Here is a 112,604-nt window from a genome sequence, read left to right as displayed (position 1 = left end):
ATTCTGGGTGTTTATCAGCTGCTGCGCGTTGTCTGGCTTGCCTGCGAGCGACCGCTCAGCGGCGTGTCGTCGCACCGGGGGCTGGCGGGTGATTAAACACTTGTATGAACTTTATCTCCTGCGTACCTTGAAGCCATTGTCGCGCGGGCATAATCTGGCCCGCACGTGTCATTGGAATTATGTTGCTCGATGACGCTCTGCCTGGTCGATTCTTGATTTTCAAGTCTGCGACAGGTGTAGGGCAGCATGACCCATAAGGGAAGAGAGATCACCATGCTCGAAAGTTGTCAGAATGCTCAGGAACGCTGGGGTGGAGTGCATCTGCTGATCGATCGCTGGTTGCAGGAGCGTCACGAACTGGTTCGGGCCTACGATGCTCTCGGCGCCAAGCCAGAGGCTTTGGGCGAAAACCGAAAACCGTTGCAGGAATTCTGCGGAGTGCTGGTCGATTACGTGTCTGCCGGGCACTTCGAAATCTACGAACAGCTGACCGGCGAAGCCAAGGCGTTTGGCGATACTCGCGGGCTGGAGCTGGCCGAGACGATTTACCCGCGCATTGACGTCATCACCGAGAAGCTGCTGGCGTTCAATGACCTGTGTGATGCAGGCAAGTGCGTCGCGGAGAAATTCAAGGAGCTGGGCGGGCTGTTGCACGAACGCTTCGAACTGGAAGATTGCCTGATCGAAGTGCTGCACACGGCTCACAAGGAAGAGGACCCGGTTCAGGCCTGAACCTCTCCTGCAAGACTAAAAAACGGTGCGCTATGCGCGCCGTTTTTCGTTCCCGGCTTTCAGCTTGTGGCGCCGCGCAATTCGACTTCGAACACCAGCGGTGTGAACGGCGCGATCAGGTCGCCGGCACCGTCCGCGCCATAGGCTTGGGAAGATGGAATCACCAGGCGCCATTTCGCACCCACCGGCATGTTTTGCAGTGCGCTGCGCCAGCCGCTGATCACACTATCCAGACTGAACCACTGCGGCTTGCTGTTCTGATCGAACACCGTGCCGTCAGGAAGGCGTCCGATATATAAAACTTCGACCTTGCCGTTAGGGCCGGCCTTGGCGCCAGAGCCCGGTGCCAACTCCGTCAGCAATACTCCATCCGCCAGTTCGCGAACACCCGGTTTGGCTTTTTCCTCGGTGAGGAACCGCTGCTCTTTTTCCAGCGCGATTTCACTTTGCGCGACGGCAGGTTGCTCGGCGACCTGGGCTTCGTGCTCGGCCAGAATCTGTTCGATCTGCTCGTCTTTCAATGCCAGTGGCTTGCCTTGATAGGCTTGTTGCAGGCCGTCGAGCAATGCCTGGAGTTGTAGATCCGGCACCTCTTGGCGCAAGCGCTCACCCAGGCTCGCACCCAGGCTGTAAGCAAGATCGTGAGCCTCATTTGGGGTGGTTTTTTCGGCGGCCTGGGCCACCGAAAAACACACACACAACGATAAAAAAAAGTAGCGCGACATGGGCACACTCCGATCTGAGATGCGGTGGATTATGCCAGTGTGAGTGCGCTCAAAGGTGAACTGGTTTTGCACCCGCGCAGAAGAATTTCAATCTGTTGCAACGCAGCGCTTTCGATACTGTCAACATGCCCTAGCGGCGGTGTCATCAGAGGTCTAGTATGAGCCGCACCCACGTCAGCCAGGAGGTAAACCATGTCGGCCACCAAGAAGCCTGTAAATACCCCGTTGCACTTACTCCAACAACTCTCGGGCAGCCTGCTCGATCATTTGGAAAACGCTTGTTCCCAAGCCTTGGCTGATGCTGAAAAACTGCTCGCCAAACTGGAAAAACAGCGCGGAAAAGCGCAGGAAAAATTGCACAAATCCCGTACCAAATTGCAGGACGCTGCGGCTGCCGGTAAAGCCAAGGCACAAACCAAAGCGAAGGGTGTAGTGAAAGAGCTTGAGGACTTGCTCGATGCCCTCAAGGATCGTCAATCCGAAACCCGCAGCTACATTCTGCAACTCAAGCGCGATGCTCAAGAAAGCCTGAAACTGGCCCAGGGTATCGGTCGTGTACAAGAGGCTGTCGGCAAGGCGTTGTCCCTGCGTTCGGCCAAGCCTGCTGCGGCACCTGCCAGGAAAGCTGCTGCCAAACCGGCGGCTGCAAAAGCACCGGCCAAGCCTGCTGCCAAGGCGCCGGTGAAAGCCGCCGCCAAGCCAGCAGCAAAACCAGCAGCGAAAAAAACCGTCGCGGCCAGCGCTGCGAAACCGGCTGCTAAAACGACGGCTGCCAAGACTGCCGCCGCCAAGCCAGCCGTGGCGAAAACCGCCGCAGCAAAACCAGCTGCAAAACCAGCTGTAAAAACGGCCGCTAAACCTGCAGCTAAACCAGCTGCCAAAACCGCTGCAGCGAAACCTGCTGCCAAGCCGGCTGCGAAATCTGTCGCGGCTAAAACTGGTGCAAAACCAGCGGTAAAAGCTGCTGCAAAACCAGCTGCAAAACCGGCAGCAAAACCTGCTGCGGCTAAACCTGCCGCTGCTGCCAAACCGGCCACCGCCAGCGCTGCAAAACCTGCCGCAGCCAAATCTGCTGCCAAGCCAGTCGCGGCCAAGCCTGCTGCCAAACCAGTGGTGAAAAAACCTGTTGCCGCCAAGCCAGTTGCCAAGCCAGCCAACCCGGCTCCGGCGGCAACGTCTGCTTTAGCAGCAGCCACCTCGACAGCCACGCCAGCGCCAACGCCGGCCGCCGCATCGATCGCAGCAACCACCCCAACCAGCGCTTCCTAAGTGCCGGTTACCGCGACGCGCAGCTGATGCAGCGCGTCGCGGTCCAGGTGGGCGGCGCCTGCCGCCACACCTTCCAGCCAGGCTGTTAGATCGGTCGCCTCACACTGCGGCCAACTCTGCGCCGATCGCTCCAGTCGCAACAACAGATGTCGCTCGGCTTCCAGTTCCAGTGTCTTCACTTGTTCGCGCAACGTATTCAGCTCGGCGTCCTCAATCGCGACGGTTTTCCATTGCATGCGCAATGCTCGCAGCGGTCGCACGACATCGGCGTCCCAAGGCTCGGCCATGTCGCGAAGCAGCTGCAATCGTTGCTCATTGCAGGTGACGCCTCGGTCTCCCAGCCATAACCCACAGAGCAGAAGGCACACATTCACGCCTGCCGACTGCAATTGCAGGCACGCGTCTTCAACACCGGGACGGGCGTAGGTGGTAAGGGAAAAGCTCCACAGGTCAGAGGACATAGTGCTACTCGCGCCAGTTGCGAGCGAAGCTGGTAGACTCCGCCGCCATTATGATTCGACTTCAGAACCTGACTTTACAGCGTGGCCCTCAACGTCTGCTAGAAGACGCTGAGCTGACCCTGCACGCCGGCCACAAAGCCGGCCTCATCGGTGCCAACGGCGCCGGCAAATCGAGCCTGTTCGCCTTGATCCGGGGTGAACTGCACCCGGACTCGGGTGACTGCTTCCTGCCGGCCGACTGGCGCATCGCCCACATGCGTCAGGAAATCGAGACCCTCGAACGCCTGGCGGTCGACTACGTGCTCGATGGTGACCTGCGCCTGCGTGAGGTGCAACGCGACCTCGCCGCGGCCGAAGCATCGCATGACGGCGCGGCTCAGGCCCGTCTGCACGCGGAACTCGACAGTGCCGACGGTTACACCGCCGACGCCCGGGCCCGCAAGCTGCTGGCCGGTCTTGGTTTTACTAACGAGCAGATGGATCGTCCGGTAGGAGATTTCTCTGGTGGCTGGAGGATGCGTCTGAACCTGGCGCAGGCTTTGATGTGCCCCTCGGACCTGTTGCTGCTCGACGAACCGACCAACCACTTGGACCTCGACGCCATCATCTGGCTCGAAGAATGGCTGAAAAGCTATCCGGGCACCTTGCTGCTGATTTCCCACGACCGGGATTTCCTCGATGCCGTGGTCGATCACGTGGCCCACGTCGATCAGCGCAAGATCACCCTGTACCGCGGTGGTTACAGCGCCTTCGAACGTGCCCGCGCCGAACGCCTGGCCCAGCAACAGCAGGCCTACGAGAAGCAGCAGGCGCAACGTGCGCACATGGAAAGCTACATCGCCCGCTTCAAGGCCCAGGCCACCAAGGCCCGTCAGGCCCAGAGCCGGATCAAGGCACTGGAGCGGATGGAAGAACTGTCCGCCGCGCATGTCGATTCGCCGTTCGACTTCGTCTTCCGCGAATCGCAGAAAATCTCCAGCCCGTTGATCGATCTGTCCGACGCTCGCCTGGGTTATGGCGACAAAGCCGTGCTGGAGAAGGTCAAGTTGCAACTGACCCCCGGTGCGCGGATCGGTTTGCTCGGCCCGAACGGCGCCGGTAAGTCGACCCTGATCAAGAACCTCGCCGGTGAACTCTCGCCGTTGGCTGGTCGCCTGACCCGTGGCGAGAACACCGTCGTGGGCTACTTCGCCCAGCATCAGCTGGACTCTCTGGATTCCAAGGCCAGCCCGTTGCTGCACTTGCAGCGCCTGGCACCGACCGAACGCGAGCAGACCCTGCGCGACTTCCTCGGCGGTTTCGACTTCCGTGGCGCGCGTATCGACGAGCCGGTGCTGAATTTCTCCGGTGGCGAAAAGGCCCGTCTGGCCCTCGCATTGATCGCCTGGGATCGGCCGAACCTTCTACTGCTCGACGAACCGACCAACCACCTGGACCTGGAAATGCGCCTGGCGTTGACCATGGCCCTGCAGGAGTTCAGTGGCGCCGTGCTGGTGGTCTCCCACGATCGCCATCTGCTCAAAAGCACCACCGACAATTTCTATCTGGTGGCTGACGGCAAGGTCGAGGAGTTTGACGGCGACCTGGAAGACTACGCCCGCTGGCTGGTCGACTACCGTCAGCGCAATGCCCCGGTCAGCAACACCCCGGTCAACCCGGACAAGACCGATAAGAAGGCCCAGCGCCAGGCCGCTGCTGCGTTGCGTCAGCAACTGGCACCGCATAAGCGTGAGGCTGACAAGCTCGAAGCCGAGTTGGGCAAGCTGCACGAGAAACTGGCGAAGATCGATACCAGCCTCGGCGACAGCGACATTTACGAACCGGCGCGCAAGAACGATTTGCGCGATCTTCTGGCTGAACAGGCCAAGTTGAAGGTGCGTGAAGCCGAACTGGAAGAAGCCTGGATGGAAGCTCTGGAACTGCTCGAAAGCATGCAGGCGGAGCTGGAGGCGCTGTCCTGATGGAAGCGTTCAAGCTGCCGCTGCCGGCGGGGTGGGGCGAGCCGATCTGGTTCGCTGCGCAAATCCTGCTGATCCTGTTGGCGGGTTACTTTGCCCAGCGCTTCGTCGCTAAATGCCTGACTCGCCTGGGCGAGCGCTACCCGTTTCCACCGCAGCTGCTGATGCCACTGCGCGGCGGTTTGCGCTGGCTGATCATGGGCAGTGCGTTGATTTTCGTGCTGGAACGCCTCGGGGTTTCGGCCACCGTGCTCTGGACCGCGTTGTCCGGGTTTGTTGCAGTCGCGGCGGTGGCGTTCTTCGCCATGTGGAGCGTGCTCTCCAACCTGCTCTGCGCGATCCTGATCTTCACCGTCGGCCCGTTCCGCATCGGTGACGTCGTCGAACTGGTGGACACCACCGACAAGCCCGGCGTCAAAGGTCGGGTGGTGGCGATCAATCTGCTTTACACCACGCTGATTGAAGCGGAAGAACTCGGTACCGGCAGTGCCATGGTGCAAGTGCCCAACAGCCTGTTCTTCCAGCGTTCGGTTCGGCGCTGGCGTGGTACGGATGTGTTTCCGTTGAGCGGGATTGAAAAGTAAGCCTTCTGTTGGCTGACAGTCCGCCTTCGCGAGCAAGCCCGCTCCCACAGTTGACCGCGTTCTTGTTTAGAGACTCGGTCAACTGTGGGAGCGGGCTTGCTCGCGAAGGGGCCCTGAAGCCATAAAACGCTGGTCGGCAGTCGCTCTGTCCGACAAAAAAATCGGTAGTCATCCGCCCAAAGCCGCATTAGCTTAGACGTCTGTCACGAGTCTGAGTCGAGGTGTGCAATGGAGCTTCAAACATGGCTGGCGTTTTTTGCCGCCTGCTGGGTGATCAGCCTGTCTCCCGGTGCCGGCGCCATTGCGTCGATGTCCAGCGGTCTGCAATACGGTTTCTGGCGCGGTTACTGGAACGCCCTTGGCCTGCAAGTTGGCCTGGCGGTACAGATCGCGATTGTCGGTGCCGGTGTGGGCGCGATTCTCACGGCATCAGCCACCGCTTTCTATGCGATCAAATGGTTCGGTGTGGCGTACCTGGTTTACCTTGCGGTCAAGCAATGGCGCGCGCTGCCCAGCGACATGAGCGATGACGCGGCCGTGCGTCAGATCGGCAAACCTCTGGCTTTGGTGTTCCGTGGGTTCCTGGTCAACATCAGCAACCCCAAGGCCCTGGTGTTCATGCTGGCGGTGTTGCCGCAGTTCATTGATCCCCACGCGCCGCTGTTGGCTCAGTACCTGATCATCGGCGTGACCATGGTCTGCGTCGACCTGATCGTCATGGCCGGGTACACCGGGTTGGCGTCGAAGGTACTGCGTCTGTTGCGCACGCCCAAGCAGCAAAAACGCATGAACCGCACGTTTGCCGGGCTGTTTATTGGTGCGGCGGCGTTTATGGCGACGCTGCGCAAAGCCGCGGTGTAAAACCTCTCAGGGGAGGCGCGATCCATTGTGGCGAGGGGGCTTGCCCCCGTTGGGTCGCGAAGCGGCCCCCATCCCAGCAATATCGATGCATCAGGTAAACCGCGGTTGCCGGTTTTACGACTGCTTCGCAGCCGAACGGGGCGGTGCGGCGTTCCGACAAGCCCCCTCGCCACATTGGAATGTCAGCCTGGATATCAGCGCAGGATGACCGGCGCGGTATCCGGCGGCAGGTCGTTGTGCGGCTGCGGTTGTCCTGACGGCACATAACTGCCATCCCCGAGCTGTTCGCTCAACTGGCGAGCCACGTCCTCGCCCAACGACCTCGACACGTCCCGCACCACCCGGGGCCGGTTCAGCGAAACGTGGATATCCCGATCATTCACCAATTTGGTGTCCTGAGCTTCGCCCATCGCCGTGAACGCTGAGGTGATCTCATACGTCTTGGTGTTGATCAGGCTGAAGTCCGCCACCAGGGTCAACGCCAGCACTGCCGAGTAGCTGTCAGTGTTGGCCAGTTCATTCATGTCCTGGGTGAAGTCGATGTCTGACAGTGTGCCGAACAGCACGTAGTCGGCGCCTTTGAAGTCGCCGGCCTTGATGCGCTTGATCACGTCGTACACATCACTTCTGGCGCTGGCGGTGTAGGGCGAGCCCTGAATCAGCTGGAACATCCCGGTCTTGAGCATCTGGCCTTTGATGTCGCCACTGAAGCGGCGGATTTCGGTCTGTTCCAGGTAGCTGTTCTGCGTCGTGTACTCGTCGTAACTGGACGAGCCACTGGCGCCGTAATAGTCCTGCTGATGATTGTCCCGGGCCGAGATCACGTGAACGTATTGATCCACGCTGGCCTCATAGGCAAGGTCGGTAACGGCGATTTTCGGGGCCGCCTGTACGCCAACGGCGCAGGTCAGGGCCAAGATGCCAATCCATGCACGCATTGCTTAGCGCTCCGTGGTCTTGCGGATTTCTTTCTCGTCCATCCACTCGGCCAGCCCGCTTTCGACATCAATCAATTGCAGGCTGAATTTGTAGAAGACGTCCTTGTAATCGTTGCTGCGCTTGACGATGGAACTGATCGAGCCTTCCAGGCGATAACGGGCAGCGATCATGTTGCCGGTTTTGGCCACCGTGCTCTTCTTGTACAGACCGCTCTGGTTTTGCAATTTCAGATGGTCGACCTGACTCTGCATGTCCGTGTTGTCGCTCGCAAAGCGCGCGGTGCCGGAACGCATCAACTGGGTCTTTATCGACGTGGTGATTTCCCGGGTGTCGATGTACTCGCTGGTCTTGTTCATCACGTCGTACACCTGAACCACCGGGCGGCCCTTCAAAACACCGGACTGGGCGAGGGAGCGGGTCATGCTTTCCGCGATCATTTGCAGGTCGGTCGAGCCGAATTCGTTGGTGATCAGTTCCACGGCTTTCGGGTCGCCATAACTGATGTTGCCACTGCCCAGCACCGGTGAGCGATTGTCGGCGCAGCCTCCGATCAGCAACGCAGCCAGGGCAAGGAACGAAACGCGTACAGACATGGGCAAGGTCTCAAGGGGGCGAGTCACGGCGTATTGATCTCCAGGCGCAAATCCACGGCTTGGGGCACAGGGGCGATGGCCGGCAGAAAACTCGTTTGCTCGGCATACAGGGTCAGGCTTTTCCAGGTGTCGGCGTCGGCCACTGGGAAGCCTTCCGGTCCCAACCAAAGATATCGGTAATAGAGCGTTCGGTTACGGGTGTCGGTGTTGCTCAGCTGCGTATTGACCGTCAGGAAACCGTTTTCCCGGGCCATGCGCATCGGGCCGATGGCGACGTTCTCGATCGGCCCGGTGGCCAAGACTTTGCTGGCGGCACTGCCCGGTTCCGGCGGTGGGGGCGGGGTGGCGCAACCGGCCAGCAGGGCCAGCGCGACAACGGCGAAGCATTTCAATCCCATGAAAATCTCCGTTCAGGGTTGAGCAGGGCTGATGGCAGCCTGCGGTGCGGGAACAGTGTCGAGCCGCAAGGCGACGTCGGCGGCGAATCGGCGGCTACCCACCGCGCGCAGACTGAAGGCCTGGTGCATTTGATCCACCTTGAACCTGACCGGTGTTGCGTCCGGCGCGTTGGGCAGCGTCAGTTGGTGCTGGCCTTTCTTGAGTCGCAGGCGGGCAACCAGCGTTTTGTCCGGCAACGTGCGCCAGCCACGGGTGTCGGCATCCTCGCGTTGAAGTTGCTGCTGGATCGTTTCCTCAAGTTTCTCGGGCCTGTGTTTCTTCAGATAGGCCAGGTATTCGACATTGGACCGGGCGCGGTGGAGCGTGCGTTGAATAATGCCCGGCATGTCGTCACGCAAGGTGCGCCGCGACATGTCGCCGAAGCTGTTGAGCAGCGTCAGTTTGTGTTTTTTGCCATCCACCGTGACGAAGTCCACAGGCGGAGTGGACGTGTCGGGGATGAGGATCGGGAACGACATGTTAGTGATGTAGGTTTCACCGTCGACGTCCACCGAAATCGGCACGCGGACGGAGCTGCGTGCTGGTGCGAGGCCGGTTTGCACGATCAGCAGAACGTCGACCTCGCCGGCCTTCAACGGGGATTTGGCCAGATTGCGCAAGGCTTGCTCGAGCAGCGGCGTATTGGGCCGCAGTTCGATGGCCTGGCGATAACCCGGCGCGGCGAGGTCTTTCTCGTTCAGCGATTCATAAATGAATCCGGCGAGGTAATGGCTGAACGCACTCTGATAGCTGTTCTTCAGCGCGATCACTTCGGGGGCGTCGAGGGTCGCGACCGGGTACCCCTGAAGGTCCTGGAATTTCAACGCGACCCCTTGTTCCTTCGCCTGGTTTTCCATTTCCAGGTACTGCTTGTCACGCTTGTCGGCAATGGTTGCTTCACGCTCGTGGGTTTTCTTGATCATGACGCGAGCGATGCTCACGTCGGCACTGGAGAGGCTCGCCAGGGCCATTTGCGTGGTCAGGGCGACCTTCTCGAAATCGTAGCCATCGTACAGGCGCACTTTGTCATTGGCGCCGTAACTGTTGAATTCGGTGAATGCTTTGAAGGCGTCGAATCTTGGCGAGTTTTCCCAGCCCTCGATCAGCTTGTCGGCGTAATCCCAGTTTGCGTGATTACCGGTCACATGGGCGCCGAGTCGCAGTAATTCGCCTTTTTCGAGGTTGTAGAGCAGGTCACCCGGAGCGAAAGGATTGTTGCGGTCGAGCACGGCAACCGCGTCATCGAGTTGCCCGGCCTTGAAATAATCGAGTGTCTCGTTCAGCTCCGCGTTGTAGTCACGCATCGTGGGACAGCCGCTCAGTAGCAGGCATGCACTGAGTACAAACATGAAGCGCAGGCGGGTGGCCATTTGCTGTGTGTCTTCCTTGAAGATAAGCCGCCATGAGGCGGCAAATTATAGACTTGGATGATGGCACTTTGTTCCTGCACTCCAGCGGCCGACGCAGACAAAGCTTGAGTGAATGGCACTGGAAGTGAACAATGTGTTACTTCGTATTTCCAATTGAGATTGATTCATGACTGCCCTGTCCCGTTTCCTGGCCTGGCTGGTGTTGCCGCTGTTTGCCTTGTGCAGTTTCAATCTGCTGGCGGACACCGTGGAAGGCGCGCCGCAAGCCCTGCATTTGCTCGATTACATCGGCGCGGATTACCCGCAGACGGTGCAAGGGGGCAAAGTCATCGACGACTCCGAATACCGCGAGCAGCTGGAGTTCATCAAGGTCTTGCAAGGCTTGATCGCCGCGATGCCGGCCAAGCCGGAAAAAGCCGGGCTGGAGCAGGGCGTCAGCACGCTGCGCAGCGCCATCGCTGCCCGTCAGGACGGCGCGGACGTGGCCCGTCAGGCTCGGCAGCTCGGTGCGAAACTGGCCGTGACCTATGAAGTCAGCCAGGCACCGATCATTACTCCGGATCCAACGCGTGGAGCACCGCTTTACGCCCAGCATTGCTCGGTTTGCCACGGCGATACGGGGGCCGGTGACGGTCCGGCGGGTGTCGGCCTGACGCCACCACCGGCCAATCTGCGTGACACGGCGCGCCTGGACCACCTGAGTCTGTACGCGATCTACACCACCGTGGGCCTGGGCGTCGAAGGCACGGACATGCCGGCCTTCGCCGATCAGCTGGACGATCGTCAACGTTGGGACCTGGCGACCTACATCGCCGGTTTCAGCGCCGATCCGGCCGCCGCTACATCCGAAAAGACCTACAACATCGCCGACCTCGCTCGTCAGACCCCGGCCGAAGTGCAGGCCGCCGATGGCCCGCAAGCCGCCACGACGTTCCGTGCGCAGCGGGCACAACCGCCGCAGGTCAAGCGTGGCCCGGCGCAGTTGCTCGATTACACCGCTGCGACTCTGGACAAGAGCCTCTTGGCCTACCGTGCCGGTGATCACGATCAAGCCTATGACTTGTCGGTAGCGGCCTATCTGGAGGGCTTCGAACTGGTCGAGAGCTCGTTGGACAACGTCGACGCCAACGTGCGCAAGGACACCGAAAAATCCCTGATGGCTTACCGTCAATCGTTGCAGGACGGTTTGCCGGTGGCCCAGGCCCAACAGCGTCTGGACGCAGCCAAGGCCAAGTTGAAGGAGTCCGCCGGGTTGCTGGGCAGCGATGGCTTGAGCTGGTCCCTGAGCTACGTCTCCGGTTTACTGATTTTGTTACGCGAAGGCCTGGAAGCGATTCTGGTGCTGGCGGCGATTCTGGCGTTCCTGCGCAATACCGGCCAGCAGTCGGCGGTGCGTAGCGTCAACGTTGGTTGGGGCCTGGCGTTGCTGGCCGGTCTGGCAACCTGGGCGTTGGCGGCCTATGTGATCGATGTCAGCGGTTCGCAACGCGAGTTGCTGGAAGGTGCGACGGCGTTGTTTGCCGCCGTCATGGTGCTCTGGCTCGGCGTGTGGATGCACGACCGTCGCCATGCAGCGGCGTGGCAGGACTACATCAAGAGCAGCCTGGTGGGCGGCGGTGGACGCTTCGGCTTTGCGACGCTGGCGTTTTTCTCGGTGTATCGCGAGCTGTTCGAGGTGATTTTGTTCTACGAAACCCTGTGGCTGCAGGCGGGTCCCGCCGGGCATAACGCGGTGCTGGCCGGTGGTGCGACGGCGCTGGTGTTGCTGGTCGGGCTGGCGTGGGTGATCCTGCGCGGCTCGCAGAAACTGCCGCTGTCGTTGTTCTTCAGCATCAACGCCGGTTTGCTGTGCGCACTGTCGGTGGTGTTTGCCGGGCATGGCGTGAAGGCGCTGCAGGAAGCTGGGATCTTCGGCACGCGGCCGGTGCCGTTCTTTGACTTTGACTGGCTGGGGATCCACGCTGATGCGTATTCGCTGAGTGCTCAGGCGGTGGCGATCATTGCGATTATCGTGCTGTATGGCCGTAGCTGGATGGCGGAGAAGCGTAGGGCGCAGGTTTCTTAAGAGCATTCGCTGCGCTCATATTCGCGGGCAAGCCTCGCTCCTACAGGTTGTCCGCGGCTCCAAATAACGCGTGAATCCTGTAGGAGCGAGGCTTTCCCGCGAAGCTTTTAGAAGAGGGAAAAGTCTATGCGTGTCTGGATCGATGCCGACGCCTGTCCACGGGCGGCGAAGGATCTGGTGGTGAAGTTCGCCCTCAAGCGCCAGTTCGAAGTGGTGCTGGTGGCGGGGCAGCCACAGATCAAACCGGGCCTGGCCCTGGTGAAGCTGATCGTGGTGCCCAGCGGCCCGGATGCCGCCGATGACTATCTGGTGGAACATGCGGTGCCGGGTGAACTGGTGATTTGCAGCGATGTGCCGCTGGCCGATCGGCTGGTGAAGAAGGGCGTTGCCGCGCTGGACCCACGGGGCAAGGAGTTCGATGCGCAAAACATGGGCGATCGGTTGGCGGTGCGTAACCTGTTTACCGATCTGCGTGAGCAGGGCCAGATGAGCGGCGGGCCGGCGCCGTTTGGTGAGCGCGAAAAGCAGGCGTTCGCCAATGCGCTGGATCGGATACTCACGCGGCTGACCCGCAAAACCTGAGCCTTACAAAGAACCCTGCGGGAGCGAGCCTGCTCGCGATGGGTCCCTCATATTCACCATTGATGTCGACAGATAGACCGCCATCGCGAGCAGGCTCGCTCCCATATTAGTCTGTGTTACACATCATTCTCGTGGGTCAGTTCGAGCACGCGGTCGACCAGTTTGTTGATCCCCGATGCAGCCTCACTGATGCTCTGCGCCAGCATATAAGCCGGGGTGCAGACCAGTTTGCGGGCCTTGTCTTCGACGATGTCGCTCACTGCGCAATCCTGGTGAGTGGCGCCCATCTTGTTCATGGCGGCGGCGGTATCGGCGTCGTTGCCGATGGTGCAGGTCACGCCCGGGCCATAGATTTTCGCCGCCAGCGCTGGCGAAATGCAGATCAACCCCACCGGTTTGCCTGCTTCGGCAAACGCTTCGGTCAGCGCCAGGACGTCCGGTTGAACGGTGCAGCCGGCGCCTTCGATAGCGAAGTTCGACAGGTTCTTGGCTGCGCCGAAACCGCCGGGCACGATCAGCGCGTCGAAGTCTTCTACGCTGGCCTCGCGAATGTCCTTGATGTTACCCCGGGCAATCCGCGCCGATTCCACCAGCACATTGCGCGACTCGGGCATTTCGTCGCCGGTCAGGTGATTGATCACATGCAATTGCGAGATATTGGGGGCAAAGCACTGCACCTGAGCACCGCGCTGGTCCAAGCGCAGCAAGGTAATCACACTTTCGTGGATCTCGGCGCCGTCGTACACGCCACAGCCGGAAAGGATCACTGCAATTTTTTTGCTCATGGGTTTTTCTCCAGATTCATGGCGTTAAATGTCCACTAATTTGTCACTCGTTGCCATAGGGTTAATTCGCGGCTACACCTAGCATCTGTCCTCAAGATCCGATCAGGGCGCGTCAATGGACTTCATTCTGTATGCGGTGCCGTTTTTCTTTGTGCTGATTGCCGTCGAGCTGCTGGCGGACCGTTGGCGCGGGTTGAGCAATTATCGGCTGGCGGACGCGATCAACAGCATCAGCACCGGGGTGTTTTCGACCACTACGGGCCTGTTGACCAAAGGCGTCGGCCTGGTGACCTATGCGTTTGCCCTCAAGCATCTGGCGCTGTTCGAGCTGTCGGCCGACAGCGTCTGGGTCTGGGTGTTTGCCTTCGTCCTCTATGACTTCTGCTACTACTGGCTGCACCGTATGGGCCATGAGCGCAACATCCTCTGGGCCGCGCACTCGGTGCATCACCAGAGCGAGGACTACAACCTCTCCACGGCCCTGCGCCAGACCAGTACCGGCTTCCTGCTGAGCTGGATTTTCTACCTGCCGATGGCGGTGCTCGGTGTGCCGCTGCTGGTGTTCATCAGCGTCGCCGCGCTGAACTTGCTCTATCAGTTCTGGGTGCATACCAAACACATTCCCAAGCTCGGCTGGTTTGAGTGGTTCTTCGTCACGCCGTCCAATCATCGGGCTCACCATGCACAGAACGCTCTCTACATGGATCGCAACTACGGCGGAGTGTTCATTATTTGGGACCGTCTATTCGGCTCGTTCCAGGAAGAGGACGACAACGAGCCGGTGATTTTCGGCGTGACCACGCCGTTGGCGAGCTGGAATCCGTTGTGGGCGAACGTGCAGTTTTACGCGCAGCTTTGGGATGACGCGCGGCGGGCTGAAAGCACATTGGACAAGCTGCGCATCTGGTTCATGCGCACCGGTTGGCGGCCGGCGGATGTGGCGGCCAAGTACCCGATGAACAAACCGGACCTGAGCCAGTTCCGCAAATTCGAGGTGCCGCTGGACGGGCGTCAGCAGGTGTATGTGGCGTTGCAGTTCTGCGTCTACATCGCTCTGGGCAGCTACTTGATGAACCTTGAGCCACGTTTGCCGTCCGCCGCGCTGGTGTTGGGCTGGGGTGCGGTGGCATTGGGTCTGTTTACGTTGGGCATGGCCCTGGAGAATCGCCCGCAGGCGTTGAAGCTGGAGCTGTTGCGGCTGGCATCGAATGTGCCGCTGGTGTGGCTGGCGCCGGTGGTCGGGCTGTGGCCGGCCAGCGCGGTGGGCTGGATCGGCCTGCTCAGCTACAGCCTGCTCAGCGGCATCGGTCTCTACTGTTGCAGGGACCGCTTTACTCGATTGGCGTCTTAGTCTCGGCGGCCTTGGCCAGTTCGGCTTGCTCGTCGGCGTAGATCTTCTTCGCCAGACGGGCATTCTTGAAGCGCCGACGCAGCCACAAGCCCAGGCCCAGTACCAGCAGGGCGCCGAGCACCCACAGCTCGTACTTCTTGACGCTGCCCAGCATGCCCTCAAGCACCGCGCCGAAGTGATACGCCGCTGCGGCCAGTGCGGTCGCCCAGATCGCGGCACCAATCCCGTTGAGCAGCAGATAACGCCCCGGTGGATAACCCGACAGGCCGATCGCCACCGGCATGACCGTGCGCAATCCATAGACGAAGCGGAAGCTCAGCACCCAGATGTCCGGGTGTTTGCGGATATGTTCCAGCGCCCGGTCACCCATCAGTTGCCAGCGAGGTTTGCGCGCCAGCAATTTGCGCCCGTGTTTGCGCCCGAGGAAATACCACAGCTGATCGCCGGCATAACTGCCACAGAACGCCACGATCGTGACGACTGTGATGTCCATGTATCCGCGGAACGCGAGGAAGCCTGCGAGCACCAGAATGGTTTCGCCTTCGAAGAACGTGCCGAGAAAGAGGGCGAAGTAGCCGAATTCCTGAAGAAATTGTTGGAGCATTGTCTGGATGCTGGCGAAATGAACGCGCAGCCTACGCCTTCGTGCACATTCATGAAAGTGTCCAAATGTGTCTCGACGTGAACAATTCCTACAAGGACAATGGAATGCGGCTACGTGACGCAGGGATGCACATAACTGTAATACCACGGTCATAATGGCCGCTTATAACTGTCACGCTCGCACGCCAGCGGGCTCAGGAGTCTGCCGTGAGCTTCACCCCCGCCAACCGTTTGTTTCCTGCAACCCGCCTGCGTCGCAATCGCCGTGATGATTTTTCGCGTCGACTGGTCCGTGAAAACGTTCTGACCGTCGACGATCTGATCCTGCCGGTGTTCGTGCTGGACGGTGAAAACCGTCGCGAAGCGGTGGCGTCGATGCCGGGCGTCGAGCGCCTGACCATCGATCTGTTGCTCGAAGAAGCGGCCAAGTGGGTCGAACTGGGGATTCCGGCGCTGGCGTTGTTCCCGGTCACGCCGCCGGAGCTCAAGTCCCTGGACGCCGCCGAAGCCTGGAACCCGAACGGCATCGCCCAGCGCGCCACCCGCGCCTTGCGTGCGCAGTTCCCGGAACTGGGTGTGATCACCGACGTTGCGCTCGACCCGTTTACCACTCACGGGCAGGACGGCATCCTCGATGAAGAAGGCTATGTGCAGAACGACATTACCGTCGACGCACTGGTCAAGCAGGCCCTTTCCCACGCAGAGGCCGGTGCTCAGGTGGTGGCCCCGTCGGACATGATGGACGGTCGCATCCAGGCCATCCGCGAAGCGCTGGAGCTTGCCGATCACGTCAATGTGCGGGTCATGGCTTACTCTGCCAAGTACGCGAGCGCCTATTACGGCCCGTTCCGCGACGCGGTGGGTTCGGCGCTGAACCTGGGCAAGGCCAACAAGGCTTCCTATCAGATGGACCCGGCCAACAGCAACGAAGCCCTGCACGAAGTGGCGGCGGACTTGTCAGAAGGCGCGGACATGGTCATGGTCAAGCCAGGCATGCCGTATCTGGACATCCTTTACCGGGTCAAAGAAGAATTTAAAGTGCCGACCTTTGTTTATCAGGTCAGCGGTGAATACGCCATGCACATGGCGGCCATCCAGAATGGCTGGTTGAGCGAAGGGGTTATCCTCGAATCCCTGACCGCTTTTAAACGTGCAGGGGCTGATGGCATCCTGACTTACTTTGCCGTGCGCGCCGCTCAATTGTTACGAGAGCAGAAATAGCCCTCCCAGGAACATTCCATGAATACCGAAGGACTTACTGAAGTTGCCGTAAAAGAGGCTCAACCCGTGGCCGAGCAAATCGCCGAGACGCCGCCGGAGCTGGAGCCCGCTCCACCCGCGGCGGTGACCGAAACCGCAACAGCGGCTCCAGCGATTGCCGTTCCCGGCCTGGATGACAGCAGCCTGTATATCCATCGCGAGCTCTCGCAACTGCAGTTCAACATCCGCGTGCTGGAACAGGCGCTGGATGAGTCCTACCCGTTGCTGGAGCGGCTGAAGTTTCTGCTGATCTTCTCCAGCAACCTGGACGAGTTCTTCGAGATTCGCGTGGCCGGCCTGAAGAAGCAGATCACCTTCGCCCGTGAACAGGCCGGCGCCGATGGCCTGCAACCGCATCAGGCCCTGGCCCGCATCAGCGAGCTGGTACATGGTCACGTTGACCGCCAGTACGCGATTCTCAATGACATTCTGTTGCCGGAACTGGAAAAACATCAGGTTCGCTTCATCCGTCGGCGTCACTGGACCACCAAGATCAAAACCTGGGTGCGCCGCTATTTCCGCGACGAGATCGCGCCGATCATCACCCCGATCGGCCTCGACCCGACGCACCCGTTCCCGTTGCTGGTGAACAAGAGCCTGAACTTCATCGTCGAGCTCGAAGGCATCGACGCCTTCGGTCGCGATTCCGGTCTGGCGATTATCCCGGCGCCACGTCTGCTGCCGCGCGTCATCAAGTTGCCCGAAGAAGTGGGCGGCGCGGGCGACAACTATGTGTTCCTGTCGTCGATGATCCACGCGCACGCCGATGACCTGTTCCAGGGCATGAAGGTCAAGGGCTGCTACCAGTTCCGCCTGACCCGCAACGCCGACCTCGCGGTCGATACCGAAGACGTGGAAGACCTGGCCCGCGCCCTGCGCGGCGAGTTGTTCTCCCGTCGCTACGGTGACGCGGTGCGTCTGGAAGTGGCCGACACGTGCCCGAAACACCTGTCCGACTACTTGCTCAAGCAGTTCAACCTGCACGAGACCGAGCTGTATCAGGTCAACGGTCCGGTCAACCTGACCCGCCTGTTCAGCATTACCGGCCTGGACAGTCAGCGCGCTCTGCAATACACGCCGTTCACCCCGCAGATCCCGAAACTGCTGCAGAACAGCGAGAACATCTTCAGCGTGATCAGCAAGCAGGACATCCTGTTGCTGCACCCGTTCGAGTCATTCACCCCGGTGGTCGACCTGCTGCGCCAGGCCGCCAAGGACCCGCATGTATTGGCGGTCCGCCAGACGCTGTACCGTTCCGGCGCCAACTCGGAAATCGTTGATGCACTGGTCGATGCCGCGCGTAACGGCAAAGAGGTCACCGCGGTGATCGAATTGCGTGCGCGCTTCGATGAAGAGTCCAACCTGCAACTGGCTAGCCGTTTGCAAGCGGCCGGTGCGGTGGTGATCTACGGCGTGGTCGGCTTCAAGACTCACGCCAAGATGATGCTGATTCTGCGCCGCGAAGCCGGCGAGATCGTGCGTTACGCGCATTTGGGCACGGGCAACTACCACGCGGCCAACGCCCGTCTGTACACCGACTACAGCTTGCTGACCTCGGACGACGCCTTGTGCGAAGACGTCGGCAAACTGTTCAGTCAGCTGATCGGCATGGGTAAAACCCTGCGGATGAAGAAGCTGCTGCACGCGCCGTTCACGTTGAAGAAGGGCATGCTCGACATGATTGCCCGCGAAACCCAGTTCGCCCTCGACGGCAAACCGGCGCACATCATCGCCAAGTTCAACTCGCTGACCGATCCGAAGATCATCCGCGCGCTGTACAAGGCCAGCCAGTCGGGTGTGCGCATCGATCTGGTGGTGCGCGGCATGTGCTGCTTGCGGCCGGGCATCGCCGGGGTTTCGCACAACATCCACGTGCGCTCGATCATCGGTCGTTTCCTGGAGCACACCCGGGTCTTCTACTTCCTCAATGGCGGCGAAGAGCAGATGTTCCTGTCCAGTGCCGACTGGATGGAGCGCAACCTCGACAAGCGCGTCGAGACTTGCTTCCCGGTGGAGGGCAAGAAGCTGATCATGCGGGTCAAGAAAGAGCTGGAGCTTTATCTGACCGATAACACTCACAGCTGGAGCCTGCAGGCGGACGGTCGCTACATCCGCAACACGCCGACCGGCAACCAGAACCCGCGCAGCGCGCAGGCGACCCTGCTGGAGCGGTTGGGCAGCCCGATTCTGGCTGTTCGCTGACGCAGATTCGGTTGGGCAAAAAAAGGGCGATCCACATGGATCGCCCTTTTTGGTTTCAGCTGAATACCTGTGGCGAGGGAGCTTGCTCCCGCTGGGCTGCGTAGCAGCCCCAAAATCGGTCACGGGTGGTTTTCTGAAAAACTGTCAATTCATGTGGGGGCGCTTCGCACCCCGGCGGGAGCAAGCTCCCTCGCCACAGGTAGGGTGTTTACCTTTTAGCGCACGTTCAGGGTGAAGCTGACCCGGGTGAGCCATTCCGCTTCGAGGGCGAAGTCGGCCTGGGTCAGTTGGTTTTCGTCGAGCCAGTTTTCCGGGAACAACACATCGAGGCTGTCGCGGCTGGCGTGCAGTACCACCTGCGGCATTTCCTGGGTGCCACGGATGTGATGGAACAGGATCGCAAAGCGCAGCAGCACGCACAGGCGAATCAGCTTGATGCCGTCATCGCCGAAATCGGCAAACCGGTCCTTGGGAATATTGCGCCGGTGACCACGCACCAATAGCGCGAGCATCAGTTGGTCTTCACGGGAGAACCCAGCCAGGTCCGAGTGCTCGATCAAGTAGGCGCCGTGCTTGTGGTACTGATAGTGAGCGATGTCCAGGCCCACTTCATGGACCTTGGCGGCCCAGCCGAGCAGTTCGCGCCAGATGCCATCATCCAGATCCCAATCCTTGGCCACTTGATCGAAGGCATGCAGGGCTTTGCGTTCGACCCGCGCCGCTTGTTCCAGATCGACGTGATAACGCTCCATCAGCGAGCTGAGTGTGCGTTCACGGACGTCCTCATGATGATGACGGCCCAGCAGGTCATAGAGCACGCCTTCGCGCAGGGCGCCTTCACAGTGGTCCATGCGTTGCAGTTCGAGGGCGTCGAAGATCGCTTCGAGAATCGCCAGGCCCGCCGGGAAGATTGCGCGGCGGTCGGGCTTGATGCCTTCGAAGTCGATTTTCTCGACGTCGCCCAGCTTCATCAGTTTGCGCTTGAGCCAGGCCAGGCCTTGGGCGTTGACCTCGCCGGTGCCGTGACCGCCGGCCTTCAGCGCCAGGCCGATGGCGCGGATGGTGCCCGAGGAACCGATGGCTTCATCCCAGGTCAGGCGGTGCAGGGCGTGTTCGATGCTCATGATCTCCAGCCGCGCTGCGGTGTACGCCTGGGCGTAGCGGGCCGGGGTGATCTTGCCGTCCTTGAAATAACGCTGGGTATAACTGACACAGCCCATTTGCAGGCTTTCGCGCAGCAGCGGTTCGAAGCGCTGGCCAATGATGAATTCGGTACTGCCGCCGCCGATGTCGGCCACCAGGCGTTTGCCCGGGGTGTCAGCGAGGGTGTGGGAAACGCCGAGGTAAATCAGGCGTGCTTCTTCACGACCGGAGATGACTTCCACCGGGTGGCCAAGAATTTCTTCGGCGCGGTGGATGAATTCGCCACGGTTACGGGCTTCACGCAGGGCGTTGGTGCCGACGATCCGCACGGCGCCGGGCGGCATACCGTTGATCAGTTGGGCAAAACGCTTCAGGCAATCGAGCCCGCGTTGCATGGATTCTTCACTGAGCTGACGCTCATCGTCGATGCCGGCGGCCAGCTGAACCTTCTCCCCGAGACGCTCGAGAATACGGATTTCGCCGTTCTGGGCCTTGGCCACGACCATGTGAAAGCTGTTGGAGCCCAGGTCGATTGCGGCGATCAGGGACAGATTCTTGGCTTGGGATTGCGGCATGGTCATGGGGTCTCGGTCGATAACCTCGACATCGTGCCACGATCAAACGCTGACGCCAACGCGCAGGAGTTGTGGAAGGCTGCGATCTTTTGGCGCGGGAGCCTATGTGGCGTAGCTGACGGCCACTTCGCGGGCAAGCCTCGCTCCTACAGGGGACGGTGTTGTCCAAAATCTCGCGGACGGCGCAAATCCCTGTAGGAGCGAGGCTTGCCCGCGAAGACGGCCTCACAGGCGCTGAAGAACGATCAGACCGCCGCTTCAACCGTCCCGATGAAATTCGCCAGCTCCGCCGTCTGCGGATTTGCAAACAAAATCTTCGGATCCCCGACTTCATGCACCTTGCCCTGATGCATGAACACCAACTTATCCCCAACCTCGCGGGCAAAGCGCATTTCATGGGTGACCATGATCAGCGTCATCCCTTCTTTGGCCAGTTGCCGGACCACGCTCAGCACTTCATTGACCAATTCCGGGTCCAGCGCTGACGTGATTTCGTCGCACAGCAAGACTTTGGGAGACATTGCCAACGCCCGGGCAATCGCCACGCGCTGTTGCTGCCCACCCGACAGCCGGTCCGGGAAGGCATCAAACTTCTCGCCCAGCCCGACCCGCTCCAGCATCTCCCGCGCCAGCTCGACCGCTTTGGCCTTCGGTACTTTCTGCACCACTTGCGGCGCGAGCATCACGTTTTCGCCCACGGTCAGGTGCGGGAACAGGTTGAACTGCTGGAACACCATCCCGACTTTCTGCCGTAAGGTGCGCAAATCGGCGCGGGCAGCGTCGAGGTATTCGCCGTCGACTTCGATCACGCCGTCGTTGATCGACTCCAGGCCGTTGAGGGTGCGCAGCAAGGTGGATTTGCCCGAACCGCTGCGGCCGATGATTGCCACCACCTGGCCTTCCTCGACGCTCAGGTCGATGCCTTTGAGCACATGGTGGTCGCCGTAATATTTATGCAGGGCGGAAATTCTAAGCAGAGGCATGCAGTCTCCTTTCCAGATAGCGCGCACTGAGGGACAAGGGGTAGCAGAGCAGGAAGTAACCGAGGGCGACGAGGCCATAGACCATGAACGGTTCGAAGGTCGCGTTGGCGAGCATGCCGCCGGTCTTGGTCAGTTCGGTGAAGCCGATGATCGAGGTCACGGCGGTGCCTTTGACCACTTGCACCGAGAAGCCCACGGTGGGCGCCACGGCGATCCGCAGCGCTTGCGGCAGAATCACGTAGCGCAGTTGCTCAAGCGGATTGAGCGCCAGGCTCGACGAGGCTTCCCACTGGCCGTTGGGAATCGAGTCGACGCAGCCGCGCCAGATCTCCGCCAGATAGGCGCTGGTAAACAGCGTCAGGGCCAGCGCCGCCGCCATCCACGGCGAAATCTCCACACCGGCCAGCGCCACGCCGAAGAACACCAGAAACAGCTGCATCAACAGCGGCGTGCCCTGGAACAGCTCGATGTAGGTACGGGCAATGTTGCGCGGCAGGGGCTTTTTCCAGATGCGCATGACCATGATCAGCAAGCCGATCAGCCCGCCGCCGATAAACGCCACCAGTGACAGCGCCAGGGTCCATTGCAGGCCGGTGAGCAGGTTGCGCACGATGTCCCAGAAGGTGAAATCGCTCATTGGCTGCTCCTCGAAATGTAGCGGCGGCCGATCCAGTTCAGCAGTTGGCGGATCAGCAGCGCCATGCACAGGTACAGCAGCGTGGTCAGGGCATAGGTTTCAAAGGCGCGGAAGTTGCGCGACTGAATGAAGTTGGCGGCGAAGCTCAACTCTTCGGTGGCGATTTGCGAGCAAACCGCCGAGCCGAGCATGACGATGATGATTTGGCTGCTCAGGGCCGGCCAGACTTTGCCCAGCGCCGGCAGCAGAATCACGTGGCGGAACGCTTCGAATCGGCTCATCGCCAAGGCCGCAGCGGCTTCCAGCTGTCCTCGGGGGATCGCCTGGATGCCGGCGCGGATGATTTCGGTCGAATAGGCGCCGAGGTTGATCACCATCGCCAGCACTGCCGCCTGCCATTCGGAAATCTGCACCCCCAGCGATGGCAAGCCGAAGAAGATAAAAAACAGCTGCACCAGGAACGGCGTATTGCGGATCAACTCGACGTAGACCCCGAAAATCGCCGAGAACGGGCGAATGTTCCACGCCCGCACCAGCGCCCCGACAATGCCCAGCCCCACCCCGAGCACCGCGCCGATGGCGGTCAGTTCAAGGGTGAACAGCGCGCCGCGCAGCAGCAGGTCGGTGTTTTGCACCACCGGCAGAAAGTCGAACTGATAGGCCATATCAAGTCTCCCGAGCGACGATCAGAGGTCGGCCGGCAATGGCTCTTTCAGCCAGGTCTGGGAGTTTTTCTCCAGTGCTCCGTCGGTTTTGGCGGTGGCGAGGATCTGATTGACCTTGCCCAACAGCGCCGGCTCGTTCTTGTTCACGCCGACATAGACCGGCGAGTCCTTGAGCTTCACTTTCAACGCTGGAATGCGTTTTGGGTTCTTCTCGCTGATCGCCACCATCACCACGTTGCCGCTGGCGATCAGGTCAACCTGGCCGGCGATGTAGGCGGCGATGGTTGAGTTGTTGTCTTCGAAGCGTTTGATGGTCACGCCTTCGGGAGCGACTTTGGTCAGTTCGATGTCTTCGATGGCGCCTCGGGTGACGCTGACGGTCTTGCCCTTGAGGTCGTCCAGGCTTTTGATGTCGGCGTCTGGCGGACCGAACACGGCGAGGTAGAACGGCGCATAGGCGCTGGAAAAATCGATGACTTTCTCGCGCTCGGGGTTCTTGCCCAGGCTGGAGATCACCAGGTCAACCTTGCCGGTGGTCAGGAACGGGATGCGGTTGGTGCTGTTGACAGGGGTCAGTTCAAGTTTGACCTTGAGTTGCTCGGCCAGCAGTTTGGCGGTGTCGATGTCGAGGCCGCGCGGTTTCATGTCCGGGCCGACCGAGCCGAACGGTGGAAAGTCCTGAGGCACGGCCACTTTGAGGACGCCGCGTTTGACCACATCCTCCAGGCCGTCGGCGTGAGCGGGTGCCTGGCTCAACATCAGGCTGGAAAACAGGGCAGTGAGAAGGGCGCTGTAACGCAGGGTCATGGCGAATCTCCGGATCGGCGAGGAATGAATTCTGCGGATCGACAGAGCACGGGCCATGCCAAGAAGCGGTTTTCGATGCCGCAGGCCACGGCTTTACTGGGTTTGGTCGGTCTTACTGGTCTGAACAGTGAAAAGGCGTTTCGCACCCTCATGGCGCATCCGTGAAACGTGCCGAACTCCCATGGGGCACGACTTGCCGAGGGCTGCGAATAGCTTTACAACTAGCCGCTCATTGTCCTGGTTCGTCTGAAAAAACCATGAATTCGATTTCCCGAGCCGTACCTGAAGTGGCGCTGCAAGCCATCCGTAAACTGATCACTGAACAGGGTTTCGCGCCGGGGGATGCCTTGCCCTCGCAGCGGGATCTGGCGGTGCAGTTGGGGGTCAGTCGGGCGTCGCTGCGTGAGGCGCTGTCGTCGTTGAGTGCGCTGGGCGTGATCAGCATCCAGCCGGGCAAGGGCGTGTTCGTGCAGTCGCCGGTGGACTTGCCACGTGGCGATGCGGCACTGAGTTGGCCCTTCGCGGCCCAGGCATCGCCGTTGGACATTTTCCAGTTGCGTTATGCCCTGGAAGGTTTTGCCGCAGGTTTGGCCGCGGTGACCCTGAGCACTCACGAACTCGATGCGCTGGAAGATAACGTTGCCGCCATGCGCTGCGAATTGAAGGCCGGCGACTTCGAGGCGGCGGCGCGACTGGATTTCGAGTTTCACCGACGCATTCTGCTGGCCAGTGGCAATCAGGCGATGCTGAGCATCCTCACGGCAAGCGCCGACATTTTTCTGGAGAGCCAGAAGCTACCGTTCATCCGGGCCGAACGGGCCATGGAAACCTGGCAGGAGCACCGCAAAATCCTCCGCGCGCTGGCCCGGCGCTCGTCCGGTGCGGCACAGAAAGCCATGCAGGAACATGTGCGCAATGCCGCCCTGCGCACCGGAATTGCCTTCGTCGCTCCCGCCGCCCCGTGACTTGAGCTATACCCAAACTCATGCCGCACCATAGCGAGACTCAATCAACTGCACCTTCCTGAACGAAGGAAGGGCAGCTATGATGGGCCACGTTTTTTTGCTTACAACCTGGAGACTTCCATGAGCAGCGATCTTATCAAACACGTCACCGACGCTAGCTTCGAGGCTGACGTACTCAAGGCCGAAGGCGCTGTACTGGTCGACTACTGGGCTGAATGGTGCGGCCCTTGCAAAATGATCGCTCCCGTTCTGGACGAAATTGCTGAAACCTACAAAGGCAAGCTGACCATTGCCAAACTGAACATCGACGAAAACCAGGAAACCCCGGCCAAGCATGGCGTGCGTGGCATCCCGACTCTGATGCTGTTCAAGAACGGCAACGTTGAAGCGACCAAGGTCGGCGCATTGTCGAAGTCGCAACTGGCGGCCTTCCTCGACGCCAACATCTAAGCGTTGTTATAAAGCGTCATGAAAAGGCCCCGCATATTGCGGGGCCTTTTCGTTATTGAGGGCTAGACGCTCCGAAACTCAGGTGGTACATTCGGCCCCGCACTGGTTTCTCCATTGCCCCCTGCTAGCCGTCGCCGACGCACTCCTTTTCGAATAAGTACGCGATCCTGTCGCCTTCTCTGCGGCGCGGCCTCATTAAGCCAAAAGCTTAATTTCCCCCCCCTCCATAAATGATTACGTCATTCCTATATGAATCTGACTGAACTCAAGCAAAAGCCGATTACCGAACTGCTCGAATTGGCCGAACAGATGGGCATAGAAAATATGGCCCGTTCGCGCAAGCAGGACGTGATTTTCTCCCTGCTCAAAAAGCACGCGAAAAGCGGCGAGGAAATCTCCGGTGATGGCGTGCTGGAGATTCTCCAGGACGGCTTCGGCTTCCTGCGCTCCGCTGACGCTTCCTATCTCGCCGGCCCAGATGATATCTACGTCTCGCCGAGCCAGATCCGTCGCTTCAACTTGCGCACCGGTGACACCATCGTTGGCAAGATCCGCCCTCCGAAGGAAGGCGAGCGTTATTTCGCGCTGCTCAAGGTCGACACGATCAACTACGATCGTCCCGAGAACGCGAAAAACAAGATTCTCTTCGAGAACCTGACCCCGCTGTTCCCGACCGTGCGCATGAAGATGGAAGCCGGCAACGGTTCCACCGAAGACTTGACCGGTCGTGTCATCGACCTGTGCGCCCCGATCGGCAAAGGCCAGCGCGGTCTGATCGTTGCACCGCCGAAAGCCGGTAAAACGATCATGCTGCAGAACATCGCAGCCAACATCGCTCGTAACAACCCTGAAGTTCATCTGATCGTATTGCTGATCGACGAACGTCCGGAAGAAGTGACCGAAATGCAGCGCACCGTGCGCGGCGAAGTGGTCGCCTCGACGTTCGACGAGCCGCCAACCCGCCACGTGCAGGTTGCCGAAATGGTGATCGAGAAGGCCAAGCGCCTGGTCGAACACAAGAAAGACGTGGTGATCCTGCTCGACTCCATCACCCGTCTGGCTCGCGCCTACAACACCGTGATTCCGAGCTCCGGCAAAGTACTCACCGGTGGTGTCGATGCCCACGCCCTGGAGAAACCGAAACGTTTCTTCGGCGCCGCGCGGAACATCGAGGAAGGCGGTTCGCTGACCATCATCGCCACCGCGCTGGTTGAAACCGGCTCCAAGATGGACGAAGTGATCTACGAAGAATTCAAAGGCACGGGCAACATGGAACTGCCGCTGGATCGTCGCATCGCCGAAAAACGCGTCTTCCCGGCCATCAACATCAACCGTTCCGGCACCCGCCGCGAAGAGTTGCTGACAGCCGACGACGAGTTGCAACGCATGTGGATCCTGCGCAAGCTGCTGCACCCGATGGACGAAATCGCTGCCATCGAGTTCCTGGTCGACAAGCTGAAAACGACCAAGACCAACGATGAGTTCTTCCTGTCGATGAAACGCAAGTAAGTCGATAGACCAGCAGAAGCCGGGGAAACCCGGCTTTTTGCTATCTGATTTTTGATGAACCGGCAGTTCATGGTTCTGAATAGAGGGGTTCGGCGCTAAACTGCCACCCCCGAACGGCACGGCCAACACGAGGCTCACGCATGCAGTATCGCGACTTGCGCGACTTTATCAGCGGCCTGGAAAAGCGCGGCGAACTCAAGCGCATCCAGGTTCCGGTGTCCCCAGTGCTCGAAATGACCGAGGTTTGCGACCGCACCCTGCGGGCCAAAGGTCCAGCCCTGCTTTTCGAAAAGCCCACGGGTTATGACATCCCAGTGCTCGGCAACCTGTTCGGCACCCCTGAGCGCGTGGCGCTGGGCATGGGCGCAGAAGCGGTCAGCGAATTGCGCGAGATCGGCAAGCTGCTGGCGTTTCTCAAGGAACCCGAGCCGCCGAAAGGCCTGAAAGATGCCTGGTCCAAGCTGCCGATCTTCCGCAAGATCATCGCCATGGCACCGAAGGTGGTCAAAGACGCGGTCTGCCAGGAAGTGGTCATCGAAGGCGACGACGTCGACCTCGCGATGCTGCCGGTGCAGACCTGCTGGCCAGGCGATGTCGGCCCGCTGATCACTTGGGGCCTGACCGTCACCAAAGGTCCGAACAAGGACCGTCAGAACCTCGGCATCTACCGTCAGCAAGTCATTGGCCGCAACAAAGTCATCATGCGCTGGCTGAGCCACCGGGGCGGCGCGCTGGATTACCGTGAGTGGTGCGAAAAGCATCCCGGTCAGCCGTTTCCGGTCTCCGTGGCACTGGGCGCTGACCCGGCGACCATCCTTGGCGCCGTGACGCCTGTACCGGACAGTCTTTCCGAATATGCTTTCGCCGGTCTGCTGCGCGGCAACCGCACCGAACTGGTGAAGTGCCGTGGCAACGACTTGCAGGTCCCGGCGACCGCCGAGATCATCCTTGAAGGCGTGATCCATCCGGGCGAAATGGCCGATGAAGGCCCTTACGGCGACCACACCGGTTACTACAACGAAGTCGACAGCTTCCCGGTGTTCACCGTCGAGCGCATCACCCACCGCATCAAACCGATCTACCACAGCACCTACACCGGCCGTCCGCCGGATGAGCCGGCGATTCTCGGCGTGGCGCTGAATGAAGTGTTCGTGCCGATCCTGCAGAAGCAGTTCCCGGAAATCACTGACTTCTACCTGCCGCCGGAAGGTTGTTCGTACCGCATGGCCATCGTGACCATGAAGAAGTCGTATCCGGGCCACGCGAAGCGGGTAATGCTGGGTGTCTGGTCGTTTTTGCGACAGTTCATGTACACCAAGTTCGTTATCGTCTGTGATGACGATATCAACGCACGCGACTGGAACGACGTGATCTGGGCCATCACCACGCGCATGGACCCCAAGCGTGACACGGTGATGATCGACAACACGCCGATCGACTACCTCGACTTCGCCTCGCCGGTCTCCGGACTGGGCTCGAAGATGGGGCTCGATGCCACGCATAAATGGCCGGGCGAAACCACTCGCGAGTGGGGCCGGGTGATCGTCAAGGACGACGCCGTGACCCAACGGATCGATGCCATCTGGAATCAGTTAGGAATAGATTGATGCGTGTAACCTTGCAGCCCTCCGGAGCAGTGCTAGAGATTCTGCCCGGCGAGCGGATTCTCGATGGCGCGCGGCGCCTGGGCTATGAATGCCCGCAAAGCTGCCGCAACGGTAACTGCCACGTGTGCGCGGCGTTGCTGGTGGAAGGGCGGGTCGAACAGGCCGGCAATGTGCGCGACCATGGCGAGTTCTACACTTGCATAGCAGAGCCGCTGGAAGACTGCATCGTGCTGTGGGATGGCGTGCTCGCGCTGGGAGAATTGCCGGTGCGCAGCTTGTCGTGTCAGGTCATTGAATGCAGGGACGTCGGCGGCGATACCTTTCGCGTGCATCTGCGGGCGCCAGCCGGCAAGCCACCGCGTTATCACGCGGGTCAGTATTTGATGATCGAGCGCGAGAACGGCGAGAAATCCGCCTTCTCCCTGGCCTCGGCACCCCATGCCGGGCGAGACCTGGAAATCCATGTGCTGGCGCGCGAAAGCAGTGCGCTGAACCTGATCGAACAACTGCAACGCAATCCGATGGTGCGCATCGAGATGCCGTTCGGCGATACCCATCTGGCGGAACTGCCGGACGGTCCGCTGGTGCTGATTGCCGCTGGCACCGGTATGGGCCAGATCCACAGTCTGATCGAACATTGCCGGGCCGCGGGTTTCAAGCATCCGGTGCATCTGTATTGGGGTGTGCGCCGGCCTGAAGACTTTTATGAAATCGAGCACTGGGATGAGTGGCTGAAACTGCCCAATCTGTTCCTGCATAAAGTCGTCAGCGATCAATGCGGCTGGCAGGGGCGTTGCGGGATGCTGCATGAGGCGGTGTGTGAGGACTTCCCTGATCTGAAAGCGCTGCACGTGTATGCCAGCGGCTCACCGGCCATGGTCTACGGCACGCTGGATGCGTTGGTCGACGCGGGGATGGATGCGCACCAGATGCGCGCCGACGTCTTTGCCTACGCGCCTCGATCTTGATCCTCGATCTTGATCCGTGATCTTGATCCACGCTCCTAGTCGTTATAACTCCCCATATAGCCGATCGGTATTTATAGATTTATATAAATACCGGTAGGTTATATCCAGCAAGGTCATTATTTAAGAACTGTGCCATGGCACTTAAATTGCCTTAAAACATATGTGCCTTATTGTTACAGCGGTGCGTTCTATTTAGTAATTCTTTATCCGCGGGGAGCTGAACGCTATTCGCCATGAGTGCCATTGAGTCTGCTTTTTTGAATCTGGCTTACCCTCCGCGGCTCGATCTGGGGCCGCAGCTTACGCACGAACAATTGCTCAGCTCGATGCAGTCGACCATGGCTCGACACAAGGGCGGGCCCGTCTGGTTATTCGCTTATGGTTCGCTGATCTGGCGCCCTGAATGCGCGGCGGTGGAGCGAGTGCGCGGCCGAGTGCATGGCTACCATCGCGGGTTATACCTGTGGTCCCACGAACATCGCGGCACGCCGGAAGTCCCTGGCTTGGTCTTTGGCCTGGATCGCGGCGGTTCTTGCAGCGGCTTCGCTTATCGTTTGCCCGAAGAACAACTGGAAGCCTCGCTTTACGCACTGTGGCAGCGCGAAATGCCCTTTCCGTCCTATCGCCCACACTGGCTCAACTGCCGTCTCGAAGACGGAAGCCAGGTTCAGGCGTTGGGGTTTGTGTTGGAGCGACACTTGCCCAGCTATGCCGGCAACTTGCCGGATCATGTGCTGAGCCACGTGTTCGAAAACGCTTGCGGGCGTTACGGCACTACTCGCGATTATGTCGAGCAGACCGCCAACGCCCTGCGTAGCCACGCCATGCCAGACCGGAATCTGGAGGCGCGGCTCAAGCGCTGCCAATCAAAAGCCGATCAGGCGATCGCTTCGCGGCTCTGACTGGCGACTTGCTTGTGCCACAGCGTCGGTGCAAGGAAGGCCATCGCCAGCAGGCACGCGCCGATCAGTAGTACAAAACCGCCGTCCCAGCCAAAGTGGTCCACGGTGTAGCCCATCGCTGCACTGGCCGCGACCGAACCACCCAGATACCCGAACAGACCCGTGAAACCCGCTGCCGTACCGGCGGCTTTTTTCGGTGCCAGTTCCAGCGCTTGCAGGCCGATCAGCATCACCGGACCGTAGATCAGGAAACCAATCGAGATCAGCGCGATCATGTCGACAGTCGGGTTGCCGGCCGGGTTGAGCCAGTAGACCAGCGTTGCCACGGTCACCAACGCCATGAACACCATGCCGGTCAGGCCGCGGTTGCCACGGAAGATCTTGTCAGACATCCAACCGCACAACAGTGTCCCGGGAATACCTGCCCATTCGTAGAGGAAATACGCCCACGACGTTTTGTCCACGCTGAAGCCTTTGGCTTCCTTGAGGTAGGTCGGTGCCCAGTCCAGCACGCCGTAGCGCAGCAAGTAGACAAAGACGTTGGCCAATGCGATGTACCAGAGCATTTTGTTGCGCAGCACGTATTTGACGAAGATTTCCTTGGCGCTGAATTCTTCTTCGTGACTGGCGTCGTAGCCTTCCGGGTAGTCGTTCTTGTACTTCTCGATCGGGGGCAGGCCAACCGATTGCGGTGTGTCGCGCATGGTGACGAAGGCAAACACCGCCACCGCCATGGCAACGGCCGCCGGCACATAGAACGCCGCGTGCCAGTCATTGAACAAGCCCATGCCCAGCAGGAACAGCGGGCCGATCAGGCCACCGCCGACGTTATGCGCGACGTTCCACAGAGACACTACGCCGCCACGTTCCTTTTGCGACCACCAGTGGACCATGGTCCGCCCACTTGGCGGCCAACCCATGCCCTGGGCCCAGCCGTTGATAAACAGCAGGATGAACATGATGGTCACGCTGGACGTCGCCCAAGGCGCAAATCCGAAAATGAACATCACGCCGGCCGATACCAGCAGACCGAATGGCAGGAAGAAGCGCGGGTTGGAGCGGTCGGAAACAATGCCCATCAGGAACTTGGACAAGCCGTAGGCGATGGCAATCGCCGACAACGCCAGGCCCAGCTCGCCGCGGGTATAGCCCTCTTCGATCAGGTAGGGCATGGCCAGGGAGAAGTTCTTGCGCAGCAGGTAGTAACCCGCATACCCGATGAAAATCCCGGCGAAGATCTGCCAGCGGAGGCGTTTATAGGTGTCGTCGATTTTTTCTTCAGGCAATGGAGCCTGATGTGCGGCAGGACGAAAGAAAGCAAACATTCAAGAGCTCCAGATTTCTTGTTTTGACTGCGGATGCGAATGTTACAGTTTCGTTACTGAAAATAGCACCGGTTCACATCGACCAAACAGCGGAAATGTGGGCGATCGCGTGTTCCTTTATGAACATGTCGCACAGGTATAAGTGAAGGGCGTTGTGGGAATCGTCTCGGTCGGAGGTTGATGACGCATTTCGGTCTGGAGTAGGACAGAGCTTTGGGAAATGTCCTTCGACCGAACAGGAAATCGCTGCGTTCTGTTTCGGGCCGCTGGGTCTTAACCTTTGTGCTGGTGTCGGGATTGGCATTTCAGTGGTGAAGGGGATGGGTTATGCGGTGGCTGGCGTTTGTGCTGTTATTGGTTGGGTCTGTGGGCGTTCGGGCTGGGGAGGTATTTTTGATCCCTGAAAACAATCCGAAGCCGATTTACCCTAAAGAGCTGTTCCGAGCCGGGATCACCGGTGAAGTCAGGGCCAGATTCACCGTGTATGCCGATGGTTCGGTCAATAAATTGAGCATTCTGCAAAGTGATCATCCCGATCTGGCTGAAGCGGTCCGGAAGGCGCTTACGCAGTGGCGTTTCAAACCCTGGACGGTCGAAGGCGGCAGACCTGCTGAGCAGGAAGTGATGGCCCCAATGGTTTTCAGGCTGGATCTGGACACACCCATTCACACCAACACGTGGCTCAAGCAATTGAGGTGTCGTGACCTCAACGAGGCGTTGATCGATTTTCCGGAGTACGCGTGGGTTGATTCAGCCGTGTTTGATCACACACGTGCTTATTTGTCGAACGTGATTTATACGACGCAGTTACAGAATGAGGAGCGCTTTGCATTGATTGCCAAGCTCAATAAGCGCGTGCCGAAAATTGTCAGGGATTGTCGGGCGAGTCCGGTTCGTAAGTACATGAGCTTGCTGCCGGAAGATATCCGTAAGTTGCTTTAATCCAAGGCACTAAAAGCGGCCTGGACAATCCAGGCCACTTTTTTCACGCTCAGCGAACCTGAACCACCACCTTCCCGACCGCCTTGCGCTGGCCAAGGTCATTGATCGCCTGCGCCGCATTGCTCAGCGGATACACCTGCGACACCAACGGCTTCAGCTTGCCCTCGGCAAACCAGCCAAACAACTGCTGGAAGTTCGCCGCGTTGTCCTGCGGCTGACGTTGGGCAAACGAACCCCAGAACACGCCGACCACGGCAGCGCCCTTGAGCAGCGCCAGGTTCACCGGCAGTTCCGGAATGCGTCCGCTGGCGAAACCGACCACCAGCAAGCGGCCATTCCAGGCGATGGCACGGATGGCCTGGTCGAACAGATCACCGCCGACCGGGTCGTAGATCACGTCGGCGCCTTGGCCGTCGGTCAGGCGTTTGATTTCGTCCTTGAGGCTGGTTTCGCTGTAGTTGATCAGTTCATCGGCGCCGGCCGCCTTGGCCACGGCAAGTTTTTCGGCGCTGCTGGCGGCGGCGATCACGCGGGCGCCCATGGCTTTGCCGATTTCCACCGCAGCCAGGCCAACACCGCCGGAAGCACCGAGCACCAGCAGGGTTTCACCCGGTTGCAGATTGCCCCGTTGCTTGAGTGCGTGCATCGAGGTGCCGTAGGTCATGCTGAAAGCGGCGGCGGTGTTGAAGTCCATCGAGGGCGGGATCGGCAGCACGTTATAGCCCGGCACGGCGACCTGCTCGGCGAAACTGCCCCAGCCGGTCAGGGCCATGACTCGGTCACCGACCTTGAGGTGACTGACCTTTTCGCCCACCGCGCTGACCACACCGGCCGCTTCGCCACCCGGCGAAAACGGGAAGGGCGGCTTGAACTGGTATTTGCCCTCGATGATCAGCGTGTCCGGGAAATTCACCCCGGCGGCATGCACGTCCAGCAGGATTTCATTCTTCTTCGCGACAGGACTGGCGACGTCTTCCAGCACCAGCGATTCGGCAGGGCCGAAGGCTTTGCACAGCACGGCTTTCATCAGGGCTATTCCTTTGGGAGTGATGGCCGATAAGTGTAGGTGTGTGAGTCGATGGGTCAACGAGCATGCCCGACCCTGATAGCCAGCCATAAGCTTGTGCTTGAGCGGCGGGTCGTTATGCTAGGCCGCAAACCGGATAAGGAGCGAATTGTGAAAGCGTGGATCATGTTGTTGCTGGCCCTCTCTCTGCCCGTGGCAGCGATGGCCGAAGAAGCCAAAGAAGGTGAAGCTCCGAAGGTCAATTACATCACCCTGAGCCCGCCGTTCGTGGGCAACTATGGGCTGGACGGTACGCCCAAGCTCAAGGTCTACAAGGCCGATGTGGCTTTGCGGGTGACCGGTGACGAGGCGACCAAGGCGGTGAAGGCCAATGAGCCGTTGATCCGCAATCAGCTGGTGGCATTGTTTGCCCAGCAGACGACCGAAGCGATGAGCAACGTTGAAGCCAAGGAAAAGCTGCGTCAGGAAGCCCTGAAACAGACTCAGCAAGTGATGAACGATGAGACCGGCAAGCCGGTGGTTGAGGATTTGTTGTTCAACAACCTCATTATTCAGTAATTCTCTCGCGGCCCGGGCGCGCCTCATTGCAGGCAAACCCGCTCCCACAGGGCTCTGCGCAGTTCCTGTGGGAGCGGGCTCGGTCTTTCAAGACGCCAGGCTCTTGCGAAACCGCATCAGCGCAACTGTAAAAAACAGCAGGCCAATGGCGCTCAATGCCAGCAAGTCCGGCCACACCACATTGATACCCGCGTCGCGAAACAGTATCGCGGCACTGAGGCTGACGAAGTGCGTCGATGGCGAGCCCTGCATGACCCATTGCAGCCATTGCGGCATGCTGTCGAGCGGCGTACTGCCCCCGGAGAGCAGCAACATCGGGATGATCACCGGAATCGCCAGCAGGCCGAATTGCGGTGTCGAGCGGGCGAGGGTTGCGAGGAATATTCCCAGCGCTGTGCTGGCGAACAGATAAACGGCCGTCACCAGCAAAAACAAGGTCATGGAGCCGGCTAGCGGCACGCCGAGTGCACCTTTGACGATCACCTCCAGCGACACCCAAGTGCACAGCACCACCACCAGCATGTTGCTCCAGATTTTCGCCAGCATGATTTCAAGCGCCGTGAGGGGCAGCACCAGCAAATGGTCGAGAGTGCCGTGTTCACGCTCGCGCAGCAGGGCTGTGCCAGTCAGGATGATGGCGAGGATGGTGATGTTGTTGACGATTTGAATCACCGCCAGGAACCAGCCGCCCTCCAGGTTGGTATTGAACAGCGCTCTGGTGGTCAGCAGCACGGGGGCTTTGCTCGCCGCATCGCCCTGGCCACTGTAGGTCAGCAATTCGCGCTGGAAAATCCGTCCGATGTAGCCCGCCCCCATGAATGCCTGGCTCATGGCGGTGGCGTCGACGTTCACCTGCACCGCCGGCTGGCGGCCAGCCAACAGGTCCGCCTGGAAATTCGCCGGGACATTGATGACGAAAGTGAATCGCCCGCTGTCCAGCACTTCGTCCAGTTGTTCGTAGGGCAGCGACACCGGCGGCTGGAATTCCGGCGGCTGCAGGGCTTGCGCCAATTGTCGTGACAGGTGGCTGTGATCTTCATCGACCATGGCCACGCTGGCGTTGTGCACGCCGATCACCGAGCCGGCGGCCGGCATGTAGATCGCGACGGTGAAGGCATAGAACAGGAACAGCAGCAACACGCTGTCGTGTCGCAGGCTTGTGAGTTCCTTGAGGCCAAGACGCAGGATGTGCGCAAGCTTGTGCATCAGGCCTCCTGCTTTTTCAGCATGGCCAGGCTAAGGCCGGTAAACCCCAGGAAGAACCCGAACAATGCCAGGCATTGCGGCCACAACTGCCGGATATCCAGGGCCTTGGTAAACGTGCCAACGGCAATATCGAGGAAGTAGCCCGCCGGAAACAGCATCCCCATGACAGCGGCCGCGCCATCAAGCGACGAGCGCGGCACGATCAAGCCGGAAAACTGAATGGTCGGCAGACTGGTAATGATCATGGTGCCGAGAATGGCGGCAATCTGGGTTCGGGTGAACGCCGAAATCAACAGGCCCATGCTGGTGGTCGCCAGCACGTAGAGCAGCCCGCCGAAGGCCAGGGTCAGGGCGCTGCCCTTGAAAGGCACGCCGAACAGCCAGCGATTCATGGCTGTCAGGACGGCGAGGTTGATCAGACTGATAGCCAGATACGGCGCTTGTTTACCTAACAGGAACTCCAGTCGCGTCAGCGGTGTGGCGTAGAAGTTGGTGATCGAGCCCAGTTCTTTCTCCCGCACGATGCCCAGCGCTGTCAGCATGGCCGGGATGAACGCCAGGATCAGCGCCATCACCCCGGGGCCGATGGCGTTAACGCTGACGACATCCTGGTTGTAGCGAAAGCGGGTTTCCAGCTGGGCTGCCGTTTGCCGGTTCAGTGCGGTGCTGGACTGCTCGGCCAATTGCACCAGGTTGGCCTGGTGTACCGCTTCCACGTAATTGCGGCTGGTTTCGGCGCGAAATGGCATACCGCCATCGAACCAGGCCGCCACCGCGGGTTGACGACCGGCGAACAGGTCTCGGCCGAATCCCGGCGGGATCTCCAGGGCCAGTTTGATTTCCGAGCGCTGTAATCGTCGATGCAATTGCGCTGCATCGCTGATGGGCGGTTGTTCGTCGAAATAACGGGAGCTGCGGAAAGCCTCCAGATACGCCCGGCTTTGTGGCGTCTGGTCCTGGTCGTAAACCGCGAAGGCGAGTTTTTCCACATCCAGGGAGATGCCGTAGCCGAAGATCACCATCATGAACATCGCCCCGAGCAGGGCGAACGCCATGCGCACTTTATCGCGCAGCAACTCCTTGCCTTCACGACTCGCCAGCGCCCGTAATCGTCCAAAACTGAAGCGGCTATCTTGCTTCGGTGTGGCGGGTGCGAGCGTCGTGTCGATGGGCGTTGGCGGCGTCGCCGCAGCGATCGGGCCTTGGGCCTGCTCCAGGCAGGTGACGAACGCCGCCTCCAGTGTCTGGCCCTTGAACTGCTGTTGCAGGGCTGCCGGGGTGTCGCAGGCCAGGACCTTGCCGGCGTGCATCAGTGAGATGCGGTCACAGCGCTGGGCTTCGTTCATGAAATGCGTGGACAGGAAAATCGTCACGCCCTGTTCGCGGGACAGTTCGATCAGCAGCCGCCAGAAATCATCCCGGGCCGCCGGGTCGACGCCAGACGTCGGTTCGTCGAGGATCAACACTTCCGGGCGATGCAGCACCGCCACCGCCAGGGATAACCGTTGGCGCAGGCCCAGTGGCAGTGCTCCGGACGGCTGATGAGCGACGCTGCCCAGGTTGAAACGCAGGATCAACTCGTCGATGCGTTGCGCGCTCTCGGCCTTGGGCAAGTCGAACAGCCGGGCGTGCAAATCCAGATTCTGCCGCACGCTGAGCTCGCCATAGAGCGAGAAACTCTGGGACATGAATCCGACGCGTTTGCGGGTGGCTAAATCCTTGGCGTTTACCGGATTGCCCAGCAGCGTGGCGCTGCCTTCGCTGGCCGGGATCAGCCCGGTGAGCACTTTCATGGTGGTGGTTTTGCCGCAGCCATTGGAGCCCAGAAACCCGAAGATCTCGCCGCGGCCGATGGCGAAGCTGACCTTGTCCACCGCCGTGAAATCGCCGAAGCGCAAGGTCAGGTCATGGGCTTCGATGGCGATGTCGGCCGTGGCGTTGGTTCGGGCAGGGATCACCAGCGGCTGGTTGTCACGGCCGGTGTCGCCCTGAAAGTGGGTAAAGGCCTCATCGAGCTTGCCGTTGGGGGTCACAGCCCCGAGATCGCGGGTCAAACCGGCGGCGATCAGTTTGCCGCCATCGAGCATCAGGCAGTGTTCGAACTGCTCGGCCTCTTCCATGTAGGCGGTGGCGACCAGCAGCGTCAATTGCGGGCGTTGACGCCGGACGTCATCAATCAACTCCCAGAAGCGTCGCCGGGACAAGGGGTCGACGCCGGTGGTCGGTTCATCGAGGATCAGCAGGTCGGGCTCATGAATCAGTGCGCAACAAAGGCCGAGCTTCTGTTTCATGCCGCCCGATAACTTGCCCGCCGGGCGCTCGGCAAACCGCAGCAGGTCGGTGGCCAGCAGCAGACTTTGCATGCGCTGATCGCATTCGGCCCCGGACAGCCCGAACAAGGTGGCGAAGAAGTGAATGTTCTCGCTGATCGACAGCTCGGGATACAGGTTGCCGCCCAGGCCTTGGGGCATGAACGCGATTCGCGAGTAGAGGCTGTTGCGGTGGCGCCGGTCCTGGATCGAGCCGCTGAGCACGTCCAGTTGGCCGACTTGTAGCGTCTTCACGCCGGCGATCAAACCCAGCAGGCTGGATTTGCCCGCGCCATCCGGACCGATCAACCCGCATCGGGTGCCGGCGGGCAAGCTGAACGTGATGTCGGTCAGCACCTGCTGGTGGCCGTACCGGTGCTGAAGGCCTTCGGCATGCAGCGCCAGGCCGGTCATTGAAGATTGGCCGGCCAGCCAATGGGCGCGGTGCGCACGTAGCCGTTACCGGGCATCCCCGGTTTGGCTTGGGGCACGCTGCTGGGTTGGGTCAGGCGGAGCTTGACCCGAAACACCAGTTTCTGACGTTCGTCGCGGGTCTCGACTTCTTTGGGGGTGAACTGCGATTTGGCTGCCACGAAGCTGATTTTCGCCGGCAACGGCTTGCCGGGCACGGCGTCCAGCAGGATCCGCGCTTCATCACCGACCGCCAGGCGTCCGACGACGGAGGCGGCGAGATAGAGGTTCATGTACTGATCGTTCGGATCGATCAGCAACAAAACCCGGCCACCGGCGCCGAGGACTTCGCCGGGTTCGGCCATGCGCAGCTGAATCACCCCGTCAATGGGGGCCCGCAGGCTGCTGTCGTCAATTTCGCTGGTCAGCTGAGCGACTTGTGCCTGTGCCGCGCCAATGGCTGCGCCGACGGCGGACACCTGCGCGCGGGCGGCTGTGACGGCCGCATTGCCGGTGTCGAACCGTGACTGCTGTTGATCGATGATCTGGCCACTGGCGAAACCGCGCTTGAACAATTCCTGGGAGCGTTTGAGCTCTTGCTGGGCAAGCCGTTGCTCGCTCTGGCGCAATTGCACATTGGCCTGGGCTGCATTGAGGTTTTCCCGGGCGCGTATCACTTCGGCTTCAGCCTGGTTGCGCTGGGCTTCGAGGGTCCGGGTGTCCATGCGTGCCAGCAGTTGACCCTTGGTCACTTTGTCGCCTTCATCCACCAGGACTTCGGCCAGCCGGCCGGGTGTCTTGCTGGCGATCTGCACTTCAGTGGCTTCAAGTCGACCATTACCGACATACAACCCTTCGGGCAGTCGGCTAAGGGTCGACTTCCAATAACCGAAGCCCCCTGCGGCCAGCAGCAAAGCCCCCAGTAAAAAGGCGAAGAAAAGTGAAGAGCGGCTGTGAATCGACATGTCTGCATCCTGCGTCTGTAGCGTCGTAGTCTGACAGGCAAGCGGCGGGTGCGACTTGATATCTGTCAACTGGGTGTCGCGCCTGACCGATCCAGGTCAGGGCGGCGGGCGGTGCAGTTTTTTCAGCGCAGGCTCAGCACCGCAGCCCATTGCTCAGCGGTAACGGACATCACCGACAGTCGCGAGCCTTTCTGCACCAACGGCATCTCCGCCAACGCCGTCTGCTGCTTCAAATAATCCAGCTTCAACACCTTGGCAAACGTCTCGACATGCGCAACATCAATGGCACTCCAGGCGTTTTTCTCTGGCGTGGCCTTTGGATCGTAGTAATGACTTTCCGGCTCCAGCGCCGTTGGGTCCGGATACGCCGCTTGAACAATTTTGCCGATTCCGGCAATCCCGGGCTCCGGGCAACTGGAGTGATAGAAGAAAAACTCGTCGCCCGCCGCCATCGACCGCAAAAAGTTACGTGCCTGATAGTTGCGAACCCCGTCCCAGCGCGCTTTTCCGAGCTTCGCAAGGTCTTTGATCGAGAGTTCGTCGGGCTCGGATTTCATCAGCCAGTAGGCCATGGTTTTTGCTCCTTGCGAGGTGAGTGGGCAAGTTGTCGGGCGTTTTTATGACAAACCGACAGTCGGTTGACGCCAGCGTTTGCGTGTCAGTTCACGTTGTCGCAAAATGCCGGCCTTCTAAGCTTGACGCTGCTGCACGGCCTACACCTAAAACGGAACCGCTGCTGTCATCGTGTTGATGTGCCTTTGGGGGGCAATCGATGAAACGCAAACCGGATTTACTATGGATTTTGGTTATTTTGTTTGGCCTCGGCGTCGTGACCACCGGCTATGCCCAAAGCCTGTGGAACAACAAGACCAACGCACCGATCGAAATCGCGCAGCAACAACAGCCGTCGGCCTTCAAGCGCTGAGACTGTCTTTCGGACGCCGCTGATTCCGGTGGCGTCTAGCCTGCGAAATACCACGCTTTGTCGGTCACCGTTCCTTGCAACGGCACATCCCAGCTCGCCTGCGCCAATCGTTCTACTTTCTGACATTCATGGGCCAGCCCCAACAGCGTCGGCTTGCGCCAGTTTTTTCGCCGCGCCAGGTAGGCGAGGCTTCGGTCGTAGAAACCGCCGCCCATTCCCAGGCGTCCGCCTACATCGTCAAACCCCACCAATGGCAACAACACCAGGTCCAGCGCCCAGACTTTGCGTTGGCGGGCGAGGTTGTGCCGGGGTTCGAGAATACGAAAGCGGTTGGGTTTCAGTTTTTCACCGGGACGAATCCGCTGGAACACCATTTTGGTGCGCGGCCAGGCGCTGAGCACCGGCAGATAAGTCGCCTTGCCCCGACGTTGAGCGGCGCGCAGCAAAACACGCGGGTCGATTTCACCGTCGGTGGGCAGATAAAGAGAAATGTGTTTTGCCCGGCGAAACAGCGGCTGCTGGGCCAATTGCTTGTAGAGCCCGCGAGCCGCCTGGCGTTGCTGACTAGGGGTCAGTGCGCGGCGGGCCTTGCGCAGCATGCGTCGAAGTTGCGGGCGGGGCAGCAGCGCAGGTTCGGTCATGGATTCAGGCTTCGACAGGACGGATACGTAAAGCGTACCCGTAAAAAAGCCGATGCCGGTATTTAAACCGGCATCGGACTGGAATCAGGCTCCCCGGATGAACCGCTGCTGACTTAGCCCTTGAACCCGAAAGTTCAAGGTGGAAGATGCAGTAGGCTTTAAGGCTTTCCGTCTAGCGGACATGCACACCAGCCCAACGTGCAGCCTCCAGGGTAGTGCGAATCGGCTCAGGGACGTGGTCAACTGGCAAGCACCCCAGGGAGTGTGGCGAGTATACCCCAAGCGGTTTCGTGTTTCAGCCCTTGGTGACGTCCGGATCGGTGGCGAGCACCAGATCGACGCGGTCCAGCAGGTCGCGAACCTGCTCGCGAGTCGAGCCGCTGGCCTGCACATCCGGGCGTTCTTCCTTGTGCAGAAGATCGTGCGTGATGTTCAACGCGGCCATCACGGCGATGCGGTCTGCGCCGATGACTTTGCCGCTGCTGCGGATCTCGCGCATCTTGCCGTCCAGGTAACGGGCGGCGCTCACCAGGTTGCTGCGCTCTTCCTGGGGGCAGATGATCGAATATTCTTTATCGAGGATCTGCACGGTAACGCTATTGCTTGAACTCATGAGTCTTGCTCCAGGGCCTTGAGGCGCGAAATCATTGATTCGACCTTACGCCGGGCGATTTCGTTCTTTTCAATGAGGTGAGCGCGTTCCTCGCGCCAGGTTTTTTCCTGAGCTAATAGGAGTCCGTTTTGACTCTTAAGTTGCTCGACTCGACTAATTAGCAGTTCGAGTCTGGCCATCAGCGCTTGCAGGTCGGTGTCTTCCATTATGTCCACTGAAAATTGAGTCTGATGAGTGGTAGCTGGCGGACAGCCTTTAATAGTCTTGGCGAGTCTGTCGATGTAGGATACAAGGCCTTCATTCTAGACATAGCGCCGTCTGGCGCCTAGCTGCCCATGCCCATTCAGAATTCCCCGTACCAAGCTTTCGCCACACTGCTGACTTCCAGCGGTCATAACGTCTCGCCTGCCGAACTGCATGGCCTGCTGCTCGGACGCAGTTGCGCCGGGGCCGGCTTCAATGCAGAAGAATGGTTGATCGATGCCGCCGAGCTGCTCGAAAACGAGCCACAGGATAATGTCCGCAATGCCTTGATCGGCTTGCAGGAGATGGTCAAGGGCGAGCTCACTGGCGACGACGTGACCGTCGTTCTGCTGCTGCCGACCGATGACGAGCCGCTGGCTGACCGTGCCGCTGCACTGGGCCAATGGTGCCAGGGCTTCCTCAGCGGTTTCGGCCTCAACTGCCGTGATAGCAGCATGCTGAGCACCGAAGCCACCGAAGTGTTGCAGGATCTGGCCGCCATTTCCCAGGTGCAAGACGCCCTGGAAGAGTCCGAAGACGGCGAAAGCGACTACATGGAAGTCATGGAATATCTGCGGGTTGCCCCGCTGCTGCTGTTCTCCGAAACCAAAAAAGCGGATGAGCCGGCTGTGGCCAAGCCGTCGCTGCATTAATCGTTTGTCAGGGAAAGCCATCTGCCCATGATTCATATCCCGAAATCGGAATACAGCCGTCGCCGCAAGGCCCTGATGGCGCAGATGGAACCCAACAGCATCGCCATCCTGCCCGCCGCCGCGGTAGCCATCCGCAACCGCGACGTCGAGCACGTTTACCGCCAGGACAGCGACTTCCAGTACCTCAGCGGCTTCCCTGAGCCTCAGGCCGTCATTGTGCTGATGCCCGGTCGCGAACATGGCGAATACATTCTGTTCTGCCGTGAACGCAACGCCGAGCGAGAACTGTGGGACGGCCTGCGCGCTGGCCAGGAAGGCGCGATCCGCGACTTCGGCGCCGATGACGCGTTTCCCATCACCGACATCGACGACATCCTGCCGGGCCTGATCGAAGGTCGCGACCGGGTGTATTCGGCCATGGGCAGCAACCCGGAATTCGACCGGCACCTGATGGAGTGGATCAACGTGATCCGCTCTAAAGCGCACCTTGGCGCGCAGCCGCCGAACGAATACGTTGCCCTGGATCATCTGCTGCACGACATGCGCCTGTATAAATCGGCAGCAGAAGTGAAGGTGATGCGCGAAGCCGCACGGATTTCCGCCCAGGCGCATATCCGGGCGATGCAGGCCAGCCGGGCCGGGCTGCATGAGTTCAGCCTCGAAGCCGAACTTGACTACGAGTTCCGCAAGGGCGGGGCGAAGATGCCGGCCTACGGCTCGATCGTCGCCGCCGGGCGCAACAGCTGCATCCTGCATTACCAGCAGAATGACGCGGTGCTCAAGGATGGCGACCTGGTGTTGATCGACGCCGGTTGCGAGATCGACTGCTACGCCAGCGACATCACCCGCACCTGGCCGGTCAACGGCAAGTATTCAGCGGAGCAGAAAGCGATTTACGAGCTGGTGCTGGCGTCGCAAGAAGCTGCATTCGCCGAAATCGCCCCGAACAAACACTGGAATCAGGCGCACGAAGCCACGGTCCGGGTGATTACCACCGGTCTGGTGAAGTTGGGCCTGTTGAAGGGCGACGTCGACGAGTTGATCGCCAGCGAAGCCTATAAAGCGTTTTACATGCATCGCGCCGGCCATTGGCTGGGCATGGATGTGCATGACGTCGGCGAATACAAGGTCGGCGGCGAATGGCGGGTGCTGGAAGTCGGCATGGCGCTGACCGTGGAACCGGGCATCTACATCGCCCCGGACAACCAGAACGTAGCGAAGAAATGGCGCGGCATTGGCGTGCGCATCGAGGACGACGTAGTGGTCACCAAAAGCGGCTGTGAAATCCTGACCCAGGGCGTACCGAAAACGGTCGCCGAGATCGAGGCCTTGATGGCCGCTGCGCGGACACAAGCCGCATGAGTCGAGTCAATCTGGCCATTATCGGTGGCGGTCTGGTAGGCGCCAGCCTCGCATTGGCATTGCAGGCCGGGGCCAAGGCGCGTGGCTGGAAGATCGTGCTGATTGAACCGTTTGCCCCCGGCGATACCTATCAGCCGAGCTATGACGCTCGTTCTTCGGCGCTGTCCTACGGTGCCAAACAGATTTATCAACGGTTGGGCGTGTGGCAGGAAATCTCCCGCCGCGCCGAGCCGATCAAGCAGATTCATGTCTCCGACCGTGGACGTTTCTCCACCGCGCGTTTGTCGGCGATGGAAGAGGGCGTTCCGGCCTTGGGTTATGTGGCGGAAAACGCCTGGCTCGGCCAATGCCTCTGGCAAGGTCTGGACAAGGACGTGGTCACATGGCGTTGCCCGGCGGAAGTCACGCGCATGGAGCCGCTGACCGATGGCTATCGACTGACCCTCAACGACGAAACCACCCTGGAATGCGACCTCGCGGTGCTCGCTGATGGCGGCCGATCCGGCCTGCGCGAGCAATTGGGCATCGGCATCAAAAAACGCCCGTACAACCAGAGTGCGCTGATCGCCAACATCACGCCCAGCGAAGCGCACAACGGCATGGCCTTCGAGCGCTTCACCGACGACGGCCCGATGGCGTTGTTGCCGCTGCCGGACAACCGCTGCGCCTTGGTCTGGACCCGATTGGGGATGGACGCGCAACGCCTGGCGGCGCTGGATGAGCGCAGCTTCCTAAGCGAGTTGCAGGGCGTGTTCGGTTATCGCCTTGGCACCCTGAAGCAGGTGGGCGCGCGGCATCTCTATCCGTTGACGCTGATCGAAGCTGAAGAGCAAGTGCGTCCGCATCTGGCCATCCTCGGCAACGCCGCGCACAGCCTGCATCCGATTGCCGGTCAGGGCTTCAACCTGTCGCTGCGTGATGCTCAGGCCTTGGCCGATGCGTTGCTGGCGAGCGACACATCGCCCGGCGACTTCGCGACCTTGCAGGCTTATCGCGAGCGTCAGCGCATGGATCAGAACCTGACCGTGGGCTTCTCCGATCAGGTGACCCGATTGTTCGGCAGCACCCAGCCACTGGTTTCGCTGGGTCGTAATATCGGCTTGCTCGGTCTCGATCTGCTGCCGCCGGCCAAGCGCTGGTTCGCTCGGCAAGCCATGGGCCTGGGTACGCGTCCCGATGCTTAAGTGGCTGACTGACAAATTTGGCAAAGCGCGGTTGATGCGGTGGTTCATGACCTTTTACCCGCCGTACCTCGGCGCCGGGGTAAGGGTGCGGCACATCAGTGATGACTTCCGGGACGTTCAGGTGTCCATGGGCCTGGGCTGGTACAACCGCAATTACGTCGGCACCCAGTTCGGCGGCAGCCTTTATTCGATGGTCGACCCGTTCTACATGCTGATGCTGATGGAAAACCTCGGTCGTCAGTTCATCGTCTGGGACAAGGCCGCCGATATCGACTTCATCGCGCCGGGCAAAGGCCCGGTGTTTGCACGCTTCAGCATCGACGAGACCTTGCTCGACGAGATCCGCCGACAGACAGCGAACGGCGAAAAATACCTGCCGCAGTTGCAGGTCGATATTCATGACGGTGCCGGCGCCTTGGTGGCGCGGGTGCAGAAAACCCTTTACGTGCGGCTCAAACCGCAAGCGAGACAGGCTTAAAGCATGGAAATGCGCGCAGATCTGCTGATTGTCGGGGCCGGAATGGTCGGCAGTGCCCTGGCGCTGGCGTTGCAGGACAGCGGGCTGGAAGTTCTGCTGCTGGACGGCAGCCCGATGAGCGTCAAACCCTTCGATGGCCAAGCACCGTTCGAGCCGCGAGTCAGTGCGTTGTCGGCGGCCAGCCAGCGAATTCTCGAGCGCCTGGGCGTGTGGGACGGCATCGCCAACCGGCGCAGCAGCCCATACACCGACATGCAGGTATGGGACGGCAGCGGCACCGGGCAGATCCGTTTCTCAGCCACCAGTGTGCATGCTGACGTGTTGGGTCATATCGTCGAAAACCGCGTGGTTCAGGACGCCTTGCTCGATCGTCTGCACGACTGCGACCTCGGGATGCTGGCCAATGCGCGTCTGGAGCAGATGCGCCGCTCCGGCGATGACTGGCTGCTGACCCTAGCCGATGGTCGTACCTTGCGCGCGCCCCTGGTGATTGCGGCGGATGGCGCCAATTCGGCGGTCAGGCGCCTGACCGGTGTGGCCACACGCGAGTGGGATTATCTGCACCATGCGATCGTCACCAGCGTGCGCAGCTCCAAACCTCATCAAATGACGGCTTGGCAGCGCTTCACCGACAACGGTCCGCTGGCCTTTCTGCCGCTGGAACGAGACGGTGAGCAGGATTGGTGTTCGATCGTCTGGTCGACCACCCCGAGCGAAGCCGAACGCCTGATGACGCTGGGCGACGAAGGTTTCTGTAAAGAGCTGGAGCGGGCCTTCGAAGGCCGACTCGGCACCGTGCTCAGCGCCGACCCGCGTCTGTGCGTGCCACTGCGCCAGCGGCATGCCAAGCGATATGTGGCTGAAGGTTTGGCGTTGATCGGCGATGCGGCGCACACCATTCACCCGCTGGCCGGGCAGGGCGTCAACCTCGGTTTCCTCGATGCCGCCGTGCTGGCCGAAGTGCTGCTGCAAGCGGCGGAGCGCGGCGAGCGGTTGGCAGACGTGAAGGTGCTCAGTCGTTACGAGCGTCGGCGCATGCCGCACAACCTGGCGTTGATGGCGGCGATGGAAGGCTTTGAGCGATTGTTCCAGGCGGATCCGTTGCCGGTGCGCTGGTTGCGTAATGCCGGGTTGAAGATGGTTGACCAGATGCCGGAAGCCAAGGCGTTGTTCGTGCGCGAAGCGCTGGGGTTGATCGGGGATTTGCCGGCGCTCGCCAAGGCCTGAATTTTGCGGTGAGGCTTATGGCCTCTTCGCGGGCAAGCCTCGCCCCTACAGGTACTGAGTCGATTTCATGGCACAGGTAGATCCTGTAGGAGCGAGGCTTGCCCGCGAAGGGGCCCGGACATCAACCCTTATCTCAAACCGTGCAACATCTGGTAACTCCTCCGCAAACTGATCGATTGAGAAGCTAAATGTGAGTCCTTATCATTTGCCCTCACTTGTTCAATTCGAGAGATCGCTCCCATGTTGGCACCGAAGCGTCTACTGACCGCACTCGCCCTGACCTTGATCGGCAGCACCGCAGCCCAGGCCGCCGACGAGGTGGTGGTTTACTCCTCGCGTATCGACGAGCTGATCAAACCGGTCTTCGATGCCTACACCGCGAAAACCGGCGTGCAGGTGAAGTTCATCACCGACAAGGAAGCGCCGTTGATGCAGCGGATCAAGGCCGAGGGCGAGAACGCCACCGCCGACCTGCTGCTGACCGTCGATGCCGGCAACCTCTGGCAGGCCGAGCAAATGGGCATCCTGCAACCGTTCACCTCCAAGGTGATCGACGCCAACATCCCGTTGCAATACCGCTCCTCCGCTCACGCCTGGACTGGCCTGAGCTTGCGGGCGCGGACCATCGCCTACTCCACCGAGCGGGTGAAACCGGGCGAGTTGACCACTTACGAAGGACTGGCCGATAAAAACTGGGAAGGTCGCCTGTGCCTGCGCACGGCGAAGAAGGTCTACAACCAGTCCCTGACCGCCACCATGATCGAAGTGCATGGCGCCGACAAAACCGAAAAGATCCTTAAGGGTTGGGTCAACAACCTGTCCACTGATGTGTTCTCCGATGACATCGCCGTGCTGGAAGCGATCAACGCTGGCCAATGCGATGTGGGCATCGTCAACACCTACTACTACGGCCGACTGCACAAGCAGAAGCCTGACCTGGCGGTGAAGCTGTTCTGGCCGAACCAGGGCGACCGTGGCGTGCACGTCAATCTGTCGGGCATCGGCCTGACCAAGCATGCACCGCACCCGGAAGCCGCCAAAGCCCTGGTTGAATGGATGACGACGCCTGAAGCGCAGAAGATCTTCGCTGACGTGAACCAGGAATTCCCGGCCAACCCTAAGGTTCAGCCGTCTGCGGAAGTGGCGAGCTGGGGCAAGTTTGTGGCAGATACGCTGCCGGTGGAAATTGCCGGCAAGCGTCAGGCTGAAGCGATCCGCATGATGGATCGGGCGGGCTGGAACTGACCTCACCGTTATTGTGGCGAGCGGCTACCTGTGGCGAGGGAGCTTGCTCCCGCCGGGCTGCGAAGCGGCCCCGTTGGCGTCGACAGGTCAGGATCGAGATGATCTGATAACCTCCTGCGGCTGCTTCGCACCCGAGCGGGAGCAAGCTCCCTCGCCACAAAATGGGGCCGACTTCAGGTTTGAGTCGGCCCAATATTTACTAGAGAATTTCATTGGCCCACCCCGCCCAACGCCGCTGGTATCCCCTGGTCTTCGCCATCGTTGCGCTGGTCCTGCTGCCACTTAGCGTTTTGCTGTTGTCATGGCAAACCATCGATCTGCAAATCTGGTCCCACCTCTGGGACACCCAGATGCCGCGCCTGCTGGGTAACACGCTGACGTTGGTGCTCGGCGTCGGTTTTGGCGTCACGCTCCTGGGCGTTAGCCTCGCCTGGCTGACCAGCCTCTGCGAATTCCCCGGTCGGCGCTGGCTGGACTGGGCGCTGATGCTGCCTTTTGCGATTCCGGCTTATGTGCTGGCTTTCGTCTTCGTCGGCCTGCTGGATTTCGCCGGTCCCGTACAGACCCTGCTGCGTGAATGGTTCGGCACCGGCCTGAGGCTGCCGCGAGTTCGCTCCACCGGCGGCGTCATCCTGGTACTGGTGCTGGTGTTCTATCCCTACGTTTACCTGCTGGCGCGCACGGCATTCCTCGCTCAGGGCAAAGGCTTGATGGAAGCGGCGCGAGTGCTGGGGCAATCCCCGTGGCAGGCGTTCTGGCGAGTGGCTTTGCCCATGGCGCGGCCGGCCATTGGTGCCGGCGTGGCGTTGGCGCTTATGGAAACGCTGGCGGACTTCGGTGCGGTGTCAGTGTTCAACTTCGACACGTTCACCACGGCCATCTACAAAACCTGGTACGGATTTTTCAGCCTCTCCACCGCCGCGCAGCTGGCCAGCCTGTTACTGCTGGTGGTGATGATCGTGCTGTACGGCGAACGTCGTGCTCGCGGGGCCAACCGCACGAGCAATGAACGACCCCGAGCCAAGGCGCTGTACCACTTGCGGGGTTTCAAAGCGTTGGCGGCCATGACTTGGTGTGGCCTGGTGTTCGCCTGTGCCTTTGTCATTCCGATGCTGCAACTGGTGGTGTGGTTCTGGCAGCGTGGGCGCTTCGATCTGGATGAGCGTTACGCCGGGCTGATCGTCCATACCTTGTACCTGGGCGGCATGGCGGCGTTGATCACAGTCGGCGTTGCCCTGGTGCTGGCATTTGCTCGACGCCTGGCACCGACCCGGGCGATCCGCTCCGGTGTCAGCCTGGCCAATCTCGGCTACGCCCTGCCGGGTTCGGTACTGGCAGTGTCGATCATGCTGGCGTTCAGTTATCTGGATCGCGAGCTGGTCATCCCGCTGTCGGGCTGGCTCGGTGGCGCGGGCAAGCCATTGCTGCTGGGCAGCCTGTCGGCGTTGTTGCTGGCCTACCTGGTGCGTTTCATAGCCGTGGCTTATGGGCCGCTGGAAAGCAGCCTGGCGCGAATACGGCCATCTTTGCCCGAAGCGGCACGTAGCCTTGGCGTCAGTGGGCCACGACTGTTTTTCAAAGTGTATCTGCCGTTATTGCTGCCCGGCACCTTGAGCGCCGCGTTGCTGGTGTTCGTCGATGTGCTCAAGGAAATGCCCGCGACCCTGCTGATGCGCCCGTTTGGCTGGGACACGCTGGCGGTGCGGATCTTTGAAATGACCAGCGAAGGCGAGTGGGCGAGGGCTTCTCTGCCGGCCCTGACCCTGGTTTTGGTCGGGCTGTTACCGGTCATCGGATTGATTCGACGTTCGGCGCATCGAAACGCCTAGGTGTCAGTCCTACACCTTGAGGCTACAATGCGCGGCATTCGGTGCGGTCCGACCTACGGACCTGGTAGCTGATATCGGCTAAAAGCCTTCTATTTCAAGGCTTTCGCCCGTGAAGCACCGGCCCGCACCTTCGCCACGCCCGGAAGGAGAAACCCATGGGACAGCGTACGCCTCTGTATGACCTTCATCTCGCCCTCGGCGCGAAGATGGTCGATTTTGGCGGTTGGGATATGCCTCTGCATTACGGCTCGCAGGTCGAGGAACACCATCAGGTGCGCCGCGATTGCGGGGTTTTCGATGTATCCCACATGACCGTGATCGATGTCGGCGGCTCTCAGGCCAAGGCCTGGCTTCAGCATTTGCTGGCCAATGACGTCGAACGCCTGCACAGCTCCGGCCGTGCCTTGTATAGCACCATGCTCAACGAGCACGGCGGCATCGTCGACGACATGATCGTCTATCGCCTCGACGACGGTTATCGTTTGGTGGTCAATGCCTCCACCCGTAATCAGGACCTTGCCTGGATGCAGGCTCACCTCGATGGTTTCGATGTGCAGCTCAACGAGCGCTCCGAGCTGGCGATGCTGGCCATTCAAGGTCCACAGGCCCGGCACAAAATCTCCGAACTGGTCACCCAGTCCCGCGGCAACCTGATCCAGATGCTCAAGCCTTTTGAAGGCCTGCCCGACGGCGACTGGTTTATCGCGCGCACCGGTTACACCGGCGAGGATGGCCTGGAAATTGTTCTGCCAGCCAATCAGGCACCCGGATTCTTCAACGACCTGGTGGGCGCAGGCATTTCCCCTATCGGTCTGGGCGCCCGCGATACCCTGCGTGTCGAGGCCGGCATGAACCTGTACGGCCAGGACATTCATCAAGACGTTTCACCGCTGGCCTCGAACATGGCCTGGAGCATTGCCTGGGAACCGGCCACTCGCCAGTTCATCGGTCGCAGTGCCCTGGAAGCCGAGCGGGCGGGTGGCGTGCAGCACAAACTGGTCGGTCTGGTCCTTGAGGAGCGTGGGGTTTTGCGCGCTCATCAAGTGGTCCGTATCGCCAATGTTGGCGAAGGAGAGATCACCAGTGGTAGTTTCTCTCCTACGCTTAGCAAGTCGATAGCACTGGCGCGCGTGCCGATGGCAACTGCCGACCGCGCAGAAGTGGAAATCCGTGGCAAGTGGTACCCGGTCCGAGTGGTCAAACCGACCTTCGTCCGCCATGGCAAAACCTTGATCTAACCTTTTTGGCGGGCAACGACCGCTGACAATTCTCTTGAGGACACAGAACATGAGCGATATCCCTGCCGACCTGCGTTTTGCCGACAGTCACGAATGGGCCCGTCTCGAAGCTGATGGCACCGTCACCGTGGGCATCAGCGATCACGCTCAGGAAGCCTTGGGCGATGTGGTGTTCGTTGAGCTGACCGAAGTCGGAAAAGTATTCGCTGCCGGTGATCAATCCGGTGTCGTTGAGTCGGTTAAAGCCGCCTCCGACATTTACTCCCCGGTATCCGGTGAAGTGATCGCGATCAACGAAGACTTGGGCGCTTCGCCTGAAGCGCTTAACACCGATCCGTACGGCGCGTGGATCTTCAAACTGAAGCCTAGCAACACCGCTGAACTGGACAAGCTGCTCGATGCAGCAGGCTACAAGGCCGCCATCGGCGAGTAAGCCTTCAGCGTCATCCCAAAGCCCCGACTAGTCGGGGTTTTTTTTCGCCTGACAGATTTCCCCCTGTGGGCGCGAGCTTTCCAAAATTCGCGCTTGGCAGCGGCTGCTATGCTGGTTTGACCGTGTTGCATCGACGTTGAGCGCCAGTCAAGAGAGAGCCCGTCATGTCCCAGTTGCCGTCCTTGAGCCAGTTACGCGACCCCAATGCCTTTCTTCGCCGCCACCTCGGCCCCGATGCCGCCGAGCAACAGGCGATGCTCGACAGCCTGGGCCTCGGCAGCCGGGTCGAGCTGATCGAGCAGACGGTGCCGCCGGGAATCCGCCTGAACCGGGCGCTCGATTTGCCGCCCGCCCTCGACGAACAAGCCGCGCTGGCCAAGCTGCGCGGTTACGCCGAGCAGAACCAGGTCTGGACCAGTCTGATCGGCATGGGTTACCACGGCACCCTCACGCCGGCCGTCATCCTACGCAACGTGCTGGAAAATCCGGGTTGGTACACCGCCTACACACCGTACCAACCGGAGATCGCCCAGGGCCGGCTCGAAGCGCTGCTGAATTTCCAGCAATTGACCATCGACCTCACCGGCCTCGAGCTGGCCAACGCCTCGCTGCTCGATGAAGCCACGGCGGCGGCGGAAGCCATGGCGCTGGCCAAGCGTGTCGCCAAGTCCAGAAGCAATCTGTTCTTCGTCGATGAGAACTGCCATCCACAAACCATCTCCGTGGTGCAGACCCGGGCCGAAGGGTTCGGCTTCGAGCTGATCATCGACGCTGTGGATAACTTGAAGCAGCACCAGGTGTTCGGTGCGTTGCTGCAATATCCCGACACCCACGGCGAGATCCGCGATTTGCGCCCATTGATTGATCATCTGCATGCCCAGCAGGCGCTGGCCTGTGTTGCGACGGATTTGCTGAGCCTGCTGTTGCTGACCCCGCCGGGGGAGTTGGGCGCTGACGTAGTGTTCGGCTCGTCCCAGCGTTTCGGTGTGCCGATGGGGTATGGCGGGCCGCACGCGGCGTTTTTTGCCAGCCGCGATGAGTACAAGCGAGCGATTCCCGGGCGGATCATCGGCGTGTCGAAAGATGCACGCGGCAATGTCGCGCTGCGCATGGCCCTGCAAACCCGTGAGCAACATATCCGCCGGGAGAAGGCCAACTCGAACATCTGCACCGCTCAGGTGTTGCTGGCCAACATCGCCAGTTTCTATGCGGTCTACCACGGTCCGGAAGGGCTCAAACGCATTGCCCAGCGCGTCCATCGGCTGACCAGCATCCTCGCCGCCGGTCTTGAGCGTCATGGGATCACCCGCCTCAACACCCACTTTTTCGACACGCTGACGCTGGAGGTCGGTGGCACTCAAACGGCAATCATCGAAAGTGCCCAGGCCGCACAGATCAATTTGCGCATTCTAGGGCGTGGGCAGCTGGGGCTGAGCCTCGACGAAACCTCTGACGAAACCACGGTAGCGAAACTGTTCGATGTGTTCCTTGGTGCCGATCATGGGCTGAACGTCGACGAACTGGACGCTGAAACCCTTGCTTCCGGCATTCCCGCAGGGCTGCTGCGCAGTTCGCCTTATCTGCGCCATCCCGTATTCAGCGCCCATCACAGCGAAACCGAGATGTTGCGCTACCTCAAGCAACTGGAGAACAAGGATCTGGCGCTCAATCAATCAATGATCCCGCTGGGCTCCTGCACCATGAAACTCAATGCCACCAGCGAGATGATCCCCATCACCTGGCCGCAATTCGCCCACCTGCACCCGTTTGTGCCGAAAGAGCAGGCGGTGGGTTATTCGTTGATGATCGAGGAACTGGAGCGCTGGCTCTGCGCGATCACTGGTTTCGACGCGATCTGCATGCAACCCAACTCGGGTGCGCAGGGCGAGTACGCCGGGCTGCTGGCGATCCGCAAATATCACGAGAGCCGTCATCAGGGGGCGCGAGACATTTGCCTGATCCCGTCGTCGGCCCACGGCACCAACCCGGCGTCGGCGCAGATGGCCGGGATGCGCGTGGTGATCGTCGAGTGCGACGAAGCGGGTAACGTCGATCTGGATGACCTCAAAGGCAAGGCCGCGGAGGCGGGAGATAAACTCGCCTGCCTGATGGCGACTTATCCTTCGACCCACGGCGTATACGAAGAGGGCATCAGCGAGATCTGTGAAGTTATCCACAGTCATGGAGGTCAGGTTTACATGGATGGCGCCAACCTCAACGCCCAGGTCGGATTGGCGCGGCCGGCGGACATCGGCGCCGACGTGTCGCACATGAATTTACACAAGACTTTCTGCATTCCCCATGGCGGAGGCGGGCCGGGGATGGGACCGATTGGTGTGCGCGCGCACCTTGCGCCGTTTGTCGCCAATCACCCGGTAGTGCCGATTGAAGGACCACTGCCGCAGAACGGTGCGGTCAGCGCGGCGCCTTGGGGCAGTGCGAGCATTTTGCCGATCAGTTGGATGTACATCGCCATGATGGGCCCGCAATTGGCGGATGCCAGCGAGGTGGCAATCCTCGCCGCGAATTACCTGGCGCAGCATTTGTCCGGGGCGTTCCCCGTGCTCTACACCGGGCGCAACGAGCGTGTGGCGCACGAATGCATCCTGGATTTGCGGCCGCTCAAGGCGCTGACCGGGATCAGCGAAGAAGACGTGGCCAAGCGCCTGATGGATTACGGTTTCCATGCGCCGACCATGTCGTTCCCGGTGCCGGGGACGCTGATGGTGGAACCGACCGAGAGTGAGTCAAAGGCTGAGCTGGATCGGTTTATCGGGGCGATGCTGAGCATTCGTGCGGAAATCACCGAGGTGCAGAACGGTAACTGGCCCGCCGAAGACAACCCGCTGAAGCGAGCGCCGCATACCCTGGCCGACATCACCGGGATTTGGGAGCGGCCTTACAGCATCGAGCAAGCGGTGACGCCGGATGCGCACACCAAGGCGCATAAGTATTGGCCGGTGGTGAATCGGGTGGATAACGTTTATGGCGACCGGAACCTGTTTTGCGCCTGCGTGCCAGTAGACGATTACCGCTAATACTACCGACCCCTGTAGGAGCGAGGCTTGCCCGCGAAAGCGGTGTGTCAGTTGACGTAAATGTTGAATGTTAAATCGCTTTCGCGGGCAAGCCTCGCTCCTACAGGGGTTTGTGTCGGGCAAAAAAATGCCGCTCAGGTGAGCGGCATTTTTGTTCAGCAATAACGCTTATTCCGATGCCACGGCATTCTTCGCCAGGATCGCATTCGCCAGCTCCATGTCCGTCGCCTGCAGGCCCGGGTTGTCCGCCCGGACTTTCTGCATCGCGGCTTCCAGATATGGACCGCGAATGCCGCCGTCACTGGCGACAAAACTGCCGGCATCGTCCTGCGCAGCAATGATCAGCTTGTGATCCTTGAAGGTCAGGTAGGTCGAACCGGTGGTCGCACCGGAAGAGATGACGTTACGCCAAAAGCTATCGGCCATCGCCGAACCGACTGGAAGGGACAACAAGGCGATGGTAGCGACAGCAAGTTTGAGACGCATGATGGGGTGACTCCACTGGTTAACTAGGGGGTTGGATCGCCATTCCCCCAATCCAGTTCCGTGACAGCCGCGCCTACTTTTGTTCGCTCTGTGGCGTCACGCGCAATACTTCTTCGATGGTCGTCAACCCGGCGGCCACTTTCTGCGCCCCCGACAACCGCAAACTGCGCATGCCTTCCTTGAACGCCTGACGCCGCACCGCCAGCAGATCAGTGTCGGGATTAATCAGCGCCTTAACGCCATCCGTCAGCTGCATGATTTCGTACACCCCGGCGCGGCCGCGGTAGCCGGTGTCGCGGCATTCCAGGCAGCCGATGGCGCGCTGGGCGTTGGTGGGCAGTGGCGCTTGCCAGGGTTTGGTCAGGGTTTGCCAGTCTTCTTCACCCAGCGTCAGCGGTGCCTTGCAGTGCGGGCATAAGGTTCGCACCAGGCGCTGGGCCATGACGCCGAGCACGGTGGCTTTGATCAGGTAATGCGGCACGCCGAGTTCCAGCAGGCGGCTGATCGCGCTGGGCGCGTCGTTGGTGTGCAAGGTCGAGAGCACCAGGTGGCCAGTGAGCGCAGCCTGGATCGCCATTTCAGCGGTTTCCAGATCACGGATCTCACCGATCATGATGATGTCCGGGTCCTGCCGCATCAGCGCGCGCACACCGGCGGCGAAGGTCAGGTCGATGTTGTGCTGGACCTGCATCTGGTTGAAGGCCGGCTCGACCATTTCGATCGGATCTTCGATGGTGCAGAGGTTGACCTCCGGCGTCGCCAGCTTCTTGAGCGTGGTGTACAGCGTGGTGGTTTTCCCCGATCCGGTGGGCCCGGTCACCAGAATGATGCCGTTGGGCTGGCGGGTCATGTCCTGCCAGCGGCGCAGGTCTTCGGCGGAGAAACCCAGCTGATCGAAGTCCTTGAGCAACACCTCCGGGTCGAAGATCCGCATGACCATTTTTTCGCCGAATGCGGTCGGCAATGTCGACAGCCGCAGCTCGACTTCGCCGCCGTCCGGGGTCTTGGTCTTCACCCGGCCGTCCTGGGGTTTGCGCTTTTCCGCAACGTTCATCCGCCCGAGGCTTTTCAGGCGACTGACGATCGCCATGGTCACTTGCGGCGGGAATTGATAGACGTTGTGCAGCACGCCGTCGATGCGAAAGCGCACCGTGCCTTGCTCACGCCGGGGTTCGATGTGGATATCACTGGCGCGCTGCTGGAAGGCGTACTGGAACAGCCAATCGACGATGTTGACGATGTGCGCGTCGTTGGCGTCCGGTTCCTGATCGCTGGCGCCGAGGTTGAGCAGTTGTTCGAAGTTGCCCAGGGTGTTGGTTTGCTGATCGGCGTTGGTCGCGCCGCTGACCGATTTGGCCAGCCGGAAAAACTCGACGCTGAAGCGCTGGATGTCCACCGGGTTGGCCACTACGCGTTTGATCGGCAGTTTCAGCACGTGAGTCAGGTCGGCTTCCCAGCCGTTGACGTAAGGCTGGGCGCTGGCCACGGTCACTGCGTCGCGGTCAATGGACACCGCCAGAATCTTGTGGCGCTGGGCGAAGGCGTACGACATCAGCGGCGTAATCGCCGCCACGTTGATTTTCAGCGGATCGATGCGCAAGTAAGGCTGACCGGCCTGCTGTGACAGCCACAGGGTCAGGCTTTCCAGGTCGAGGTGTTTGCCGGGACGGCTGAGGTCGTCCAGGTGCTGGCTGGCGATGAATTCCAGTGGGTGCATCTGGCCATTGGCGGCATGCCGGCGGCGAGCATTGAGCGCGTGTTCGGCCGAGTCCTGGCTGATAAAGCCCTGGGCGACCAGTTCACGCAGCAAATCATTGAGATCCAGCCAGCGGTCCTGAATGGCAAGTTGAACGGACATGCGGGCTCCTCATGAACAACAGTTCGCAAAGGATAGTCGCGGACCCGCCGACCGTTGGGCCACTACCCGACGAAGCCGTGTCGAGGTTTGTCAGCCCGTCGCCTGAGCCGGCGCTTCCCACGCGGAATCAGCCGCCTGCAGCTCCACCGAACACACGCTGATCAGGTTACGTAATTTTTCCGCAATCACTTCGGCGCGATGCCAGCTCAGCCCGTCCATGACAATGTCGATCGACATCAGATCGTCCATCCGTTGCGCGCTGACCTGTTGCGGCGTCAGAAACTGCAAAGCGAACAGGTTGAGCGCCCGGCACAGCAGGTCCGGCTCGGCTTCAGCCAGCAGTTGGTAATGAACGCGGCAGTGCGCGTTGCTGGCGTTCCAGACATCGGTGCGGGTGGGCGAAGTGTTCACTGCTTCCAGGTGCGGCATGGTCGGTCTCCAAATCAATGGAGGAATTTTTACATTCGCTGCGGGGCATTTCTTATCTATGATTGGGCTTATTGCCTGTTTTTCGAATTGTTTGATTCGGCTGGCTATCAATCACGGGTTTATTTATGCAAAACCAGCTGGATGGCTACGACCGCAAGATTCTCGCGTTGCTGCAAGAAGACGCTTCGCTCTCCAGCGCGCAGATCGCTGAACAGGTGGGGCTTTCTCAATCGCCGTGCTGGCGGCGGATTCAGCGGATGAAGGAGGAGGGGATCATTCGGGGGCAGGTGACGTTACTTGACCGGAAGAAGATAGGGCTTAACACGCAGATCTTTGCCGAGATCAAACTCAACGCGCACGGTCGTTCGAACTTCACTGAGTTTACCGAGGCGATTCGCGGCTTTCCCGAGGTGCTGGAGTGTTATGTGCTGATGGGGTCAGTGGATTTCTTGCTGCGGATTGTCACGGCGGACATCGAGGCGTATGAGCGGTTTTTCTTTGAGAAGCTGTCGATGGTGCCGGGGATTCAGGAAGTGAACTCGATTGTGGCGTTGTCGGAGATCAAGTCGACGACGAGTTTGCCGGTGTTGCGCTAGTACGGTGGAGAGCTTTTGTGGCGAGGGAGCTTGCTCCCGCTGGGGCGCGAAGCGTCCCCAAAATCAGGGCTGCTGCGCAGCCCAACGGGAGCAAGCTCCCTCGCCACAGAAGTTAATTTACATACGCAGCAACATTTTCCAGGCACGATTCTGATAAACCGCAATCGCCTGCTGCTTGCGCGCATCCAGCGATTCATCGGTGATCGGCTCGTTCGCCAATTGAGCAAGCTGTTTCAGCTCGCCATACAGGCGATCCATTTCCGGGATGTCCAGCACGCCACGGGCATGGTGCAGCCAGGCCTGGATGCGCTCGATGCGTGGCAGTTGCTCGGCCAGGTCTTCCGGCTGTTGCTGATAACGCTGCAATTGCAGGGAGGTCGCTTCTTCACCCAGCAAACGCGGCAACCAGCTACCCAACTGCGCAGCGCCCTGGCGATCGCCACGGACGTTGCGATCAGCTGCCCAGGTGCGGGCCAGCAACCAACGCGAAGTGTTTAGCGAGAACAGGCCCCAGCGCGGGTCTTCCAGTTCTTCGAGGAACTGCTCCGGTGCGGCTTTGCGCACGTCTTCGTCGTCGACACCGGCTTGCACCAGCGGACGCCAATCTTCGAGCAAGGCATCCAGTGCAACACGCAAATCGTGCGTCGACTGACGCGGAGCGGCTTGACCCAGGCTGCTGAGCAGCGCGCGCAATTCCGCGAGGTTTTCGACCCAGTCCTGCAACAGACGCCAGTGGCCATTGAAGCGATACTGCTCGGCCAGACGCTGGCTGCTGCTCAGCAAATGCCAGCTCAGCGCGGCGAATGCATCGTCCAGCGGCGTTTCAGCGGTGATTTGTGGCGCCGGCAGGCTCAACGAATAGCTGTTGGCGTCGTACAAACGATAGCCACGCTCAGCCTTGCTGATGTCGCACGGCATCAGGGCCAGGGTTGCGGCCAGTTCGGCGGCCAGTTCCAACAGAGCGGCTGGCTCGCCTTCGCGCAGTTCCAGTTCCAGCTCGCAGATTTCTTCTTTCTGCTTGCCGACCACCACGTGGCCCAGGTCCAGCGCGGCTTCGATGACCACTTTGGTCTTGCCGCGGCCCCAGGCGATTTCGGCACGTTCGCGAACGAAATCGGTGGTGAAGATCGGTTTCAGGGTTTTCTTGTCCAGCTCGGCCAGCTCTTCGGGCCAGCATTCACCGTCGAGTTTCTTAACGTCGAGCTTGGCTTTGGGCAGGTTCCAGTCGTATTCGTTACGCTCGGACAGACCGGCGACGCTCTGGCCTCGGGTCTTGAGGGTCTGGATCACTTCTTCGCCGTCACGGCGCAGGCGCAGGGCAACCTTGGCGCGGGCCAGGTCGCGCTCAGGCGTGTCGAAGTACTGGTTCATCAACTCACGGCGTTCCCAGCCACTTTTGTTGCGTTTTTTCAGGAGCGGGTGCTCGCGCAGGGCCGCGAGGGTTTCGCGGCTGACGCGGAGTTTGATTTCGGTTTCTTTCTGCATGGCCGGAAAATCCAGGATCGGGAGCGCAGCCGGGGGAATGTGTGGCTGCCAAGGTCGTGCAGTGTACAGGACTCACTCGTCCTACGCGCCGCGGCGGTTTATTCCTGAAGCCGGATGGTTCTATGATGGACTTCAATTCGCGAGTTGGAGTCAGCGATGCCTTTGCCGTCCATGAAAGATCAGTTCGCTGCGCTGATTGCCGCGCCGTCGGTCAGCTGTACCCAGCCCAGCCTTGATCAATCCAATCGTCCGGTCATCGACTTGTTGGCGACGTGGCTCGGTGACCTGGGTTTTGCTTGCGACATCCAGCAGGTCAGCCCCGGCAAGTTCAACTTGCTCGCCAGTTTCGGCTCCGGCCCCGGTGGCTTGGTGCTGGCCGGGCATAGCGATACGGTGCCGTTCGATGGCGCGCTGTGGCAGACCGATCCGCTGAAACTGACCGAGGTCGATGGCCGCTGGGTGGGCTTGGGCAGTTGCGACATGAAAGGCTTTTTCGCCCTGGCCATCGAGGCGGTGATACCTCTGCTCGATCAGTCGTTCAAACAGCCGCTGCTGATCCTCGCCACTTGCGATGAAGAAAGCTCAATGTCCGGTGCTCGTGCCCTGGCTGAAGCCGGACGTCCGTTGGGGCGTGCGGCAGTGATTGGCGAGCCGACCGGGCTCAAGCCGATCCGCATGCACAAAGGCATCATGATGGAGCGCATCGACATACTCGGGCAGAGCGGCCATTCCTCGGACCCGCGCCTGGGCCACAGCGCCCTCGAAGCCATGCACGATGCCATCGGCGAGCTGCGCGGTCTGCGCCTGCTGTGGCAGCGTGAATTCCGCAATCCGCAATTCGGCGTGCCGACACCGACCATGAACTTCGGCTGCATCCATGGCGGCGACAACCCCAACCGCATCTGCGGCCAGTGCTCACTGGAGTTCGACTTGCGGCCGTTGCCGGGCATGGACCCCAAAGCCCTGCGCGCGGACATTTTGCAGCGGCTCAATCCCATTGCCGAACGCCATCAGGTGAAGATCAATTACGCGCCGCTGTTCCCCGAAGTGCCGCCGTTCGAGCAGGCCGAGGACGCCGAATTGGTCCGGGTCGCCGAAAAGCTGACCGGCCATCGCGCCGAAGCAGTGGCGTTCGGCACCGAAGCGCCTTATCTTCAGCGTCTTGGCTGCGAAACATTGGTGTTGGGCCCGGGCGATATCGCCTGTGCTCACCAACCGGGGGAATACCTCGAAATGTCACGTTTGCAGCCTACCGTGCATCTATTACGGCAACTGATTGAACATTACTGCCTGACACCGGCTCAAGGTTAGGTGCCAATCATCTGTCGAGCGCAATCCATGTGGGAGCGGGCTTGCTCGCGAAAGCGGTGTGTCAGACATGTCAGATGCGACTGACACTCCGCCTTCGCGAGCAAGCCCGCTCCCACAGGGTCTGTGCTATGACAGACATGTCGGTTAAATTGCCAATGCCCCAACCCGTATTCATGAGGAGAGCGCGCGTGTCGCCAAGCCTGTTCCGACGATAACCATCAGCCCGCTGTGCGTTTTCAGTTTCGCCCATTTTTTGGCTGCTATTTATTACAGGCCCAGGTTCATGCCCGAATACGTTAATTGGCTTCGTCACGCTTCGCCTTACATCAATGCCCACCGTGATTGCACCTTCGTCGTCATGCTGCCCGGCGACGGTGTGGAGCACCCGAACTTCGGCAACATCGTCCACGACCTGGTGCTGCTGCACAGCCTGGGCGTGCGGCTGGTGCTGGTTCACGGTTCCCGTCCGCAAATCGAAACCCGCCTCGCCGCTCGCGGCCTGACCCCGCATTACCACCACGGGATGCGCATCACCGATGCGGCGACCCTGGAGTGTGTGATCGATGCGGTCGGCCAGTTGCGCATTGCCATCGAAGCGCGGTTGTCGATGGACATGGCCTCGTCGCCGATGCAGGGCTCGCGCCTGCGGGTGGCCAGCGGCAATCTGGTGACGGCGCGGCCGATCGGCGTGCTGGAAGGCGTCGACTATCACCATACCGGCGAAGTGCGCCGGGTCGACCGCAAGGGCATCAATCGTCTGCTGGACGAGCGCTCCATCGTGCTGCTGTCGCCGTTGGGCTACTCGCCAACCGGTGAGATCTTCAACCTCGCGTGCGAAGACGTCGCCACGCGCGCGGCCATCGACTTGGGGGCGGACAAACTGCTGCTGTTTGGTGCTGACCTCGGCTTGATCGATGAAAACGGTCGGCTGGTGCGTGAACTGCGTCCGCAACAAGTCCCGGCGCATTTGCAGCGCCTGGGCAGCAACTATCAGGCGGAACTGCTGGATGCGGCGGCTGAAGCTTGCCGGGGCGGCGTTGCTCGCAGCCATATTGTCAGCTACGCCGAAAACGGTGCGCTGCTGACCGAACTGTTCACCCGCGACGGTGGCGGCACGCTGGTGGCCCAGGAGCAATTCGAAATTGTGCGAGAAGCGGCCATCGAAGACGTCGGTGGTTTGCTGGACCTGATCAGCCCGCTGGAAGAGCAGGGCATTCTGGTACGTCGTTCCCGCGAGGTGCTGGAACGCGAGATCGAGCAGTTCAGCGTGGTTGAGCGCGAAGGGATGATCATCGCTTGTGCGGCGTTGTATCAGATTGCCGATTCGGACGCTGGCGAGTTGGCGTGTCTGGCGGTCAACCCGGAATACCGCCACGGCGGTCGTGGTGATGAGCTGCTGGAGCGCATCGAAACCCGCGCCCGGGCTCAGGGGTTGAAGACCTTGTTCGTACTGACGACCCGGACTGCCCATTGGTTTCGCGAGCGTGGGTTCGTGCCGAGCAGCGTCGAACGCCTGCCGTCAGCGCGAGCGTCGCTGTACAACTATCAGCGTAATTCGAAGATCTTCGAAAAAGCCTTGTAACCGCAGGCTTTTGATCTTTCCCACGCTCCGCGTGGGACGATCATTAAACCAAATCCTCTGTAGGCGCGAGGCTTGCCCGCGAAGGCGTCGTCACAGCCACCATGAGTGTTGGATGTGATGGCCTCTTCGCGGGCAAGCCTCGCTCCTACAGGGTAGTGCGTTACTCCTGCACGAACTTCGCGCTGACATACGCAGAATAATCCGGCAACACCGTTTCTACCTTCCCTTGTTCCTTCAAGAACTTCGCCGTCTCGCCAATGGCCTTCGCCGTGCCGCCGTCCAGCAGCGCGGTGGTCTGTTGGGCCTTGGCATCCGGGAACGTTGAGCCGGCCAGTAACTCCGGCACATCCACCGCGTTAGCACCGGTCAATTTGGCGATTTTCTGCACCGGCACCGAGTCAGCCGTCCAGCTGTCTTTATGCGCGGCATAGTCGGCGAACGAGTCCAGGGTGACCCTGGCGAATTTCGCCACAACGTCCGGATGCTTCTCGGCGTAATCCTTACGTGCCACCCACACTTCGAACGTCGGTGCGCCCCACTGACCCACCTGTGCGGCGTCGGTCAACGTCTTGCCCGTCTTGCGAATTTCCCCCAGCGCCGGCGACCAGACAAACGCGCCATCAATGTCACCACGCTTCCAGGCCGCAGCGATTTCCGCCGGTTGCAGGTTCACCACTTTGACCTTCGAGGCGTCCAGGCCCCAGTGCTTGAGCGCGCCGAGCAGGCTGTAGTGGGAGGTGGAAACGAACGGTGTGGCGATCGTCTTGCCGATCAAATATTCCGGTTTATCGATGCCGCTGCCGTTTCGCACCACCAGTGCTTCGGCGGCGTTGATTTGCGCGGAAACAATGAAAGCAACAATCGGCAGATTGCGCGAGGCGGCCGCGGCCAGCGGGCTTGAGCCAAGGTTGCCGATCTGTACGTCGCCGGACGCAATCGCCGTCACCACTTCCGGTCCGCTGTTGAAACGACGCCAGTCGATTTTTTCGCCGATGGTCTTTTCGTAAACGCCGTCGGCCTGAGGGACTTTGCTGGGGTCGATGCCGGTTTGATAACCGACGGTGAGGTTCGTCGCCTGAGCGCTGAGTGAAAATAATAGCGATACACAAACTATAACAATTGGTCTGGATAGTGCGCGTTTTGTTGTCATGGCGTCGCCTTTCGGTAGGGGGTTGTTTCCGAACTGCTTCAAAGCTAATCGATCTAAAAAACATCAAACAAATACCTTTTAGGAATTAGCTTATGAGCCGACCGCTCTGGCACGGGACGAGGAATGGAGATGAGCTTCATTCCTAAAAGGTATGAAAAAAGAACTGACCAATTCTTTTTGGGTTTGTAACGAACGCAAGACCCTGCAAGGACCAAAAAATCGGGGATTAGACCATGGTCGTAGACACATATAGTTACGATTGACTTGTGGGTCACGGTCTGGCGCTAATCGCGCATCTTAGGATCCCGGGCATTCGACCCAGGGCCAGGAACACAAGAATTAGAAACGAGAGGAGCTAAACAATGAACAAGTCCACCTTGGCCTTGGCCGTGGCCGTAGGGGTTTTGGCGCAGCAGGCAGGCGCCGCGGGTTTTATCGAAGACAGCAAGGCTTCCGTTAGTTCGCGTACCTATTACTTCGACGCTGACAACCGTGAAGGTGCCAAGACTCCTGGTAACCGGCAGCGAGAGGCTGCTGAGGGTCTGAAGTTCGATTACCGGTCGGGCTTCACTCAAGGTGTCGTAGGTTTCGGTATCGACGCCCAGGCAATGGTCGGTATTCATCTGGACGGTGGCAAGGGCCATCACCCGGACAATAACTCCTTCAGCCCTAGCGACTCCGATGGTTCGGCAGAGAGTTCGTGGAGCCGTGCAGCGGGCAACGTCAAGGCACGATTCTCGAAGACAGAGGCCCACTACGGTGGCGCTCTGCAACCAAACATGCCGATCCTGATTGCGAACGACAGCCGCGTGCTGCCACAGACCTTTGAAGGTGGCACCATCACCTCGAAGGAAATCGACAACTTCACCTTTAACGTAGGTCAGTTGGAGCATGCGACAGGTCGTGCATCCTCCAACAGCACTGGCCTGGCCGTGGCGGGTGGCACTCAGGACAGCAACCAGTTCCGCTACGCCGGTGCAGACTGGGCGGTCACCAAAGAGCTGACGCTGCAGTACTACTACGCGAATCTGGAAAACTACTACAAGCAGAACTTCCTCGGCCTGGTGCACGTCTACCCGATCGCTCCCAACCAGTCGTTCAAGACCGATCTTCGTTACTTCGACAGCAGCTCCGACGGCAAGAATGGCGACGCCGGCTACCAGTTCAACAACAACAGCGGCTACGCCAAGGAAAGGGGCGTGGTCGATAACAAGACCTGGAGCGCCACATTCACATATACCCTGGGTGGCAGCGCGTTTCTGCTCGGGCATCAGCGTGTCAGCGATGACGGCGGCTTCGTTTTCCTGAACCAGGGCAACGTGGTTGACGGCAGAGGGCGCAACGAAGGTGCTGGCGGCGCCAGCTTCTACTCGTTCACCGACGCCACGGTCGGCAGCTTTATCCGTGCCGGTGAAAATACCTCGTACGGCCAGTATTCCTATGACTTCGCTTCGTTGGGTGTGCCAGGCTTGAAAGCTTCGGCTGCTTACTTGTATGGCCAGGACATCAAGGCCACCAGCGGTGTGGGTAAGGACCTGAACGAGCGGGAAACCGACCTGCGTGTGGATTACGTGATTCAAACGGGTCCGCTCAAAGGGTTTGGCACGACGCTGCGTCACGGTATGTATCGCGGCAACACCAGCACCCTTGATCAGGATCAGACCCGTCTGATCTTCAACTACACCTACAGCTTCATGTAACAAGCGTCGTCAGAAAAAGCCTTGCCGGTCGGCAAGGCTTTTTTTTGTCCGTACATATTCCAAAAACATCACTAATAAGTATTTATTATTCTTTTTGGTTTTTTCTGTGAGCGCCTAAAGTAGGTCCCGTCCGGTATTCATCACAAGACCCGGCGTTAAGCAAAATAAATCACCCGTTAGAAGAACAGGTTCAGGAATCGAATTTGTAGCCGATACCTCGGATCTGTGCTGCGCAGGCATATTCCGAATCGCTATGAAAAAGTATTACAAAATTCTTTTTGGCTTTATGAAGATGTATCCTGCGCGGCCAAAAAGACCGGGCTAGAGAGTTCGGCAAAAATTGCGCGTCTTAGGATCCAGGGCATTCGACCCAGGGCCAGGAACACAAGTATTAGAAACGATAGGAGCGAAACAAATGAACAAGTCCACCTTGGCCCTGGCTGTGGCCGTCGGGGTTTTGGCGCAGCAGGCAGGCGCCGCCGGTTTCATCGAAGACAGCAAAGCTACTTTGGGGCTGCGTAACTTCTATATCAACACCGATAACCGTGATGGTCCGGGCGCGAACAAAAACGAAGAATGGGGCCAAGGCTTCGATCTGCGTTTCATCTCCGGTTACACCCAAGGCACTGTGGGCTTTGGCGTTGACGCTATCGGCCTGCTGGGCGTGCGTCTGGATTCGGGCGGCGGCACCAATGGTGCGGCAAACGGCGCGGCTTACGGCGGCACTGTGTTCCCAAGCAAGTCGAACGGTGAAGCGGTTGATAACTTCTCCAGCCTGGGCCTGACCGCCAAAGCCAAGATCTCCCAGACTGAATTGAAGCTGGGTACTCTGCAGCCGAAAAACCCGGTAATCGTCACCAACGACGGTCGTCTGCTGCCACAAACCTGGCAGGGTGGCCAGATCACTTCCGGCGAGATCAAGGACCTGACTCTGGTCGGTGGTCAGATCGAGCACGTGAAAGGTCGTAACTCCAGCAACAACGAGCAACTGTCGATCGGTGGTGCAAACCCTCGTATCGCCAACAGCAACAAGTTCATCTATGCCGGTGGTGACTACAAAATCACCAAAGACCTGACTGCCCAGTACTACTACGGCAACCTGGAAGATTTCTACAAGCAGCACTTCCTGGGTCTGGTTCACAACTGGGCTATCGGCCCGGGCGTTCTGAAATCTGACCTGCGTTATTTCAACAGCTCGGACGACGGCGCCAACGCCAACACCGCTGCTTACTTCAGCAACGGTAACTACAGCGGCGTGCCTAGCGGCAAAGGCAAGGTCGACAACAATCTGTACAGCGGCCTGTTCCTGTACACCGTTGCCGGTCACACCTTCGGTGGCGGTTATCAGGTTAGCAACGGCAGCAGCGACTTCCCTTGGCTGAACCAGGGCGACGGTTCGTCGAACTACACCATCACCGACATGCAAATCCAGAAGTTCGGCCGTGCCGGCGAACGCACCTGGCAAGCACGCTACTCGTTTGACTTCGCCAAAGTCGGCGTTCCAGGCCTGACCGCGGGCATGGTTTACCTGCGTGGTGATGACATCGATACCGTTGGCACCCGTGGCGCACAAGTGGCCAACAACGCTTCCGAGTGGGAGCGCGACCTGACTGTCGGTTACGTCGTACCGGAAGGCCCGTTGAAAAACGTTGGTTTCATGTGGAAAAACGCTACGTGGCGCACCAACATCCCGGGCGTTCGCTCCCAGGACGAAAACCGCCTGATCCTCAGCTACTCGATCCCGCTGTTGTAATAGCGCTCGCGTAACCGCTGAAAAAAAGCCCCGCCCGGCATCTCGCCGGGCGGGGCTTTTGCGTTTTCAAGGCGGGGTCACCCCCGTAATCCCGCCGTGAAAACTCCCTCTGTGCAACAACTCAAGGCCTTCTCGAACCTTGTGGGCGATGTTCGCCCCTGATGCTCGCGTAGGTCCAGTGAATAGATATTTAATATTCACTTATGATCTAAATAAATCGATATTTATTCTTTTTAAACCATAAGGAACACAGGCACAGTTGAGCCCGACAAGCACTCACCAGGAGCAGCACCATGAGCCTCAGACTGGGCGATATCGCCCCCGACTTCGAACAGGATTCCAGCGCCGGCACCCTCCGTTTCCACGAATGGCTGGGCGATAGCTGGGGCGTGCTGTTTTCCCATCCGGCAGACTTCACGCCGGTGTGCACCACCGAACTGGGCTTCACCGCAAAGCTGAAGGATGAATTCGCCCGTCGCGGTGTGAAAGCCATCGCCCTGTCCGTGGACCCGGTGGACTCGCACCACAAGTGGATCGAGGACATCAATGAAACCCAGAACACCCTCGTCAACTTCCCGATCCTGGCCGACGCGGACCGCAAGGTCTCGGACCTCTATGACCTGATCCACCCGAACGCCAATGACACGCTGACCGTGCGCTCGCTGTTTGTGATCGACCCGAACAAAAAGGTCAGGCTGACCATCACGTACCCGGCGAGCACCGGGCGTAATTTCCACGAGATCCTGCGAGTGATCGACTCGCTGCAACTCACCGACAACTACAAGGTGGCCACCCCGGCCAACTGGCAGGACGGCGATGAAGTGGTGATCGTGCCGTCGCTCAAGGATGAAGACGAAATCAAGAAGCGCTTTCCCAAGGGTTATCGCGCGGTGAAACCGTACCTGCGCCTGACGCCGCAACCCAACCGTTGAGTAAAAACTGTTCCCTGTAGGAGCGAGGCTTGCCCGCGAAGAGGCCATCACATCCAACAATGATAGTGGCTGTGACCTCGCCTTCGCGGGCAAGCCTCGCTACTACAGGAGAGCGATGCAAATTCCATAAAGCAGGGGATTTCAGGCCGTTTCGACGGCCTTTTTTTTCGCCCGTAAGAAGCGTTTTCTTATATCTCCAAAATGCATAACCAAATGAATAAATATGATTTATGGATATAAAAATCGCCTGTTAAGGTCACCTCCATCACAGCGAGATCGCAATCCGCGAATCGCCAACACCGTTCAAGGAATCGCCTGAATGCTGGTCGTCTCACTCGGTGGCAGTCCCAGCCAACGCTCCCGTTCCGGGGTGCTGCTGGAGCGCTCCCAACGCTGGTTGCAAGCGCAAGGTGTGGAAGTAGTGAGTTACCAGGTGCGGGACTTCCCGGCCGAAGACTTGCTGCATGCACGCTTCGACAGCCCGAAGGTGATCGACCTGCTGCAACAGATTGAAAATGCCGACGGCCTGTTGATCGCCACCCCGGTCTACAAGGCGTCGTTCTCCGGCGCACTGAAAACCGTGCTGGACCTGCTGCCCGAGCGTGCGTTGGACCACAAAGTGGTTTTGCCCATGGCTACCGGCGGCAGTATCGCCCACATGCTGGCGGTGGATTACGCGCTCAAGCCTGTGCTGTCGGCGTTCAAAGCCCAGGAAATGCTCCACGGGATTTTTGCCGTGGACAGCCAGATCGCTTACGGCGAAGGCAGCGTCCAGGCGCAGTTGGCGCCAGAGCTGGAACAACGACTGACTGAATCGCTGGAATTGTTTTTCAGCGCCATGGCCCGACGGCCGAAGCCGCTCGATCCGAACCTGTTGAACGAACGTTTGTTGAGTGCTCGCTGGAGCATTTAAGTCTCATCCGAATTTGCTTCACTCCACCTTACTCAGCCGCCAACGGCCAAGCAGGTGCAGCCAAAACCCAACCGCAAAAAAGGAGAGCGCCATGCGCACTGTCATTTTGCGTCGTGGTCTGGTCGCTCTGTTTGCAGCGGCTGTCACCTTCGGCGCCATTACTCAAGCTCAGGCCGAGACGCTTCGGATCGGTTATCAGAAGTACGGCACTTTGGTGCTGCTCAAAGCCAAAGGCACCCTCGAAAAACGCCTCGCCGCCCAAGGCGTGGACGTGCAATGGACTGAGTTCCCCGGCGGCCCGCAGCTGCTCGAAGGCTTGAACGTCGGCTCGATCGACTTCGGCGTCACCGGCGAAACCCCGCCGGTATTCGCTCAAGCGGCCGGCGCCGATTTGCTCTACGTCGCCTACGAACCGCCTGCGCCTCACAGCGAAGCGATCCTGGTGCCGAAGGACTCGCCGATCAAATCGGTGCAGGACCTCAAGGGCAAGAAAGTCGTACTGAACAAAGGCTCCAACGTCCATTACTTGCTGGTCCGCGCACTGGAAGACGCCGGCCTCAAATACACTGACATCCAGACAGTATTCCTGCCGCCGGCCGATGCCCGCGCTGCGTTCGAACGTGGCAGCGTCGATGCCTGGGTGATCTGGGACCCGTACCAGGCTGCCGCCGAACAGCAACTGCAAGCGCGCACCCTGCGCGATGGCCAGGGCATCGTCGACAACCACCAGTTCTACCTCGCGACCAAGCCATATGCGCAGAAGAATCCTGAGGTGATCAAGACCCTCGTGGAAGAAGTGCGCGCTGTCGGCGAGTGGTCCAAAGCCAATCCCGAAGACGTGACCAAGCAGGTTTCGCCACTGCTCGGCCTGCCGGCGGACATCACCCTGACTTCGGTGAAACGCCAGGGCTACGGCGCCCTGTTCCTCACGCCTGAAGTGGTCGCCGCCCAACAGAAAATCGCCGACAGCTTCTACCAGCTCAAGCTGATTCCGAAACAGTTGAGCATCAAAGACGTGATCTGGACGCCACCGGCCGCCCTTGCCAAAGCGCAGTAATCCGATTCCCCAAGGAGACCACTCCATGAGCCTCAATATTTTCTGGTTCCTGCCTACCCACGGCGACGGCCATTACCTTGGCACCGCCGAAGGCGCCCGCGCCGTCGACCACGGATACCTGCAACAAATCGCCCAAGCGGCGGATCGCCTGGGCTTCGGCGGGGTGTTGATTCCCACCGGTCGCTCCTGCGAAGACTCGTGGCTGGTGGCGGCGTCGCTGATCCCGGTGACCCAGCGCTTGAAGTTCCTTGTCGCGCTGCGCCCCGGGATCATTTCCCCGACGGTGGCCGCGCGTCAGGCAGCGACCCTGGATCGCTTATCCGGCGGCCGTGCGCTGTTCAATCTGGTGACCGGCGGTGATCCAGAAGAATTGGCCGGCGACGGTTTGTTCCTCAGCCACGAAGAGCGCTATCAAGCCTCGGTGGAATTCACCCGCATCTGGCGTCGCGTGCTGGAGGGCGAAACCGTTGATTACGACGGCCAGCACATCAGCGTGAAAGGCGCCAAGTTGCTCTATCCACCGATCCAGCAACCGCGTCCGCCGCTGTACTTCGGGGGCTCGTCGGAAGCGGCGCAAGACCTCGCGGCCGAGCAGGTGGAAATGGTCCTGACCTGGGGCGAACCACCGGAAGCCGTTGCCGAGAAGATTGAACAAGTGCGCGCCAAAGCCGCGAAGCTCGGTCGCACTGTGCGTTTCGGCATTCGATTACATGTGATCGTCCGCGAAACCACCGCCGAAGCCTGGCAAGCGGCGGATCGGCTGATTTCTCATCTGGACGACGAAACCATCGCCCGTGCCCAGGCTTCGCTGGCGCGCTTCGATTCGGTCGGCCAGCAACGCATGGCCGCGCTGCACGGCGGAAGCCGCGACAACCTCGAAGTCAGCCCCAACCTGTGGGCCGGTGTCGGCCTGGTGCGTGGCGGTGCCGGTACGGCGTTGGTGGGCGACGGACCGACCGTGGCTGCCCGCGTGAAGGAATACGCGGACCTGGGCATCGATACCTTCATCTTCTCCGGTTATCCACACCTGGAAGAGTCGTACCGAGTTGCGGAATTGTTGTTCCCGCACCTCGACATCGAACGTCCGGAGCTGCCCCAGGGCGCCAATTACGTCAGCCCGTTCGGTGAGATGGTCGCCAACGACATTCTTCCCAAAGCCGCGTCCCAGAGCTGAGGCGCGCCATGAAGAGAATTATCCATAACCTCGCGCCTTGGGCGTTGCCGGTGTTGCTGCTGGCGGTGTGGCAGTTGTCGGTGTCGGCGGGCTGGTTGTCGACACGGATTCTGCCGGCGCCGATCGCCGTGATCGAGGCCGGCGTGAGCCTGGTGCGCAGCGGTGAAATCTGGACGCACCTGGCGATCAGCGGCTGGCGTGCAGCCTTGGGCTTCACCATTGGCGGCGGCATCGGTCTGGCCTTGGGTTTCATCACCGGTCTGTCGAAGTGGGGCGAGCGCCTGCTCGACAGTTCGGTGCAGATGATCCGCAACGTGCCGCACCTGGCGCTGATTCCGCTGGTGATCCTGTGGTTCGGCATCGATGAGTCAGCGAAGATTTTCCTGGTGGCGTTGGGCACATTGTTCCCGATCTACCTCAACACCTATCACGGCATCCGCAACGTCGATCCGGCGTTGGTGGAAATGTCGCGCAGTTATGGCTTGTCCGGTTTCAGCCTGTTTCGCCAGGTGATTCTGCCGGGTGCGCTGCCTTCGATTCTGGTGGGTGTGCGTTTCGCGTTGGGCTTCATGTGGCTGACGCTGATCGTGGCGGAAACCATTTCCGCCAGCTCTGGCATCGGCTACCTGGCCATGAATGCCCGGGAGTTCCTGCAGACCGACGTGGTGGTGCTGGCGATCCTGATGTACGCCGTGCTGGGCAAGCTTGCCGACCTCGCGGCCCGTGGACTTGAACGTGTCTGGTTGCGCTGGCATCCGGCGTATCAGGTTGCCAAAGGAGGTGCCGCATGACCGCTCAACAACCTCCACGCCTGCTGCGCGGAATTCCGCTGGTGGTGCGCAAACTGCAAAAAACCTTTGGCTCGCGGCAAGTGCTGCGTGAGATCGATCTGCACATCCCGGCGGGTCAGTTTGTTGCCGTGGTCGGTCGTAGCGGTTGTGGCAAAAGTACCTTGCTGCGGTTGCTCGCCGGTCTCGACAAACCCACCGGTGGTGAATTGCTCGCAGGCTCCGCGCCGCTGAGCGATGCGCGGGAAGACACCCGACTGATGTTCCAGGAAGCGCGTTTGCTGCCGTGGAAGAAGGTCATCGACAACGTCGGCCTCGGGCTCAAGGGCAACTGGCGGCCTCAAGCGCTGGAAGCCTTGGAATCGGTCGGCCTGGCGGATCGCGCCAATGAGTGGCCCGCCGCATTGTCCGGTGGCCAGAAGCAACGCGTGGCCCTGGCCCGTGCGCTGATTCATCAACCGCGCTTGCTGCTGCTCGACGAACCCTTGGGCGCGCTGGATGCCCTGACCCGAATCGAAATGCAGCAACTGATCGAACGGCTCTGGCAGAAGCACGGCTTCACCGTGTTGCTGGTGACTCACGACGTCAGCGAAGCGGTGGCGATTGCCGATCGGGTGATCCTGATCGAAGAGGGCGAAGTCGGCCTCGACCTGCACGTTGAGCTGCCACGCCCTCGGGTCCGTGGCTCCCATCGGCTGGCGGCGCTGGAAACCGAAGTCCTCAATCGCGTGCTGGCGCTGCCCGGCGAACCGCCGGAACCGGAACCTGTTTCACCCTTGCCTACGCAACTGCGTTGGGCGCAATAACCCGCCTTATCCAATGACAGGAATCAACATCATGACTATCAAAGCCATCAACGTTCGTAACCAGTTCAAAGGCTCGATCAAGGAAATTGTATTGGGCGACGTACTGTCGGAAATCGACGTACAGACCGCCTCCGGCATCGTTACTTCGGTGATCACCACGCGTTCAGTGAAAGAACTGGAACTGGTGGTTGGCAGCGAAGTGATCGCGTTTGTGAAATCCACCGAGGTGTCGATCGCCAAGCTGTAAGGGTATGCACTGTGACCAGCCCCGGAGGACGTGAGCCCTTCGGGGTTTTTTATGCGTGTGAATCAGTGAATGCGGCGGTGCTGCCATCGCGAGCAGGGAATTGTGCGGTACACAAATGCTGTGTTCGACGAAGATCCAATGTGGGAGCGAGCCTGCTCGCGATGAGGCCATCGCAGCCGCCACAGAGATCAGGCTGAAACGGCGCGCTTCGGCAGGTAGGGCGGCAGATAAAGGCCCAAATAAGCATCAAACACCCGCATCCCTTCCTCGGCCATGCGCGGGGTGATCTGCCCATGTTGCTGCACCGAGCGCGCATAAACGCGGTCGCCGAGCTCCATCGCCAGCGCAAACACATCGACATCGGTCGGCAACTTCGGCAACTCGAAGTGATGATCGAACAGCTTGTGCATCAGGTCGCCCAGTTCGATGTCGTGCTGACGGTCGGCCTGGGTGACTTCGGTCAGGCCGTGCTGGGCGAGGATCAGTTGGCGGGCAGCGGCATCTTCGCCATAGATGTCGAGCATGCGCTGCTCCACGATTCGCGACAGGTCGCGCCAGCCGCTGAGGGCATGGTGGTCGATAGGTGCTTGCAGGCAGGCGCGGAACGCGGCGTGGACGTCGGCCGTCAAGGCTTCGAGCAGGGCCGGGACGCTGGCGAAGAAATGGTAGACGGAAGAGGGCGGGATCTCCGCGCGTTCGGCGACGCTGTAGATCGACAGGCTGGCCACACCTTCGGCCGCCAGCAGCGTGCGGGCGGCATCGAGTATCGAATCGATCCGGGCCTGGCTGCGGGCGCGGGGTTTGCGAATGGTGGCGGTGCGCGTCATTGGAGTCTCCTGCGGGGCAGGGGGCATTGTACGCAGAGCAGCCAGATGTGCCATCTCCCCTGTGGTGCCTACAGTCCCTGTGGCGAGGGAGCTTGCTCCCGCTGGAGGCCGAAGGACTCCCTTTAATCCGAAATGCGGTTCTGTCAGGCACGCCGCATTGACCGGTTTGGGGTCGCTTCGCGACCCAGCGGGAGCAAGCTCCCTCGCCACAGGGTTTGGTGTTCAGCCATAAAAAAACGCCGCAGGCTTTTAACAGCCTGCGGCGTTTGCTTTTTACTGCAACCGCTTACACGGTATGCAGGTACCAGTTGTACTCAAGGTCAGAGATGGAGTGTTCAAACTCCTCCAGCTCGCTTTCCTTACAAGCCACAAAGATATCGATGTATTTCGGATCGATGTACTTGGCCATGACTTCGCTGTCGTCCAGCTCGCGCAATGCATCACGCAGGTTGTTCGGCAGGCTCTGCTCGTTCTGCTCGTAGGAGTTGCCTTCCACGGGTGCGCCGGGCTCGATCTTGTTGGTCAAACCGTGGTGCACGCCTGCCAGGACCGAAGCCATCAGCAGGTACGGGTTGGCGTCGGCACCGGCCACACGGTGTTCGATGCGCACGGCATCTGCGGCACCGGTTGGAACGCGGATCGCTACGGTGCGGTTGTCCAGGCCCCAGCACGGCGAGTTCGGCACGTAGAACTGTGCGCCGAAACGACGGTAGGAGTTGACGTTCGGGCAGAGGAAAGCCATCTGCGCCGGTAGGGTCTCGAGCACACCGCCGATCGCGTGACGCAGTGCGGCGTTCTGCTCGGGATCCTCGCTGGCAAAAATGTTTTTGCCATCTTTATCAAGAATCGAAATGTGTACGTGCAGACCGTTGCCCGCCTGGCCCGGGTAAGGCTTGGCCATGAAGGTGGTATCCATCTCATGGTCGTAGGCGATGTTCTTGATCAGACGCTTGAGCAGGACTGCGTAGTCGCAAGCCTTGATCGGGTCGGCTACGTGGTGCAGGTTCACTTCGAACTGCGCCGGGGCACTTTCCTTGACGATCGCGTCGGCAGGGATGCCTTGCTCTTTCGCACCTTCCAGAATGTCCTGGAGGCAGTCGACGTATTCGTCGAGGTCGTCGATCAGGTACACCTGAGTCGAATGCGGGCGTTTGCCGGACACCGGCGAGCGCGGCGGTTGCGGACGACCGTTCACGTTCTCCTGGTCGATCAGGTAGAACTCCAGTTCGAACGCGGCGCAGATGGTCAGGCCCATCTCGTCGAACTTGCGAACCACATTGGCCAGCACTTCTCGCGGGTCGGCAAAGAACGGCTGGCCTTCGAGTTCGTGCATGGTCATCAACAGTTGCGCGGTAGGGCGCTTCTGCCAGGGTTCATTGCACAGGGTGTCAGGGATTGGATAGCAGATTCGGTCAGCATCGCCGATGTCCAGACCCAGGCCGGTGCTTTCCACCGTCGAGCCATTGATATCCAGAGCAAATAGAGAGGCCGGCAGGTTGATGCCTTTCTCGTAAACCTTGTGGAGGCTGGTGCGTTCAATGCGCTTGCCGCGCACCACACCATTCATATCCGCAATCAGAAGGTCAACGTACAGAACCTCAGGATGTTCCTTAAGGAACGCGTTCGCTTCGTTAAGCTGAACGGCACGCGGGGGTACCGACATGATGCAACACCTTTGTTGTTAAAAATATCAATCATTGATCTCTTCGGGTTTCAGTCAACCCGAACGGGATGCCGAAGTCAAGCGAGGCCTTTTTTGCCCTAAAAAAGCGCTCGTAGGGCTTTTTTGAGGCAGTTTGGGGCGTTTTTATGCCTTTGAGCGCTTTGGCGCCCGCGAGCTTGAGCGGGCCGTGTTGTATTTTTTACGGGGGTGTTGTGTAAAAAAATGAACAAGGCTAAGCTCGATTCAAACCCATAACAGCAATAATACCGGGGTGCTTCATGTCTCGCCTGCCGTTAATCGGCGTCGCCATCTGCTCAAGGCAGATCGGTCTGCATGCTTATCACATCAGTGGCGATCGTTGCGTCCACGCCAAGGCAAGCGTTGCCAACGGCGTGCCGTCGACTCTTCCTTCCCCGGCGAACCTGCTGGCGCCGTCCGATATTCTGGACGGTCTGCACGACATTCTCTTTACTGGCTCTCTTTCCAATATAGAACCGTTTTATCCAGTCGGCCCGACCAACGCGTCGGCTTCTGCTCATGATTCTGCACGCGCAACTACGCTATCGCTGACCCACGCCATTACCCGAGTGGGTAGTTGTGCGCGGCTATTGCAGTGGCAATCTGTATCACGCGACGCCCATGCGTCAAACAACGCCTGACTTATTAGAGTCAGGAAACTCAGCCTAAGAGGCATTTATGAGTAACAACCTCGACCAGCTCACCGATTGGTTGAAAGACCACAAGATCACAGAAGTCGAATGCATGATCGCCGACTTGACCGGGATCACCCGGGGTAAGATTTCGCCGACCAACAAGTTCATTGCCGAAAAAGGCATGCGCCTGCCCGAGAGCGTTCTGTTGCAGACCGTGACCGGCGACTATGTCGAAGACGACATCTATTACGAACTGCTTGACCCGGCCGACATCGACATGATCTGCCGCCCCGACCAGAACGCGGTTTACCTGGTGCCTTGGTCCATTGAGCCGACCGCCCAGGTGATCCACGACACTTACGACAAGCAGGGCAACCCGATCGAGCTGTCGCCGCGCAATGTGCTTAAAAAGGTCCTGAAACTCTATGCCGACAAAGGCTGGCAGCCGATCGTGGCGCCGGAAATGGAGTTTTACCTGACCAAACGCAGTGACGACCCTGACTACCCGCTGCAACCGCCGATTGGCCGTTCCGGGCGCCCGGAAATCGGTCGTCAGTCGTTCTCCATTGAGGCGGCAAACGAATTCGATCCGCTGTTTGAGGACGTCTACGACTGGTGCGAATTGCAGGAACTGGACCTCGACACGTTGATCCACGAGGACGGCACGGCGCAGATGGAAATCAACTTCCGTCACGGCGATGCCCTGTCCCTGGCCGACCAGATCCTGATCTTCAAACGCACTATGCGCGAAGCTGCGCTCAAGCACGACGTGGCGGCCACCTTCATGGCCAAGCCCATGACCGGCGAGCCGGGCAGTGCGATGCACTTGCACCAGAGCATCATCGACATCGAAACCGGCAAGAACGTTTTCTCCAATGAAGACGGGAGCATGAGCCAATTGTTCCTGCACCACATCGGTGGTTTGCAGAAGCTTATCCCCGAGTTGTTGCCGCTGTTCGCACCCAACGTCAACTCGTTCCGCCGCTTCCTGCCGGACACCTCGGCGCCGGTGAACGTGGAGTGGGGCGAAGAGAACCGCACTGTGGGCCTGCGGGTTCCGGATGCCGGGCCGCAAAACCGTCGGGTGGAAAACCGCCTGCCGGGCGCCGACGCCAACCCGTACCTGGCGATTGCCGCGAGCCTGCTCTGCGGTTACATCGGCATGGTCGAAGGCTTGAACCCGAGTGCGCCGGTGGTGGGCCGTGGCTATGAACGCCGCAACCTGCGCCTGCCACTGACCATCGAAGACGCGCTGGAACGCATGGAAAACAGCGCGACCGTCGAGAAATACCTGGGCAAGAAATTCATCACTGGCTACGTCGCGGTCAAGCGGGCCGAGCATGAAAACTTCAAGCGCGTCATCAGTTCGTGGGAGCGGGAATTCCTGCTCTTCGCCGTCTGATGCGCCGGGCGTCGCTGCACTTGGCGGCGCCCTTTACCGAAATCTTAGGAGAATTCGAATGACCAGCAACAACCCGCAAACCCGTGAATGGCAAGCCCTGAGCAACGATCACCACTTGGCCCCATTCAGCGACTTCAAACAGCTGAAAGAGAAAGGCCCGCGGATCATCACCAGCGCCAAGGGTGTTTACCTCTGGGACAGCGAAGGCAACAAGATCCTCGACGGCATGGCCGGCCTGTGGTGCGTTGCGATTGGCTACGGTCGCGATGAACTGGCCGATGCCGCCAGCAAACAAATGCGCGAACTGCCTTACTACAACCTGTTCTTCCAGACCGCTCACCCGCCGGTGCTGGAACTGGCCAAGGCCATCGCCGACATCGCGCCGCAAGGCATGAACCACGTGTTCTTCACCGGTTCCGGGTCCGAAGGCAACGACACCATGCTGCGGATGGTCCGCCACTATTGGGCGATCAAGGGCCAGCCGAAGAAGAAAGTCATCATCAGCCGCAAGAACGGCTATCACGGTTCCACCGTGGCCGGCGCGAGCCTGGGTGGCATGACCTACATGCACGAACAAGGCGACTTGCCGATCCCGGGCATCGTCCACATCGCCCAGCCGTACTGGTTCGCTGAAGGCGGCGACATGACACCGGAAGAGTTCGGTGTATGGGCGGCCAATCAGCTGGAAGAAAAGATTCTGGAAATCGGCGTGGACAACGTCGGTGCCTTTATTGCCGAGCCGATCCAGGGCGCCGGCGGCGTGATCATTCCGCCAGAGACCTACTGGCCGCGCATCAAGGAAATCCTCGCCAAGTACGACATTCTGTTCGTGGCAGACGAAGTGATCTGTGGTTTCGGCCGCACCGGTGAGTGGTTCGGTTCCGATTTCTACGACCTCAAGCCCGACATGATGACCATCGCCAAAGGCCTGACCTCCGGCTACATCCCGATGGGTGGTCTGATCGTGCGTGACGAAGTGGTCGCGGTGCTCAACGAAGGTGGCGATTTCAACCACGGTTTCACCTATTCCGGGCACCCGGTGGCCGCGGCGGTGGCACTGGAAAACATCCGCATCCTGCGCGAAGAAAAAATTATCGAGCGCGTTCATGCGGAAACGGCACCCTATTTGCAAAAGCGTCTACGGGAACTGAACGATCACCCGTTGGTGGGGGAAGTGCGTGGGGTCGGTCTGTTGGGGGCCATTGAGCTGGTTCAGGACAAGGCCACTCGCAAGCGTTACGAAGGCAAGGGCGTCGGCATGATCTGCCGCACGTTCTGCTTCGAAAACGGCCTGATCATGCGTGCCGTGGGGGACACCATGATCATTGCTCCGCCGCTGGTGATTACCAAGGCTGAAATCGATGAGCTGGTAACCAAGGCACGCAAGTGCCTGGACCTGACCCTGAGTGCGTTGCAGGGCTAAGTGCTAGGCTCTGGGCGGGAGTCATGAAACTTTCGCTCAGAGCAGTTCTAAAGGGAGGCCTTTCCTTGAAAGACCGCCTCGGATCTTGCCAGACTAGCCGCGGTTCCAGTTGTCCGGGTTCGGCCGCTGAACAAAGTGGTTCAAAAAAGAAAAAATTTGGAGCATTACGCATGAAGGCATTAGGAAAAAAGCTTGCTGGCAAGACACTCCTCGCCCTGTCCCTGATGGGCATAATGGCGGGTGCGGTTCAGGCGGACGACAAGGTGTTGCACGTCTATAACTGGTCCGACTACATCGCACCGGACACCATCAAGAAGTTCGAAACCGAGTCCGGCATCAAGGTTGTCTACGACGTATTCGACAGTAACGAAACCCTGGAAGCCAAGTTGCTGGCAGGCAAGTCCGGTTACGACATCGTCGTGCCGTCGAACAACTTCCTGGCCAAGCAGATCAAGGCCGGCGTTTACCAGAAGCTGGACAAGTCCAAGCTGCCTAACTGGAAAAACCTGAACACCGACCTGCTCAAAGCGGTATCGGTGAGCGACCCGGGCAACGAACACGCTTTCCCGTACATGTGGGGTTCGATCGGCATCGGCTTCAACGCCGAGAAGGTCAAGGCTGCACTGGGTGCCGATGCGCCAACCAATTCCTGGGACCTGCTGTTCAAACCTGAAAACGCCGCCAAGTTGAAGTCGTGCGGTATCAGTTTCCTCGATTCGCCAACCGAGATGATTCCGGTGGCGTTGCACTACCTGGGCTATCCAACCGACAGCCAGGACAAAAAACAACTGGCCGAAGCCGAAGCACTGTTCCTGAAGATTCGTCCTTCGGTGGGCTACTTCCACTCGTCCAAGTACATCTCCGACCTGGCCAACGGCAACATCTGCGTGGCCGTGGGTTACTCGGGTGACATCTACCAGGCCAAGTCCCGCGCGGCTGAAGCCGGTGACAAGGTGAAAGTCAGCTACAACATTCCGAAAGAAGGTGCCGGCAGCTTCTACGACATGGTCGCCATCCCTAAAGATGCCGAAAACGTCGAAGGCGCCTACAAGTTCATGACCTTCCTGCAGAAGCCGGAAATCATGGCCGAAATCACCAACGCCGTACGTTTCCCGAACGGTAACGCAGCCGCCACCGCTTTGGTTGATAAAGAAATCACCAGCGATCCAGGTATCTACCCGCCGGCAGACGTGTTGGCCAAGCTGTACGCGATTGCCGACTTGCCGGCCGCGACCCAGCGGATCATGACGCGCAGCTGGACCAAAATTAAATCGGGTAAATAAGTAAAACCCTGTAGCAGCTGCCGAAGGCTGCGTTGAGGTCCGAAGGGCCTCCGCTTTTTCAACAGCACAACTGCTCCGCAGCTGAACGCAGCCTGCGGCAGCTGCTACAGATCTTCATAAAGTTTGCTGGAACGGTTTTTCGAGGGTAAGTTGCGCGCCGGTTTTGTTGCTGGGCAGCCATGACTGTCATGTAACGCGGGGCAACTTGGGCCCAACTAATTTTAGAGGACCTCCACTTGCCTATTTTTTCTTTGTTGCGCAATGCCATGCTGGTCGGCGCCGGGCTGACACTCGCTGTCAGTGTCCAGGCCGCCGGCACTGTGCATATTTATAACTGGTCGGACTACATCGGTGCGACCACCCTGGCCGACTTCCAGAAAGAGACCGGCATCAAACCGGTCTACGACGTCTTCGACTCTAACGAAACCCTGGAAGGCAAGTTGCTGGCCGGGCGTACCGGTTACGACGTGGTCGTGCCGTCCAACCACTTCCTGGGCAAGCAGATCAAGGCGGGCGCTTTCCAGAAGCTCGACAAGAAGCTACTGACCAATTACTCCAACCTCGATCCGGTACTGCTCAAGCGTCTTGAGCAAAACGATCCGGGTAACCAATACGCCGTGCCTTACCTGTGGGGCACCAACGGCATCGGTTACAACGTCGACAAGATCAAGGCGGTGCTGGGCGTCGACAAGATCGATTCCTGGAGCGCGGTATTCGAACCTGAGAACATCAAGAAGCTGCACGCTTGCGGCGTGGCGTTCCTCGATTCCGCCGATGAAATGATGCCCACCGTCCTCAACTACATGGGCCTCAACGCCAACAGCACCAACCCCGAAGATTACAAAAAGGCCGAAGCCAAGTTGCTGGCGGTGCGCCCTTACGTGACGTACTTCCACTCCTCCAAATACATCGCGGACCTCGCCAACGGCGACATCTGCATTGCCATCGGTTTTTCCGGTGACATGTTTCAGGCCAAGGCCCGCGCGGAAGAAGCCGGCAAGGGCATGAACATCGCCTACTCGATTCCGAAAGAGGGCGGCGCGCTCTGGTTCGACATGCTGGCGATCCCCAAGGATGCGGCCAACGTCAAAGAAGCCCACGCCTTTATCAACTATTTGTTGAAACCCGAGGTGATCGCACAGGTCAGTGATTCTGTTGGCTATGCGAACCCCAACCCTGGCTCGGACAAATTGATGGAGCAGTCCATTCGCACCGACGAGTCGGTTTATCCACCGCAAGCCGTCCTCGACAAGACCTACGTGTCGGTCGAGTTACCACCAAACATTCAACGTTTGATGACCCGCAGCTGGACCAAGGTCAAGTCGGGTAAATAGCTTCAAGGCTCAAACTATCCAAGGTTGGCTCACCTTGAGCGAACTGCACTCTTTTTTTCTGGGAGTTTCGTAAATGGCAGTTGCCTCCGGCGCCTATAAGAAAGCCCTCGAGGGCGACCAGACACCTAAACAGGTGCTGGTCAAAATCGACCGGGTCACGAAGAAGTTCGACGAGACGATTGCCGTGGACGATGTGTCCCTGGAAATCAAGAAAGGCGAGATTTTCGCTCTGCTCGGCGGTTCGGGATCGGGCAAGTCCACGTTGCTGCGCATGCTCGCAGGCTTCGAACGGCCCACGGAGGGGCGCATTTTCCTCGATGGCGTAGACATCACTGACATGCCGCCGTACGAGCGGCCGATCAACATGATGTTCCAGTCCTATGCGTTGTTCCCGCACATGACCGTGGCGCAGAACATCGCGTTCGGCCTCAAGCAGGACAAGCTTTCCGGCGCGGAAATCGATGCTCGCGTAGCCGATATGCTCAAGCTGGTACAGATGAGCCAGTACGCCAAGCGCAAGCCGCATCAGTTGTCTGGCGGTCAGCGTCAACGTGTGGCCCTGGCGCGTTCTCTCGCCAAGCGGCCGAAGCTGTTGCTGCTCGACGAACCGATGGGTGCGCTGGACAAGAAGCTGCGTTCGCAAATGCAGCTGGAGCTGGTGGAGATCATCGAGCGCGTCGGCGTAACCTGCGTCATGGTGACCCACGACCAGGAAGAGGCCATGACCATGGCCGAGCGCATCGCGATCATGCACCTGGGCTGGATCGCCCAGATCGGCAGCCCGATCGACATCTACGAAACCCCGACCAGCCGCCTGGTCTGCGAGTTCATCGGCAACGTCAACATCTTCGACGGTGAAGTGATCGACGACGCCGAAGGCCACGCGATCATCACCTGCAAGGATCTCGACCGGAAGATCTACGTGGGCCACGGCATCAGCACCTCGGTGCAGGACAAATCCGTGACCTACGCGATCCGTCCGGAAAAACTGCTGGTGACCCCGACCATGCCGACCTGCGAATACAACTGGTCCAGCGGCAAGGTGCACGACATCGCCTACCTCGGCGGTCACTCGGTGTTCTACGTCGAGCTGCCGAGCGGCAAGATCGTCCAGTCGTTCGTCGCCAACGCCGAGCGCCGCGGCCAGCGCCCAACTTGGGGTGATCAGGTCTACGTGTACTGGGAAGACGACAGCGGCGTGGTACTTCGCTCATGAACATGCGCAAATTCAAACGCCGCCTCAATCGAATAATTCCCGGTGGCCGCCAGCTGGTCATCGGGGTTCCGTTCATCTGGCTGTTCCTGTTCTTCATGCTGCCGTTCTTCATCGTCCTGAAGATCAGCTTCGCTGAAGCCGACGTAGCCATTCCGCCGTACACCGAGATCTACAATTTCGTTGACCAGAAGCTGCAGGTGCTGCTCAACCTCGGCAACTACGCGATGCTGGCCGGCGACGAGTTGTACATCGCCGCTTACCTCGGTTCGTTGAAGATGGCGCTGATCAGCACCATCCTCTGTTTGCTGATCGGCTACCCGATGGCCTATGCCATCGCCAGTGCCCGTAAAGAGATGCAAACGGTGTTGGTGCTGCTGATCATGATGCCGACCTGGACCGCGATCCTGATCCGCGTCTACGCGTGGATGGGCATCCTCAGCAACAACGGCTTGCTCAACGGTTTCCTGATGACCATGGGCTGGATCGACGAACCGCTGCAGATCCTCAACACCAACCTCGCCGTGTACATCGGCGTGGTGTATTCGTACCTGCCATTCATGATCCTGCCGCTCTACGCCAACCTGGTGAAGCACGACAACAGTTTGCTGGAAGCCGCATCGGACCTGGGTTCGAGCACGTTCAACAGCTTCTGGAAGATCACTATTCCATTGTCCAAGAACGGCATTGTCGCCGGTTGCATGCTGGTGTTCATTCCGGTGGTGGGCGAGTTCGTGATCCCGGAACTGCTCGGCGGTCCGGAAACCCTGATGATCGGTAAAGTGCTCTGGCAAGAGTTCTTCAACAACCGTGACTGGCCGGTGGCCTCTGCGCTGGCGGTGGTCATGCTGCTGATCCTGATTGTGCCAATCATCCTGTTCAACCGTAGTCAGGCCAAAGAAATGGAGGGTAAAGAATGAAGCGCTTCCGTTTCTCGAGTTTCATGCTGATCGCGGGCTTGCTGTTCATCTACGCGCCGATGCTGATCCTGGTGATCTACTCGTTCAACGCCTCCAAACTGGTGACGGTATGGGGGGGCTGGTCGATAAAGTGGTACGTCGGCTTGATGGATAACACGCAACTGATGGGCTCGGTGGTGCGCTCGCTGGAAATCGCCTGCTACACGGCGGTGGCGGCGGTGGCGCTGGGTACGTTGGCGGCGTTCGTCCTGACTCGGATCACCCACTTCAAGGGACGCACGTTGTTCGGTGGCCTGGTCACCGCGCCGCTGGTGATGCCCGAAGTGATCACCGGTCTGTCGCTGTTGCTACTGTTCGTGGCCATGGCGCAGATGATCGGTTGGCCGCAGGAACGCGGCATCGTCACCATCTGGATCGCTCACACCACGTTCTGTGCGGCGTATGTGGCGGTGGTGGTGTCGGCGCGCTTGCGTGAGCTGGACTTGTCCATCGAAGAAGCGGCCATGGACCTCGGTGCGCGGCCGTGGAAGGTGTTTTTCCTGATCACCATTCCGATGATCGCGCCATCGCTGGGTGCCGGCGGCATGATGTCGTTTGCCCTGTCCCTGGATGACCTGGTGCTGGCGAGCTTCGTGTCCGGTCCGGGTTCGACGACCCTGCCGATGGAAGTGTTCTCGGCGGTGCGTCTGGGGGTCAAACCCGAGATCAACGCCGTGGCCAGCCTGATTCTGCTGGCGGTTTCGCTGATGACCTTCCTGGTCTGGTTCTTCAGCCGCCGTGCCGAAGAAGCGCGCAAGCGTGCGATTCAGCAGGCGATCGAAGAAAGTGCTGCCGACTCCTGGAAACAACCGGATGTGCGTCGCGCCCAGGCGCCGGAAGCGGCTTGAGCTTGACGGGTTGATCACAACTCTGTGGTCAACCCGAATCCCATGTGGGAGCGGCGGTGCGACGATTCGACTTGCTCGCGAAAGCGGGTCTGTCAGTCGATATCTCCATCGACTGACACGGCCTCTTCGCGAGCAAGCCCGCTCCCACAGTTGTTTTAAGAAACCCAAGGAGATTTGCGGATGATCTCGACGAAGTTCATCGGCTTGAACCCCGGCTCGCTGTCCACCAGCACATCCGCGTTTACCGTGCCGAACGTGGTGTCCGGTTTGTGTTTGAAGCCATTGGCGAACGCACACAGGATGCATTCCTTGAACCCCTCGCCCCGTGGATGCGCATGCACCACCGCTTCCCGCTGCACGGTGGGAAACGCGGCGTAATCGATACCCAGCACATCCATTTCCACACCGGCCGTGACCAATGCCACGTTAGGCCGCAAGTGTTGCGGCACGCCCGGCGTGGTGTGCAGGGCGATCGACAGCCACACCTGCTCGATATCGCCATCCGACAAACCATAAGGCTTGAGGAACGCTTTGGCTGCGTTGGCGCTATCGACTTCGAAGCGCTCGTTGTCCGTGCGATGACCTTCCACCAGGCCCAGGTCATGGAACATGGCGCCGACGTAGAGCATTTCCGGATCGTAGGCCAACTGCTTGCGCTCACCGCTCAGGGCGCCGAACAGAAACACCCGGCGCGAGTGGTGGTAAAGCAAGTCGGACTCGGCGTCGCGAATGTATTCAGTGGTGGCCTTGGCCAAGGCGCTGTCGGGGATTTTGATGCCGGCAATGATGCTGCTCATGGTGCTTTCCTCGTGGGGAACGCCGTGGCGGCGCTGATGGAACAAGTCTGTTCCCGCCTCCCGGAGCGGACAATCGATCCATGGCTGCGATCCCGGCCAATGAGCATGCAAATCGCGCCAACCTCGCTTGTTGCGCCCGGATTGGCTAAGTTTGGTACCGGCGAATACGCTTTTGTGGCGAGGGAGCTTGCTCCCGCTGGGCTGCGAAGCGGCCCCAAAACCTGCAACTCAATTACACCAGGCAAACAGTGGTGACAGGAATGGGAGTGCTGCGCACTCCAGCGGGAGCAAGCTCCCTCGCCACAGGTAAGTGTGACCCGTAGAGGCAATCCAACCATGAGTAAAACCGTTGCCATCGTGGTGTTCGCCGGCGTCCAGTCGCTGGACGTCACCGGTCCCATGGATGTGTTTTGCGAAGCCAATCGTTTCCTCGAACCGCAAGACCATTACCGCTTGGAGGTCATCGGCGTCGAACGCGGAATGATGGCGTGCTCCAACGGTTTGTCGCTCAATGCCCATCGGCATTTCAGCGAAGCGCTGGAAGCCTATGACTTGTTGCTGGTGGCCGGCGGGCCGCAGTTGCCGTTCCTGGAGTTTGGCGCGGCCTTCGATGCCTGGTTACGCGATGCCTGTGCGCGGGCGCAACGGTTTGGCTCGATCTGCAACGGCGCGTTCATGCTGGCCCGGGCCGGCTTGCTTGAGGGGCGAACCGTCACCACTCACTGGGACGATGCCGCGGCGTTGGCGACGTTGTGCCCCTCCACTCAGGTCGATGCTGATCGCCTGTACGTGCAGGACGGCGAACTCTTCACATCGGCCGGCGTCACGGCGGGGATTGATTTGTCGTTGTACCTGTTGGCCCGGGACCACGGACCGCAAGTGGCGTTGAGCGTGGCCAAGCGGCTGGTGGTGTTCACCCAACGCTCGGGCGGGCAATCGCAGTTCAGCCCGTTCCTCACGCCCCACGCCGAGCCGACGTCGGCGGTGGCGCTGGCGCAGCTTTACGTGCTGGCCAACCTCACCGGTGACCTGACCATTGCCGATCTGGCGAATGCGGCCAACATGAGCGCCCGCAACTTCTCCCGGGTGTTCGCCAAGGAAGCGAAAATCACCCCGGCGGAATTCGTCGAGCGGGCGAGGGTGGACGCGGCGCGGGTGCTGCTTGAAAGCACTCACTCGCCGCTCAAGACGGTGGCGTATCAGTGCGGGTTTCGCGACGCCCAGCATATGCGCACGGTGTTCAACCGCAGGCTGGGGGTGACGCCGCAGCAGTTCAGGCTGAATTTTGCGGCGATGGTTTGAGCCATGAATATGCGGTGTTTTTGCGGGCCTCTTCGCGGGCAAGCCTCGCTCCTACAGATGACTGCATACTCTGTAGGAGCGAGGCTTGCCCGCGAAGGCGTCAGCCCAGGCAACAAAAATCTACGGCGCAGCCCGCGCCGGCAAGAACTTCAACGTACTGCGCGTATTGGCCGTGACTTCTTCGTCACTGAAATGCGCCTGGTAGTAAATCCCTTCGACATACGCCTCAGCCTGGTCGTCGTAGTGGCTGTCGAACGGCACGCCGCTCTGGCCGACCGGGTTGATAGTCAGGCTGTGGGCCGGGTCGGCAAAGTCCACCAGACGCCGGGTCGACGGTCCATAAGTCACCGGCCACGGCGCCGGGCCGATTTTGGCCGAGAGATTGTTCGGTACTTCATGGGTGCCAGGCGCCGCGAACGGGCCGACATTGAAGATCCGGTCCAGCGGCTTCTGCACGCCCAATGGATGACCATGGGTCAGGGTGTGAGCCTTGCCCCACTGCCAGTGCGCGAAGTCGGCGCCTAGAGTGCTCTTGAGATGGGCGATGCTCGCTTGCCAGGCCACCTTGACCGTGTCGGCGCGGGTTTCCTTGCCGAGAGTGTTGCGGTTATCCCACCACGGCGAATCGGCTGTCGCAGCCAGGCGGGGTAGCGCAGCGTCGATCACTCGGGTCGAGAGCAGGGTTTCGAAAAAATCATTCCCCAGCTCATCGTGCATCGTCGCGTCGGCCAGGTTGAACAGGAACTGGTTGAACAGCGTGGCGCTGGTGGAGTCCAGCGGGTAATCGCCTTTCCATTGCGCCAGTTGCTCGACCAGTTTGAGTTCGGCGGGATCGCTCACCACTTCACGCAGTACCGGCAACAGCGGCGCCAACAGACGCGGGCCGTAGGCGGTGGTGGTGCCCAGTTGCAGCTTCTGGTTGGCCTCGTTATCCCATTTCACGCTCTTGTCGCTGAGCTGACGATTGAGTTGCTGGCCGCGATCGGCGAGGTTGTAGTAACCGGGAATCTCCATGCCGGTCGGCGACACGGGCTGGAAGTTGGCCGAGACGATGTAGCCGCGTGTCGGGTTCTCTTCCTGCGGGTTGGCGCTGAACGGGTAGAAACCTTCCTTGTCCGCCTGATTGCTACTGCCGTCGAGGATGAATCCGGGTTTGACCCCGGCGGCACGCTTGGGCAGCAGCGCCGAGGCCCACCAGCCGATGTCACCCTTGGCGTTGGCGTAAACGATATTCAACCCCGGCGCCTGAATCTTCGCTGCTGCGGCGCGAGCCTTGGCCAGGGTGTCGGCGCGATTGAGCTGATAGAAACCGTCGAGGATCGGGTTCGGCGTTTCCAGGAACGCCCACCACATGGCCACCGGCGTCTTGCCAGCAGCGGTGCCGAGTGCATCGTTGATGATCGGGCCGTGGGGCGACTGGCGCAGAGTCAGGGTGACCGGCGCCTGGCCCTTCACCGCGATCTGTTGCTCGGTGTTGACCATGTCGACCCATTTGCCGCGATACCAGACCTGGTTCGGGTTGTCCGGGTTGACCTTCTCGGTGATCAGGTCGAGGTCGTCGTTCTGGAACATCGTCAGGCTCCAGCCGAAATCCAGGTTGTGGCCGAGAAAGGCAAACGGCACCAGTGCCTGATGATGGCCGTACAGTTCGAAGCCCGGCGCCGACAGTTGCGCCTCGTACCATACCGACGGCACCGAGAAGCGAATGTGCGGGTCACCGGCCAGCAGCGGCTTGCCGCTTTTACTGTGGTTGCCGGCAATCACCCAGGCGTTGCTGCCTTCGAATTGCGGCAGGCCGTTGTCGGCCAGGGCCTGTTCGCTCAGGCGGGCGAGGGCGTTCAGGTCTTTCCAGTCACCGGCGGCGAGGGCGGGTCCGGGCGTGGAGCGTGTTTTGGCCAGCACGCCTTTGGGCTGCCAGTCGAGTTCAAAAACGTTCAGGTACTCGGCGCCCAATTGATCGCGCACAAACGTCAGTAAAGGTTCGGTGCGAAACGCGGCGGCAAAACTGTACGCCATGTAACCGGCGACGCTGATGCTGTCTTCGGCGGTGAAAGGGCGCTTGTGGATGCCCAACACGTCGAACTCCATGGGCGCCGCGTGAGTATCCTGATACTGGTTGATGCCATCCAGATAGGCTTCCAGCGCCTTCCATGCCGGTGACTGACGATCCAGTGCGGCTACATAGCTTTCGGCGCGTTCGCGGATGCGCAAGCTGCGGAACAGTTTGTCGGTGTCGACCAGTTTCGGTCCGAGGATTTCAGCCAGCTCACCCCGGGCGAGGCGACGCATGGCTTCCATCTGGAACAACCGGTCCTGGGCCTGCACATAGCCAAGGGTGCGGTAGAGGTCGGTTTCGTTTTCGGCGCGGATGTGCGGCACGCCGCGCTCGTCGTAACGCACGGTCACCGAGCCCTGAAGATGCTGCAACTCCACCTGGCCCTGGCGCGTTGGCTGCTTGATGTACACGTACCCGCCGACGCCGATGACGAGCGTGACGATCAGCAATACCAGTACGGTCAGGACGCGTTTCATGGTGACTCCTTGTTCTTCGGGATTGCCGCCCGTGCGGGCTGCAAACATGTAGCACAGACCTCCTGTGCCGGGCATCGCGGTCCTGGAATAGTCAGGATTGCCTTACTTCACTTCCTCCGGCCAAGGGCAGTAGCACCCGACCGCCAGCGTATGGGTGGCGCCCACGGTACGACCTTCGCTGAGTGCTTGCAGGATGGGCTCGATAAAGCTGTTGTTCGAATTGCAGGTCAGGCCTTCGCTGTACGGGCCGAAATACGCCAGTTTGCCGCTGCGGTCCCAGATCGCCACCGCCGGGCTGGCGGGGATCTGTTCGGAACCCGGGAGAACGGTGATGGTTTTGAGGCCGCTCAAGGTGCTGGGCAACTGACCGTGGCTGCCGGGTTTTTGTACCGCGTAAAACTCCACGCCCTGCGGTACATACTGCTCGACCAGTTCGGTCAGGTGTTGTTGGTTGCCGACATTGCACGGGCAAGCCGGGTCCCAGAAATGCACCAGGCGGATGGCGCCGGGGCCGGCGAGTTCGTCGGGCAGGCGCAGCGGATCGCCGGAAAATACTGCGGTGTGCGAACTGAAGGCGCGCAAGTATCGCCCCTGAAACCAGTCATAGGCCGCCCACAAGACGCCGGCACACACGAGGGCGAGCAGGCTGGCAAGCAGTGTGGTGCGCAAAGCCGGACGCATGGTTTCAATCCTCGAAGGTCGGCTAGCTTGCCATGCTTGCCGCGACAGATGAATATCGCAGGCCTATAAAGTCTGTTTAGTGCTCTGGAATAGCTCATGTCTGCCACTTTCGACCCCGATCATTTGCGCGCCAGCCTGCGGCCACTGGCCGAGTGGCAGCCGCTTTCGGTGGAGGCGCTGGCCTATCAGCGGTTTTACGGCCTGGATTTTCCGGGCCGAACGCAGCGCAGCGGGTTGGGGCGTTTCGAGGTCGATGGCTATGAAGTGGTCTGCCAGGTCTGGTGGCCTGAGCGAGCGGAGGCGACGCTATTTCTGTTCCACGGCTTCTACGACCACACCGGGCTCTACCGACATGTGATCGAGTGGGCGCTGGATCAGGGCTTCGCGGTGATTGCCTGCGACTTGCCGGGGCATGGTCTGTCCAGCGGCGAGCGGGCGAGCATCAAGGATTTCGCCGAGTATCAGCACACGCTGCAAGGGTTGTTTGCCGAGGCGCAGACGCTCGACCTTCCACAGCCGTGGCACTTGTGCGGGCAGAGTACCGGCGGCGCGATCGTGATCGATCATGTGCTCAACCAGGGCGCGAACAGTCCGGCCCAAGGTCAGGTGATTTTGCTGTCACCGCTGGTTCGGCCGCGCGCCTGGGGCTGGTCGCAGCTCAGTTATTACCTGCTCAAGCCTTTCGTGAAAGCTATTGCCCGGCGCTTTAGCGAGAACTCCAACGACCCTGATTTCTTGCCGTTCCTGCAAGCCGATCCGTTGCAACCGCTGCGACTGCCAACGGCTTGGGTCGGTGCGTTGGCGCGGTGGATCAAGCGCATCGAGGCGGCACCGAACAGTCCACGGCGACCGCTGATTGTGCAGGGTCAGGCGGACATGACGGTGGATTGGGAGCATAACCTTGAGGTGTTGAAGGCCAAGTTTGATCGGCCGCAGGTATTGATGCTGCCGGAGGCGCGGCATCATTTGGCGAATGAGACTCTGGCGATGCGGGAGGAGTATTTCGGGTTTTTGAGCAAGCGGATCAAGGGCCGGAATCTTTAGTGACCGTTAGGGCCTCTTCGCGGGCAAGCCTCGCTCCTACAGGGGTATGCGGTTATCTGTAGGTGTAGGAGCGAGGCTTGCCCGCGAAGGCAATCTCAAAGGCGCTGAAGATTACTGACTGAGGTTCGACGTATCCTGCCCCACCGCCAACCCCGCCCGAATCGCCGCCAACGCCGCCTGGTAATACGCCTTGCCCTCTGTGGACTCGGCAAACGTGGCGAACTCTTCCAGCTCTTCATCCGACAAGTCGCGATAGACATACAACAGCGTGTTGTTCAGATCGGTACCAATCTGATCCATCAAACGCTGGCGCTGTCCGTTCAGCATCCCTTGCGCCTGACCGCCACCGAGTAAACCGGGGATCATCGAACTCAGGCTGTCGGCCGCGACGCCGGCGATCGCCAGGCTGACTTCCGCGCCGGCCTCGCGAGCGGGCAGGGCCTGGGCCAGGTGGCCGATGATCAGCAGGCGGCTGTCACTGGCCTGAATCTTCGGAAGACCCTTGGCGTTTTTCGCCAGCTGATCGCGACGGGTCGCCAGCAGTTCGGCGGCGACGATTTTCTTGCCCAGGGGCGATTGAAAGAAGGTCAGTGCAGGTTTCGGATCGGCGAGGCTTTTGCGCAATTGCGCCTCGGCGCGCTGGTCCACGGCCTGGGGGGCGAAACGTTGATTGCTGTTGTTCACCAAGGCTTGAAACACCGCCGGTGGCAGGCTGTTCTGGTAGCGCTGCTGAGCGGCTGAGAGGGCGTCGTTAAAATGCGCGCGCTGATCTGGCCAACCGGCGACCTTGTACAACTGGTCGTGGCCGTCTGCCCAAGCGGGCAACACACAGAGCATCAGCAGTGAAAAAAGCAAACGGCGCATAGGGACTCCTGTCAGCAGGCGACTATTCTCCGTGCGGCTTTCGTACTTGTCGAGAATTCGTATCAGTAATCCGACAAATCCTCCGCTGCGCGGCTCTGTCGGATTTGCAAGCACAGGAATACTATGCGCGCCATGCCCATATCCTCTGATCACCCGCTGCTGTTACGAATCGTCGACGACCTGGCCGAGCGCGGCTGGTCGCAGCAGAATATTTTCCTGCCTCTGGGTCTGACCCGGGAACTGGCGGCTGAGTGCCGTAAACGTGCAGCCGAGGGCGAACTGGCCCCGGCGGCCGTGGGGCGCGGGCCGACGTCGGAGATTCGCGAGGGGATCCGCGGTGACCATATCCAGTGGATCGAGCCCGGCCAGGCGTTGGCGTGCGACAGTTACCTGAGCTTGATGGACAGCCTGCGCGAGGCGATGAATCGCGGGTTGTACCTGGGCCTGGAAGATTTCGAAAGCCATTTCGCCCTGTACCCGCCCGGTGCGTTTTACCTCAAGCATGTCGATCGTTTTCGGGATGACGACCGGCGCATGGTCTCGGCGGTGATCTACCTCAATGACGCTTGGCTGCCCGAGCACGGCGGCCAGTTGCGCATGTACCTGGAGGAAGGTGTCGAACACGACGTGGTGCCCACTGGCGGATGCCTGGTGGTGTTTCTGTCGGGCGAGGTGCCTCACGAAGTCCTGCCCGCGACCCGGGATCGACTGTCATTGACGGGGTGGTTTCGGCGTCGTGGTAACGAGCCATTCTGATCATGCAGAAAATTCTGGTAAGCCGCTGCCTGCTGGGCCACCGCGTCCGATACGACGGCGGGGCGAGCGGGCCGTTCGATCAGCTTCAACAATGGCTCGATGAAGGTCGGGTGGTGCCGTTGTGCCCGGAGGTGGCCGGTGGGTTGCCAACACCCAGGGCCGCAGCGGAAATTCCGGGCGGGCAGGGTGGCGAAGTGCTGGATGGCCACGCCTCTGTCATCACCAGCGAGGGTGAGGACGTCAGTGCCGAGTTTCTCTCGGGGGCTTATCAGGCGTTGGAGTTGGTGCGAAAGCACGGCATCAGGATCGCTGTGCTGAAGGCTAATAGCCCGTCGTGTGGGAATCTTCTGACGTATGACGGGAGCTTCAGCGGCGTGAAGGTCAGCGGCGAAGGCGTGACGGCGGCGTTGCTCAAGCGTCATGGCGTGCAGGTTTTCAGTGAGCTGGAGCTGGCTGACGCGTCCGCTGCATTGACAGCGCAAGACTAACCCCCCGCACATCCCCCCTGTAGGAGTGAGCCTGCTCGCGATAGCGGCCTAACATTCAACATCACCGTTGACTGGCATGGCCTCATCGCGAGCAGGCTCACTCCTACAGGGTTGGTCGTCAGTCCGGGATCAGGGTTTCGGCGCCTCACTCGTATCTGCCCCAAACCACTTCTGCTCCAGCGCCTCCAGACGCCCATCCGCCTTGATCCGTTGCAACGCGTTCTCCAGGCTGGCGTGAAACGCCGGATTACCCTTCTGAAACGGAATCGCCAGGTCCACTGCCGGGGCGGTTTTCGGCTTTTCTTCCGTCAGCGACTGCACCAACAGGATCGAACGCGGCTCTTCGTTCTGCGCGATCAATTGCGCATTGGTGTGAAGGTAAGGTTCGGTGAAGTCGAAACGATCCTTCAGTTCCGGGGTCATTGCTATGTGGTTGATGGCGATGTCGTATTTGCCAGTTTCAACACCAGGCAGCAGATCGCTGGAATCGGTCACGACAAAGTCGGCGCGCACATCCAGTTCGCGGGCCAACAGTTGGCCCAATTCGACTTCGAAGCCGGTGAGTTTGCCGTCGTCCTTGAAGTTGAAGGGCGGTGTATCAGCCTCAAGAGCAATGCGCAATTCGCCACGGTCGTTTACATCGTCAATCAGTTCGGCATGAGCCAAAGGGCTCAGAAGGGGTAGCAGGCAGATCAGGCCAGGCAAAAAACGCATGGTCACTCCTTTGAATTCATTATCGCGATGCGCTGGTTCAGGCTCGCTTTGCTATGGTTGTCGAGGTCCTTCGACAACGAATGGCCGTGAAGTTGTCTCGGCCACGCGGATTTTACGGAAAAACTGGAGAAGAGAATGAAAACGTTTATGTCACGAGCAGCATTGGCTGGCCTATTGATGGGCGTTTCGGTGCTGGCCAGTGCTGCAACACCGGCCCCCAAGGGTGCCGAAGTGTCCATCGTTTCTCCTGAAGATGGTGGGACTGTCCCGCAAACGTTCAAGGTTAAATTCGCTGTCGAGAATGTTGCGCTGGCGCCAGCCGGCGATACCACAAAGAACACCGGCCACCACCATTTGCTGATTGATGCCAAGAATGTCGTGGCTGCAGGGGCGGTAATCCCGGCAGATGCCAATCACGTTCATTTCGGCAAGGCGCAGACAGAAACCGAGCTGACGCTGACACCTGGCAAGCACACCTTGCAGTTGGAGTTGGGCGACATGAACCATATGGCCTTCGACCCGCCAATCGTGTCGAAGGAGATCACCGTCAACGTTAAATGACAGCATAGCGCACATGAAAAAGGAGCCCCGAGGGGCTCCTTTTTTTGTCACTCAAGTCGCTGTCAGAACAACACGCGGCAACGAATGGTGCCGTTGATGTGCTGCAGCTTCTCTTGCGCCAGGTCCGAATACTCGGCGTCGACGTCGATCACCACGTAGCCGACTTTCTCGTTGGTCTGCAGGAACTGACCGGAGATGTTGATGCCGTTTTCGGCGAAGACCTTGTTGATCTCGCTCATCACGCCCGGAATGTTCTCGTGGATGTGCAGCAGGCGGTGCTTGCCAGGGTGGGCCGGCAGGGCCACTTCCGGGAAGTTCACGGACGATACCGAGGTACCGTTGTCGCTGTACTTGACCAGTTTCTCTGCCACTTCCAGACCGATGTTGGCTTGCGCTTCAGCGGTGGAACCGCCGATGTGCGGGGTCAGGATCACGTTGTCCAGGCCGCGCAGCGGGCTTTCGAACTCTTCGTCGTTGGAGCGTGGCTCCACCGGGAATACGTCGATGGCCGCGCCGATCAGGTGCTTGTCCTTGATCGCGTCCGCCAGGGCGTCCAGTTCGACCACGGTGCCGCGAGCCGCGTTGATCAGGATGCCGCCTTTCTTGATGGCGCGGATTTCCTTCTCGCCGATCATCCACTGGGTCGCAGCGGTTTCCGGAACGTGCAGGGTGACGATGTCGGACATGCCCAGCAGCTCGGTCAGGTTGCCGACCTGAGTGGCGTTGCCCAATGGCAGCTTGGTCACGGTGTCGTAGAAGTACACCTGCATACCCAGGCCTTCCGCCAGGACCGACAATTGAGTGCCGATCGAGCCGTAGCCGACGATGCCGAGTTTCTTGCCGCGGATCTCGAAGGAGTTGGCCGCGCTCTTGATCCAGCCGCCACGGTGGCAGGAAGCGTTTTTCTCAGGAATGCCGCGCAGCAACAGGATCGCTTCGGCCAGCACCAGCTCGGCTACGGAGCGAGTGTTGGAGTACGGCGCGTTGAACACCGCGATGCCGCGTTCGCGGGCAGCGTTCAGGTCAACCTGGTTGGTGCCGATGCAGAAACACCCTACAGCCACGAGCTTCTTCGCGTGATCGAAGATCTCTTCGGTCAGTTGAGTGCGGGAGCGAATGCCGATGAAGTGCGCATCAGCGATCTTTTCCTTCAGCTGGGCTTCCGGCAGAGAACCTGTGAGGTACTCGATGCTGGTGTAGCCCGCCGACTTGAGAACGTCGACAGCCGATTGGTGGACGCCTTCGAGAAGAAGGAACTTGATCTTGCTCTTATCGAGAGAAGTCTTGCTCATCTGCGTAAACCTGTATCCCGGAGAAAAATGGCAGGAAATGGTCAACAGATGCTGACCCGAACGGCAAGAAGGCCGTTACCGCAGAATAGCCGTTGGGCACTACCCTGCGGGGTCGGTATGCTAGCATACGCACCCCGCTAAACACTCATTCCTGCGACGTGAAGCGTTCTCAGGATGACCATGAATTGTTCGAGAGTTCTGTCGATGACCAATCCTGCCCTGATTGAAGAGCTGAAGACCCTGGTTGAGCCTGGCAAGGTGCTGACCGATGCCGACTCCCTGAATGCTTACGGTAAGGATTGGACCAAGCATTTCGCCCCGGCCCCGACGGCCATCGTGTTTCCCAAGACCACCGAGCAGGTCCAGGCCATTGTCCGTTGGGCCAACGAACGCAAGGTGGCGCTGGTGCCGTCGGGCGGTCGAACCGGGCTTTCCGCCGCAGCGGTAGCGGCCAATGGTGAAGTGGTTGTCTCGTTCGACTATATGAACCAGATCCTCGACGTGAACATGACCGACCGTACTGCGGTCTGCCAGCCAGGCGTAGTCACCGAGCATTTGCAGAACGTCGCCGAAGAAAAAGGCCTGTACTACCCGGTGGATTTCGCATCTGCGGGTTCGAGCCAGATTGGCGGCAATATCGGCACCAATGCCGGCGGGATCAAGGTGATTCGCTATGGCATGACCCGTAACTGGGTAGCCGGCATGAAAGTCGTCACCGGCAAGGGCGATCTGCTGGAGCTGAATAAAGACCTGATCAAGAACGCCACTGGTTACGACCTGCGTCAGCTGTTCATCGGCGCCGAAGGCACCCTCGGTTTTGTCGTCGAAGCGACCATGCGCCTGGACCGTGCGCCGAAAAACCTCACCGCGATGGTCCTCGGCACCACCGATTTCGACTCGATCATGCCGGTGCTGCACGCTTTCCAGAGCAAGCTCGACCTGACCGCCTTCGAATTCTTCTCCGACAAGGCTCTGGCGAAGGTCATGGCGCGCGGCGACGTGCCGGCGGCGTTTGAAACCGATTGCCCGTTCTACGCCTTGCTGGAATTCGAAGCGACCACCGAAGAAGTGGCCAACCACGCCCTGGAAACCTTCGAGCACTGCGTCGAGCAGGGCTGGGTGCTGGACGGCGTGATGAGCCAGAGCGAAACCCAGCTGCAGAACCTGTGGAAGCTGCGCGAATACATCTCCGAGACCATTTCCCACTGGACGCCGTACAAGAACGACATTTCGGTCACTGTGTCGAAAGTCCCGGCGTTCCTGAAGGAAATCGACGCGATCGTCGGCGAACACTACCCGGATTTCGAAATCGTCTGGTTCGGCCACATCGGCGACGGCAACCTGCACTTGAACATCCTCAAGCCGGAAAACCTGAGCAAGGACGAGTTCTTCGCCAAGTGCGCCACCGTCAACAAGTGGGTGTTCGAAACCGTCGAGAAGTACAACGGCTCGATTTCCGCCGAACACGGCGTGGGCATGACCAAGCGTGATTACTTGACCTACAGCCGCTCGCCGGTTGAGATCGAGTACATGAAAGCGGTCAAGGCGGTGTTCGACCCGAACGGCATCATGAACCCGGGCAAAATCTTCGCTGTTTGACTTTTGAATTTAAGCGCTACGAAACAGGAGTCGGTAATGAGCTATCAGCACCAGTATGTCGACGGCACGCGTATTCACTTCCCGCTCGGGAAAGTGGTGTGCATCGGCCGCAACTACGCCGAACACGCCAAGGAACTGGACAACCCGGTGCCTACAGAACCGCTGCTGTTCATCAAGCCGGGCAGTTGCGTGGTGCCGCTGGACGGCGGTTTCAGCATTCCGACCGAGCGTGGCTCAGTGCATTACGAAGCGGAAATCGCGGTGCTGATCGGCAAGCCTCTGTCGACCAAGCCAAGCCGAGAAGAAGTACTCGATGCGATCTCCGGCTTCGCCCCGGCCCTGGACCTGACGCTGCGTGACAAGCAGGCCGAGCTGAAATCCAAGGGCCTGCCTTGGGAAATCGCCAAGTCGTTCGACGGCGCGGCGGTGATTGCTCCGTTCGTGTCCGGCAGCACGTTCGCTGATCTGACCGACATTGGCATCCGCCTGACCATCAACGGCGAAGTGCGCCAGGATGGCAATAGCAGCGCCATGCTCAACCCGATCGTGCCGATGATCCAGCACATGGCCGGCTGCTTCTCTCTGCAGGCCGGTGACGTGATCCTGACCGGCACGCCAGTGGGCGTCGGCCCGCTGAATGTCGGTGATGAGCTGGTGATCGAATTGCCCGGCGCGAGCAGCTTCACCACCAGCGTGCGCTAACCGAACACCGCAAAACCCCTGTAGGAGTGAGCCTGCTCGCGATAGCGGTCTGTCATTCAACATCTCTGTTGTCTGACACGGCCTCATCGCGAGCAGGCTCGCTCCCACATTAATTTTGTTGTTGCCCACGCAGGGCTTTCCCGCCATTTCCCGTTTTTTTCACATCGAGTCTGGATAATTCCGCGGATTCCGGCGTCTGAGCCGGTCCCAATTGTGCTATTACCCGTAGCCTGAATTTCTGGAACGCATCCTGAATGGCCACCCGACCGCTGCCCACTGTCAAAACTGCCCGCCGCTCGCGCTTTGTCATGCGTTGGTATTCCTGGCTTTTGCTGGTGGCGGCCGCCGCTTATGTCCTCGCCTTTGCGATGCATTGGGATGATCGCGGTGTGCTCTGGCTTCATGAGCGTTTTGAAAGCCCGACCGCGCGTCAGGAAAGTATCTGGCTGCCGGATTACCGTGCGGTAATCGACGCCAAGCTGCTACCGGGGATGGAGAAGGACGAGGCGTCGGACCTGGCCTACAACCCGCACACCAAAACCCTGTTTTCGGTCATGGGCAAGAACCCGTTCCTCGTTGAGCTGACCTTGCAGGGCGACGTCTTGCGCAAAATGCCGCTGGTGGGCTGGAGCAATCCGGAAGGCCTGACCGTAATGGGCAACGGTCTGCTGGCCATCGTCGATGAGCGTGAGCACGTGCTCTCCATCGTCAAGGTCGATGCCGACACTCGCGAACTGAACATCGCCAACTTCCCGAAATACGACCTCGGCCCTTCGAAAGACCAGAACAAGGCCTTCGAAGCCATCGTCTATGATCCGCGCAATCAGCAGATCCTGCTGGGTGAGGAACGCCCACCGGCGCTGTTCAGCTGGAAAAGCGACGGCAGCCAGACCCTCAAGGGCGACAAGCAAAAGCTCGCCAATGACGAACTGGATATCCGCAACCTGTCGGGGCTGGCCATCGACCCGCGAACGGGCCACACCCTGGCGCTGTCAGCCGATTCCCACTTGTTGCTGGAACTGGACGAGAAGGGCGAGCAGGTCAGCTTCATGACCTTGCTGGGTGGCTTCAATGGCTTGAAGAAGACCATTCCGCGGGCCGAAGGCGTGACCATGGACGAGGCGGGTACGCTTTACATGGTGAGTGAGCCCAACCTGTTCTACCGTTTCGAAAAGCAGAAATAGGCGCCCGAATTCGCAAGTTGTGGTTCAAGGCCGTTGGCCATTAAGCTTGAATTCATACAGGTGTGATATTTCATCCGCCTGTTTCTGTTTCCGAGCTCGCCTGAATGCGCCGACTTGCCCGTCCCAAACCCCTTATTTTGATCCTGACAGTCATTGCGCTGGTTGCGCTGGTTGCGGTTGGCCAATACATGCGTCTGTTCGAGCGCGCCTGGTTCAACCTGCACACCCTCTGGAAACCGCTCAGCAGCGAGTCCATTGGTCTGGATCAATACCGGGTAGCCATCGAAGCCCGGGTCATCGACGGGCTGAACGACGATGTGTCGGCGCTGACCTTCGATCCGGTGCGCAAAAGCCTGTTTACCGTCACCAACAAAAACGCCGAGTTGATCGAGCTGTCGCTGGACGGGCGGATCATTCGACGCGTTGCGCTGGTTGGCTTCGGCGACCCGGAGGCGGTGGAGTTCATCAGCGCCGACACTTACGTGATTACCGACGAACGCCAGCAACGACTGATCAAGATTCATCTGGAGAAGGACACGACGTTTCTCGACGCGGCGGATGCCGAGCAGATGACCCTCGGTGTGCACATGAGCGGCAACAAGGGTTTCGAAGGCCTGGCTTACGATTCGGTGGGCAAGCGTCTGTTTGTCGCCAAGGAGCGCGACCCGATGCTGATCTACGAAGTGCAGGGCTTCCCGCATTACAACCCGGAGAAATCCTACGCGGTGCACGTGGTCAACAACCCCAAGCGCGATGCCGGGATGTTCGTGCGAGACCTGTCGAGCCTGCAATACGACGAGCGCAGCGGCCATTTGCTTGCGCTGTCCGACGAGTCGCGGCTGATTCTGGAACTGGATGTGGACGGGCGCCCGCTGAGCACCATGTCGCTGAGCAAAGGGCGCCAGGGCTTGCAAAAGACCGTGCCGCAAGCGGAAGGCATTGCCATGGATGACGACGGCACGATGTACCTGGTGAGCGAGCCGAACCTGTTCTACGTCTTCAAAAAACCACCGCAACCCTAACCAACACCGCAAACCAATTGTAGGAGCGAAGCTTGCTCGCGAAGAGGCCCTGACATTCAACATATTATGTCGACTGTCAGGGCCTCTTCGCGAGCAAGCTTCGCTCCTACGGGGCGGCGAACTATCAGGCCTTGAGGGTTTTCACGCCTTCGCTGGTGCCCAGCAGCAGCAAGTCCGCCGGACGCGCCGCGAACAAGCCATTGGTGACCACGCCCACAATCGCGTTGATCTGCGTTTCCAGCTCCACCGGGTTGGTGATCTGCATGTTGAACACGTCGAGGATGATGTTTCCGTTGTCGGTCAACACGCCTTCACGGTAGACCGGGTCGCCGCCGAGCTTCACCAGCTCGCGGGCCACATGGCTGCGGGCCATCGGGATCACTTCGACCGGCAGAGGGAACGCGCCGAGCACCGGCACCAGTTTGCTGGCGTCGGCAATGCAGATGAAGGTCTTGGCCACGGCCGCGACAATCTTCTCGCGGGTCAGGGCCGCGCCGCCGCCCTTGATCAGGTTCAGGTGCTCGTCGCTTTCATCGGCGCCGTCGACGTAGAACTCCAGGTCGCTGACCGTATTCAACTCATACACCGGAATGCCGTGGCCCTTGAGGCGGGCGGCGGTGGCTTCGGAGCTGGCGACCGCACCATCGAACGCGCCTTTGTGCTTGGCCAGGGCGTCGATGAAGCAGTTGGCGGTGGAGCCGGTGCCGACCCCGACGATGCTCTTGTCGTCGAGTTTCGGGAGGATGAAGTCGACGGCGGCCTGAGCCACTGCCTGTTTGAGTTGATCCTGGGTCATGCGGGCTCCGAGGTGCCGAAGGAGGGAACGAAAGGCCGGCATTATAGGCTTCGCGCCGGGGAAGGTCATTGCCCGATTGGCGGGCCACGACCGTTACCTGTAGAAGCGAGGCTTGCCCGCGAAAGCGATCTTATCGCCAACATTTATGTTGGATGTGACGGCCTCTTCGCGGGCAAGCCTCGCTCCTACAGGCTCATGATCCCTTCCGGGGACGGTAAAACCACCTGTTTAGTGTGGTCGTCCGCCCGAAAGCCGGGTTAGACTCCTTGGCCCTGCCCAACCCGCTCAGTGATGCTTTCCGATGCTCGAACAGTACGTCAAAAAGATCCTCACCTCGCGCGTTTATGACGTTGCCGTAGAAACCCCATTGCAGACGGCCCGCCAGCTCTCCGAGCGGCTGGGCAATGCTATCTGGCTCAAGCGTGAAGACTTGCAGCCGGTGTTCTCGTTCAAGATTCGCGGCGCCTACAACAAGCTGACCCAGCTCAGCGATGAGGAGCGCGCTCGCGGCGTGGTCACCGCCTCGGCGGGCAACCACGCGCAGGGCCTGGCGCTGGCGGCGAAAGTGCTGGGCGTAAAGGCGACCATCGTCATGCCCAAGACCACCCCGGAAATCAAGGTCGAAGGCGTGCGTTCGCGCGGTGGCAAAGTGGTGCTTCATGGCGATTCGTTCCCGGAAGCCCTGGCCTACTCGCTGAAACTGGTCGACGAAAAAGGTTACGTCTACATTCACCCCTACGACGATCCCCATACCATTGCCGGGCAGGGCACCGTGGCGATGGAAATTCTGCGCCAGCACCCCGGGCGTCTGGATGCGATCTTCGTTCCGGTGGGCGGCGGCGGGTTGATCGCCGGGATCGCGGCGTATGTGAAATACCTGCGCCCTGAAATCAAAATCATCGGCGTCGAACCAGACGATTCCAACTGCCTGCAAGCGGCCATGGCGGCCGGCGAGCGCGTGGTGCTGCCAACCGTGGGCTTGTTCGCCGATGGCGTCGCGGTGGCGCAGATCGGTCAGCACACGTTCGACATCTGCAAAGACTACGTTGATGAAGTCATCACCGTCAGCACCGACGAAATCTGCGCGGCGATCAAGGATATCTACGACGATACCCGCTCGATCACCGAACCTGCCGGCGCCCTGGGCGTGGCCGGGATCAAGAAGTATGTCGAGCAGCGCGGTGTCACCGGGCACACCTTCGTCGCCATCGATTCCGGTGCCAACGTCAACTTCGACCGCCTACGCCATGTTGCCGAGCGCGCCGAGCTGGGCGAGGGTCGTGAAGCCATCATTGCCGTGACCATCCCCGAGAAACCGGGCAGTTTCAAGGCGTTCTGCGAGGCCATCGGCAAGCGCCAGATCACCGAATTCAACTACCGCTACAACACTGGCAGCGAAGCGCACATCTTCGTTGGCGTGCAGACGCACCCGGAAACCGACCCGCGCAGTGCGCTGATCGCCAGCCTCGGCGAGCAGGGTTTTCCGGTGCTGGACCTGACCGATAACGAACTGGCCAAGCTGCACATTCGCCACATGGTGGGTGGTCGTGCGGCACACGTGGTCGATGAAGTGATTCTGCGTTTCGAATTCCCGGAACGTCCGGGCGCGCTGTTCAACTTCCTCAACAAACTCGGCGGGCGCTGGAACATCTCGATGTTCCACTACCGCAACCATGGCGCTGCGGATGGCCGCGTGGTCGCGGGTCTACAAGTGCCGCACGACGAACGTCATCTGGTGCCGGCGGCACTGGAAGAAATCGGTTACCCGTACTGGGACGAAAGCGACAACCCGGCCTATAAGCTGTTTCTTGGCTGAGTGGCTACGCTGATGGGCAGGTCATAAGGAAATCGAACAATGGAAACGTTAACCGCCCTGAAAATGGCGCACACCGCGGCGACGGCAATATTATTGGGCTGTGCGCTGGGCTTGGGGATATGGGTTTGGCAAACGCGGCGTCGTGGCGATGCGACTGCTGCGGCACGCACGCTGCAAAGGCCTCGGGTGTTCGTTTGGCTGCTGATGGGCCTGGCGTTGCTGAGCATGCCATTCACCGGCTGGTGGATGGTGCATCTGGTGGGCTGGCCGTTGGGGCAGACGTGGTTGCTGGCGTCGAGTGTGCTTTACACCCTGGCGGCGTTGGGGTGGTTCTGGTTGCTGGTGCGGCTTAACAAGCTGCGCAAGGCGCCGGGAGGGAACGGGAAGTTCACCTTCGCCCTCGCGCTGTTCAGCTTTGTCTGCTTTATCGCCATTGCCGGGTTGATGGGTGCCAAGCCTGTTTAAGGCGTTGGACCGCGTTGACCCATTCGCGGGCAAGCCTCGCTCCTACAGGGTTTAGGTGATCCGTAGGAGCAGGCTTGCCCGCGAAAGCAATGTCAATCGCGCAACGAAATTACCGGCCAGCCACGCTTCATGGCCTCAGCCCGCAAATTCGGATCAGGATCAACCGCCACCGGATTCGCCACTTGCTCCAGCAACGGCAAATCATTCATCGAATCGCTGTAGAAATAGCTGTCTTCCAGCGAATACCCGGTCTCTTCCAGCCAACGATTCAACCGCGTGACCTTGCCTTCCCGGAAGCAAGGCACATCGGTGCTGCGCCCGGTATAACGGCCATCAACCATCTCGCATTCCGTGGCGATCAGGGTTTCAACCCCCAGGCGCTGGGCAATCGGCCCGGTGACGAAGCGGTTGGTGGCGGTGATGATTACCAGTTTGTCGCCAGCCTCTCGGTGCTTTGCCAGCAATTCAATCGCCTTGGGCAGCACGATCGGCTCAATGCAATCGCGCATGTAATCCAGGTGCCATTGATCCAGCGTGGCCATCTCGGTGCGGCCGAGGACTTCCAGGCAGAAGTTCAGATAGGCATCGTTATCCAGCTTGCCGGCCAGGTAGTCCTGATAGAACTCGTCGTTGCGTGCCTTGTAGGCGACGGCGTCGAGGAAGCCGCGTTCGCACAGGTAATCGCCCCAGGCGTGGTCACTGTCGCCGCCCAAAAGCGTGTTGTCCAAGTCGAATAAAGCCAGCCGCATTGCAGTTACTCGCTGAAAAGTCTGTAGAAAGGCGTCCAGAATACGGACTTTTCACAAGAGTGCACATAAGGTAGGTCGGCTCGTTGCTGCCTTCACAACCTTTGTGGAACAATGCGGCGACATGCGTTTGCGAGGTTGTTGCCGTGATCGACCCCGATGGTTTCCGCCCCAATGTCGGGATCATTCTCACGAATGATGCCGGACAGGTGCTATGGGCTCGCCGTATCAATCAAGATGCCTGGCAGTTTCCACAGGGCGGGATCAACCCCCAGGAGACGCCGGAAGACGCCTTGTACCGCGAGTTGAACGAAGAAGTGGGTCTTGAGCGCGAAGATGTTGAAATTCTCGCCTGCACCCGGGGCTGGTTGCGCTATCGTTTGCCGCAACGTCTGGTCAGGACGCACAGCCAACCGCTGTGCATCGGCCAGAAACAGAAGTGGTTTCTCCTGCGCCTGATCTCCAACGAGCAGCGGGTGCGGATGGATTTGACCGGTAAACCGGAATTCGATGGCTGGCGCTGGGTCAGTTATTGGTATCCGTTGGGCCAGGTGGTGACATTCAAGCGCGAGGTGTATCGACGCGCTCTCAAAGAGCTTGCCCCGCGCCTTTTAACGCGCGACTGACGACGGAGTTCGACCCCGAGCCATGCTCAATACGCTGCGCAAGATCGTCCAGGAAGTTAACTCCGCCAAGGATCTCAAGGCGGCGTTGGGGATTATTGTGTTGCGCGTCAAAGAGGCCATGGGCAGCCAGGTCTGCTCGGTCTACCTGCTTGACCCTGAGACCAACCGCTTCGTGCTGATGGCCACCGAGGGCTTGAACAAGCGCTCGATCGGCAAAGTCAGCATGGCACCCAACGAAGGTCTGGTTGGCCTGGTCGGCACGCGTGAAGAACCCCTTAACCTCGAAAACGCCGCGGATCACCCGCGCTACCGTTACTTCGCCGAGACCGGTGAAGAGCGCTACGCCTCCTTCCTCGGGGCGCCGATCATTCACCACCGCCGCGTCGTCGGCGTGTTGGTCATTCAGCAAAAAGAACGCCGCCAGTTCGATGAAGGTGAAGAAGCCTTCCTCGTGACCATGAGCGCGCAGCTCGCCGGCGTTATCGCCCACGCCGAAGCCACCGGTTCGATCCGTGGCCTGGGCCGTCAGGGCAAAGGCATCCAGGAAGCCAAGTTTGTCGGTGTACCGGGTTCGCCGGGTGCGGCGGTCGGTACGGCAGTGGTCATGCTGCCGCCAGCCGATCTGGACGTGGTGCCGGACAAGACCATCACCGACATCGAAGCCGAACTCGGCCTGTTCAAGACCGCCATCGAAGGCGTGCGCGCCGACATGCGTGCCTTGTCCGCCAAGCTGGCGAATCAGCTGCGCCCGGAAGAGCGCGCGCTGTTCGATGTCTACCTGATGATGCTCGACGATGCTTCGCTGGGCAGCGAAATCACCACCGTGATCAAGACCGGCCAGTGGGCCCAGGGCGCGTTGCGTCAGGTGGTCACCGAACACGTCAATCGTTTCGAATTGATGGACGACGCCTACCTTCGTGAGCGCGCCTCGGACGTCAAGGACCTTGGCCGCCGTCTGCTCGCTTACTTGCAGGAAGAACGTCAGCAGACTCTGGTCTACCCCGACAACACCATCCTGATCAGCGAAGAACTGACGCCGGCAATGCTCGGCGAGGTGCCGGAAGGCAAGCTGGTCGGTCTTGTGTCGGTACTCGGTTCCGGCAACTCCCACGTGGCGATCCTGGCGCGAGCCATGGGCATCCCGACGGTGATGGGCCTGGTCGACCTGCCGTATTCCAAGGTCGACGGCATCCAGATGATCGTCGACGGCTACCACGGCGAGGTCTACACCAACCCCAGCGAAGTGCTGCGCAAGCAGTTCGCCGAAGTGGTCGAGGAAGAAAAGCAACTGGCCCTCGGGCTGGACGCGCTGCGCGACTTGCCATGCGTGACCCTCGATGGCCATCGCATGCCGCTGTGGGTCAACACCGGCCTGCTGGCGGACGTTGCGCGAGCGCAGAAGCGTGGTGCCGAAGGTGTCGGTCTGTACCGCACCGAAGTGCCGTTCATGATCAACCAGAGGTTCCCGAGCGAAAAGGAGCAGTTGGCGATCTATCGCGAGCAACTCGCCGCGTTCCACCCGCAACCGGTGACCATGCGCAGCCTGGACATCGGCGGCGACAAATCGCTGTCGTACTTCCCGATCAAGGAAGACAACCCGTTCCTCGGCTGGCGTGGCATTCGCGTCACCCTCGACCACCCGGAAATCTTCCTGGTGCAGACCCGTGCCATGCTCAAGGCCAGCGAAGGCTTGAACAACCTGCGGATTCTGCTGCCGATGATCTCCGGCACCCACGAACTCGAAGAAGCCCTGCACCTGATTCATCGGGCCTGGGGCGAAGTCCGCGACGAAGGCACCGACGTGCCAATGCCGCCGATTGGCGTGATGATCGAGATTCCGGCGGCGGTCTATCAGACCAAGGAACTGGCGCGGCAGGTGGACTTCCTGTCGGTCGGCTCCAACGACCTGACTCAATACCTGCTGGCGGTGGACCGCAACAACCCGCGTGTTGCCGACCTTTACGACTACCTGCACCCGGCGGTGCTCCAGGCGTTGCAGAACGTCGTGCGTGACGCCCACGCCGAAGGCAAGCCTGTGAGCATCTGCGGCGAGATGGCCGGTGACCCGGCGGCGGCGGTGCTGTTGATGGCGATGGGCTTCGACAGCCTGTCGATGAACGCCACCAACTTGCCGAAGGTGAAGTGGATGCTGCGTCAGATCAATCTGAGCAAGGCCAAGGAATTACTGGCCGAGCTGATGACCATCGACAACCCGCAAGTTATCCACAGCTCGCTGCAATTGGCGCTGAAGAACCTTGGGTTGGCGCGGATGATCAATCCGGCATCGGTCAAAACCCTCTGAAAGACTGATGGCCCTGTGGCGAGGGAGCTTGCTCCCGCTGGAGTGCGAAGCGCTCCCAATCGTTTTGCGGCTGCTGCGCAACCGAACGGGAGCAAGCTCCCTCGCCACAGGTGATCGCTAGCCTTCAAATCTTGATCTCCACTTCCCCCAAATGCCCCCCATACGGCCCGAAACTCCGTTCGACCATATGCCGTGTCCCATCCGCCTGAACAATCAATGCCGTACTCGCCCGCGTCCCATACGTGGGGCTGGCGATAAACACACTCGACAACAACGACTCGGTCGCCAGACCCACGCCGGTATCCGGCAGCTCGGCAAATGGTGCGGTCTGCGGATCATTCAGCAACGCCAGTAACGCTTCTGGCTGCGGATCCACCAGCACTTCCTCCAGCGCCGCCCGCGCCTTGAGCAGTTTCGGCCACGGCGTATCCAACCCGGCATTCGACAACCCATAGACCCCAGGCACCAGCATCACCGCCTCAGACTCCCGCGCATTGAAGTGCCACAGTTCGTTTGCATTGCCGATCAGCAGATTAAATCCGGCGTATTCCAGCGAGCGTCCGACAACGTCGCTTAAGTAATCATCAATCGACATGCTGCCCAGAAGAAAACCCGCCACCAGCTCACCTCGCGTTTTTCGCGAGGGTGGCTGATGTGGATCACGAATATTGGTCAGCGCAGCAAAACGTCCATTGGCACCGATGCCGAGCCAGGTGCCGCCGGCTTCCAGGTCGCGCCCGGCGTAGACGCTCGGTGCGTGCGGCCATTGCGCAAGGGGCTGGCTGGGCCGGGCATAGAATTCGTCGCGGTTGGCCGCCACGATCAGCGGCTGGGCATGCCCCGGTCGCCAGGCAAAAACAATCAGGCACATAAGGTGGTCCTAGTGTGTTTTTTGCCCACTCTACGCAGTCGTCGCCTGTCGTTCCATTGCCATCCGCAGTGGAGCCCGAGGCCACGCATCCGTTACCATGCCGCTCCGGTTTGGGCTAAGCATTGGGATCGTCCATGGAATTTCTGCTCTATCTGGCGCTGGGCGCCTGCGCAGGCGTGCTGGCCGGGCTGTTCGGGGTTGGCGGCGGGATCATCATCGTCCCGGTGCTGGTGTTCAGTTTCACCTTGCAGGGCTTCGATGCGTCGATCCTGACCCACTTGGCGGTCGGCACTTCCCTGGCGACGATCATCTTTACGTCGGTCAATGCGGTCCGCGAACATCATCGTCGCGGCGCGGTGCGTTGGCCGATTTTCGTGTGGATGACCGTGGGTATTCTGATGGGCGCCGGTTTTGGTGCGCTGACGGCTGAAGCGATCTCCGGCCCGAACCTGCAGAGAATCATCGGCGTGTTTGCGCTGATCATCGCCGCGCAACTGGCGTTGGACGTCAAACCCAAGGCCAGCCGAACGGTGCCCGGCAAACTCGGTCTCACCGTGGCCGGCAGTGTGATTGGCTGGGCCTCGGCGATTTTCGGCATTGGCGGCGGCTCGTTGACCGTACCGTTCCTGACCTGGCGCAGCGTGCCGATGCAGCAAGCGGTGGCGACGTCGTCGGCTTGCGGTCTGCCCATCGCCTTGGCCAGTGCATTAAGTTTCATGATTCTGGGCTGGCACGATCCCTTGCTACCGGCCCATAGTCTCGGTTTTATCTATTTGCCGGCGCTGCTGGGGATTGCCCTGACCAGCATGGTGTTCGCCCGTCTCGGTGCGCGATTGGCCCACAAGCTGTCGCCGAAGTTGCTGAAAAGGCTGTTCGCGGCTTTGCTGTTCTGCGTAGGCCTGAGCTTCCTGCTCTAGCTCGCAATGCTGGCTTAATCCTGAGGTGGCAGCGTCGCCCGGGAATTCTGGTTTCAACTTTCAACAAGGAGTCGCAATGCTGCCTTACCCGCAGATCGACCCGGTGGCCCTGGCCATCGGTCCGCTGAAAATCCACTGGTACGGTCTGATGTACCTGATCGGCATCGGCGGCGCCTGGCTGCTGGCATCGCGCCGGCTCAACCGTTTCGACCCGACCTGGACCAAGGAGAAACTCTCCGACATGGTCTTCTGGATGTCGATGGGGGTCATTGTCGGCGGCCGCTTGGGCTATGTGCTGTTCTACGATCTGCACGCTTACCTGGCCAACCCGACGCTGATTTTCGAAGTGTGGAAGGGCGGCATGTCGTTCCACGGCGGGTTCATCGGCGTGATGTTGGCGGCGTTGTGGTTTGGTAAAAAGAACGGCAAGTCGTTCTTCCAGCTGATGGACTTCGTCGCACCGATGGTGCCGATCGGCCTGGGCGCCGGGCGCATCGGCAACTTCATCAACGCCGAGTTGTGGGGCAAGGCAACCGATGTGCCGTGGGCGATGGTCTTCCCGACCGATCCGGCGCAACTGGCGCGTCACCCGTCGCAGCTGTACCAGTTCGCGCTCGAAGGCGTGGCGCTGTTCGCCATTCTATGGCTGTTCTCGCGCAAGCCGCGGCCGACCATGGCGGTGTCCGGGATGTTCGCGCTGTTCTATGGCATCTTCCGTTTCATCGTCGAATTCGTCCGCGTACCGGACGCGCAACTGGGCTATCTGGCCTGGAACTGGCTGACCATGGGCCAGGTACTTTGCGTCCCGATGATCGTCGGCGGGCTGTTCCTGATCTGGCTGGCGTACCACCGCGCTCCGGCGACTCCAGCGGCGGCCGTATAAATTCGAATCCCGGGGTGACGACCCCGGGTTCAAGGACACAGGTAACTCATGAAGCAATATCTCGAACTGGTCGCCCACGTCATCAAGAACGGCACCAAACAGGCCAACCGCACCGGCGTGAACACCATCAGCTTTCCGGGCGCGATGCTGCGTTATGACCTGAAAGAAGGTTTTCCGGCGATCACCACGCGCAAGATGGCCTTCAAATCGGCCATCGGCGAGATGTGTGGTTTCCTGCGGGGCGTGAACAACGCCGCCGAATTCCGCGAGCTGGGCTGCAAGGTCTGGGATCAGAACGCCAACGAAAACGCGCAATGGCTGGCCAATCCGTTCCGTCAGGGTGAAGACGACCTTGGCGAAATCTACGGCGTGCAATGGCGCAAATGGCCGGCGTACAAGCAGATCCCGGTCAGCAACCAGGCCGCCATCGAACAGACCCTGAGCCAAGGCTACCGCCAAATCGCCGAAGGCGAAGAAGACGGCCAGGCCTACGTGGTGCTGTACAAGGCGATCGACCAGATCCGCCAGTGCGTTGACACCATCATCAAGGACCCGGGCAGCCGCCGTATCCTGTTCCACGGCTGGAACGTGGCGCAGCTCGATGAAATGGCCTTGCCGCCGTGCCATCTGCTGTACCAGTTCCACCCGAATGTCGAGACCAAGGAAATCTCCCTGACGCTCTACATCCGCTCCAACGACCTGGGCCTGGGCACGCCGTTCAACCTCACCGAAGGCGCCGCGCTGCTGAGCCTGATCGGCCGACTGACCGGCTACACACCGCGCTGGTTCACCTATTTCATTGGTGATGCCCACGTTTACGAAAACCATTTGGACATGCTCAACGAACAGCTCAAGCGCGAGCCGTTCCCGATGCCGAAACTGGTGATCAGTGACCGTGTGCCGGAGTTTGCCAAGACCGGTGTTTATCAGCCGGAGTGGCTGGAGTTGATCGAGCCGAGCGATTTCTCGCTTGAGGGTTATGAGCATCACCCACCGATGACCGCGCCGATGGCGGTCTAAAGAACCACCGCTGACTTAATGTGGGAGCGAGCCTGCTCGCGATGGGGCCCTGACATTCAGCATTGATGTTGTCTGTCAGGCCGCCATCACGAGCAGGCTCGCTCCCACATTTGGTTTTATGGTGTGCTTAGTGGCCGTGGCTGCGGCCGACATGGGAATGCTCGACTTCCGTCGCCACAACCCCGCCACTCACTTCCAGCCGCTGCAAAATCCCGCACTGATCAATGTCCGGCCCCTCGCCACAGCGTTGGCGCAGGTCGAGCAGTTGTGCCTGCAACGCCAACAACCCATCGATCCGCGCCTTCACGTGATGGATATGCTCGTCGATCAACGCATTCACACTTTCACACTGATCCTGCGGACTGTCGCGCAAGGCCAGCAGACTGCGGATCTCTTCGAGGGTCATGTCGAGGGTCCGGCAGTTGCGGATGAAGGTCAGGCGTTCGGCGTGGGCCTGGGTGTAGACACGGTAGTTGCCGTCGCTGCGGGCCGGTTCCGGCAGCAGGCTTTCGCGCTCGTAATAGCGGATGGTTTCGACGGCGCAGTCGGTGAGTTTCGCCAGTTCTCCGATCTTCATGACGGCAATCTCCAAAAGGGTGCTTGACCCTATAGTGGCTACAGGGTCTTTACTTGGCAACAGGCACCTTCATGGACGCAACCAATGAGCGATTCCCTTCACACCCACAAACCCGAGGCTGATCACGATCACGATCACGATCACGATCACGATCACGATCACGATCACGATCACAGCCACAAGCTGCAGCCTGTGCAGAAGCATGACCATGGCGGGCACGGCGATTCCTGCTGTTCCTCCAAGGCGGCAGCGCCTTCGCTGATCAAGTTGAGCGACACGCCGACCGACGGCGCCCGGCTGAGCAGCTTCCGCATCGACGCCATGGACTGCCCGACCGAGCAGACGCTGATCCAGAACAAACTGGGCAAGCTGGCAGGTGTGCAGCAACTGGAATTCAACCTGATCAATCGAGTCCTGGGCGTGACCCATGACCTGCCGAGCACTGCGCCGATTATCGAGGCGATCAAGTCGCTGGGCATGGTGGCCGAACCGATGGAGCAGGGCACCGAAGCGCCAGCGCCGATCCCCGAGAAAAAGCACTGGTGGCCCCTGGCGCTGTCCGGCGTGGGTGCGCTGGCGGCAGAAGTGATCCACTTCACCAACGCCGCGCCGGACTGGGTGGTGGCGATCATCGCGCTGATTTCGATCCTCAGTGGCGGCCTCACCACTTATAAGAAAGGCTGGATCGCACTCAAGAACCTCAACCTGAACATCAACGCCTTGATGAGCATCGCGGTGACCGGCGCGATTCTGATCGGGCAATGGCCGGAAGCGGCGATGGTGATGTTCCTGTTCACCGTGGCCGAGTTGATCGAAGCCAAGTCGCTGGACCGGGCGCGCAACGCCATTGGCGGCCTGATGCAGATGGCCCCGGAACAGGCCACGGTGCAGCAAGCCGACGGCCGTTGGGTCGAGCAAGACGTCAAAACCATCGAACTCGGTGCACGAGTGCGGGTGCGTCCCGGCGAGCGGATTGGCTTGGACGGCGAAGTCGTGTCGGGCAGTTCGACCATCGATCAGGCGCCGATCACCGGCGAAAGTCTGCCGATCGAGAAGACGGTGGGCGATAAGGTCTTCGCCGGCACCATCAACCAGGCAGGTTCTCTGGAATATTCCGTCACTGCTGCGGCCAATAACTCGACTCTGGCGCGGATCATCCACGCCGTGGAGCAGGCACAGGGCGCACGGGCGCCGACCCAGCGTTTCGTCGATCAGTTTTCGAAAATCTACACCCCGGCTGTATTCATCTTTGCCTTGGCCGTAGCGGTCATTCCGCCGCTGTTCATGGGCGCATTGTGGTTCGACTGGATCTACCGGGCGTTGGTGTTGCTGGTCGTTGCCTGTCCGTGCGCACTGGTTATCTCTACCCCGGTGACCATCGTCAGCGGCCTCGCGGCGGCGGCGCGAAAAGGCATCCTGGTGAAGGGCGGTGTTTATCTGGAGGGCGGTTACAAGCTCGATTACCTGGCGTTGGACAAGACCGGCACGATCACTCACGGCAAACCGGTGCAGACCGATTATTTGTCGCTTGATCCAACCGCTGACGAAACCGCCCCGGCGATTGCGGCAGCGCTGGCCGGTCGCTCGGATCACCCGGTGTCGCTGGCCATTGCCAATGCGGCTGTGGATAAACAATTCGCGACACTGGTTGTGGATAACTTTGAAGCGCTGGCGGGTCGCGGTGTACGCGGGGAAATCAACGGCCAGGTCTACCACTTGGGCAACCATCGTCTGGTGGAAGAGCTGAACCTTTGCTCGCCCGAGCTGGAAGAGAAGCTGTTTGCGCTGGAAAAACAGGGCAAGTCCGTGGTGCTGTTGCTCGACAAGTCCGGCCCGTTGGCGCTGTTCGCCGTGGCCGACACGGTCAAAGAGTCCAGCCGTGAAGCGATCCAGCAACTGCACGACCTGGGCATCAAAACCCTGATGCTGACCGGCGACAACGTCCACACCGCTCAGGCGATTGCCGCGCAAGTCGGCATCGACGAGGCCAAGGGCGATCTGTTGCCGACCGACAAGCTGCAAGCCATCGAAGCCCTTTATGCACAGGGCCATAACGTCGGCATGGTCGGCGATGGCATCAACGACGCTCCGGCGCTGGCGCGAGCCGAGATCGGTTTTGCCATGGCGGCTGCGGGCACCGATGCCGCCATCGAAACCGCCGATGTCGCCCTGATGGACGATGATCTGCGCAAGATCCCGACCTTCATCCGGCTGTCACGGCAAACCTCAAGCATCCTCAAACAGAACATCGCCCTCGCTTTGGTCATCAAGGCGATCTTTCTTGGGGTAACCTTCGCCGGGATCGCCACCATGTGGATGGCGGTATTTGCCGAC

106 protein-coding genes, 1 other RNA gene and 1 pseudogene (2 of these 108 cut by a window edge) are annotated in these 112,604 nt (G+C 60.0%); 67 read left to right on the top strand and 41 right to left on the bottom strand.

Annotated features, from left to right (window positions below; genetic code table 11):
- Nucleotides 1-96 carry the 3' end of a disulfide bond formation protein B gene (locus ACA051_RS28595; RefSeq protein WP_497372806.1) on the top strand. The gene continues 456 nt to the left of window position 1, outside the view, so 96 of the gene's 552 nt are visible here — the last part of the coding sequence; the start codon falls outside the window, past its left edge; it ends in the stop codon at nt 94-96.
- A gap of 177 nt (nt 97-273) precedes the next feature.
- Nucleotides 274-732: a sigma D regulator gene (gene rsd, locus ACA051_RS28590; protein ID WP_403100019.1), complete on the top strand. Its 459-nt coding sequence runs from the start codon at nt 274-276 to the stop codon at nt 730-732.
- 59 nt (nt 733-791) lie between these two features.
- Here rsd and ACA051_RS28585 read toward each other — a convergent pair whose 3' ends face one another.
- Complete coding sequence (locus ACA051_RS28585) at nt 792-1,457, bottom strand: FKBP-type peptidyl-prolyl cis-trans isomerase (RefSeq protein ID WP_497306324.1); 666 nt, start codon at nt 1,455-1,457, stop codon at nt 792-794.
- Nucleotides 1,458-1,649: 192 nt separating this feature from the next.
- Here ACA051_RS28585 and ACA051_RS28580 point away from each other — a divergent pair, with 192 nt between their 5' ends.
- The gene (locus ACA051_RS28580; protein WP_497372804.1) at nt 1,650-2,726 is read left to right on the top strand and encodes an AlgP family protein; all 1,077 of its coding nucleotides are present in this window, start codon (nt 1,650-1,652) and stop codon (nt 2,724-2,726) included.
- Here the strand turns inward: ACA051_RS28580 and ACA051_RS28575 are convergent.
- Entirely contained in the window at nt 2,723-3,187 is a 465-nt protein-coding gene (locus ACA051_RS28575; protein ID WP_497372802.1) for a TIGR02444 family protein, read from the bottom strand. The genes ACA051_RS28580 and ACA051_RS28575 overlap by 4 nt on opposite strands.
- Nucleotides 3,188-3,237: 50 nt before the next feature.
- Between ACA051_RS28575 and ACA051_RS28570 the strand changes: the two genes are divergently transcribed.
- The 3 genes from ACA051_RS28570 to rhtB all read left to right on the top strand — a co-directional run bounded on the left by ACA051_RS28570 (nt 3,238) and on the right by rhtB (nt 6,590).
- Entirely contained in the window at nt 3,238-5,148 is a 1,911-nt protein-coding gene (locus tag ACA051_RS28570; protein WP_497306317.1) for an ATP-binding cassette domain-containing protein, read from the top strand.
- Nucleotides 5,148-5,729, top strand: coding sequence for a mechanosensitive ion channel family protein (locus tag ACA051_RS28565; protein ID WP_172791907.1), 582 nt, complete (start codon nt 5,148-5,150; stop codon nt 5,727-5,729). The genes ACA051_RS28570 and ACA051_RS28565 overlap by 1 nt, the downstream gene beginning before the upstream one ends.
- A gap of 228 nt (nt 5,730-5,957) precedes the next feature.
- On the top strand, nt 5,958-6,590 hold the full coding sequence (rhtB, locus tag ACA051_RS28560) for a homoserine/homoserine lactone efflux protein (RefSeq protein WP_497306315.1): 633 nt from the start codon (nt 5,958-5,960) through the stop codon (nt 6,588-6,590).
- 194 nt (nt 6,591-6,784) lie between these two features.
- Here the strand turns inward: rhtB and ACA051_RS28555 are convergent, their stop codons facing one another.
- From ACA051_RS28555 to ACA051_RS28540, 4 genes are read right to left on the bottom strand one after another with little or no spacing between them, the layout of a single operon-like run.
- Nucleotides 6,785-7,528, bottom strand: a complete 744-nt coding sequence (locus ACA051_RS28555; protein WP_497372800.1) for a penicillin-binding protein activator LpoB — start codon at nt 7,526-7,528, stop codon at nt 6,785-6,787.
- Between the two features lie 3 nt (nt 7,529-7,531).
- Nucleotides 7,532-8,122, bottom strand: a complete 591-nt coding sequence (gene lpoB / locus ACA051_RS28550) for a penicillin-binding protein activator LpoB (RefSeq protein ID WP_497306312.1) — start codon at nt 8,120-8,122, stop codon at nt 7,532-7,534.
- A gap of 23 nt (nt 8,123-8,145) precedes the next feature.
- Nucleotides 8,146-8,520 carry a YcfL family putative periplasmic lipoprotein gene (locus ACA051_RS28545; RefSeq protein WP_497372798.1) on the bottom strand — a complete coding sequence of 125 codons (375 nt, stop codon included), beginning with the start codon at nt 8,518-8,520 and terminating at the stop codon, nt 8,146-8,148.
- Nucleotides 8,521-8,532: 12 nt separating this feature from the next.
- On the bottom strand, nt 8,533-9,930 hold the full coding sequence (locus ACA051_RS28540) for a COG3014 family protein (RefSeq protein WP_497372796.1): 1,398 nt from the start codon (nt 9,928-9,930) through the stop codon (nt 8,533-8,535).
- A gap of 166 nt (nt 9,931-10,096) precedes the next feature.
- Between ACA051_RS28540 and ACA051_RS28535 the strand changes: the two genes are divergently transcribed.
- Both ACA051_RS28535 and ACA051_RS28530 read left to right on the top strand, forming a co-directional pair.
- On the top strand, nt 10,097-11,995 hold the full coding sequence (locus ACA051_RS28535) for an FTR1 family protein (protein ID WP_497372794.1): 1,899 nt from the start codon (nt 10,097-10,099) through the stop codon (nt 11,993-11,995).
- A 126-nt stretch (nt 11,996-12,121) separates the two neighbouring features.
- Nucleotides 12,122-12,577 (top strand): YaiI/YqxD family protein, encoded by a 456-nt coding sequence (locus ACA051_RS28530; protein ID WP_222588950.1) that lies wholly within the window; start codon nt 12,122-12,124, stop codon nt 12,575-12,577.
- 116 nt (nt 12,578-12,693) lie between these two features.
- On the opposite strand, the gene elbB is transcribed toward ACA051_RS28530, so the two are convergent.
- Nucleotides 12,694-13,362 carry an isoprenoid biosynthesis glyoxalase ElbB gene (elbB, locus tag ACA051_RS28525; protein WP_497372793.1) on the bottom strand — a complete coding sequence of 223 codons (669 nt, stop codon included), beginning with the start codon at nt 13,360-13,362 and terminating at the stop codon, nt 12,694-12,696.
- A 115-nt stretch (nt 13,363-13,477) separates the two neighbouring features.
- Here elbB and ACA051_RS28520 point away from each other — a divergent pair, with 115 nt between their 5' ends.
- Entirely contained in the window at nt 13,478-14,713 is a 1,236-nt protein-coding gene (locus ACA051_RS28520; RefSeq protein ID WP_497372792.1) for a sterol desaturase family protein, read from the top strand.
- Here the strand turns inward: ACA051_RS28520 and ACA051_RS28515 are convergent.
- Complete coding sequence (locus tag ACA051_RS28515) at nt 14,694-15,317, bottom strand: DedA family protein (RefSeq protein WP_497372791.1); 624 nt, start codon at nt 15,315-15,317, stop codon at nt 14,694-14,696. The two genes, ACA051_RS28520 and ACA051_RS28515, sit on opposite strands and share 20 nt — an antisense overlap.
- Nucleotides 15,318-15,523: 206 nt before the next feature.
- On the opposite strand from ACA051_RS28515, the gene hemB reads away from it, so the two are divergent.
- Together hemB and ppk1 are read left to right on the top strand one after the other, a co-directional pair.
- Nucleotides 15,524-16,537 carry a porphobilinogen synthase gene (gene hemB / locus ACA051_RS28510; RefSeq protein WP_497372789.1) on the top strand — a complete coding sequence of 338 codons (1,014 nt, stop codon included), beginning with the start codon at nt 15,524-15,526 and terminating at the stop codon, nt 16,535-16,537.
- 18 nt (nt 16,538-16,555) lie between these two features.
- Nucleotides 16,556-18,778, top strand: a complete 2,223-nt coding sequence (gene ppk1, locus ACA051_RS28505) for a polyphosphate kinase 1 (RefSeq protein ID WP_497306299.1) — start codon at nt 16,556-16,558, stop codon at nt 18,776-18,778.
- A gap of 215 nt (nt 18,779-18,993) precedes the next feature.
- Here the strand turns inward: ppk1 and ppx are convergent, their stop codons facing one another.
- The 5 genes from ppx to ACA051_RS28480 all read right to left on the bottom strand — a co-directional run bounded on the left by ppx (nt 18,994) and on the right by ACA051_RS28480 (nt 23,588).
- Nucleotides 18,994-20,496 (bottom strand): exopolyphosphatase, encoded by a 1,503-nt coding sequence (ppx, locus tag ACA051_RS28500; RefSeq protein WP_497310678.1) that lies wholly within the window; start codon nt 20,494-20,496, stop codon nt 18,994-18,996.
- Nucleotides 20,497-20,741: 245 nt separating this feature from the next.
- A complete protein-coding gene (locus ACA051_RS28495) occupies nt 20,742-21,479 on the bottom strand; it encodes an amino acid ABC transporter ATP-binding protein (RefSeq protein WP_497306298.1) in 738 nt (245 codons plus the stop codon).
- Entirely contained in the window at nt 21,466-22,116 is a 651-nt protein-coding gene (locus tag ACA051_RS28490; protein WP_497306297.1) for an amino acid ABC transporter permease, read from the bottom strand. The genes ACA051_RS28495 and ACA051_RS28490 overlap by 14 nt, the downstream gene beginning before the upstream one ends.
- On the bottom strand, nt 22,113-22,781 hold the full coding sequence (locus tag ACA051_RS28485; protein ID WP_497296577.1) for an amino acid ABC transporter permease: 669 nt from the start codon (nt 22,779-22,781) through the stop codon (nt 22,113-22,115). Before ACA051_RS28485 ends, ACA051_RS28490 begins: the two co-directional genes overlap by 4 nt.
- 21 nt (nt 22,782-22,802) lie before the next feature.
- Entirely contained in the window at nt 22,803-23,588 is a 786-nt protein-coding gene (locus ACA051_RS28480; protein ID WP_497372787.1) for a transporter substrate-binding domain-containing protein, read from the bottom strand.
- A gap of 257 nt (nt 23,589-23,845) precedes the next feature.
- Between ACA051_RS28480 and ACA051_RS28475 the strand changes: the two genes are divergently transcribed.
- From ACA051_RS28475 to ACA051_RS28450, 6 genes are all read left to right on the top strand, one after another.
- A complete protein-coding gene (locus ACA051_RS28475) occupies nt 23,846-24,553 on the top strand; it encodes a FadR/GntR family transcriptional regulator (protein WP_497306293.1) in 708 nt (235 codons plus the stop codon).
- 120 nt (nt 24,554-24,673) lie between these two features.
- Entirely contained in the window at nt 24,674-25,003 is a 330-nt protein-coding gene (gene trxA / locus ACA051_RS28470; RefSeq protein WP_003438289.1) for a thioredoxin TrxA, read from the top strand.
- A gap of 249 nt (nt 25,004-25,252) precedes the next feature.
- Nucleotides 25,253-26,512: a transcription termination factor Rho gene (rho, locus tag ACA051_RS28465; protein ID WP_007942421.1), complete on the top strand. Its 1,260-nt coding sequence runs from the start codon at nt 25,253-25,255 to the stop codon at nt 26,510-26,512.
- A gap of 140 nt (nt 26,513-26,652) precedes the next feature.
- Nucleotides 26,653-28,119: a 4-hydroxy-3-polyprenylbenzoate decarboxylase gene (gene ubiD / locus ACA051_RS28460; protein WP_219094975.1), complete on the top strand. Its 1,467-nt coding sequence runs from the start codon at nt 26,653-26,655 to the stop codon at nt 28,117-28,119.
- Nucleotides 28,119-29,087: a CDP-6-deoxy-delta-3,4-glucoseen reductase gene (locus tag ACA051_RS28455; RefSeq protein WP_497372785.1), complete on the top strand. Its 969-nt coding sequence runs from the start codon at nt 28,119-28,121 to the stop codon at nt 29,085-29,087. The genes ubiD and ACA051_RS28455 overlap by 1 nt, the downstream gene beginning before the upstream one ends.
- A gap of 233 nt (nt 29,088-29,320) precedes the next feature.
- Nucleotides 29,321-29,989 carry a gamma-glutamylcyclotransferase gene (locus ACA051_RS28450; protein ID WP_497372783.1) on the top strand — a complete coding sequence of 223 codons (669 nt, stop codon included), beginning with the start codon at nt 29,321-29,323 and terminating at the stop codon, nt 29,987-29,989.
- Here ACA051_RS28450 and glpT read toward each other — a convergent pair.
- Nucleotides 29,965-31,314 (bottom strand): glycerol-3-phosphate transporter, encoded by a 1,350-nt coding sequence (gene glpT, locus ACA051_RS28445; RefSeq protein WP_497372781.1) that lies wholly within the window; start codon nt 31,312-31,314, stop codon nt 29,965-29,967. The two genes, ACA051_RS28450 and glpT, sit on opposite strands and share 25 nt — an antisense overlap.
- Before the next feature lie 327 nt (nt 31,315-31,641).
- On the opposite strand from glpT, the gene ACA051_RS28440 reads away from it, so the two are divergent.
- Nucleotides 31,642-32,256 (top strand): energy transducer TonB, encoded by a 615-nt coding sequence (locus ACA051_RS28440; protein WP_497372779.1) that lies wholly within the window; start codon nt 31,642-31,644, stop codon nt 32,254-32,256.
- A gap of 49 nt (nt 32,257-32,305) precedes the next feature.
- Here ACA051_RS28440 and ACA051_RS28435 read toward each other — a convergent pair whose 3' ends face one another.
- Complete coding sequence (locus tag ACA051_RS28435) at nt 32,306-33,283, bottom strand: NADPH:quinone oxidoreductase family protein (protein ID WP_007899393.1); 978 nt, start codon at nt 33,281-33,283, stop codon at nt 32,306-32,308.
- A 150-nt stretch (nt 33,284-33,433) separates the two neighbouring features.
- Between ACA051_RS28435 and ACA051_RS28430 the strand changes: the two genes are divergently transcribed.
- Complete coding sequence (locus tag ACA051_RS28430) at nt 33,434-33,841, top strand: flagellar basal body-associated protein FliL (RefSeq protein ID WP_109635761.1); 408 nt, start codon at nt 33,434-33,436, stop codon at nt 33,839-33,841.
- 87 nt (nt 33,842-33,928) lie between these two features.
- Here ACA051_RS28430 and ACA051_RS28425 read toward each other — a convergent pair whose 3' ends face one another.
- The 4 genes from ACA051_RS28425 to ACA051_RS28410 all read right to left on the bottom strand — a co-directional run bounded on the left by ACA051_RS28425 (nt 33,929) and on the right by ACA051_RS28410 (nt 39,304).
- A complete protein-coding gene (locus ACA051_RS28425) occupies nt 33,929-35,047 on the bottom strand; it encodes an ABC transporter permease (RefSeq protein ID WP_497306283.1) in 1,119 nt (372 codons plus the stop codon).
- The gene (gene rbbA / locus ACA051_RS28420) at nt 35,047-37,770 is read right to left on the bottom strand and encodes a ribosome-associated ATPase/putative transporter RbbA (protein WP_497306281.1); all 2,724 of its coding nucleotides are present in this window, start codon (nt 37,768-37,770) and stop codon (nt 35,047-35,049) included. The genes ACA051_RS28425 and rbbA overlap by 1 nt, the downstream gene beginning before the upstream one ends.
- On the bottom strand, nt 37,767-38,732 hold the full coding sequence (locus tag ACA051_RS28415; protein WP_497372777.1) for an HlyD family secretion protein: 966 nt from the start codon (nt 38,730-38,732) through the stop codon (nt 37,767-37,769). Before ACA051_RS28415 ends, rbbA begins: the two co-directional genes overlap by 4 nt.
- 122 nt (nt 38,733-38,854) lie before the next feature.
- A complete protein-coding gene (locus ACA051_RS28410) occupies nt 38,855-39,304 on the bottom strand; it encodes an EVE domain-containing protein (protein ID WP_497372775.1) in 450 nt (149 codons plus the stop codon).
- 200 nt (nt 39,305-39,504) lie between these two features.
- Here ACA051_RS28410 and ACA051_RS28405 point away from each other — a divergent pair, with 200 nt between their 5' ends.
- Nucleotides 39,505-39,657 (top strand): hypothetical protein, encoded by a 153-nt coding sequence (locus tag ACA051_RS28405; protein WP_497306275.1) that lies wholly within the window; start codon nt 39,505-39,507, stop codon nt 39,655-39,657.
- 35 nt (nt 39,658-39,692) lie between these two features.
- Here the strand turns inward: ACA051_RS28405 and ACA051_RS28400 are convergent, their stop codons facing one another.
- The 4 genes from ACA051_RS28400 to ACA051_RS28385 all read right to left on the bottom strand — a co-directional run bounded on the left by ACA051_RS28400 (nt 39,693) and on the right by ACA051_RS28385 (nt 41,117).
- Entirely contained in the window at nt 39,693-40,298 is a 606-nt protein-coding gene (locus ACA051_RS28400; RefSeq protein ID WP_046045124.1) for a 5-formyltetrahydrofolate cyclo-ligase, read from the bottom strand.
- Between the two features lie 86 nt (nt 40,299-40,384).
- A non-coding RNA gene (ssrS, locus tag ACA051_RS28395) (6S RNA) lies at nt 40,385-40,563 on the bottom strand.
- A gap of 30 nt (nt 40,564-40,593) precedes the next feature.
- Nucleotides 40,594-40,911 carry a cell division protein ZapA gene (locus tag ACA051_RS28390; RefSeq protein ID WP_007942435.1) on the bottom strand — a complete coding sequence of 106 codons (318 nt, stop codon included), beginning with the start codon at nt 40,909-40,911 and terminating at the stop codon, nt 40,594-40,596.
- Nucleotides 40,908-41,117 (bottom strand): TIGR02449 family protein, encoded by a 210-nt coding sequence (locus tag ACA051_RS28385; protein ID WP_007942437.1) that lies wholly within the window; start codon nt 41,115-41,117, stop codon nt 40,908-40,910. The genes ACA051_RS28390 and ACA051_RS28385 overlap by 4 nt, the downstream gene beginning before the upstream one ends.
- A 129-nt stretch (nt 41,118-41,246) precedes the next feature.
- On the opposite strand from ACA051_RS28385, the gene ACA051_RS28380 reads away from it, so the two are divergent.
- The 10 genes from ACA051_RS28380 (at nt 41,247) to gcvP (ending at nt 53,841) form a co-directional block, all read left to right on the top strand.
- Complete coding sequence (locus ACA051_RS28380) at nt 41,247-41,807, top strand: YecA/YgfB family protein (protein ID WP_497306273.1); 561 nt, start codon at nt 41,247-41,249, stop codon at nt 41,805-41,807.
- Nucleotides 41,808-41,834: 27 nt separating this feature from the next.
- Complete coding sequence (pepP, locus tag ACA051_RS28375) at nt 41,835-43,169, top strand: Xaa-Pro aminopeptidase (protein ID WP_497306271.1); 1,335 nt, start codon at nt 41,835-41,837, stop codon at nt 43,167-43,169.
- Nucleotides 43,166-44,353 (top strand): 2-octaprenyl-6-methoxyphenyl hydroxylase, encoded by a 1,188-nt coding sequence (gene ubiH / locus ACA051_RS28370; RefSeq protein WP_497372773.1) that lies wholly within the window; start codon nt 43,166-43,168, stop codon nt 44,351-44,353. The genes pepP and ubiH overlap by 4 nt, the downstream gene beginning before the upstream one ends.
- Entirely contained in the window at nt 44,346-44,831 is a 486-nt protein-coding gene (locus tag ACA051_RS28365) for a DUF4442 domain-containing protein (protein WP_497306269.1), read from the top strand. Before ubiH ends, ACA051_RS28365 begins: the two co-directional genes overlap by 8 nt.
- A 9-nt stretch (nt 44,832-44,840) precedes the next feature.
- Entirely contained in the window at nt 44,841-46,058 is a 1,218-nt protein-coding gene (locus ACA051_RS28360) for a 2-octaprenyl-3-methyl-6-methoxy-1,4-benzoquinol hydroxylase (RefSeq protein ID WP_497375646.1), read from the top strand.
- Between the two features lie 240 nt (nt 46,059-46,298).
- Nucleotides 46,299-47,303, top strand: a complete 1,005-nt coding sequence (locus ACA051_RS28355; protein WP_497306268.1) for an extracellular solute-binding protein — start codon at nt 46,299-46,301, stop codon at nt 47,301-47,303.
- 212 nt (nt 47,304-47,515) lie between these two features.
- On the top strand, nt 47,516-49,132 hold the full coding sequence (locus ACA051_RS28350) for an ABC transporter permease (RefSeq protein WP_497372771.1): 1,617 nt from the start codon (nt 47,516-47,518) through the stop codon (nt 49,130-49,132).
- Nucleotides 49,133-49,287: 155 nt separating this feature from the next.
- Nucleotides 49,288-50,370: a glycine cleavage system aminomethyltransferase GcvT gene (gcvT, locus tag ACA051_RS28345; protein WP_497372769.1), complete on the top strand. Its 1,083-nt coding sequence runs from the start codon at nt 49,288-49,290 to the stop codon at nt 50,368-50,370.
- Nucleotides 50,371-50,419: 49 nt separating this feature from the next.
- Entirely contained in the window at nt 50,420-50,803 is a 384-nt protein-coding gene (gene gcvH / locus ACA051_RS28340) for a glycine cleavage system protein GcvH (RefSeq protein ID WP_497306262.1), read from the top strand.
- Nucleotides 50,804-50,967: 164 nt separating this feature from the next.
- Nucleotides 50,968-53,841, top strand: coding sequence for an aminomethyl-transferring glycine dehydrogenase (gcvP, locus tag ACA051_RS28335; protein ID WP_497306260.1), 2,874 nt, complete (start codon nt 50,968-50,970; stop codon nt 53,839-53,841).
- Nucleotides 53,842-54,009: 168 nt separating this feature from the next.
- On the opposite strand, the gene ACA051_RS28330 is transcribed toward gcvP, so the two are convergent.
- From ACA051_RS28330 to ACA051_RS28320, 3 genes are all read right to left on the bottom strand, one after another.
- Entirely contained in the window at nt 54,010-54,327 is a 318-nt protein-coding gene (locus ACA051_RS28330) for a DUF2388 domain-containing protein (RefSeq protein ID WP_134420813.1), read from the bottom strand.
- Between the two features lie 73 nt (nt 54,328-54,400).
- Nucleotides 54,401-56,185: a type IV pilus assembly ATPase TfpB gene (gene tfpB, locus ACA051_RS28325; protein ID WP_497372767.1), complete on the bottom strand. Its 1,785-nt coding sequence runs from the start codon at nt 56,183-56,185 to the stop codon at nt 54,401-54,403.
- Nucleotides 56,186-56,275: 90 nt separating this feature from the next.
- Nucleotides 56,276-56,614, bottom strand: coding sequence for an ACT-like domain-containing protein (locus tag ACA051_RS28320; RefSeq protein WP_497372765.1), 339 nt, complete (start codon nt 56,612-56,614; stop codon nt 56,276-56,278).
- Nucleotides 56,615-56,739: 125 nt separating this feature from the next.
- On the opposite strand from ACA051_RS28320, the gene ACA051_RS28315 reads away from it, so the two are divergent.
- Nucleotides 56,740-57,210 carry an Lrp/AsnC family transcriptional regulator gene (locus ACA051_RS28315; RefSeq protein ID WP_497372764.1) on the top strand — a complete coding sequence of 157 codons (471 nt, stop codon included), beginning with the start codon at nt 56,740-56,742 and terminating at the stop codon, nt 57,208-57,210.
- Between the two features lie 117 nt (nt 57,211-57,327).
- On the opposite strand, the gene ACA051_RS28310 is transcribed toward ACA051_RS28315, so the two are convergent.
- Nucleotides 57,328-58,695, bottom strand: coding sequence for a CYTH domain-containing protein (locus ACA051_RS28310; RefSeq protein ID WP_497372762.1), 1,368 nt, complete (start codon nt 58,693-58,695; stop codon nt 57,328-57,330).
- A 156-nt stretch (nt 58,696-58,851) separates the two neighbouring features.
- On the opposite strand from ACA051_RS28310, the gene argE reads away from it, so the two are divergent.
- A complete protein-coding gene (argE, locus tag ACA051_RS28305) occupies nt 58,852-60,006 on the top strand; it encodes an acetylornithine deacetylase (protein WP_497306251.1) in 1,155 nt (384 codons plus the stop codon).
- A 283-nt stretch (nt 60,007-60,289) separates the two neighbouring features.
- The gene (gene argA / locus ACA051_RS28300; RefSeq protein ID WP_010466657.1) at nt 60,290-61,588 is read left to right on the top strand and encodes an amino-acid N-acetyltransferase; all 1,299 of its coding nucleotides are present in this window, start codon (nt 60,290-60,292) and stop codon (nt 61,586-61,588) included.
- Nucleotides 61,589-61,748: 160 nt separating this feature from the next.
- On the opposite strand, the gene tauA is transcribed toward argA, so the two are convergent.
- Nucleotides 61,749-62,738, bottom strand: a complete 990-nt coding sequence (gene tauA / locus ACA051_RS28295; protein WP_497372760.1) for a taurine ABC transporter substrate-binding protein — start codon at nt 62,736-62,738, stop codon at nt 61,749-61,751.
- Between the two features lie 362 nt (nt 62,739-63,100).
- Here tauA and ACA051_RS28290 point away from each other — a divergent pair, with 362 nt between their 5' ends.
- The 9 genes from ACA051_RS28290 to ACA051_RS28250 all read left to right on the top strand — a co-directional run bounded on the left by ACA051_RS28290 (nt 63,101) and on the right by ACA051_RS28250 (nt 72,108).
- Nucleotides 63,101-64,438, top strand: coding sequence for an OprD family outer membrane porin (locus ACA051_RS28290; protein WP_497372758.1), 1,338 nt, complete (start codon nt 63,101-63,103; stop codon nt 64,436-64,438).
- A gap of 415 nt (nt 64,439-64,853) precedes the next feature.
- Nucleotides 64,854-66,191, top strand: a complete 1,338-nt coding sequence (locus ACA051_RS28285; protein WP_497372756.1) for an OprD family porin — start codon at nt 64,854-64,856, stop codon at nt 66,189-66,191.
- A 293-nt stretch (nt 66,192-66,484) separates the two neighbouring features.
- The gene (locus ACA051_RS28280; protein WP_282479586.1) at nt 66,485-67,123 is read left to right on the top strand and encodes a peroxiredoxin; all 639 of its coding nucleotides are present in this window, start codon (nt 66,485-66,487) and stop codon (nt 67,121-67,123) included.
- 319 nt (nt 67,124-67,442) lie between these two features.
- Nucleotides 67,443-68,036 (top strand): NADPH-dependent FMN reductase, encoded by a 594-nt coding sequence (gene ssuE / locus ACA051_RS28275; RefSeq protein ID WP_497372754.1) that lies wholly within the window; start codon nt 67,443-67,445, stop codon nt 68,034-68,036.
- Nucleotides 68,037-68,127: 91 nt separating this feature from the next.
- Entirely contained in the window at nt 68,128-69,093 is a 966-nt protein-coding gene (locus ACA051_RS28270) for a sulfonate ABC transporter substrate-binding protein (protein ID WP_497372752.1), read from the top strand.
- A gap of 25 nt (nt 69,094-69,118) precedes the next feature.
- Complete coding sequence (gene ssuD / locus ACA051_RS28265) at nt 69,119-70,267, top strand: FMNH2-dependent alkanesulfonate monooxygenase (protein ID WP_497372750.1); 1,149 nt, start codon at nt 69,119-69,121, stop codon at nt 70,265-70,267.
- Between the two features lie 8 nt (nt 70,268-70,275).
- Nucleotides 70,276-71,058, top strand: a complete 783-nt coding sequence (gene ssuC, locus ACA051_RS28260; protein ID WP_497372748.1) for an aliphatic sulfonate ABC transporter permease SsuC — start codon at nt 70,276-70,278, stop codon at nt 71,056-71,058.
- Nucleotides 71,055-71,861, top strand: a complete 807-nt coding sequence (gene ssuB / locus ACA051_RS28255) for an aliphatic sulfonates ABC transporter ATP-binding protein (RefSeq protein WP_253433467.1) — start codon at nt 71,055-71,057, stop codon at nt 71,859-71,861. Before ssuC ends, ssuB begins: the two co-directional genes overlap by 4 nt.
- Before the next feature lie 31 nt (nt 71,862-71,892).
- Complete coding sequence (locus ACA051_RS28250) at nt 71,893-72,108, top strand: TOBE domain-containing protein (RefSeq protein WP_003229256.1); 216 nt, start codon at nt 71,893-71,895, stop codon at nt 72,106-72,108.
- A gap of 188 nt (nt 72,109-72,296) precedes the next feature.
- Here the strand turns inward: ACA051_RS28250 and ACA051_RS28245 are convergent, their stop codons facing one another.
- Both ACA051_RS28245 and ACA051_RS28240 read right to left on the bottom strand, forming a co-directional pair.
- On the bottom strand, nt 72,297-72,935 hold the full coding sequence (locus ACA051_RS28245) for a TetR/AcrR family transcriptional regulator (RefSeq protein WP_497372746.1): 639 nt from the start codon (nt 72,933-72,935) through the stop codon (nt 72,297-72,299).
- 286 nt (nt 72,936-73,221) lie between these two features.
- Entirely contained in the window at nt 73,222-74,598 is a 1,377-nt protein-coding gene (locus ACA051_RS28240) for a glutamine synthetase family protein (protein WP_090178366.1), read from the bottom strand.
- 278 nt (nt 74,599-74,876) lie between these two features.
- Between ACA051_RS28240 and ACA051_RS28235 the strand changes: the two are divergent.
- From ACA051_RS28235 to ACA051_RS28200, 8 genes and pseudogenes are all read left to right on the top strand, one after another.
- Nucleotides 74,877-75,191, top strand: a pseudogene (locus ACA051_RS28235) (gamma-glutamyl-gamma-aminobutyrate hydrolase family protein); the annotation flags it as partial.
- A gap of 103 nt (nt 75,192-75,294) precedes the next feature.
- Entirely contained in the window at nt 75,295-76,653 is a 1,359-nt protein-coding gene (locus ACA051_RS28230; protein WP_497306236.1) for a glutamine synthetase family protein, read from the top strand.
- A gap of 58 nt (nt 76,654-76,711) precedes the next feature.
- Nucleotides 76,712-78,076, top strand: coding sequence for an aspartate aminotransferase family protein (locus tag ACA051_RS28225; RefSeq protein WP_497306234.1), 1,365 nt, complete (start codon nt 76,712-76,714; stop codon nt 78,074-78,076).
- Nucleotides 78,077-78,246: 170 nt separating this feature from the next.
- Nucleotides 78,247-79,359 carry a polyamine ABC transporter substrate-binding protein gene (locus tag ACA051_RS28220; protein ID WP_497306232.1) on the top strand — a complete coding sequence of 371 codons (1,113 nt, stop codon included), beginning with the start codon at nt 78,247-78,249 and terminating at the stop codon, nt 79,357-79,359.
- Nucleotides 79,360-79,595: 236 nt separating this feature from the next.
- Nucleotides 79,596-80,693 carry a polyamine ABC transporter substrate-binding protein gene (locus ACA051_RS28215; RefSeq protein WP_497372744.1) on the top strand — a complete coding sequence of 366 codons (1,098 nt, stop codon included), beginning with the start codon at nt 79,596-79,598 and terminating at the stop codon, nt 80,691-80,693.
- A 73-nt stretch (nt 80,694-80,766) separates the two neighbouring features.
- Nucleotides 80,767-81,909 carry an ABC transporter ATP-binding protein gene (locus ACA051_RS28210; protein ID WP_497306229.1) on the top strand — a complete coding sequence of 381 codons (1,143 nt, stop codon included), beginning with the start codon at nt 80,767-80,769 and terminating at the stop codon, nt 81,907-81,909.
- 35 nt (nt 81,910-81,944) lie between these two features.
- On the top strand, nt 81,945-82,826 hold the full coding sequence (locus ACA051_RS28205; protein WP_497375644.1) for an ABC transporter permease subunit: 882 nt from the start codon (nt 81,945-81,947) through the stop codon (nt 82,824-82,826).
- Nucleotides 82,823-83,713, top strand: coding sequence for an ABC transporter permease subunit (locus ACA051_RS28200; protein WP_403107591.1), 891 nt, complete (start codon nt 82,823-82,825; stop codon nt 83,711-83,713). The genes ACA051_RS28205 and ACA051_RS28200 overlap by 4 nt, the downstream gene beginning before the upstream one ends.
- Nucleotides 83,714-83,868: 155 nt before the next feature.
- On the opposite strand, the gene ACA051_RS28195 is transcribed toward ACA051_RS28200, so the two are convergent.
- Nucleotides 83,869-84,510 (bottom strand): HD domain-containing protein, encoded by a 642-nt coding sequence (locus tag ACA051_RS28195; RefSeq protein ID WP_219095013.1) that lies wholly within the window; start codon nt 84,508-84,510, stop codon nt 83,869-83,871.
- A gap of 336 nt (nt 84,511-84,846) precedes the next feature.
- Between ACA051_RS28195 and ACA051_RS28190 the strand changes: the two genes are divergently transcribed.
- Nucleotides 84,847-85,812, top strand: coding sequence for a GlxA family transcriptional regulator (locus ACA051_RS28190; RefSeq protein WP_497306225.1), 966 nt, complete (start codon nt 84,847-84,849; stop codon nt 85,810-85,812).
- Nucleotides 85,813-85,932: 120 nt separating this feature from the next.
- Here the strand turns inward: ACA051_RS28190 and ACA051_RS28185 are convergent, their stop codons facing one another.
- Nucleotides 85,933-88,344: a penicillin acylase family protein gene (locus tag ACA051_RS28185; protein WP_497372742.1), complete on the bottom strand. Its 2,412-nt coding sequence runs from the start codon at nt 88,342-88,344 to the stop codon at nt 85,933-85,935.
- A 102-nt stretch (nt 88,345-88,446) separates the two neighbouring features.
- A complete protein-coding gene (locus tag ACA051_RS28180) occupies nt 88,447-89,025 on the bottom strand; it encodes a DUF6436 domain-containing protein (protein ID WP_497372740.1) in 579 nt (192 codons plus the stop codon).
- 96 nt (nt 89,026-89,121) lie between these two features.
- Here ACA051_RS28180 and bipL point away from each other — a divergent pair, with 96 nt between their 5' ends.
- Nucleotides 89,122-90,069 carry a phospholipase BipL gene (gene bipL, locus ACA051_RS28175; RefSeq protein WP_497372738.1) on the top strand — a complete coding sequence of 316 codons (948 nt, stop codon included), beginning with the start codon at nt 89,122-89,124 and terminating at the stop codon, nt 90,067-90,069.
- 111 nt (nt 90,070-90,180) lie between these two features.
- On the opposite strand, the gene ACA051_RS28170 is transcribed toward bipL, so the two are convergent.
- On the bottom strand, nt 90,181-90,933 hold the full coding sequence (locus ACA051_RS28170; protein WP_497306218.1) for a DUF2059 domain-containing protein: 753 nt from the start codon (nt 90,931-90,933) through the stop codon (nt 90,181-90,183).
- Between the two features lie 123 nt (nt 90,934-91,056).
- On the opposite strand from ACA051_RS28170, the gene ACA051_RS28165 reads away from it, so the two are divergent.
- Both ACA051_RS28165 and ACA051_RS28160 read left to right on the top strand, forming a co-directional pair.
- The gene (locus ACA051_RS28165; RefSeq protein ID WP_497306216.1) at nt 91,057-91,689 is read left to right on the top strand and encodes a 2OG-Fe(II) oxygenase; all 633 of its coding nucleotides are present in this window, start codon (nt 91,057-91,059) and stop codon (nt 91,687-91,689) included.
- 2 nt (nt 91,690-91,691) lie between these two features.
- On the top strand, nt 91,692-92,177 hold the full coding sequence (locus ACA051_RS28160) for a 2-thiouracil desulfurase family protein (protein ID WP_497372736.1): 486 nt from the start codon (nt 91,692-91,694) through the stop codon (nt 92,175-92,177).
- A gap of 129 nt (nt 92,178-92,306) precedes the next feature.
- Here the strand turns inward: ACA051_RS28160 and ACA051_RS28155 are convergent, their stop codons facing one another.
- Nucleotides 92,307-92,891: a transporter substrate-binding domain-containing protein gene (locus ACA051_RS28155; RefSeq protein WP_497306212.1), complete on the bottom strand. Its 585-nt coding sequence runs from the start codon at nt 92,889-92,891 to the stop codon at nt 92,307-92,309.
- A 135-nt stretch (nt 92,892-93,026) separates the two neighbouring features.
- Here ACA051_RS28155 and ACA051_RS28150 point away from each other — a divergent pair, with 135 nt between their 5' ends.
- The gene (locus tag ACA051_RS28150; RefSeq protein ID WP_348124933.1) at nt 93,027-93,452 is read left to right on the top strand and encodes a DUF4399 domain-containing protein; all 426 of its coding nucleotides are present in this window, start codon (nt 93,027-93,029) and stop codon (nt 93,450-93,452) included.
- A 62-nt stretch (nt 93,453-93,514) separates the two neighbouring features.
- Here ACA051_RS28150 and serA read toward each other — a convergent pair whose 3' ends face one another.
- Nucleotides 93,515-94,744 carry a phosphoglycerate dehydrogenase gene (gene serA / locus ACA051_RS28145; RefSeq protein WP_497306210.1) on the bottom strand — a complete coding sequence of 410 codons (1,230 nt, stop codon included), beginning with the start codon at nt 94,742-94,744 and terminating at the stop codon, nt 93,515-93,517.
- A gap of 204 nt (nt 94,745-94,948) precedes the next feature.
- On the opposite strand from serA, the gene ACA051_RS28140 reads away from it, so the two are divergent.
- Complete coding sequence (locus ACA051_RS28140; RefSeq protein ID WP_497306208.1) at nt 94,949-96,343, top strand: D-2-hydroxyglutarate dehydrogenase; 1,395 nt, start codon at nt 94,949-94,951, stop codon at nt 96,341-96,343.
- A gap of 36 nt (nt 96,344-96,379) precedes the next feature.
- The gene (locus ACA051_RS28135; RefSeq protein WP_497306206.1) at nt 96,380-97,045 is read left to right on the top strand and encodes a fumarylacetoacetate hydrolase family protein; all 666 of its coding nucleotides are present in this window, start codon (nt 96,380-96,382) and stop codon (nt 97,043-97,045) included.
- A gap of 109 nt (nt 97,046-97,154) precedes the next feature.
- On the opposite strand, the gene ACA051_RS28130 is transcribed toward ACA051_RS28135, so the two are convergent.
- Nucleotides 97,155-97,355, bottom strand: coding sequence for a hypothetical protein (locus tag ACA051_RS28130; RefSeq protein ID WP_497375664.1), 201 nt, complete (start codon nt 97,353-97,355; stop codon nt 97,155-97,157).
- Between ACA051_RS28130 and ACA051_RS28125 the strand changes: the two genes are divergently transcribed.
- Both ACA051_RS28125 and ACA051_RS28120 read left to right on the top strand, forming a co-directional pair.
- A complete protein-coding gene (locus ACA051_RS28125) occupies nt 97,300-98,229 on the top strand; it encodes an SdiA-regulated domain-containing protein (RefSeq protein ID WP_497372734.1) in 930 nt (309 codons plus the stop codon). The genes ACA051_RS28130 and ACA051_RS28125 overlap by 56 nt on opposite strands.
- A gap of 104 nt (nt 98,230-98,333) precedes the next feature.
- A complete protein-coding gene (locus tag ACA051_RS28120) occupies nt 98,334-99,251 on the top strand; it encodes an SdiA-regulated domain-containing protein (RefSeq protein ID WP_497372732.1) in 918 nt (305 codons plus the stop codon).
- Between the two features lie 124 nt (nt 99,252-99,375).
- Here the strand turns inward: ACA051_RS28120 and rpiA are convergent, their stop codons facing one another.
- The gene (gene rpiA, locus ACA051_RS28115; protein WP_102595075.1) at nt 99,376-100,047 is read right to left on the bottom strand and encodes a ribose-5-phosphate isomerase RpiA; all 672 of its coding nucleotides are present in this window, start codon (nt 100,045-100,047) and stop codon (nt 99,376-99,378) included.
- Between the two features lie 301 nt (nt 100,048-100,348).
- Here rpiA and ilvA point away from each other — a divergent pair, with 301 nt between their 5' ends.
- A complete protein-coding gene (gene ilvA / locus ACA051_RS28110; protein ID WP_497306201.1) occupies nt 100,349-101,863 on the top strand; it encodes a threonine ammonia-lyase, biosynthetic in 1,515 nt (504 codons plus the stop codon).
- A 39-nt stretch (nt 101,864-101,902) separates the two neighbouring features.
- The gene (locus ACA051_RS28105; RefSeq protein WP_497306199.1) at nt 101,903-102,328 is read left to right on the top strand and encodes a DUF2269 domain-containing protein; all 426 of its coding nucleotides are present in this window, start codon (nt 101,903-101,905) and stop codon (nt 102,326-102,328) included.
- A gap of 92 nt (nt 102,329-102,420) precedes the next feature.
- Here the strand turns inward: ACA051_RS28105 and ACA051_RS28100 are convergent, their stop codons facing one another.
- Nucleotides 102,421-103,077 (bottom strand): histidinol-phosphatase, encoded by a 657-nt coding sequence (locus ACA051_RS28100; RefSeq protein ID WP_497306198.1) that lies wholly within the window; start codon nt 103,075-103,077, stop codon nt 102,421-102,423.
- 143 nt (nt 103,078-103,220) lie between these two features.
- Here ACA051_RS28100 and ACA051_RS28095 point away from each other — a divergent pair, with 143 nt between their 5' ends.
- Both ACA051_RS28095 and ptsP read left to right on the top strand, forming a co-directional pair.
- Nucleotides 103,221-103,700 (top strand): RNA pyrophosphohydrolase, encoded by a 480-nt coding sequence (locus ACA051_RS28095; protein WP_007945562.1) that lies wholly within the window; start codon nt 103,221-103,223, stop codon nt 103,698-103,700.
- Between the two features lie 22 nt (nt 103,701-103,722).
- Nucleotides 103,723-106,002 (top strand): phosphoenolpyruvate--protein phosphotransferase, encoded by a 2,280-nt coding sequence (gene ptsP, locus ACA051_RS28090; protein ID WP_497306196.1) that lies wholly within the window; start codon nt 103,723-103,725, stop codon nt 106,000-106,002.
- A gap of 124 nt (nt 106,003-106,126) precedes the next feature.
- Here ptsP and ACA051_RS28085 read toward each other — a convergent pair whose 3' ends face one another.
- Nucleotides 106,127-106,873: an NRDE family protein gene (locus ACA051_RS28085; RefSeq protein WP_497306194.1), complete on the bottom strand. Its 747-nt coding sequence runs from the start codon at nt 106,871-106,873 to the stop codon at nt 106,127-106,129.
- Between the two features lie 134 nt (nt 106,874-107,007).
- On the opposite strand from ACA051_RS28085, the gene ACA051_RS28080 reads away from it, so the two are divergent.
- The 3 genes from ACA051_RS28080 (at nt 107,008) to ACA051_RS28070 (ending at nt 109,693) form a co-directional block, all read left to right on the top strand.
- A complete protein-coding gene (locus ACA051_RS28080; protein ID WP_497306193.1) occupies nt 107,008-107,790 on the top strand; it encodes a sulfite exporter TauE/SafE family protein in 783 nt (260 codons plus the stop codon).
- A gap of 76 nt (nt 107,791-107,866) precedes the next feature.
- Nucleotides 107,867-108,673 (top strand): prolipoprotein diacylglyceryl transferase, encoded by an 807-nt coding sequence (gene lgt / locus ACA051_RS28075; RefSeq protein WP_497306192.1) that lies wholly within the window; start codon nt 107,867-107,869, stop codon nt 108,671-108,673.
- 48 nt (nt 108,674-108,721) lie between these two features.
- On the top strand, nt 108,722-109,693 hold the full coding sequence (locus tag ACA051_RS28070) for a thymidylate synthase (protein WP_497372730.1): 972 nt from the start codon (nt 108,722-108,724) through the stop codon (nt 109,691-109,693).
- Between the two features lie 127 nt (nt 109,694-109,820).
- On the opposite strand, the gene cadR is transcribed toward ACA051_RS28070, so the two are convergent.
- A complete protein-coding gene (gene cadR / locus ACA051_RS28065) occupies nt 109,821-110,270 on the bottom strand; it encodes a Cd(II)/Pb(II)-responsive transcriptional regulator (protein ID WP_497306190.1) in 450 nt (149 codons plus the stop codon).
- Nucleotides 110,271-110,354: 84 nt separating this feature from the next.
- Between cadR and ACA051_RS28060 the strand changes: the two genes are divergently transcribed.
- Nucleotides 110,355-112,604, top strand: partial view of a heavy metal translocating P-type ATPase gene (locus ACA051_RS28060; RefSeq protein ID WP_497372728.1) — the 5' portion only. The gene runs 54 nt beyond the window's last position; 2,250 of the gene's 2,304 nt are visible here — the first part of the coding sequence; it begins with the start codon at nt 110,355-110,357; the stop codon falls past the right edge of the window.

It is taken from the genome of Pseudomonas sp. LBUM1669 (genome assembly GCF_059695705.1).
Note: the sequence above shows the minus strand (reverse complement) of the source record. Positions and strands in the feature narration are given on the sequence as shown.

Bases quoted from the DNA above. Each gene is read 5' to 3' on its own strand.
- rsd (WP_403100019.1), top strand. From the start codon at position 274: ATGCTCGAAAGTTGTCAGAATGCTCAGGAACGCTGGGGTGGAGTGCAT.
- ACA051_RS28585 (WP_497306324.1), bottom strand. From the start codon at position 1,457: ATGTCGCGCTACTTTTTTTTATCGTTGTGTGTGTGTTTTTCGGTGGCC.
- ACA051_RS28580 (WP_497372804.1), top strand. From the start codon at position 1,650: ATGTCGGCCACCAAGAAGCCTGTAAATACCCCGTTGCACTTACTCCAA.
- ACA051_RS28575 (WP_497372802.1), bottom strand. From the start codon at position 3,187: ATGTCCTCTGACCTGTGGAGCTTTTCCCTTACCACCTACGCCCGTCCC.
- ACA051_RS28570 (WP_497306317.1), top strand. From the start codon at position 3,238: ATGATTCGACTTCAGAACCTGACTTTACAGCGTGGCCCTCAACGTCTG.
- ACA051_RS28565 (WP_172791907.1), top strand. From the start codon at position 5,148: ATGGAAGCGTTCAAGCTGCCGCTGCCGGCGGGGTGGGGCGAGCCGATC.
- rhtB (WP_497306315.1), top strand. From the start codon at position 5,958: ATGGAGCTTCAAACATGGCTGGCGTTTTTTGCCGCCTGCTGGGTGATC.
- ACA051_RS28555 (WP_497372800.1), bottom strand. From the start codon at position 7,528: ATGCGTGCATGGATTGGCATCTTGGCCCTGACCTGCGCCGTTGGCGTA.
- lpoB (WP_497306312.1), bottom strand. From the start codon at position 8,122: ATGTCTGTACGCGTTTCGTTCCTTGCCCTGGCTGCGTTGCTGATCGGA.
- ACA051_RS28545 (WP_497372798.1), bottom strand. From the start codon at position 8,520: ATGGGATTGAAATGCTTCGCCGTTGTCGCGCTGGCCCTGCTGGCCGGT.
- ACA051_RS28540 (WP_497372796.1), bottom strand. From the start codon at position 9,930: ATGGCCACCCGCCTGCGCTTCATGTTTGTACTCAGTGCATGCCTGCTA.
- ACA051_RS28535 (WP_497372794.1), top strand. From the start codon at position 10,097: ATGACTGCCCTGTCCCGTTTCCTGGCCTGGCTGGTGTTGCCGCTGTTT.
- ACA051_RS28530 (WP_222588950.1), top strand. From the start codon at position 12,122: ATGCGTGTCTGGATCGATGCCGACGCCTGTCCACGGGCGGCGAAGGAT.
- elbB (WP_497372793.1), bottom strand. From the start codon at position 13,362: ATGAGCAAAAAAATTGCAGTGATCCTTTCCGGCTGTGGCGTGTACGAC.
- ACA051_RS28520 (WP_497372792.1), top strand. From the start codon at position 13,478: ATGGACTTCATTCTGTATGCGGTGCCGTTTTTCTTTGTGCTGATTGCC.
- ACA051_RS28515 (WP_497372791.1), bottom strand. From the start codon at position 15,317: ATGCTCCAACAATTTCTTCAGGAATTCGGCTACTTCGCCCTCTTTCTC.
- ppk1 (WP_497306299.1), top strand. From the start codon at position 16,556: ATGAATACCGAAGGACTTACTGAAGTTGCCGTAAAAGAGGCTCAACCC.
- ppx (WP_497310678.1), bottom strand. From the start codon at position 20,496: ATGCCGCAATCCCAAGCCAAGAATCTGTCCCTGATCGCCGCAATCGAC.
- ACA051_RS28495 (WP_497306298.1), bottom strand. From the start codon at position 21,479: ATGCCTCTGCTTAGAATTTCCGCCCTGCATAAATATTACGGCGACCAC.
- ACA051_RS28490 (WP_497306297.1), bottom strand. From the start codon at position 22,116: ATGAGCGATTTCACCTTCTGGGACATCGTGCGCAACCTGCTCACCGGC.
- ACA051_RS28485 (WP_497296577.1), bottom strand. From the start codon at position 22,781: ATGGCCTATCAGTTCGACTTTCTGCCGGTGGTGCAAAACACCGACCTG.
- ACA051_RS28480 (WP_497372787.1), bottom strand. From the start codon at position 23,588: ATGACCCTGCGTTACAGCGCCCTTCTCACTGCCCTGTTTTCCAGCCTG.
- ACA051_RS28475 (WP_497306293.1), top strand. From the start codon at position 23,846: ATGAATTCGATTTCCCGAGCCGTACCTGAAGTGGCGCTGCAAGCCATC.
- trxA (WP_003438289.1), top strand. From the start codon at position 24,674: ATGAGCAGCGATCTTATCAAACACGTCACCGACGCTAGCTTCGAGGCT.
- rho (WP_007942421.1), top strand. From the start codon at position 25,253: ATGAATCTGACTGAACTCAAGCAAAAGCCGATTACCGAACTGCTCGAA.
- ubiD (WP_219094975.1), top strand. From the start codon at position 26,653: ATGCAGTATCGCGACTTGCGCGACTTTATCAGCGGCCTGGAAAAGCGC.
- ACA051_RS28455 (WP_497372785.1), top strand. From the start codon at position 28,119: ATGCGTGTAACCTTGCAGCCCTCCGGAGCAGTGCTAGAGATTCTGCCC.
- ACA051_RS28450 (WP_497372783.1), top strand. From the start codon at position 29,321: ATGAGTGCCATTGAGTCTGCTTTTTTGAATCTGGCTTACCCTCCGCGG.
- glpT (WP_497372781.1), bottom strand. From the start codon at position 31,314: ATGTTTGCTTTCTTTCGTCCTGCCGCACATCAGGCTCCATTGCCTGAA.
- ACA051_RS28440 (WP_497372779.1), top strand. From the start codon at position 31,642: ATGCGGTGGCTGGCGTTTGTGCTGTTATTGGTTGGGTCTGTGGGCGTT.
- ACA051_RS28435 (WP_007899393.1), bottom strand. From the start codon at position 33,283: ATGAAAGCCGTGCTGTGCAAAGCCTTCGGCCCTGCCGAATCGCTGGTG.
- ACA051_RS28425 (WP_497306283.1), bottom strand. From the start codon at position 35,047: ATGCACAAGCTTGCGCACATCCTGCGTCTTGGCCTCAAGGAACTCACA.
- rbbA (WP_497306281.1), bottom strand. From the start codon at position 37,770: ATGACCGGCCTGGCGCTGCATGCCGAAGGCCTTCAGCACCGGTACGGC.
- ACA051_RS28415 (WP_497372777.1), bottom strand. From the start codon at position 38,732: ATGTCGATTCACAGCCGCTCTTCACTTTTCTTCGCCTTTTTACTGGGG.
- ACA051_RS28410 (WP_497372775.1), bottom strand. From the start codon at position 39,304: ATGGCCTACTGGCTGATGAAATCCGAGCCCGACGAACTCTCGATCAAA.
- ACA051_RS28405 (WP_497306275.1), top strand. From the start codon at position 39,505: ATGAAACGCAAACCGGATTTACTATGGATTTTGGTTATTTTGTTTGGC.
- ACA051_RS28400 (WP_046045124.1), bottom strand. From the start codon at position 40,298: ATGACCGAACCTGCGCTGCTGCCCCGCCCGCAACTTCGACGCATGCTG.
- ACA051_RS28390 (WP_007942435.1), bottom strand. From the start codon at position 40,911: ATGAGTTCAAGCAATAGCGTTACCGTGCAGATCCTCGATAAAGAATAT.
- ACA051_RS28385 (WP_007942437.1), bottom strand. From the start codon at position 41,117: ATGGAAGACACCGACCTGCAAGCGCTGATGGCCAGACTCGAACTGCTA.
- ACA051_RS28380 (WP_497306273.1), top strand. From the start codon at position 41,247: ATGCCCATTCAGAATTCCCCGTACCAAGCTTTCGCCACACTGCTGACT.
- pepP (WP_497306271.1), top strand. From the start codon at position 41,835: ATGATTCATATCCCGAAATCGGAATACAGCCGTCGCCGCAAGGCCCTG.
- ubiH (WP_497372773.1), top strand. From the start codon at position 43,166: ATGAGTCGAGTCAATCTGGCCATTATCGGTGGCGGTCTGGTAGGCGCC.
- ACA051_RS28365 (WP_497306269.1), top strand. From the start codon at position 44,346: ATGCTTAAGTGGCTGACTGACAAATTTGGCAAAGCGCGGTTGATGCGG.
- ACA051_RS28360 (WP_497375646.1), top strand. From the start codon at position 44,841: ATGCGCGCAGATCTGCTGATTGTCGGGGCCGGAATGGTCGGCAGTGCC.
- ACA051_RS28355 (WP_497306268.1), top strand. From the start codon at position 46,299: ATGTTGGCACCGAAGCGTCTACTGACCGCACTCGCCCTGACCTTGATC.
- gcvT (WP_497372769.1), top strand. From the start codon at position 49,288: ATGGGACAGCGTACGCCTCTGTATGACCTTCATCTCGCCCTCGGCGCG.
- gcvH (WP_497306262.1), top strand. From the start codon at position 50,420: ATGAGCGATATCCCTGCCGACCTGCGTTTTGCCGACAGTCACGAATGG.
- gcvP (WP_497306260.1), top strand. From the start codon at position 50,968: ATGTCCCAGTTGCCGTCCTTGAGCCAGTTACGCGACCCCAATGCCTTT.
- ACA051_RS28330 (WP_134420813.1), bottom strand. From the start codon at position 54,327: ATGCGTCTCAAACTTGCTGTCGCTACCATCGCCTTGTTGTCCCTTCCA.
- tfpB (WP_497372767.1), bottom strand. From the start codon at position 56,185: ATGTCCGTTCAACTTGCCATTCAGGACCGCTGGCTGGATCTCAATGAT.
- ACA051_RS28320 (WP_497372765.1), bottom strand. From the start codon at position 56,614: ATGCCGCACCTGGAAGCAGTGAACACTTCGCCCACCCGCACCGATGTC.
- ACA051_RS28315 (WP_497372764.1), top strand. From the start codon at position 56,740: ATGCAAAACCAGCTGGATGGCTACGACCGCAAGATTCTCGCGTTGCTG.
- ACA051_RS28310 (WP_497372762.1), bottom strand. From the start codon at position 58,695: ATGCAGAAAGAAACCGAAATCAAACTCCGCGTCAGCCGCGAAACCCTC.
- argE (WP_497306251.1), top strand. From the start codon at position 58,852: ATGCCTTTGCCGTCCATGAAAGATCAGTTCGCTGCGCTGATTGCCGCG.
- argA (WP_010466657.1), top strand. From the start codon at position 60,290: ATGCCCGAATACGTTAATTGGCTTCGTCACGCTTCGCCTTACATCAAT.
- tauA (WP_497372760.1), bottom strand. From the start codon at position 62,738: ATGACAACAAAACGCGCACTATCCAGACCAATTGTTATAGTTTGTGTA.
- ACA051_RS28290 (WP_497372758.1), top strand. From the start codon at position 63,101: ATGAACAAGTCCACCTTGGCCTTGGCCGTGGCCGTAGGGGTTTTGGCG.
- ACA051_RS28285 (WP_497372756.1), top strand. From the start codon at position 64,854: ATGAACAAGTCCACCTTGGCCCTGGCTGTGGCCGTCGGGGTTTTGGCG.
- ACA051_RS28280 (WP_282479586.1), top strand. From the start codon at position 66,485: ATGAGCCTCAGACTGGGCGATATCGCCCCCGACTTCGAACAGGATTCC.
- ssuE (WP_497372754.1), top strand. From the start codon at position 67,443: ATGCTGGTCGTCTCACTCGGTGGCAGTCCCAGCCAACGCTCCCGTTCC.
- ACA051_RS28270 (WP_497372752.1), top strand. From the start codon at position 68,128: ATGCGCACTGTCATTTTGCGTCGTGGTCTGGTCGCTCTGTTTGCAGCG.
- ssuD (WP_497372750.1), top strand. From the start codon at position 69,119: ATGAGCCTCAATATTTTCTGGTTCCTGCCTACCCACGGCGACGGCCAT.
- ssuC (WP_497372748.1), top strand. From the start codon at position 70,276: ATGAAGAGAATTATCCATAACCTCGCGCCTTGGGCGTTGCCGGTGTTG.
- ssuB (WP_253433467.1), top strand. From the start codon at position 71,055: ATGACCGCTCAACAACCTCCACGCCTGCTGCGCGGAATTCCGCTGGTG.
- ACA051_RS28250 (WP_003229256.1), top strand. From the start codon at position 71,893: ATGACTATCAAAGCCATCAACGTTCGTAACCAGTTCAAAGGCTCGATC.
- ACA051_RS28245 (WP_497372746.1), bottom strand. From the start codon at position 72,935: ATGACGCGCACCGCCACCATTCGCAAACCCCGCGCCCGCAGCCAGGCC.
- ACA051_RS28240 (WP_090178366.1), bottom strand. From the start codon at position 74,598: ATGTCGGTACCCCCGCGTGCCGTTCAGCTTAACGAAGCGAACGCGTTC.
- ACA051_RS28230 (WP_497306236.1), top strand. From the start codon at position 75,295: ATGAGTAACAACCTCGACCAGCTCACCGATTGGTTGAAAGACCACAAG.
- ACA051_RS28225 (WP_497306234.1), top strand. From the start codon at position 76,712: ATGACCAGCAACAACCCGCAAACCCGTGAATGGCAAGCCCTGAGCAAC.
- ACA051_RS28220 (WP_497306232.1), top strand. From the start codon at position 78,247: ATGAAGGCATTAGGAAAAAAGCTTGCTGGCAAGACACTCCTCGCCCTG.
- ACA051_RS28210 (WP_497306229.1), top strand. From the start codon at position 80,767: ATGGCAGTTGCCTCCGGCGCCTATAAGAAAGCCCTCGAGGGCGACCAG.
- ACA051_RS28200 (WP_403107591.1), top strand. From the start codon at position 82,823: ATGAAGCGCTTCCGTTTCTCGAGTTTCATGCTGATCGCGGGCTTGCTG.
- ACA051_RS28195 (WP_219095013.1), bottom strand. From the start codon at position 84,510: ATGAGCAGCATCATTGCCGGCATCAAAATCCCCGACAGCGCCTTGGCC.
- ACA051_RS28190 (WP_497306225.1), top strand. From the start codon at position 84,847: ATGAGTAAAACCGTTGCCATCGTGGTGTTCGCCGGCGTCCAGTCGCTG.
- ACA051_RS28185 (WP_497372742.1), bottom strand. From the start codon at position 88,344: ATGAAACGCGTCCTGACCGTACTGGTATTGCTGATCGTCACGCTCGTC.
- ACA051_RS28180 (WP_497372740.1), bottom strand. From the start codon at position 89,025: ATGCGTCCGGCTTTGCGCACCACACTGCTTGCCAGCCTGCTCGCCCTC.
- bipL (WP_497372738.1), top strand. From the start codon at position 89,122: ATGTCTGCCACTTTCGACCCCGATCATTTGCGCGCCAGCCTGCGGCCA.
- ACA051_RS28170 (WP_497306218.1), bottom strand. From the start codon at position 90,933: ATGCGCCGTTTGCTTTTTTCACTGCTGATGCTCTGTGTGTTGCCCGCT.
- ACA051_RS28165 (WP_497306216.1), top strand. From the start codon at position 91,057: ATGCGCGCCATGCCCATATCCTCTGATCACCCGCTGCTGTTACGAATC.
- ACA051_RS28160 (WP_497372736.1), top strand. From the start codon at position 91,692: ATGCAGAAAATTCTGGTAAGCCGCTGCCTGCTGGGCCACCGCGTCCGA.
- ACA051_RS28155 (WP_497306212.1), bottom strand. From the start codon at position 92,891: ATGCGTTTTTTGCCTGGCCTGATCTGCCTGCTACCCCTTCTGAGCCCT.
- ACA051_RS28150 (WP_348124933.1), top strand. From the start codon at position 93,027: ATGAAAACGTTTATGTCACGAGCAGCATTGGCTGGCCTATTGATGGGC.
- serA (WP_497306210.1), bottom strand. From the start codon at position 94,744: ATGAGCAAGACTTCTCTCGATAAGAGCAAGATCAAGTTCCTTCTTCTC.
- ACA051_RS28140 (WP_497306208.1), top strand. From the start codon at position 94,949: ATGACCAATCCTGCCCTGATTGAAGAGCTGAAGACCCTGGTTGAGCCT.
- ACA051_RS28135 (WP_497306206.1), top strand. From the start codon at position 96,380: ATGAGCTATCAGCACCAGTATGTCGACGGCACGCGTATTCACTTCCCG.
- ACA051_RS28125 (WP_497372734.1), top strand. From the start codon at position 97,300: ATGGCCACCCGACCGCTGCCCACTGTCAAAACTGCCCGCCGCTCGCGC.
- ACA051_RS28130 (WP_497375664.1), bottom strand. From the start codon at position 97,355: ATGACAAAGCGCGAGCGGCGGGCAGTTTTGACAGTGGGCAGCGGTCGG.
- ACA051_RS28120 (WP_497372732.1), top strand. From the start codon at position 98,334: ATGCGCCGACTTGCCCGTCCCAAACCCCTTATTTTGATCCTGACAGTC.
- rpiA (WP_102595075.1), bottom strand. From the start codon at position 100,047: ATGACCCAGGATCAACTCAAACAGGCAGTGGCTCAGGCCGCCGTCGAC.
- ilvA (WP_497306201.1), top strand. From the start codon at position 100,349: ATGCTCGAACAGTACGTCAAAAAGATCCTCACCTCGCGCGTTTATGAC.
- ACA051_RS28105 (WP_497306199.1), top strand. From the start codon at position 101,903: ATGGAAACGTTAACCGCCCTGAAAATGGCGCACACCGCGGCGACGGCA.
- ACA051_RS28100 (WP_497306198.1), bottom strand. From the start codon at position 103,077: ATGCGGCTGGCTTTATTCGACTTGGACAACACGCTTTTGGGCGGCGAC.
- ptsP (WP_497306196.1), top strand. From the start codon at position 103,723: ATGCTCAATACGCTGCGCAAGATCGTCCAGGAAGTTAACTCCGCCAAG.
- ACA051_RS28085 (WP_497306194.1), bottom strand. From the start codon at position 106,873: ATGTGCCTGATTGTTTTTGCCTGGCGACCGGGGCATGCCCAGCCGCTG.
- ACA051_RS28080 (WP_497306193.1), top strand. From the start codon at position 107,008: ATGGAATTTCTGCTCTATCTGGCGCTGGGCGCCTGCGCAGGCGTGCTG.
- lgt (WP_497306192.1), top strand. From the start codon at position 107,867: ATGCTGCCTTACCCGCAGATCGACCCGGTGGCCCTGGCCATCGGTCCG.
- ACA051_RS28070 (WP_497372730.1), top strand. From the start codon at position 108,722: ATGAAGCAATATCTCGAACTGGTCGCCCACGTCATCAAGAACGGCACC.
- cadR (WP_497306190.1), bottom strand. From the start codon at position 110,270: ATGAAGATCGGAGAACTGGCGAAACTCACCGACTGCGCCGTCGAAACC.